The organism is Peribacillus sp. Bi96 (assembly GCF_918698115.1).
Lineage (GTDB): Bacteria > Bacillota > Bacilli > Bacillales > DSM-1321 > Peribacillus.
In genome coordinates this window covers 230,686-346,028 of record NZ_CAKKLV010000001.1, presented here as the reverse complement: position 1 = coordinate 346,028, position 115,343 = coordinate 230,686, and the positions used below count along the sequence as shown (strand labels likewise).

The 115,343-nt window shown below is 42.5% G+C and carries 104 protein-coding genes, 1 other RNA gene, 1 pseudogene and 4 other annotated features (2 of these 110 only partly in view); of the genes and pseudogenes, 12 read left to right on the top strand and 94 right to left on the bottom strand.

The window, feature by feature from the left end:
- The 14 genes from LQ203_RS01665 to LQ203_RS01600 all read right to left on the bottom strand — a co-directional run.
- Positions 1–1,336, bottom strand: the 5' portion of a protein-coding gene (locus LQ203_RS01665; protein ID WP_230155036.1) for a S8 family serine peptidase. 548 nt of this gene lie to the left of the window's left edge; only the first 1,336 of its 1,884 coding nucleotides appear in the window; it begins with the start codon at positions 1,334–1,336; its stop codon lies beyond the left edge, outside the window.
- 766 nt (positions 1,337–2,102) lie between these two features.
- Positions 2,103–2,810, bottom strand: a complete 708-nt coding sequence (locus tag LQ203_RS01660; RefSeq protein ID WP_230155035.1) for an ABC transporter ATP-binding protein — start codon at positions 2,808–2,810, stop codon at positions 2,103–2,105.
- Positions 2,810–3,589: an ABC transporter ATP-binding protein gene (locus tag LQ203_RS01655; RefSeq protein WP_230155034.1), complete on the bottom strand. Its 780-nt coding sequence runs from the start codon at positions 3,587–3,589 to the stop codon at positions 2,810–2,812. The genes LQ203_RS01660 and LQ203_RS01655 overlap by 1 nt, the downstream gene beginning before the upstream one ends.
- A complete protein-coding gene (locus tag LQ203_RS01650; protein ID WP_230155033.1) occupies positions 3,564–4,526 on the bottom strand; it encodes a branched-chain amino acid ABC transporter permease in 963 nt (320 codons plus the stop codon). Before LQ203_RS01650 ends, LQ203_RS01655 begins: the two co-directional genes overlap by 26 nt.
- Positions 4,527–4,539: 13 nt before the next feature.
- Positions 4,540–5,418 (bottom strand): branched-chain amino acid ABC transporter permease, encoded by an 879-nt coding sequence (locus LQ203_RS01645; protein WP_230155032.1) that lies wholly within the window; start codon positions 5,416–5,418, stop codon positions 4,540–4,542.
- A gap of 164 nt (positions 5,419–5,582) precedes the next feature.
- Positions 5,583–6,761, bottom strand: a complete 1,179-nt coding sequence (locus tag LQ203_RS01640) for an ABC transporter substrate-binding protein (protein WP_230155031.1) — start codon at positions 6,759–6,761, stop codon at positions 5,583–5,585.
- A gap of 558 nt (positions 6,762–7,319) precedes the next feature.
- A complete protein-coding gene (locus LQ203_RS01635; RefSeq protein ID WP_230155029.1) occupies positions 7,320–8,027 on the bottom strand; it encodes an ABC transporter ATP-binding protein in 708 nt (235 codons plus the stop codon).
- Positions 8,027–8,806 carry an ABC transporter ATP-binding protein gene (locus LQ203_RS01630; protein WP_230155027.1) on the bottom strand — a complete coding sequence of 260 codons (780 nt, stop codon included), beginning with the start codon at positions 8,804–8,806 and terminating at the stop codon, positions 8,027–8,029. The genes LQ203_RS01635 and LQ203_RS01630 overlap by 1 nt, the downstream gene beginning before the upstream one ends.
- Positions 8,781–9,752 carry a branched-chain amino acid ABC transporter permease gene (locus LQ203_RS01625; RefSeq protein WP_230155025.1) on the bottom strand — a complete coding sequence of 324 codons (972 nt, stop codon included), beginning with the start codon at positions 9,750–9,752 and terminating at the stop codon, positions 8,781–8,783. Before LQ203_RS01625 ends, LQ203_RS01630 begins: the two co-directional genes overlap by 26 nt.
- Positions 9,753–9,765: 13 nt before the next feature.
- Entirely contained in the window at positions 9,766–10,644 is an 879-nt protein-coding gene (locus tag LQ203_RS01620) for a branched-chain amino acid ABC transporter permease (protein ID WP_230155024.1), read from the bottom strand.
- A 77-nt stretch (positions 10,645–10,721) separates the two neighbouring features.
- The gene (locus LQ203_RS01615) at positions 10,722–11,909 is read right to left on the bottom strand and encodes an ABC transporter substrate-binding protein (RefSeq protein WP_230155022.1); all 1,188 of its coding nucleotides are present in this window, start codon (positions 11,907–11,909) and stop codon (positions 10,722–10,724) included.
- Positions 11,910–12,098: 189 nt separating this feature from the next.
- The gene (locus LQ203_RS01610) at positions 12,099–12,860 is read right to left on the bottom strand and encodes a tRNA threonylcarbamoyladenosine dehydratase (protein ID WP_230155021.1); all 762 of its coding nucleotides are present in this window, start codon (positions 12,858–12,860) and stop codon (positions 12,099–12,101) included.
- A 111-nt stretch (positions 12,861–12,971) separates the two neighbouring features.
- Positions 12,972–14,120 carry a M20 family metallopeptidase gene (locus tag LQ203_RS01605; protein ID WP_356713655.1) on the bottom strand — a complete coding sequence of 383 codons (1,149 nt, stop codon included), beginning with the start codon at positions 14,118–14,120 and terminating at the stop codon, positions 12,972–12,974.
- 197 nt (positions 14,121–14,317) lie between these two features.
- Positions 14,318–15,289: a nuclease-related domain-containing protein gene (locus tag LQ203_RS01600; RefSeq protein ID WP_230155020.1), complete on the bottom strand. Its 972-nt coding sequence runs from the start codon at positions 15,287–15,289 to the stop codon at positions 14,318–14,320.
- A gap of 86 nt (positions 15,290–15,375) precedes the next feature.
- Here LQ203_RS01600 and LQ203_RS01595 point away from each other — a divergent pair, with 86 nt between their 5' ends.
- Entirely contained in the window at positions 15,376–16,212 is an 837-nt protein-coding gene (locus LQ203_RS01595) for a hypothetical protein (protein ID WP_230155019.1), read from the top strand.
- Between the two features lie 17 nt (positions 16,213–16,229).
- On the opposite strand, the gene ssrS is transcribed toward LQ203_RS01595, so the two are convergent.
- The 4 genes from ssrS to LQ203_RS01575 form a co-directional block, all read right to left on the bottom strand.
- Positions 16,230–16,415: non-coding RNA, 6S RNA (gene ssrS, locus LQ203_RS01590), on the bottom strand.
- Between the two features lie 86 nt (positions 16,416–16,501).
- Entirely contained in the window at positions 16,502–18,271 is a 1,770-nt protein-coding gene (gene aspS, locus LQ203_RS01585) for an aspartate--tRNA ligase (protein WP_230155016.1), read from the bottom strand.
- 12 nt (positions 18,272–18,283) lie between these two features.
- Positions 18,284–19,555 (bottom strand): histidine--tRNA ligase, encoded by a 1,272-nt coding sequence (gene hisS / locus LQ203_RS01580; RefSeq protein WP_230155362.1) that lies wholly within the window; start codon positions 19,553–19,555, stop codon positions 18,284–18,286.
- Positions 19,556–19,652: 97 nt separating this feature from the next.
- Positions 19,653–19,889: a binding site (T-box leader), on the bottom strand.
- Between the two features lie 79 nt (positions 19,890–19,968).
- Positions 19,969–20,142, bottom strand: coding sequence for a hypothetical protein (locus tag LQ203_RS01575; RefSeq protein WP_230155015.1), 174 nt, complete (start codon positions 20,140–20,142; stop codon positions 19,969–19,971).
- A gap of 129 nt (positions 20,143–20,271) precedes the next feature.
- Here LQ203_RS01575 and LQ203_RS01570 point away from each other — a divergent pair, with 129 nt between their 5' ends.
- A complete protein-coding gene (locus LQ203_RS01570; protein ID WP_230155014.1) occupies positions 20,272–22,038 on the top strand; it encodes an SH3 domain-containing protein in 1,767 nt (588 codons plus the stop codon).
- A gap of 81 nt (positions 22,039–22,119) precedes the next feature.
- Here LQ203_RS01570 and dtd read toward each other — a convergent pair whose 3' ends face one another.
- From dtd to LQ203_RS01540, 6 genes are all read right to left on the bottom strand, one after another.
- Positions 22,120–22,563, bottom strand: coding sequence for a D-aminoacyl-tRNA deacylase (gene dtd / locus LQ203_RS01565; RefSeq protein ID WP_230155012.1), 444 nt, complete (start codon positions 22,561–22,563; stop codon positions 22,120–22,122).
- Positions 22,564–22,578: 15 nt separating this feature from the next.
- Positions 22,579–24,777: a bifunctional (p)ppGpp synthetase/guanosine-3',5'-bis(diphosphate) 3'-pyrophosphohydrolase gene (locus LQ203_RS01560; protein ID WP_230155008.1), complete on the bottom strand. Its 2,199-nt coding sequence runs from the start codon at positions 24,775–24,777 to the stop codon at positions 22,579–22,581.
- A gap of 315 nt (positions 24,778–25,092) precedes the next feature.
- Positions 25,093–25,605, bottom strand: coding sequence for an adenine phosphoribosyltransferase (locus LQ203_RS01555; protein ID WP_230155007.1), 513 nt, complete (start codon positions 25,603–25,605; stop codon positions 25,093–25,095).
- On the bottom strand, positions 25,596–27,971 hold the full coding sequence (gene recJ / locus LQ203_RS01550; RefSeq protein WP_230155005.1) for a single-stranded-DNA-specific exonuclease RecJ: 2,376 nt from the start codon (positions 27,969–27,971) through the stop codon (positions 25,596–25,598). Before recJ ends, LQ203_RS01555 begins: the two co-directional genes overlap by 10 nt.
- A 144-nt stretch (positions 27,972–28,115) precedes the next feature.
- Positions 28,116–30,377, bottom strand: coding sequence for a protein translocase subunit SecDF (gene secDF, locus LQ203_RS01545; RefSeq protein ID WP_230155002.1), 2,262 nt, complete (start codon positions 30,375–30,377; stop codon positions 28,116–28,118).
- A gap of 198 nt (positions 30,378–30,575) precedes the next feature.
- Positions 30,576–30,881: a post-transcriptional regulator gene (locus tag LQ203_RS01540; protein ID WP_230155000.1), complete on the bottom strand. Its 306-nt coding sequence runs from the start codon at positions 30,879–30,881 to the stop codon at positions 30,576–30,578.
- A gap of 170 nt (positions 30,882–31,051) precedes the next feature.
- On the opposite strand from LQ203_RS01540, the gene spoVB reads away from it, so the two are divergent.
- On the top strand, positions 31,052–32,614 hold the full coding sequence (gene spoVB, locus LQ203_RS01535) for a stage V sporulation protein B (protein WP_230154999.1): 1,563 nt from the start codon (positions 31,052–31,054) through the stop codon (positions 32,612–32,614).
- Between the two features lie 28 nt (positions 32,615–32,642).
- On the opposite strand, the gene LQ203_RS01530 is transcribed toward spoVB, so the two are convergent.
- The gene (locus LQ203_RS01530; RefSeq protein WP_230154997.1) at positions 32,643–33,302 is read right to left on the bottom strand and encodes a DUF421 domain-containing protein; all 660 of its coding nucleotides are present in this window, start codon (positions 33,300–33,302) and stop codon (positions 32,643–32,645) included.
- Positions 33,303–33,494: 192 nt separating this feature from the next.
- Between LQ203_RS01530 and LQ203_RS01525 the strand changes: the two genes are divergently transcribed.
- Positions 33,495–33,866, top strand: coding sequence for a TIGR04086 family membrane protein (locus LQ203_RS01525; protein ID WP_230154995.1), 372 nt, complete (start codon positions 33,495–33,497; stop codon positions 33,864–33,866).
- A gap of 46 nt (positions 33,867–33,912) precedes the next feature.
- Here LQ203_RS01525 and yajC read toward each other — a convergent pair whose 3' ends face one another.
- From yajC to safA, 10 genes are all read right to left on the bottom strand, one after another.
- Positions 33,913–34,197, bottom strand: a complete 285-nt coding sequence (yajC, locus tag LQ203_RS01520) for a preprotein translocase subunit YajC (protein ID WP_230154993.1) — start codon at positions 34,195–34,197, stop codon at positions 33,913–33,915.
- 41 nt (positions 34,198–34,238) lie between these two features.
- Positions 34,239–35,378, bottom strand: a complete 1,140-nt coding sequence (gene tgt, locus LQ203_RS01515; RefSeq protein ID WP_230154991.1) for a tRNA guanosine(34) transglycosylase Tgt — start codon at positions 35,376–35,378, stop codon at positions 34,239–34,241.
- A 36-nt stretch (positions 35,379–35,414) separates the two neighbouring features.
- Entirely contained in the window at positions 35,415–36,443 is a 1,029-nt protein-coding gene (gene queA / locus LQ203_RS01510) for a tRNA preQ1(34) S-adenosylmethionine ribosyltransferase-isomerase QueA (RefSeq protein ID WP_230154989.1), read from the bottom strand.
- Positions 36,444–36,481: 38 nt separating this feature from the next.
- Positions 36,482–36,685: a DUF2905 domain-containing protein gene (locus LQ203_RS01505; protein WP_230154987.1), complete on the bottom strand. Its 204-nt coding sequence runs from the start codon at positions 36,683–36,685 to the stop codon at positions 36,482–36,484.
- Entirely contained in the window at positions 36,682–37,683 is a 1,002-nt protein-coding gene (gene ruvB, locus LQ203_RS01500; protein WP_230154985.1) for a Holliday junction branch migration DNA helicase RuvB, read from the bottom strand. Before ruvB ends, LQ203_RS01505 begins: the two co-directional genes overlap by 4 nt.
- 11 nt (positions 37,684–37,694) lie before the next feature.
- Positions 37,695–38,309, bottom strand: a complete 615-nt coding sequence (gene ruvA, locus LQ203_RS01495) for a Holliday junction branch migration protein RuvA (protein WP_230154982.1) — start codon at positions 38,307–38,309, stop codon at positions 37,695–37,697.
- A 350-nt stretch (positions 38,310–38,659) separates the two neighbouring features.
- Positions 38,660–39,160, bottom strand: coding sequence for an intercompartmental signaling factor BofC (locus LQ203_RS01490; protein ID WP_230154980.1), 501 nt, complete (start codon positions 39,158–39,160; stop codon positions 38,660–38,662).
- Between the two features lie 111 nt (positions 39,161–39,271).
- Positions 39,272–39,877 (bottom strand): YhcN/YlaJ family sporulation lipoprotein, encoded by a 606-nt coding sequence (locus LQ203_RS01485; protein WP_230154979.1) that lies wholly within the window; start codon positions 39,875–39,877, stop codon positions 39,272–39,274.
- 102 nt (positions 39,878–39,979) lie between these two features.
- Positions 39,980–40,927, bottom strand: coding sequence for a phosphotransferase (locus LQ203_RS01480; RefSeq protein WP_230154978.1), 948 nt, complete (start codon positions 40,925–40,927; stop codon positions 39,980–39,982).
- A complete protein-coding gene (safA, locus tag LQ203_RS27410) occupies positions 40,917–42,902 on the bottom strand; it encodes a SafA/ExsA family spore coat assembly protein (protein WP_290370503.1) in 1,986 nt (661 codons plus the stop codon). Before safA ends, LQ203_RS01480 begins: the two co-directional genes overlap by 11 nt.
- 432 nt (positions 42,903–43,334) lie before the next feature.
- Between safA and LQ203_RS01465 the strand changes: the two are divergent.
- A pseudogene (locus LQ203_RS01465) lies at positions 43,335–44,009 on the top strand (neutral zinc metallopeptidase); the annotation flags it as partial.
- A 110-nt stretch (positions 44,010–44,119) separates the two neighbouring features.
- Here the strand turns inward: LQ203_RS01465 and nadA are convergent.
- From nadA to nadB, 3 genes are read right to left on the bottom strand one after another with little or no spacing between them, the layout of a single operon-like run.
- Positions 44,120–45,226 carry a quinolinate synthase NadA gene (gene nadA, locus LQ203_RS01460; RefSeq protein WP_230154976.1) on the bottom strand — a complete coding sequence of 369 codons (1,107 nt, stop codon included), beginning with the start codon at positions 45,224–45,226 and terminating at the stop codon, positions 44,120–44,122.
- Positions 45,223–46,074, bottom strand: a complete 852-nt coding sequence (nadC, locus tag LQ203_RS01455; protein ID WP_230154974.1) for a carboxylating nicotinate-nucleotide diphosphorylase — start codon at positions 46,072–46,074, stop codon at positions 45,223–45,225. Before nadC ends, nadA begins: the two co-directional genes overlap by 4 nt.
- Positions 46,055–47,638 (bottom strand): L-aspartate oxidase, encoded by a 1,584-nt coding sequence (gene nadB, locus LQ203_RS01450; RefSeq protein WP_230154972.1) that lies wholly within the window; start codon positions 47,636–47,638, stop codon positions 46,055–46,057. Before nadB ends, nadC begins: the two co-directional genes overlap by 20 nt.
- 103 nt (positions 47,639–47,741) lie before the next feature.
- Between nadB and LQ203_RS01445 the strand changes: the two genes are divergently transcribed.
- Together LQ203_RS01445 and LQ203_RS01440 are read left to right on the top strand one after the other, a co-directional pair.
- Positions 47,742–48,869, top strand: a complete 1,128-nt coding sequence (locus LQ203_RS01445; protein WP_230154970.1) for an IscS subfamily cysteine desulfurase — start codon at positions 47,742–47,744, stop codon at positions 48,867–48,869.
- A 46-nt stretch (positions 48,870–48,915) separates the two neighbouring features.
- Positions 48,916–49,449: a transcription repressor NadR gene (locus tag LQ203_RS01440; RefSeq protein WP_230155361.1), complete on the top strand. Its 534-nt coding sequence runs from the start codon at positions 48,916–48,918 to the stop codon at positions 49,447–49,449.
- Between the two features lie 57 nt (positions 49,450–49,506).
- On the opposite strand, the gene LQ203_RS01435 is transcribed toward LQ203_RS01440, so the two are convergent.
- The 11 genes from LQ203_RS01435 to LQ203_RS01385 form a co-directional block, all read right to left on the bottom strand.
- The gene (locus tag LQ203_RS01435; RefSeq protein WP_230154968.1) at positions 49,507–50,199 is read right to left on the bottom strand and encodes a hypothetical protein; all 693 of its coding nucleotides are present in this window, start codon (positions 50,197–50,199) and stop codon (positions 49,507–49,509) included.
- A gap of 388 nt (positions 50,200–50,587) precedes the next feature.
- The gene (gene pheA / locus LQ203_RS01430; RefSeq protein ID WP_230154966.1) at positions 50,588–51,463 is read right to left on the bottom strand and encodes a prephenate dehydratase; all 876 of its coding nucleotides are present in this window, start codon (positions 51,461–51,463) and stop codon (positions 50,588–50,590) included.
- A 1,017-nt stretch (positions 51,464–52,480) separates the two neighbouring features.
- Positions 52,481–52,957, bottom strand: coding sequence for an ACT domain-containing protein (locus tag LQ203_RS01425; RefSeq protein ID WP_230154964.1), 477 nt, complete (start codon positions 52,955–52,957; stop codon positions 52,481–52,483).
- 14 nt (positions 52,958–52,971) lie between these two features.
- Entirely contained in the window at positions 52,972–54,261 is a 1,290-nt protein-coding gene (gene obgE / locus LQ203_RS01420) for a GTPase ObgE (RefSeq protein WP_230154962.1), read from the bottom strand.
- 48 nt (positions 54,262–54,309) lie between these two features.
- The gene (locus LQ203_RS01415) at positions 54,310–54,849 is read right to left on the bottom strand and encodes a Spo0B domain-containing protein (RefSeq protein ID WP_230154961.1); all 540 of its coding nucleotides are present in this window, start codon (positions 54,847–54,849) and stop codon (positions 54,310–54,312) included.
- A 539-nt stretch (positions 54,850–55,388) separates the two neighbouring features.
- Positions 55,389–55,679, bottom strand: a complete 291-nt coding sequence (rpmA, locus tag LQ203_RS01410; protein ID WP_230154959.1) for a 50S ribosomal protein L27 — start codon at positions 55,677–55,679, stop codon at positions 55,389–55,391.
- 12 nt (positions 55,680–55,691) lie between these two features.
- A complete protein-coding gene (locus LQ203_RS01405; protein ID WP_053347153.1) occupies positions 55,692–56,024 on the bottom strand; it encodes a ribosomal-processing cysteine protease Prp in 333 nt (110 codons plus the stop codon).
- A gap of 13 nt (positions 56,025–56,037) precedes the next feature.
- Positions 56,038–56,346 (bottom strand): 50S ribosomal protein L21, encoded by a 309-nt coding sequence (rplU, locus tag LQ203_RS01400; protein WP_034308849.1) that lies wholly within the window; start codon positions 56,344–56,346, stop codon positions 56,038–56,040.
- 13 nt (positions 56,347–56,359) lie between these two features.
- Positions 56,360–56,443 (bottom strand) — a sequence feature (ribosomal protein L21 leader region).
- Positions 56,444–56,518: 75 nt separating this feature from the next.
- Positions 56,519–57,991 (bottom strand): Rne/Rng family ribonuclease, encoded by a 1,473-nt coding sequence (locus LQ203_RS01395; RefSeq protein WP_230155359.1) that lies wholly within the window; start codon positions 57,989–57,991, stop codon positions 56,519–56,521.
- A 42-nt stretch (positions 57,992–58,033) separates the two neighbouring features.
- On the bottom strand, positions 58,034–58,900 hold the full coding sequence (locus tag LQ203_RS01390; protein WP_230154957.1) for a M50 family metallopeptidase: 867 nt from the start codon (positions 58,898–58,900) through the stop codon (positions 58,034–58,036).
- Positions 58,893–59,642 carry a M23 family metallopeptidase gene (locus LQ203_RS01385; RefSeq protein WP_230154955.1) on the bottom strand — a complete coding sequence of 250 codons (750 nt, stop codon included), beginning with the start codon at positions 59,640–59,642 and terminating at the stop codon, positions 58,893–58,895. The genes LQ203_RS01390 and LQ203_RS01385 overlap by 8 nt, the downstream gene beginning before the upstream one ends.
- A gap of 278 nt (positions 59,643–59,920) precedes the next feature.
- Between LQ203_RS01385 and LQ203_RS01380 the strand changes: the two genes are divergently transcribed.
- Positions 59,921–60,364 (top strand): S1 domain-containing RNA-binding protein, encoded by a 444-nt coding sequence (locus LQ203_RS01380; protein WP_034308861.1) that lies wholly within the window; start codon positions 59,921–59,923, stop codon positions 60,362–60,364.
- A 123-nt stretch (positions 60,365–60,487) separates the two neighbouring features.
- On the opposite strand, the gene minD is transcribed toward LQ203_RS01380, so the two are convergent.
- The 11 genes from minD to LQ203_RS01330 all read right to left on the bottom strand — a co-directional run bounded on the left by minD (position 60,488) and on the right by LQ203_RS01330 (position 70,127).
- On the bottom strand, positions 60,488–61,291 hold the full coding sequence (gene minD, locus LQ203_RS01375) for a septum site-determining protein MinD (protein ID WP_230154953.1): 804 nt from the start codon (positions 61,289–61,291) through the stop codon (positions 60,488–60,490).
- A 2-nt stretch (positions 61,292–61,293) separates the two neighbouring features.
- Positions 61,294–61,977 (bottom strand): septum site-determining protein MinC, encoded by a 684-nt coding sequence (minC, locus tag LQ203_RS01370; RefSeq protein ID WP_230154952.1) that lies wholly within the window; start codon positions 61,975–61,977, stop codon positions 61,294–61,296.
- Positions 61,978–62,092: 115 nt separating this feature from the next.
- Positions 62,093–62,611 (bottom strand): rod shape-determining protein MreD, encoded by a 519-nt coding sequence (gene mreD / locus LQ203_RS01365; protein ID WP_230154951.1) that lies wholly within the window; start codon positions 62,609–62,611, stop codon positions 62,093–62,095.
- Positions 62,608–63,480 carry a rod shape-determining protein MreC gene (gene mreC, locus LQ203_RS01360; RefSeq protein ID WP_230154948.1) on the bottom strand — a complete coding sequence of 291 codons (873 nt, stop codon included), beginning with the start codon at positions 63,478–63,480 and terminating at the stop codon, positions 62,608–62,610. The genes mreD and mreC overlap by 4 nt, the downstream gene beginning before the upstream one ends.
- A gap of 192 nt (positions 63,481–63,672) precedes the next feature.
- Complete coding sequence (locus tag LQ203_RS01355) at positions 63,673–64,692, bottom strand: rod shape-determining protein (protein WP_230154946.1); 1,020 nt, start codon at positions 64,690–64,692, stop codon at positions 63,673–63,675.
- 146 nt (positions 64,693–64,838) lie between these two features.
- Positions 64,839–65,513, bottom strand: a complete 675-nt coding sequence (radC, locus tag LQ203_RS01350; protein WP_230155356.1) for a DNA repair protein RadC — start codon at positions 65,511–65,513, stop codon at positions 64,839–64,841.
- Between the two features lie 59 nt (positions 65,514–65,572).
- Positions 65,573–66,142 (bottom strand): Maf family protein, encoded by a 570-nt coding sequence (locus LQ203_RS01345; protein ID WP_230154944.1) that lies wholly within the window; start codon positions 66,140–66,142, stop codon positions 65,573–65,575.
- Positions 66,143–66,334: 192 nt separating this feature from the next.
- A complete protein-coding gene (locus LQ203_RS01340) occupies positions 66,335–67,309 on the bottom strand; it encodes a hypothetical protein (RefSeq protein WP_230154942.1) in 975 nt (324 codons plus the stop codon).
- A 296-nt stretch (positions 67,310–67,605) separates the two neighbouring features.
- Positions 67,606–68,355 carry a prepilin peptidase gene (locus LQ203_RS01335; RefSeq protein ID WP_356713628.1) on the bottom strand — a complete coding sequence of 250 codons (750 nt, stop codon included), beginning with the start codon at positions 68,353–68,355 and terminating at the stop codon, positions 67,606–67,608.
- 3 nt (positions 68,356–68,358) lie between these two features.
- Entirely contained in the window at positions 68,359–68,490 is a 132-nt protein-coding gene (locus tag LQ203_RS27405) for a hypothetical protein (RefSeq protein ID WP_290370502.1), read from the bottom strand.
- A 353-nt stretch (positions 68,491–68,843) separates the two neighbouring features.
- On the bottom strand, positions 68,844–70,127 hold the full coding sequence (locus tag LQ203_RS01330) for a folylpolyglutamate synthase/dihydrofolate synthase family protein (protein WP_230154938.1): 1,284 nt from the start codon (positions 70,125–70,127) through the stop codon (positions 68,844–68,846).
- Between the two features lie 97 nt (positions 70,128–70,224).
- Here LQ203_RS01330 and LQ203_RS01325 point away from each other — a divergent pair, with 97 nt between their 5' ends.
- On the top strand, positions 70,225–71,166 hold the full coding sequence (locus tag LQ203_RS01325; protein WP_230154936.1) for a RimK family alpha-L-glutamate ligase: 942 nt from the start codon (positions 70,225–70,227) through the stop codon (positions 71,164–71,166).
- Positions 71,135–71,977 carry an ATP-grasp domain-containing protein gene (locus LQ203_RS01320; protein ID WP_230154934.1) on the top strand — a complete coding sequence of 281 codons (843 nt, stop codon included), beginning with the start codon at positions 71,135–71,137 and terminating at the stop codon, positions 71,975–71,977. Before LQ203_RS01325 ends, LQ203_RS01320 begins: the two co-directional genes overlap by 32 nt.
- 72 nt (positions 71,978–72,049) lie before the next feature.
- On the opposite strand, the gene LQ203_RS01315 is transcribed toward LQ203_RS01320, so the two are convergent.
- Positions 72,050–74,701 carry a valine--tRNA ligase gene (locus LQ203_RS01315; protein WP_230154932.1) on the bottom strand — a complete coding sequence of 884 codons (2,652 nt, stop codon included), beginning with the start codon at positions 74,699–74,701 and terminating at the stop codon, positions 72,050–72,052.
- A gap of 44 nt (positions 74,702–74,745) precedes the next feature.
- Positions 74,746–74,975, bottom strand: a binding site (T-box leader).
- A 235-nt stretch (positions 74,976–75,210) separates the two neighbouring features.
- Here LQ203_RS01315 and LQ203_RS01310 point away from each other — a divergent pair.
- Entirely contained in the window at positions 75,211–75,402 is a 192-nt protein-coding gene (locus LQ203_RS01310) for a hypothetical protein (protein ID WP_101222799.1), read from the top strand.
- Between the two features lie 58 nt (positions 75,403–75,460).
- Here LQ203_RS01310 and ysxE read toward each other — a convergent pair whose 3' ends face one another.
- The 8 genes from ysxE to hemA all read right to left on the bottom strand — a co-directional run bounded on the left by ysxE (position 75,461) and on the right by hemA (position 84,673).
- Positions 75,461–76,531 (bottom strand): spore coat protein YsxE, encoded by a 1,071-nt coding sequence (ysxE, locus tag LQ203_RS01305; protein ID WP_230154929.1) that lies wholly within the window; start codon positions 76,529–76,531, stop codon positions 75,461–75,463.
- Between the two features lie 140 nt (positions 76,532–76,671).
- A complete protein-coding gene (locus LQ203_RS01300) occupies positions 76,672–78,117 on the bottom strand; it encodes a LysM peptidoglycan-binding domain-containing protein (protein WP_230154926.1) in 1,446 nt (481 codons plus the stop codon).
- A 305-nt stretch (positions 78,118–78,422) separates the two neighbouring features.
- Positions 78,423–79,712 (bottom strand): glutamate-1-semialdehyde 2,1-aminomutase, encoded by a 1,290-nt coding sequence (gene hemL / locus LQ203_RS01295; protein WP_230154924.1) that lies wholly within the window; start codon positions 79,710–79,712, stop codon positions 78,423–78,425.
- Positions 79,713–79,750: 38 nt separating this feature from the next.
- Positions 79,751–80,746, bottom strand: a complete 996-nt coding sequence (hemB, locus tag LQ203_RS01290) for a porphobilinogen synthase (protein WP_230154922.1) — start codon at positions 80,744–80,746, stop codon at positions 79,751–79,753.
- 18 nt (positions 80,747–80,764) lie between these two features.
- The gene (locus tag LQ203_RS01285; RefSeq protein ID WP_230154920.1) at positions 80,765–81,541 is read right to left on the bottom strand and encodes a uroporphyrinogen-III synthase; all 777 of its coding nucleotides are present in this window, start codon (positions 81,539–81,541) and stop codon (positions 80,765–80,767) included.
- The gene (gene hemC, locus LQ203_RS01280) at positions 81,541–82,473 is read right to left on the bottom strand and encodes a hydroxymethylbilane synthase (RefSeq protein WP_230154918.1); all 933 of its coding nucleotides are present in this window, start codon (positions 82,471–82,473) and stop codon (positions 81,541–81,543) included. Before hemC ends, LQ203_RS01285 begins: the two co-directional genes overlap by 1 nt.
- A gap of 9 nt (positions 82,474–82,482) precedes the next feature.
- Positions 82,483–83,313 (bottom strand): cytochrome c biogenesis protein, encoded by an 831-nt coding sequence (locus tag LQ203_RS01275; protein ID WP_230154916.1) that lies wholly within the window; start codon positions 83,311–83,313, stop codon positions 82,483–82,485.
- Positions 83,314–83,323: 10 nt separating this feature from the next.
- On the bottom strand, positions 83,324–84,673 hold the full coding sequence (gene hemA / locus LQ203_RS01270) for a glutamyl-tRNA reductase (protein ID WP_230154914.1): 1,350 nt from the start codon (positions 84,671–84,673) through the stop codon (positions 83,324–83,326).
- A gap of 254 nt (positions 84,674–84,927) precedes the next feature.
- Here hemA and LQ203_RS01265 point away from each other — a divergent pair, with 254 nt between their 5' ends.
- Positions 84,928–85,410, top strand: a complete 483-nt coding sequence (locus LQ203_RS01265; protein WP_230154912.1) for a DUF5668 domain-containing protein — start codon at positions 84,928–84,930, stop codon at positions 85,408–85,410.
- A 71-nt stretch (positions 85,411–85,481) separates the two neighbouring features.
- On the opposite strand, the gene yihA is transcribed toward LQ203_RS01265, so the two are convergent.
- The 25 genes from yihA to LQ203_RS01140 form a co-directional block, all read right to left on the bottom strand.
- Positions 85,482–86,063, bottom strand: coding sequence for a ribosome biogenesis GTP-binding protein YihA/YsxC (gene yihA, locus LQ203_RS01260; protein WP_230154910.1), 582 nt, complete (start codon positions 86,061–86,063; stop codon positions 85,482–85,484).
- A complete protein-coding gene (gene lon, locus LQ203_RS01255; protein WP_230154900.1) occupies positions 86,060–88,381 on the bottom strand; it encodes an endopeptidase La in 2,322 nt (773 codons plus the stop codon). The genes yihA and lon overlap by 4 nt, the downstream gene beginning before the upstream one ends.
- A gap of 253 nt (positions 88,382–88,634) precedes the next feature.
- Entirely contained in the window at positions 88,635–90,305 is a 1,671-nt protein-coding gene (gene lonB / locus LQ203_RS01250) for an ATP-dependent protease LonB (RefSeq protein WP_230154898.1), read from the bottom strand.
- Positions 90,306–90,486: 181 nt separating this feature from the next.
- Positions 90,487–91,755 (bottom strand): ATP-dependent protease ATP-binding subunit ClpX, encoded by a 1,269-nt coding sequence (gene clpX / locus LQ203_RS01245; RefSeq protein WP_230154895.1) that lies wholly within the window; start codon positions 91,753–91,755, stop codon positions 90,487–90,489.
- A 435-nt stretch (positions 91,756–92,190) separates the two neighbouring features.
- Complete coding sequence (gene tig, locus LQ203_RS01240; RefSeq protein WP_230154893.1) at positions 92,191–93,483, bottom strand: trigger factor; 1,293 nt, start codon at positions 93,481–93,483, stop codon at positions 92,191–92,193.
- A gap of 185 nt (positions 93,484–93,668) precedes the next feature.
- Entirely contained in the window at positions 93,669–94,703 is a 1,035-nt protein-coding gene (locus LQ203_RS01235) for a tetratricopeptide repeat protein (RefSeq protein ID WP_230154891.1), read from the bottom strand.
- A gap of 180 nt (positions 94,704–94,883) precedes the next feature.
- Positions 94,884–95,483 (bottom strand): 3-isopropylmalate dehydratase small subunit, encoded by a 600-nt coding sequence (gene leuD / locus LQ203_RS01230; RefSeq protein WP_230154889.1) that lies wholly within the window; start codon positions 95,481–95,483, stop codon positions 94,884–94,886.
- 28 nt (positions 95,484–95,511) lie between these two features.
- Positions 95,512–96,921, bottom strand: a complete 1,410-nt coding sequence (leuC, locus tag LQ203_RS01225) for a 3-isopropylmalate dehydratase large subunit (RefSeq protein WP_230154888.1) — start codon at positions 96,919–96,921, stop codon at positions 95,512–95,514.
- Between the two features lie 69 nt (positions 96,922–96,990).
- Positions 96,991–98,103: a 3-isopropylmalate dehydrogenase gene (leuB, locus tag LQ203_RS01220; RefSeq protein ID WP_230154886.1), complete on the bottom strand. Its 1,113-nt coding sequence runs from the start codon at positions 98,101–98,103 to the stop codon at positions 96,991–96,993.
- Positions 98,104–98,118: 15 nt separating this feature from the next.
- A complete protein-coding gene (locus tag LQ203_RS01215) occupies positions 98,119–99,654 on the bottom strand; it encodes a 2-isopropylmalate synthase (protein ID WP_230154884.1) in 1,536 nt (511 codons plus the stop codon).
- Positions 99,641–100,669, bottom strand: coding sequence for a ketol-acid reductoisomerase (gene ilvC, locus LQ203_RS01210; RefSeq protein WP_230154882.1), 1,029 nt, complete (start codon positions 100,667–100,669; stop codon positions 99,641–99,643). The genes LQ203_RS01215 and ilvC overlap by 14 nt, the downstream gene beginning before the upstream one ends.
- Before the next feature lie 68 nt (positions 100,670–100,737).
- A complete protein-coding gene (gene ilvN, locus LQ203_RS01205; protein WP_230154880.1) occupies positions 100,738–101,250 on the bottom strand; it encodes an acetolactate synthase small subunit in 513 nt (170 codons plus the stop codon).
- A 3-nt stretch (positions 101,251–101,253) separates the two neighbouring features.
- Positions 101,254–102,969: an acetolactate synthase large subunit gene (gene ilvB, locus LQ203_RS01200; protein WP_230154879.1), complete on the bottom strand. Its 1,716-nt coding sequence runs from the start codon at positions 102,967–102,969 to the stop codon at positions 101,254–101,256.
- 117 nt (positions 102,970–103,086) lie between these two features.
- Positions 103,087–103,344 (bottom strand) — a binding site (T-box leader).
- Positions 103,345–103,993: 649 nt separating this feature from the next.
- The gene (locus LQ203_RS01195) at positions 103,994–104,269 is read right to left on the bottom strand and encodes a GNAT family N-acetyltransferase (protein WP_230154878.1); all 276 of its coding nucleotides are present in this window, start codon (positions 104,267–104,269) and stop codon (positions 103,994–103,996) included.
- Between the two features lie 547 nt (positions 104,270–104,816).
- On the bottom strand, positions 104,817–105,170 hold the full coding sequence (locus tag LQ203_RS01190; RefSeq protein ID WP_230154877.1) for a DUF202 domain-containing protein: 354 nt from the start codon (positions 105,168–105,170) through the stop codon (positions 104,817–104,819).
- Positions 105,171–105,222: 52 nt separating this feature from the next.
- Positions 105,223–105,396, bottom strand: coding sequence for a hypothetical protein (locus LQ203_RS01185; RefSeq protein ID WP_230154876.1), 174 nt, complete (start codon positions 105,394–105,396; stop codon positions 105,223–105,225).
- Between the two features lie 238 nt (positions 105,397–105,634).
- A complete protein-coding gene (locus LQ203_RS01180; RefSeq protein WP_230154874.1) occupies positions 105,635–105,913 on the bottom strand; it encodes a 2TM domain-containing protein in 279 nt (92 codons plus the stop codon).
- 162 nt (positions 105,914–106,075) lie between these two features.
- Entirely contained in the window at positions 106,076–106,432 is a 357-nt protein-coding gene (locus LQ203_RS01175) for a GIY-YIG nuclease family protein (RefSeq protein ID WP_230154873.1), read from the bottom strand.
- Positions 106,433–106,448: 16 nt separating this feature from the next.
- Positions 106,449–107,204: a DUF2087 domain-containing protein gene (locus LQ203_RS01170; protein WP_230154871.1), complete on the bottom strand. Its 756-nt coding sequence runs from the start codon at positions 107,202–107,204 to the stop codon at positions 106,449–106,451.
- Between the two features lie 561 nt (positions 107,205–107,765).
- On the bottom strand, positions 107,766–109,256 hold the full coding sequence (locus LQ203_RS01165; RefSeq protein WP_230154869.1) for an MFS transporter: 1,491 nt from the start codon (positions 109,254–109,256) through the stop codon (positions 107,766–107,768).
- 131 nt (positions 109,257–109,387) lie between these two features.
- Positions 109,388–110,575: a CaiB/BaiF CoA-transferase family protein gene (locus LQ203_RS01160; RefSeq protein ID WP_230154867.1), complete on the bottom strand. Its 1,188-nt coding sequence runs from the start codon at positions 110,573–110,575 to the stop codon at positions 109,388–109,390.
- A gap of 45 nt (positions 110,576–110,620) precedes the next feature.
- The gene (locus LQ203_RS01155; protein ID WP_230154865.1) at positions 110,621–110,818 is read right to left on the bottom strand and encodes a hypothetical protein; all 198 of its coding nucleotides are present in this window, start codon (positions 110,816–110,818) and stop codon (positions 110,621–110,623) included.
- An 88-nt stretch (positions 110,819–110,906) separates the two neighbouring features.
- Positions 110,907–112,292 carry a CoA-binding protein gene (locus LQ203_RS01150; RefSeq protein WP_230154863.1) on the bottom strand — a complete coding sequence of 462 codons (1,386 nt, stop codon included), beginning with the start codon at positions 112,290–112,292 and terminating at the stop codon, positions 110,907–110,909.
- 216 nt (positions 112,293–112,508) lie between these two features.
- Entirely contained in the window at positions 112,509–113,489 is a 981-nt protein-coding gene (locus LQ203_RS01145) for a nitronate monooxygenase (RefSeq protein ID WP_230154861.1), read from the bottom strand.
- Positions 113,449–115,343, bottom strand: partial view of an acetate--CoA ligase family protein gene (locus tag LQ203_RS01140; RefSeq protein ID WP_230154859.1) — the 3' portion only. 280 nt of this gene lie beyond the right edge of the window; only the last 1,895 of its 2,175 coding nucleotides appear in the window; its start codon lies off the right edge, out of view; it ends in the stop codon at positions 113,449–113,451. Before LQ203_RS01140 ends, LQ203_RS01145 begins: the two co-directional genes overlap by 41 nt.

Here is a 115,343-nt window from a genome sequence, read left to right as displayed (position 1 = left end):
TATCGATGACTCTTGTAAAGATTGTCGTGCCGGCTGTTTGTTTTGCGATAGTCGCCGTAAACGTCTTTTCGCCGTTGATCTTCACTTCGGCAAGTTGTTTTTTATCGGTATAAATGGAGACCGTCCCCGTTTTGAAATCAGCTGGGATTTTCCCTGTGACCTTGGTGTCCTTGTCGGAAATCGCTGTCACGGCCGGTTTGGTCAGCGTCTTCATTTCCAAGGCTTTTTTGGCGTTGACCCGCCCATTTCCATAGTAGATGTCTTTCCCTTTTGTACCTAGGTCGACAGCAGAATCATAGAGGCGGTATTCGACCTCCGTTTTGTTGAGTTTGGGCTCATTGGACCAAATCAGAGCCGCTACACCCGTCACCATTGGCGTAGCCATCGATGTTCCGCTCATCCAGCCATATTTACCATTTGGTAAGGTTGAAAGGATATCATCTCCAGGTGCTGCAATATCGACTGTTGAATGGTAGTTGGAATAACTAGGACGCTTGTCCCTATTGTCAGTGGCAGCAACGGAAATGACATTGCTGAATGCAGCAGGATACACGCGCTGTACATTTTTCCCCATATCCCCTTCATTACCGGCAGCTGCGACGATCAGGATGCCTTTTTTATAGGCTTCTTGGACGGCTTTATTCAATGCTTCCGAATAACTGGTGTCTCCAAGACTCATATTAATGATGTTTGCTTTATTCTGAACGGCATAATGAATGGCATCAATGATATCGGCCGTATCGGCATACTCGCCATCAAAAACGTTGATCGGCATAAGTTTTACATTCGGTGCAACACCCGCTCCACCTATGCCATTGTTCGCAGAACCGGCAATGATTCCTGCGATATGTGTTCCATGCTCCCCTGCTGGTACGATATTCTTCCGATTGCGTATCGTATCATAGGCATTGACGATTTTCCCCTTTAAATCACCATGGCCACGATCGATCCCATCGTCAATGATGGCCACGATCATTTCCTTGGAGCCCATGGTTTTTGTCCATGCTGCATTTGTTCCAAGCTTTTTATGATGCCACTGGTCTATGTAGGCAGGATCGTTCGGACTTTCCATCTTCTTGAAAAGATAGTTCGGCTCTGCATATTCCACATTCCTCTGTTCTTCCAGTTCCTCGATAAGGTTGTCTGTGGTTTCCCCTTTAGGAACCTCTACCTTTTCTATCAAATCATTGATCGGCTCACCGTTCGTCTCTTTATATTTGACGATGACGCCATCGGATTGTGGAGTTTCTTCTCCAGATACAGCCTCTGGCTGATAGATTGGCAGAATCATAAACAGTAACAACACCGGCAATATGGCCCCAATAAGTTTGTACATGATATCACTCCAAAAAAGTATGATTAAGAATAGCTATGGATGAGGTTAGATCATGAACCCATTCTACTAATATTCCTAACTAGATTGTATACTGTGTAAGGTAGATTTACTAACATTTTTATCAAGAAAATAGCTAATTTGGCAAAAGAAAAAACCCTATAAGCGGTATCAGATTGTCGACAAAAGTGATTCTATTTACCTATTAAAACAAATGTGATTGGGACAGGTGTGCGAGACTCCTGCGGGAAAAGTGTGTCCAAGGGAGAACCCCGCAGGAGCAAAAGGCTCCGGTGAGGCTCCCAGATCGCCCGCGGAAAACGAGTGCATGCAGTGGAAATCAACGGTCAAATTTTACAAACACTCTACATATCTGTAGCCACTATCAGGTTTGTAGGCAAAAACATAGTTGATTGTAACGGAAGGTGCGAGACTCCTGCGGGAATACGCGTCCAAGGGAGACACCACAGGCGCAAAAGCGCCGAGGAGGCTCCCGGACCGCCCGCGGAAAGCGAGTGCATGCAGTGGAAATCAACGGTCAATGGCAAACCCTCCAAAACTGTGGTCGATCGGTAATTCTATCTTAGTTTTTATGCAGAGTCGATCGGAGCAGGTGTTCGAGACTCCTGCGGGAATGCGCGTCCAAGGGAGACCCCGCAGGAGCAACGGGCGCCTGGAGAGGAATTTAACAGTCAAATTTTAAAAGCCTCAAAAAAACTGTAGGCAAACTCAATTATTATCGAGTTTGCCTACAGTACTATAAAGCCGTTTAATGTCCGCCTAAATAGGCATTCTTGATTTCTTCGCTTGCTGTCAGTTCTTCTGATTTGCCTGAAAGGACAATTCGGCCCGTTTCGACGACATAGGCTCTGTCTGCGATGGATAGGGCTAGGTTGGCATTTTGTTCGACAAGTAGGATGGTTGTACCCGTTTTATTGATTTCTTCAATAATATTAAAGATCTGTTTCACCAACAATGGGGCGAGTCCCATCGATGGCTCGTCCAATAATAGCAGCCGGGGCTTGGCCATGAGCGCCCTGCCCATTGCGAGCATTTGTTGTTCCCCGCCTGATAGGGTTCCAGATTGCTGCTTCAAACGCTCAAGCAAACGTGGGAATAATTCATAGACTTTCTCCATATCCTGCTTGATGCCTGCCTTGTCTTTCCGTAAATAGGCCCCGAGCTGAAGGTTTTCTTCAACGGTCATGTTAGCAAAGACCCTTCTTCCTTCAGGTACGTGGGAAATGCCCATTTTCACGATGGATTGTGCAGCTTTCCCGCCGATGGATTGCCCTTCATAGATGATTTTCCCCTGTTTTGGTTTTAATAGGCCGGAAATGGTTTTCAGCATCGTACTCTTCCCGGCTCCGTTCGCTCCGATCAAGGTGACGATTTCGCCTTCATTAATAGAAAGCGAGATCCCTTTCAAGGCTTGAATGTTTCCGTAATAGACGTTAATGTCCTCAATATTTAACATTATGAAACCTCCTCGCCCAGATAGGCCTCGATGACTTTTGGATTGTTACGGATTTCCTCTGGCTGTCCTTGAGCGATCAGCTGTCCGTGATCGAGTACATATATGCGTTCGCAAACACCCATGACGAGCGGCATATCATGCTCGATCAATAATACGGTCAAATCGAATTTCTCCCGGATGAGGGCAATCAGGTTCATCAGTTCGTGCGTTTCCTGAGGGTTCATACCCGCTGCAGGTTCATCCAGTAAAAGCAGTTTCGGATTGGCTGCAAGTGCACGTGCGATTTCCAGACGCCTTTGTTTACCATATGGCAGGTTTTTCGCTTTTTCATCCTTATATTGATCCAGGTTGAATATCTTCAGGAACTCGATCGCCTTATCATCCATTTCTTTTTCCCCTTTAAAATGGATTGGCATACGGAAGATCGAACTTAAAATGCTATGTTTCGAAAGGGAATGATAGGCAACTTTAACATTATCGATCACGGATAGTTCACTGAACAAGCGAATGTTCTGGAATGTCCGGCTGATTCCCTTTTGTGTGATTTTATATGGCGGCTTTTTTTTCAAGTCTTCGCCTTCTAGAGAAATCGTGCCCTCCGTCGGGACGTAAACCCCTGTCAGCAAGTTGAAAAAAGTCGTTTTCCCAGCGCCGTTCGGTCCAATCAAGCCAACCAATTCCCCAGGATATAGCTCGACGTTAACATCAGAAACGGCTTTAAGCCCCCCGAATTGGATGCCGACCGAATCGACCTTAAGCAGCGGTGTTTTTGTTTTCATGGCTGCTGCCTCCTTTACGTTTGAACATGGAAGTTATTTCCTTTGTCCCCATTAACCCTTGTGGACGATAAATCATCATGACGATAAGCACAAGACTGTAGATGATCATTCGTGTTTCAGGATAATCTTGGAGGAATGTCGTGACAACAGTCAGTAATATGGCAGCCAATACGGCTCCCGACAGGCTGCCAAGACCACCAAGTACGACTAAGATCAAGATATCGAATGACTTCAGGAAGCCGAAGTTCGATGGTTGGATGATATAGAAATTATGAGCGTATAGCCCTCCAGCGATACCGGCGAAAAAAGCACCGATCGCAAACGCGACAACTTTGTAATAGGTCGTATTGATTCCCATCGAATCGGCTGCCGTCTCGTCCTCACGGATCGATATGCAGGCTCTTCCATGTGTAGAGCTTGTGAAGTTCCTGATGACGATGAGCGTAACGATAATGGAAGCGAACACCCACGGCCAAGTCGTCAAATGGGAAACCTGCATGCCGCTCGCCCCGCCGACATAATCGATATTCAAAAGCAGGATCCGGACGATTTCCCCAAAGCCCAGGGTCGCAATCGCCAGGTAATCACCCTTTAAACGCAGGCTCGGGATACCGATGATCAACCCGGCCAATGCTGCAACCAAACCGCCTACTATCAAAGCTAAAGCAAATGGCATTTCCAGCTTCATGGTCATGACGGCTGAAGCATAGGCGCCAACTGCAAGAAATCCGGCATGTCCGATGGAAAACTGCCCGGTTATCCCGATGATCAAGTGAAGGCTCGCTGCCAGAATGATATTGATTCCGATGAACATGAGCGTATTTTGATAAAAAGGATTTAGCGATCCGCCGCCGATTAACACTTGAACTACGGCGAAAAAGATCAATGATAGTGAAATCGAGAGCCAAAAACCTTTTGCTCGCTTAATTGTAGTCATTGCTTTGTCTCCCCTATACTTTTTCTTTTTTATTTTTACCGAATAAGCCTTGTGGCATGAAAATCAAGATAAGAATCAGTACGACGAAGGCTACCGCATCACGCCATAGTGAGTAACCGGCTGCACTGACCAAAGCCTCGATGACACCAAGCAATAAGCCTCCGACCATCGCGCCCGGTATAATCCCGATCCCTCCAAGTACGGCGGCAACAAAAGCCTTCAACCCTGGAAGCACACCCATAAGCGGCTCGATCTTAATATAGTAAATACCAAAAATGACGCCCGCTGCCCCAGCCAATGCGGAACCGATTGCAAAGGTGGCAGAAATCGTGTTATCAACATTTATTCCCATCAGTTTAGCGGCATCCGCATCGAAGGAAACGGCACGCATCGCTTTTCCTATTTTTGTTTTATGAACGATGATTTGAAGAATGATCATAAGAACGACAGCCACTCCAAAAATCAAAATGGATTGACTATTGATGGAAACTCCGAAAATATTGAACTTGTCCGTCGGCAATACATCATTCGGATAAGCTTCCGGCTGTGCACCACGAACGTAGATGAATCCGTATTCGATCAAAAGGGAAACACCGATAGCGGTGATAAGTGCGGCAATACGTGTTGCGTTACGCAATGGCTTGTACGCGATTCGCTCAATCAACACCCCAAAGAGTGCACAGACCGTCATCGAGATTAATAGGGCTGGCACGAATGACAGATCCAGAACCGTTATCGAGTAAAACCCAACGAATGAGCCGACCATGAATACATCGCCATGTGCGAAGTTTATCAATTTAACAATCCCGTAAACCATCGTATATCCGAGAGCGATAAGGGCATAAATACTTCCTAGTGAAACCCCGTTTATTAACTGTTGTATCAATTCCATGTTCGACTCTCCTTGAAAATCTAAATTTTATAAGTGATAAGTCCAGACTCTTTGCATCCACTTAAGGGAAGTTTCTGTGAGCTGGTATTCTTGAAAAATGAGAATTCGCCAGCACCTTCTTATGAAAGAAGGGCCGGCGAAAGGGTTGGACTTGTTCTCCGAAATTAAGGATTGATTTTAGTGTTGAATACTTGTTTTCCTTCTTTAAATTCAAGAATGGTAGCGGATTTGATTGGATTATGTTTTTCATCCAATGTAAATGTACCTGTTACAAGCTCAAGGTCTTTCGTTTTTTCCAATGCTTCTTTAATTTTTTCTGAATCAGCTGAACCAGCACGTTTGATTGCATCTGCAAGGAAATATCCAGTGTCGTATCCTAGAGCATTAAATGCATCCGGGGATTTATCTTTGTACTTCGCTTTAAATGCAGACACAAAATTCTGAATTTTCTCATCAGGGTCACCTGAGGAATAATGGTTCGTGATGAACGTGTTATTTAGCGCTTTTGGACCGGCAATTTCAACTAGCTTAGGAGAATCCCAGCCGTCGCCGCCCATGAATGGAACGTCCAATCCAGTTTCACGTGCTTGCTTCACGATCAGTCCAGCTTCCTCATAGTAACCAGGAAGGAAGATGAAATCAGGTTTTGCTGATTTCAGACGAGTCAATGTGGAACGGAAATCAGTATCCTTCGCAATGTAAGCTTCCTCAGCCACGATCTTTCCGCCATTTTTTTCGAATTGTTCTTTAAAGGCTGCCGCTAATCCTTTTGAATAATCACTTGAGCTGTCAATATAGATGGCTGCACTTTTTGCTTTGATTTCTTTAGTGGCAAAATTCGCAGCAACCGTTCCTTGGAACGGATCGATGAAGCTTGTCCTGAAAATATAATCGTTCAATTTATCCTTGCTGAAAGTGATTTCAGGGCTTGTACCAGAAGGTGAGATGACTGGCACTTTATTATCTTGTGCAATCTGTACTTGTGCAATCGAGTTCGTACTTGTCGCTGCACCTACAATCGCTGCAACCTGATCTTGTGATGTCAGCTTGATTGCCCCGCTTGTTGCTTCAGACGCTTCTGATTTATTATCGACTTTTATAAGTTTGATTTTTTTTCCGTCAATGCCTTCTTTATTGATTTCTGCTGTCGCAAGTTCAAGGCCTTCTGCAATTGATTGACCATATGATGCTACACCGCCTGATAATTCAAGGTTGACACCAATCTTGATCGTATCTCCATCCCCGCTTGATTTTTCTGATGATCCAGAGCCGGAACAACCTGCTAACACACCTGCAGCAAGTGTCAGAGAAAGGAATGCACCTGCTAGTTTTTTCTTCTTCATAAATAATCCCTCCATTTTGTAATCATCGCTCTGATGCATGAATATTTATTCAAGACGCCCCAGAAAAAATTGATTAGATGAAATTTTTTAAATTAAATTAATATTTCGAAAAATAGTTTACCGCATAATTTTCATTCCGTCTATACAATAATTACGAGAAGATTTCGTTAAATAGGATATTTTTCACAGATAGCACGCTGTCATTTTTATATCTATATATTTTAAATATTGCGTAAATAAAGGATAAAATCAGAAAAAACTGATAATTTAATTATATTAATATTGCAAAACCCTTATTTTATTCTCGAAAAATTTTATTCATTCTCCCTTTTTGTCCATCCTATTTATAACATTTTTACCAAAATACAAGCATATAGTTAGGGAATTAACCCCAGTTCATTTCTTCTTTTTTAGTCTTAATTCCTATATTAAAATTGAATAATACTATCTCGGATGTATAAAATGCTGCATGAAACTTCTTGGTATTTTTATTCCGTTTCATATATTTTGCATAATTCAATCATCGATTCTACACAAAAAAACCGCCAAACGGCGGTTTTAATGGCCTCCTAAATAAGCCATTTTAATTTCTTCACTTGATGTAAGGTCCTCGGCTTTGCCCGAGAGGACAATTCTTCCGGTTTCAACAACATAAGCACGATCGGCAATGGATAAAGCAAGGTTGGCGTTTTGCTCGACTAAAAGGATGGTTGTACCAATCTCACTTATTTCCTGAATGATGTTGAATATTTGCTTCACCAGCAGCGGTGCAAGTCCCATGGAAGGCTCATCAAGCAGTAATAAACGTGGTTTCGCCATTAAAGCGCGGCCCATTGCAAGCATCTGCTGTTCACCACCTGATAGTGTGCCAGCCTGTTGTTTGATTCTCTCCAGCAGCCTCGGAAACAACTCATAAACCTTTCCCATATCTTTTTTAATGCCCTCTTTGTCTTTTCGTAAATAGGCTCCAAGCTCTAGATTTTCAGCCACGGTCATATTGGCAAAGACACGGCGGCCTTCAGGTACATGGGATATGCCCATTTTTACGATGGACTGTGCTGCTTTTCCTCCAATGGGATCTCCTTCGAATAAAACCTTTCCCTGCTTAGGTTTTAACAGTCCGGAAATCGTTTTGAGCAACGTGCTTTTCCCCGCTCCGTTCGCTCCGATCAAAGTGACGATTTCCCCTTTGTTAATCTCCATGGAAACCCCTTTTAGCGCTTGGATGTTCCCGTAATACACATTGATGTCCTCAATTTTCAGCATCATAAAACCTCCTCGCCGAGATACGCTTCGATAACTTTTGGATCGTTACGAATTTCTCCCGGCTTTCCGTGAGCGATAAGCTGTCCATGATCAAGCACATAAATCCGCTCGCATACCCCCATGACCAACGACATATCATGTTCGATCAGTAAGACGGTAAGATTGAATTCCTTCCGGATAAAAGCAATGAGATTCATCAATTCTTTCGTTTCATGCGGGTTCATCCCGGCTGCAGGTTCGTCCAATAAAAGAAGTTTCGGATTTGCCGCAAGAGCTCGTGCAATTTCCAGCCGCCTTTGCTGCCCGTATGGAAGGTTCTTCGCTTTTTCATCTTTAAAATGGTCCAAGTTGAAAATCCTCAAGAATTCCAACGCCTTTTCATCCATATCCTTCTCCCCGGAAAAATGTCCCGACAACCTGAATATGGAGCTTACAATCGCATGCTTGGCAAGTGAGTGGTACGCAACCTTTACGTTATCGATCACAGATAGCTCACTGAAAAGGCGGATATTTTGAAAGGTCCTCGAGATTCCTTTTCTCGTAATTTTATAAGGCGGCTGTTTTTTTAGATTTTCCCCATTTAAGGCAATCGTTCCTTCTGTAGGGACATACACGCCCGTCAACAAATTGAAAAAGGTCGTTTTCCCAGCTCCATTCGGTCCGATCAGTCCAACAAGTTCCCCTGGAAATAATTCCACGTTCACATCCGATACGGCTTTCAATCCACCAAAACGGATACCAACCGAATCTACTTTAAGCAACGGTATTGTGGCTTCCATCCTTTTTGCCCCCTTTCGTCTTTTTATGGGTGAACAGTGTCGAGATTTCTCTTGTCCCCATTAAACCCTGCGGGCGGAATATCATCATCAAGATCAGGACAAGACTGTAAATGATCATCCTCGTTTCCGGATAATCCTGAAGGAATGTTGTTACGATCGTCAGTAAAATTGCCGCCAAAACTGAACCTGACAGACTTCCAAGTCCGCCGAGGACAACGAAAATCAAAATATCGAAGGATTTTAGAAAACCGAAATTCGATGGCTGGATAATATAGAAATTATGGGCATAAAGCGATCCGGCAACTCCGGCAAAAAACGCGCCGATGACGAAAGCCGCCACTTTGTAATAGGTGGTATTGATGCCCATTGCATCTGCGGCCGTTTCGTCTTCCCTTACGGATATGCATGCACGTCCGTGAGTCGAATTGGTGAAATTACGGATGACGATAACGGTGATCATGACACAGGCAAATACCCATGGCCAGGTAGTCAGATGGGATACCTGCATTCCGCTTGCCCCGCCTACATATTCAATATTCAATAGGACGATCCGGACAATTTCACCAAAACCGAGTGTTGCTATCGCCAAGTAATCCCCCTTCAGACGTAAGCTCGGTATCCCAATCACCATACCGGCAGCAGCGGCGATGATGCCGCCAGCCAATATGGCTATGATGAAAGGCAATTCCAGCTTCATTGTCATTACGGCCGAAGCATAGGCCCCTACCGCTAAAAACCCTGCATGTCCGATCGAGAATTGCCCGGTTATTCCAATGATTAAATGAAGGCTCGTTGCGAGCATGATATTGATCCCGATGAACATGAGTGTATTGATATAAAATGGATTGAGCATACCGCTTGAAATGGAGAACTGCATGATTCCGAAAAAAATAAGTGCGAGCACGATCGAGAGCCAAAAACCCTTTGAATTCTTTAAAGTAGTCATCGCCTTGTCTCCCTTATACTTTTTCTCTTTTATTTTTACCGAATAGTCCCTGCGGCAAGAAAATCAAAATCAAGATAAGAACGATAAAAGCCACACCATCACGCCATAATGAGTAACCGGCTGCACTGACCAAAGCCTCGATGACTCCAAGCAACAGTCCGCCGACCATCGCTCCCGGAATAATGCCGATGCCGCCCAACACGGCTGCAACAAATGCTTTAAGGCCTGGAAGAACACCCATTAGCGGCTCGATTTTTATATAGTAGATTCCAAAAATGACACCGGCTGCTCCTGCCAGGGCCGAACCGATGGCGAATGTAGCTGAAATCGTATTATTCACATTGATTCCCATAAGCTTAGCCGCTTCGGAATCGAATGAAACGGCACGCATCGCTTTGCCGATTTTGGTTTTATGGACAACAAATTGTAGGATGATCATTAATATGATGGATACAGATAAGATCAATATCGATTGACTGCTGATGGAAACTCCGAAAATATCGAGTTTATCCATCGGAAGGACATTGTTTGGATAGGCTTCCGGCTGAGCGCCCCGGATGTAAATCAGCCCATTTTCTATTAGAAGGGAAACACCGATGGCCGTTATCAAGGCCGCAATCCGTGTTGCATTACGAAGAGGTTTATAAGCAATTCTTTCAATTAACACACCAAAAATGGCACAAGTGAACATCGAAATCAATAAAGCCGAGATGAAGGATAAGTCCATTACCGTAATGGCGTAAAATCCAACAAATGAACCAACCATGAATACGTCGCCATGGGCGAAATTTATCAGCTTGACGATCCCGTATACCATCGTATAACCAAGGGCGATCAACGCATAGATGCTGCCGAGTGAAATGCCATTTACCAATTGCTGAATCAGTTCCATATTGCACTCTCCCCGATAAGGTGTTTTTTAAGTGAATATAGAATAGGGGGAATATGCCCCCCTATCCACATAAGGTATTATGGATTGATTTTTGTCTTGAATGTTTGTTTACCATCTACATATTCCAAGATGGTGGCTGATTTGATAGGATCATGATTTTCATCAAGGTTCAGCGTTCCGGAAACTAATTGAAGATCCTTGACTTCTTCCAATGCTTGTCTGATTTTTTCGGGAGAGGCATCCCCAGATCTTTTGATGGCATCAGCCAGGTAGTACCCAGTGTCATAGCCAAGCGCGGCAAAAGCATCCGGTGTTTTATTATATTCCTTTTTGAAGGCAGCAACGAAATCCTGGATTTTTGCATCTTCATCTTCTGGTGAATAGTGATTGGTGATATAAGTATTTTTTAGCGCTTCCGCTCCGGCAATTTCAACGACTTTCGGGGAATCCCAGCCGTCTCCACCCATGAATGGAAGATCTATGCCGTCTTCACGCGCCTGTTTTAAGATCAATCCGACTTCTTCATAGTAGCCAGGAAGGAAAACGAATTCTGGTTTTGCGGATTTGATGCGTGTCAATGTAGAGCGGAAATCAGTATCTTTTGTAACATATGCTTCTTCTGCGACGATTTTACCGCCCTTGGCAGTAAACGCTTCTTTAAACGCAGCGGCCAATCCTTTAGAATAGTCACTTGCGCTATCCACATAGATTGCAGCCGTCTTCGCCCCTATTTCGTCAGATGCGAAATTAGCGGCCACCGTTCCTTGGAATGGATCGATAAAGCATGTTCTGAACACATAATCATTTAATTTTCCGGCTTTATTGGTGATATCGGGATTTGTTGCAGTTGGTGTGAGTAGAGGAACTTTATTATCCTGCGCCACCTGGACCTGTGCCAATGTGTTTGTGCTTGTAGCTGATCCGACTACAGCCACAACCTTGTCCTGACTGACTAACTTAATCGAACCGCTGGTAGCTTCTGCTGCATCTGATTTATTATCAACCTTAACGATTTCTAATTTTTTACCATTGATACCTTCTTTATTAATTTCATCGATGGCCAGTTTCAAACCATCGGCAGCCGATTGGCCGAATGATGCCGTACCTCCAGACAATTCAAGGTTGGCCCCAATTTTAATTGTGTCACCCGAATCGGATGAACCCCCACCTGAACTGCTAGTTTTCGAATCTCCATTACAACCTGCCAGTGCCCCAGCAACCAATGAAAGTGATAGAAACACTCCTGCTAGCTTTTTCTTCTTCATTTGAAACCCCCTTGTTTTGTATGCTTCTTTTAATATTCAGAATATCAAAATAAAAATAATATTCTGAAAATAGTTTATCTCATTCTTTCGACCCCGTCTATATGATATGGATAAAAAAGTTAATATGAGGGAATATCTACTATTTTCAAACAAAAAAACTGACCCTGTATAGAGTCAGTCAGCAGTAAATCAATCGTTTACACGGCGAACTTCAATGTCTTTTAAAATATCATTGATCACCCAGCTCGCTGCAATTAAGCCAGCTACAGATGGGACGAAGGCATTCGAAGATGGCGGCATTTGGGCTTTACGGATTTTCGCCTCGTCATTACCGACTTCCTTTCGGACATCCTCACGAATGACAATCGGGCTTTCGTCGGAGAAGACAACCGGAATTCCCTTTGTGATGCCCTCTTTTCGTAATCTAGTACGAATGACCTTAGCTAGCGGATCTGTGTGCGTTTTGGAGATATCGGCAATTTGAAAACGGGTTGGGTCCATTTTATTAGCTGCCCCCATGCTTGAAATCACCTTGATATTCCGTTTCAAGCATTCCTTCATCACATGCATCTTATAAATCACCGTATCGGATGCATCTATGACATAGTCCAGGCCATAACTGAAGAATTCTTCAAACGTTTCTTCTGTATAGAACATTTTAAGAGAGATCACTTCGCAATCGGGGTTGATGTCTTGAATTCGATTTTTCATCAATTCCGCCTTCGGTTGACCGACTGTTGATAAAAGAGCATGAATCTGTCTGTTTACATTTGTGATGTCAACATCGTCTTTATCGACAAGAATAATGCGGCCGACACCTGTACGTGCCAAAGCTTCAGCGGAAAAAGAACCCACGCCGCCTACCCCTAGGACAGCGACGGTGGTGTTTTTCAATATATCGATGCCTTCCTTGCCAATTGCTAATTCATTTCGTGAAAACTGATGTAGCATATATATTCAACTCCAATAAATTCTGTTCTTATTTAGCTTCCCAATTAACAATATATCATAAACATCATTTATGACAAGCGAAATATGAGCAGTCTAATCGGAATTAGTATACTAGGTCATTTTTGATAATTTTTGAAGGACAGTCGCCAATAGAAGTGTCCGTTCCGTCAGGCTTGGAATTTCCAAATACTCACCTTCACCATGTGCATTCCCTCCAATGGGTCCGAGTCCATCTACCGTCGCTATTCCCAATTCAGAGGTAATGGAGGCATCCGAACCTCCACCCGTGGCCGTATCCGTGATAGGGATTCCGACTTCCTTCCCCGCTTGACGGATCGTCTCTAAAAGCAGGATCGTTTTCTCAGTCTTTTCCATGGGAGACCGGTCCATTTTCCCGCTTAATGTCGTTTTCGTTCCTGGAATATACGTTTCGGCACAGATTTTTTTCATTTGTTTGAGAATGATATCTTCCTGCTTTTTTTCAGAAATCCGCACATCCACAAAGGCAGCCGCATGGGAAGCGATCATATTGACTGCGGAACCACCTTCAATCATGCCGACATTAACGCTAATTCCTTCCTTTTTATCATTCAAACGATGTAAAGCGATGATCTTATGAGCCAATTCTTCAACGGCACTTCGGCCCTTTTCCGGTTCGATCCCCGAGTGGGCGGCCACCCCAACAATATCCACTTTAAATTGACCGCAGCCCCTTCTTGCCGTGACTAGTGAACCATCCGTCCTTGCCGGTTCAAGAATTAACGCAAACTTTTTATTGACCGCTTTTTCCGAGATGAGTGAAGCGGACGACGGAGACCCGATTTCTTCATCACTATTGAGAATGATCTGGATATGCTTATAGCCTGTCTGCCCCGTCTGTTTCAAGCAAAGGATCGCATAAAAAAGTTCAACCAAGCTAGCCTTCATATCTGCTACACCAGGTCCGAATGCCCGATTCCCTTTTACTTTAAAAGGACGTTTTTGCGCTGTCCCCTCCGGAAATACCGTATCCATATGTGCGACTACAAGAATATGCGGTTGATTTGCGTCACGATGCTGAATGACCAGCTGGTTTCCATAATGCTTTTGCTCAACGACGTTCACGATAAAATCAAGACTTTCAAATTTCGCTTTTAAAATCGAACCAATTTCATCAATACCCTTTTTTGTACGAGAACCACTATCTATATTCACTAGCTGCTCCACCAATTGAAGCATCTCTTTCCTCTTTGCATACAATAAATCCTTCAAAGCCCTCACTACTTTCCATCCTTGGCTGATTTATTTTCAACCTTACTTTAATTTACGATTCTAGATTGTGGAATGTTACTTAAATGGGGATATTTAAATCATAATCGAACGTTCAATGAGGTTTACCCGTGAGTTTGGGTGGTTTATCAGTGGGTTTGGGTGCTTTACTCGTGAATTTGGGTGATTTACTCGTGAATTTGGGTGATTTACTCGTGAATTAATCCATCAAGACTATAAACTCTATTTTTAAATTGCCCCAAATAAGGCAGTTCCAAGGCAGATAACATTCGTTGCATGATATCGATTGAATCAATTTGTAAAAAAAGCCGTGCTTGTTTATTCGTAATCCTTGGATTTATGAGGAGAGCATAATCACGAAGAGATTGAATGTGGGCATTTTTGGATGCGCAAGTACATTGACAGCATGACCATTTGCCCCAGTGGTATTGCATTTGGAAAGCTGCACATTCCGGGCATTGAACGCTTTTAAGCAAATCTGTTTCATCGAATTGGTACCACTGAAGTATATCCGGATTATGTGGAATGTTTTTTTGGAGGATTGTGTTGGAAAGTTTATTGCGCTGCCTTTGAGTTAATTGCTCAGAAGGATACTTTTCTTCTAGGGCTTGAATTTTGGAGATTAGCGTTTCCTTTCCGGTGATTTTCTTGAAAATGGGAGCGAAACCAGGGGTAGTCCTAACGATGGTATTCGAGTTTGCATTGGCAATGAGTGTTTCAATCGGCAGCAAAGGAAATTTATGAAAAGTGAGCCAATTCTTTAGGCGGGATTTTTGCACGTCGACCTGGATAAGTGGATCCAGATAAGCTTGTTCCTGACCATCTTTTGTCCGAATCAATTGAGGATAGGTACGATCAAAATAGAGCAGTCCCGCAAAGTTTTTCACTTCAATGATGATGCAGTACTTCCGGGATACTAAAAGGAAATCCATTTGAAAAAAACGGCTCCCATCGTGGCACAACCTCAAATCATGTAATACTTGATATTCTTTTGGAAGATCATTTAACTCATTTCCAATACTCCGTTCCCCGTTAAAACCTGTACGAACTTTCCTCAAATCGTTCCTTATCTTTTCCTGTTTAGGATGGTCTGTTGTTAACCTCCTGCTTAATGCCTCTAGTTTAAGTAGTTTCAAAGGCTTTTCACACAGTTTTTGCATTCAATCATCACTCCTTCTCCTTTTGGTTCTTTGTTCATGCTCTCTTTTCCTGCTGGGGAACTGAAAATCTGCATTTTACTCCGAGTTTGCTCTGTTATTCTTGTGAGTTTGCGCTATTTACTCGTGAGTTCGCGCTATTTACTCGTGAGTTCGCGTGCTTTACTCGTGAGTTTGCGTGCTTTACTCGTGAGTTTGAGCCATTTACTCGTGAATTTACCCTGTTTTCTCGTGAATTTGGCTTTCTACTTGGAATTTTGTTCTTTACTCGTGAGTTTGAGCTATTTACTCGTGAATTTACCCTGTTTTCTCGTGAATTTGGCTTTCTACTTGGGATTTTGTTCTTTACTCGTGAGTTCGCGCTATTTACTCGTGAGTTTGCGTGCTTTACTCGTGAGTTTGCGTGCTTTACTCGTGAATTTGCGCCATTTACTCGTGAGTTTGCGTGCTTTACTCGTGAATTTACCCTATTTACTCGTGAATTTGGCTTTCTACTTGGAATTTTGTTCTTTACTCATGAGTTCGCGCTATTTACTCGTAAATTCACCCTGTTTACTCGTGAATTTGGCTTTCTACTTGGGATTTTGTTCTTTACTCGTGAGTTTGCGCACCTTACTCGTGAGTTTGAGCTATTTACTCGTGAATTTACCCTGTTTTCTCGTGAATTTGGCTTTCTACTTGGGATTTTGTTCTTTACTCGTGAGTTTGGGCTATTTACTCGTGAGTTTGCGTGCTTTACTCGTGAGTTTGAGCTATTTACTCGTGAGTTCGCGCTATTTACTCGTGAGTTTGAGCTATTTACTCGTGAGTTTAGGCTATTTACTCGTGAATTTACCCTGTTTACTCGTGAATTCCCGCCATTTACTCGTGAATTCCCATTCTTCACTTATTTTTACGCACAAAAAAACCCATGTTTATTAACATGAGTTGCTTTGTAAGGTGTAAGAGTCCCAATTGTGCCGTTTACGCCTTTGTTTTGAACCCGCTCTCCGCAGGTGGGTGCTCGGTTCCTCGCGTTTGTAAGTCCTCTTCGAGGGAGGCATTTACGCGGCCAGGAAACTAGTGCTCCCGGTAACTATAAGTGTTCGGTCAAAACTTATAGGTTAAAGAACGAACACATCAGGACTCTTACTTATTGGAAACATCATATCATAATGCTTTACTCCGTTTCAAGAGAAAGCACCTAGGTATTTTTTCATATTTTTCCCAGTTCTATTATTTTTTTAGTGCAGCAAGTCTTAGGCTAAGTTCGGCCAATTGCTTGTCACTTACAGTACTCGGTGCGTTAACCAGCAGGTCGCTTGCGCTTGCTGTTTTCGGGAACGCGATGGTGTCGCGAAGGTTCGTGCGGCCTGCAAGCAGCATGACCATACGGTCCAGTCCAAGGGCAATTCCACCGTGTGGAGGTGTTCCGTATTCGAATGCATCCATTAAGAAGCCGAATTGTGCGTTTGCTTCTTCTTCTGTGAATCCAAGTACTTTGAACATTTTTTCCTGTACGTTGCGTTCGAAAATACGCAGTGATCCACCGCCAAGTTCGTAGCCATTCAAGACAAGGTCATACGCTTGTGCACGGACACTTGCTGGATCTGATTCCAGTTTGTCCAGGTCTTCACGGAATGGCATTGTGAATGGATGGTGTGCGGCATAATAGCGTCCTTCTTCTTCGTCATATTCAAGTAATGGCCAGTCCGTTACCCATAGGAAGTTGAATTTGCTTTGATCGATCAAGCCTCTTTCTTTACCAAGCTTGATGCGGAGTGCTCCAAGTGCATCAGCAACTATGCCTTTCTTATCCGCTACGAATAAGATTAGATCGCCCACTTCTGCTTCTAATACAGATACTAATTGCTGTTGATCTTCAGCGAAGAATTTAGCGATTGGACCTTTTACACCGTCTTCTTCCACTTTCAACCATGCAAGACCTTTTGCACCGTAAATCGCTGCAAATTCAGCCAATCCATCAATATCTTTACGGGAATAATCCGCATTTCCGCCCTTAACGACAATCGCTTTAACTTGTCCGCCATTTGCAACGGCGCCAGTGAACACTTTGAAATCACTGTCTTTGACGATTTCCGAAACATCTTTAAGTTCCATTCCGAAACGTGTATCGGGTTTGTCGGAACCATAACGGCTCATTGCTTCAAAGTATGTCATTCTAGGGAATGGCAGTGTTACGTCCAGTCCTTTAACATCTTTCATCACTTTAGCCATCATGTTTTCGGCCGTTTGAATGATATCTTCTTGGCTCATGAAGCTTGTTTCAATATCGATTTGTGTGAATTCAGGCTGTCTGTCAGCACGTAAATCTTCATCACGGAAACAGCGGGCAATTTGATAATAACGTTCAAAACCGGATACCATCAATAGCTGCTTGAAGATTTGCGGTGACTGTGGAAGTGCATAGAATTCCCCTTCATGTACACGGCTAGGCACTAAATAATCACGTGCTCCTTCAGGTGTGCTTTTCGTTAAGATCGGTGTTTCAATATCAAGGAAGCCTTCTCCGTCCAAGTAGTCACGGATCGCTTTGGTTGTTTGGTTACGCATTTTCAACGTTTCGAACATTGCCGGACGACGCAAGTCCAAGTAACGGTATTTCAGGCGGATATCTTCTGAAACATCCGTTCTTTCATCAATGATGAAAGGAGGAGTTTTTGCTTCGTTTAAAATTGTAACGTTTTCGGCTTGAACTTCGACGGTCCCTGTTGTTACATTCGGGTTGAAGTTGGCTTCATCACGTTTGATGACTGTCCCTTGGATATCAAGGACATATTCATTACGGATCTTCTCGGCAGTGGCCAATGCTTCTGCTGAAATATCCGGATTGAAAACGACTTGTACGACTCCGCTTCTATCACGTAGGTCGATAAAGATGACCCCGCCCAAATCCCGACGTTTTTGTACCCAACCTTTTAATGTTACTTTTTCACCAATAGCTGCTTCTGTTACTTCCCCATTGAAGTATGTTCTGCCAAACATGGTATTTCCCCCTTAAGCCTGTAGCTTTTTGAATTGTTCAACGAATGTATCAAGATCCATCTGGACTTGTTCACCGGTTTCCATGAACTTCACATTGATTTTATTATTTTCCAATTCATCATCTCCGAGTGTCGCCACATATCTTGCTTCCAGGCGGTCGGCCGATTTGAATTGAGCTTTCACTTTACGGTCTTGATAGTCTTTTTCGACAGTAAAACCGGCATTCCGCAATTGATGGGCGATTTTGACTGTATAATCCTTGGCATTTTCACCTAACGAAACAAGGTAGCAGTCAATTCCCTTTTTGATTGGAAGCTCGATGTTTTCCGCTTGTAGTGCTGCAATCAGGCGTTCAATGCTTAGCGCAAAGCCAATTCCAGGTGTCTCTGGTCCGCCAAGTTCTTCAGCCAGCCCATTATATCGGCCGCCTCCGCAAAGTGTTGTAATGGCCCCGAAGCCTTCCGCATCACTCATGATTTCAAAGGCGGTATGATTATAGTAATCCAATCCCCGCACAAGGGTTGGGTCTTCTACAAATTCAATCTCCAAATCCGTCAAGTGCTGTTTCACCTTTTCGAAATAAATACGGGAGTCATCATTTAGATATTCAATGATGGATGGCGCCGTGTTCATCAATTCGTGATCGTGATCTTTTTTACAATCGAGGATCCTCAGTGGATTTTTTTCAAGACGATTTTGGCAATCGCTGCAAAACTCGCCAATACGAGGTTCAAAATGTTTGATCAATGCATTCCGATGCGCTGTCCGGCTTTCCTTATCACCAAGGCTGTTGATCACAAGTTTCAGCTTTTTCAACCCAAGTTCTTTGTAAAGGTTCATTGCAAGTGATAAAACCTCCGCATCTATTCCAGGATCTTTACTTCCTAAAGCTTCGATGCCGAATTGAACGAATTGGCGGAAGCGGCCTGCCTGCGGACGTTCGTAGCGGAACATCGGCCCGATATAATAAAGTTTGACCGGTTGATTAGCCCATCCAAACATCTTGTTCTCGATATATGACCGTACCACTGATGCAGTGCCTTCGGGACGAAGGGTCAAATTCCGTTCACCGCGGTCTTGGAATGAATACATTTCTTTTTGTACGATATCGGTTGTATCTCCTACACCACGTAAAAATAATTCCGTGTGCTCAAAAATCGGTGTGCGGATTTCTTTATATTGATAACGGTGACAAATATCACGCGCTGTCTTTTCGATATACTGCCAAATTTCCGTCTGGCCAGGCAATAAATCTTGTGTACCTCTAGGAATCTGAATGGACATATATGTTTCCCCCTTTAAAGCAAGGCGCCTTTTTTGAAACGGCGCTATACTGATTTTTTTCAAACAAAAAACTCCCGCCCCTTGTAACTAATCCGTTACAAGGGACGAGAGTTGGATATCCCGTGGTGCCACCCTAGTTGAAGCACAAAAATTTGTGCCCCCGCTCAAAAACAGTTAACGCCTGTTTTACGTCCATCTCCTATTAAGAAAATCCGTTCGGAGTGAAGCCTACGGAGGGTTCTTTCATTAAGTCATCATGTGGAATGCTTTCAGCCCCGGCATTTCCTCTCTTTTCATGTGGTTCTTAATTACTCTTCTCCATCATTGGTTATTGCAGTAATAAGTCTGATATTTTATAATCATACGGACGTTAACTTCAAATGTCAAGATAGGCTTTAGGATTTTATCGCATTTTATTGGTTCAGATGTTTTTTCATGTTTTTGATCGTCCGGACATTGACTCCGAATTCGGATGCCAATTCAACAAGATTTGCACTTTGTTCCTTCTGGATAAAATCGTGAAAATCGACACCTAATACTTGATTGCCTCCGCTTAAGCTCGTTTGATTTTTTTCGCTGAATTTCATGTGGTTTCCCTCCTATAGTTCTATTAGCTTTATTCTTTCCTAAAAAAATGTTTTTTACATAGGGATAAGAGGGAAATTTTTATTGAACGAGAATACATACATATAGACATAAAAAGGGAGAGACAACTTATGAAAAAGAAATCGGGTCTATTCGGCCTGATCCTATTGCTGATAATGGCAGCTATTTTCCCGGTCAATCACGCATTTGGAAAAGATGAAGGGGAAATAATCGTGAAGACAAAAGTGGTCAATGTCCGTGAAGGCGCTGGACTCAGCTTCCCTATCGTAAAAAAACTGGCAAAAGGGGAATCGTATCCTATTCTAAAAGAAGATGGCGATTGGATCGAAATACAGATAGCTTCAGGTAAAACCGGATGGGTTGCCAATTGGCTTGTTGAGAAAAAATCCGATACAAAACAGGTCAAGAAGGAATCCGGCCAGGGAGTTATCACCGGCAGCTCCGTCCGTGTCCGTACAGGTCCGGGCACTACATTTCAAACAGTGGGCTCCTTAACGCAAGGAACAGCTGTTGACATTATTGACAAGAATGAAAATTGGATAGAGATTAAAACAACTGAAATTCGTGGTTGGGTCTCTTCTGACTACCTTAATCTTCCTGCAGCTACCGAGAAAGCAGTGAAAAAAGATTCATCCAAGAAAAAAGACGAAGCAAATCAATCCGTAAAAACCGGAATCACCTTGGTGGACAGGCTCAATGTTCGTTCGGAACCTTCAAGAAGCAGTGCCTCCCTCGGAAAGCTGAATAAAAATACGTCAGTGACCGTTTATCGCATTGAAAATGAATGGGCTGAAATTGATTTCCAAGGTACCCATGGTTGGGTAGCTGAAACTTACATACAAGTAAGCGATGATAAAAATCAACCGAAAGTGAATAAGTCTGATGCCACTGCAAGAGTGACTGCAACAGGTTTACATGTGCGGAAGGATGCCTCGCTAAACAGTAAGGTCATCGGTTCGGTGAATAAGGACGAGACATACACTGTCTTGCAGACAAAAGGAAAAATGACGCAGATCCAGCTTTCCGGTTCAAAAAAGGGCTGGGTCGTGAGTTGGTACTTAGAAAAGGAGAATGTTGAACGAACGCCAAAGAAAAAGAAGATGGATGTAAAAGGACACAAGATTACCATCATTCATGATGGTACGATATTTAGAAGTGAGCCCGATGGCAACTCGGAGATCGTAGAGCAGGCAAATGCAGGTGAAACGTTCCAAGCCATAGGTATGGATGGCGACTGGTATTCCATTAAACTAAAGAGCGGGAAAACCGCTTATGTTGCCGGATGGATCGTGACGATAGAAGGGAATGCCGAGCAGATCCAACGACCGGGCGTTGAAAAATATTTAGCGGATAAAATCATCGTGATCGATCCCGGCCATGGAGGCAGGGATAGTGGTACAGTAGGGGTCGGTGGCACTCTTGAGAAAAACCTGACGATCCGAACGGCTGAGTTGCTGCGGGACAAGCTTCAGGCGGCAGGAGCAAAGGTGATCCTGACCAGAAGCGGGAATACATATGTTCCACTTCCTTCCCGGGTCGGCACCTCACATATCCATAATGCGGATGCTTTCATCAGCCTCCATTACGATAGCACCAAGGACCAGATTACCAGCGGGATAACAACCTACTACTATCATGGCTATCAACAGGGTTTGGCCTCTACACTGGCGAATTCACTCGGTTCAACCATGCAGGTGCCCAACCGCGGGTCCCGTTACGGAAATTTTCATGTTATCCGTGAAAATAAACGGGTGGCTACACTTATTGAACTAGGTTATTTAAGTAATCCAGTGGAAGAATTGACGTTAACAACGAATGAGTATCAAGAAAAAATCACTTCCGCCATCTATAATGGATTGGCACGGTATTTTAAATAAAGACGAGCCAGCTTCCTTCGAAGCTGGCTTTTAAGTAGTTGACACTGATTTTTGCCCAAACAAAAAACCTGCCGCAGCAGGTTATTTTTTACTTTCCAGTATTAAAGTAACGGGTCCATCATTCGTAAGCTGAACGTCCATCATGGCACCAAATTGACCTGTTTCCGTATGGACGCCTTTTTTGCGGAGTTCCTCGTTAAATGCTTCATAAATATCATTGGCCTCTTCAGGACGGGCGGCGTCCATGAAGTTCGGTCGACGGCCTTTACGGCAATCTCCGTATAGAGTGAATTGTGAAACGGATAAAATCGAACCACCTACATCCAATAGTGAGTGATTCATCTTTTCATTTTCATCTTCAAATATTCTAAGATTGACAATCTTTTCGGCCAAATAGGCGGCATCATCGATGGTATCCCCATGGGTGACACCAACCAAAAGAACAAGTCCACTTTCGATTTGCCCGATTATTTGGTCTGCCACAACGACTTTGGCTGCTTTGGAACGTTGTAAAACAACACGCATGGTAATAAAAACTCCTTAGTTCATAATCCTTCTGACGGAATAAACATCTGAAATTTGTTTTATACGGTCGACTACCTTTTGTAAATGTGCAATGTTATGAATATAAATCGACATGTGAATTGTCGCCACTTTATTCCTGTCAGATTTACCTGATACCGCTGAAATATTGGTCTTCGTTTCATTGACTGCTTGCAGCACTTCGTTTAATAAACCGCGACGGTCATACCCGCTGATTTCAATTTCAACGATGTATTCCTTGCGTTCATTAATGGTACTTTCCCATTCAACAGGAACAAGGCGATGTTCGGAATCCCCGCTATCCAGGTTCGGGCAGTCTTGTCTATGGACCGATACTCCCCGGCCTTTGGTTATATAACCAACGATTTCATCTCCGGGAACTGGGTTACAACAGCGCGATAATCGGATAAGCAGATTATCAATACCAGGGACCTGTACACCTGAGTCGCGTTTTTTAGAGGAGTTGGAGAAGGTCTTCAGATCGGCCACTGCTTCTGAAATATCAGCCTCTTGCTCGACCGCTTTCTGCTTACGCCATTTCTCGGTAAGGCGGTTCGCAACCTGAAGGGCTGTTATTCCATTATATCCCACCGCTGCATACATATCTTCTTCATTGATGAAGTTGAATTTATCTGCAACACGCCTGATATTTTCGGCAGTCAGGATTTCCTTCAGATCGAATTCCATTTCCTTGATTTCTTTCTCAACAAGTTCTTTGCCTTTTTCGATGTTTTCTTCTCGACGCTGCTTTTTGAAATATTGACGGATCTTATTTTTCGCTTGAGATGTTTGTGTGAGTTTAAGCCAGTCCTGACTTGGACCATATGAATGCTTCGATGTTAAAATTTCAATGATGTCACCAGTCTTCAGTTTATAATCCAGCGGCACCATTTTACCGTTCACTTTGGCACCGATCGTTTTGTTTCCGATTTCCGAGTGAATCCGGTAAGCGAAGTCAATCGGATTGGATCCTGATGGCAGCTCGATCACATCGCCTTTTGGCGTGAAAATGAAGACCATATCCGAAAAAAGATCTATTTTAAGGGATTCCATGAATTCCTCGGCATTCGTCGCGTCATCCTGGAATTCCAGAATTTCGCGGAACCAAGTCAATTTTTCTTCTAATGAAGGCTGTTCACCAACATCTTTTCCTTCTTTATAAGCCCAGTGCGCAGCAACCCCGAACTCGGCAATGCGATGCATTTCTGAAGTACGGATCTGCACTTCAAGCGGATCGCCCTTCGGTCCAATCACCGTCGTATGAAGCGATTGATACATATTCGTCTTCGGCATTGCGATATAGTCTTTAAATCGGCCAGGCATCGGCTTCCAGCATGTATGGATGATTCCTAAAACGGCATAGCAATCTTTTATGCTATTGACAACGATACGGACCGCAAGCAAATCATAAATTTCGCTGAACTGCTTATTCTGCAATGCCATTTTGCGATAAATGCTGTAAATATGTTTCGGTCTTCCGGATAGATCAGCCTTAATGTTGACTTCCTCTACGTTTTTACGCACTTCATCAACGACTTCTTCTAAATATTTTTCACGTTCTGCACGCTTTTTCTTCATCAAATTGACGATTCGGTAATACTGCTGAGGGTTCAAATACCTTAATGCAGTATCTTCAAGTTCCCATTTAATCGTACTGATACCAAGACGATGAGCAAGCGGTGCGAAGATTTCCAATGTCTCGTTCGATATCCTTCTCTGCTTTTCCTGAGGCAGATGCTTTAATGTCCGCATATTGTGCAGTCTGTCGGCAAGCTTGATCAATATGACCCGGATATCCTGGGCCATCGCCACGAACATTTTCCTATGGTTTTCCGCCTGTTGCTCTTGCTGTGATTTATACTTGATTTTCCCTAATTTGGTTACGCCATCTACGAGCATGGCGACTTCAGGACTGAAATTTTCTTCAATATCCTTCAGGGTGACCTCCGTGTCTTCAACAACATCATGTAAAAAACCTGCTGCAATAGTTGCAGGATCCATTTCAAGATCCGCTAGAATGCCCGCCACTTGAATCGGATGAATAATATAAGGCTCTCCCGATTTACGGTATTGTTCTCTATGAGCATACTGTGCATACTTAAACGCTCTATGAATAAATTCAGCCTCTTCCGGCTGAAGATATAAGCTGGCCCGTTCTACAACCTGTTCGGCAGTCAATATTTGATCATTAGCCATTTAATCACCTTAACCCCACTTTAACTGCCACCGGATATGATCCGGATTGAGTATGATTGGTAGCACTACCCTTAATTCAGCAAAACGTGACAATTTTTGCGAAAAAAAATAAATCCGCTTAAACGGATACAAGTGCAAATAAACTTATTAGCAGAAAAACTCTTTATTATTACTATTATCGAAAAAAAAGAGGAGGTTGTAAAGAGTTAAACGTGTATTTTATGAAGATTACTGCTTTTTTTCACTGGAAATTCGACAAAATACAGTGAAATCGGGTAAAACAGAAAGAGCACCCTGGTCAGAGTGCTCTCTTTATTAAAAGCTCATTAATGTCAATACATCATAGCCTTCTAATTTATCTTTACCATCCAAGTCAGTTAATTCAATAAGGAATGCAATCCCTGCTACTATTCCGCCAAGCTCTTCAACCAATTTGATCGTCGCTTCGATTGTTCCCCCGGTAGCAAGTAAATCGTCCGTAATCAGGATACGCTGTCCCGGTTTGATGGCATCTTTATGGATGGTCAATACATCCTTGCCATATTCTAATCCATATTCGACTTTTATCGTTTCACGTGGAAGTTTTCCTTCTTTTCTCACTGGAGCAAAGCCCACTTCCAATGAGTATGCGACTGGACATCCGATAATGAATCCGCGTGCTTCAGGCCCAACCACCAAGTCGATATTTTTATCACGAGCGTACTCGACGATTTGGTCTGTTGCGTATTTATAAGCTGCACCGTTATCCATTAATGTTGTAATATCTTTGAAGACAATACCCGGTTTTGGCCAGTCTTGCACAATTGTTACATATTGCTTTAAATCCATTGCTTTGTTTCCTCCTCAAGGTCTGTTGCCTCATGAACTAAATAATGATTGAACCAATCGAATAATTGCTGATAGGAAGAATAAACAAGCTCTTGTTCAAGCTCAAATTGCTCTTTCTTTCTTGTATACGATTCAGATTCACTAAGATCGCGTTTTTTCGCATTGGTTGTGAGCATAATTAACCCATTCTCTATTGTAACAAAATCAAGCTCAAAAAACACCTTTGAAATGAAATCCACTGTATCTCTTGACCAGCCGCGGTATTTAGTAAGGTCATCACCATATCTTTTCACATCTAGAGGACCCTTTTTCGTAAGGAAGGCATAAAACCATTTAAAATGATCCCTTGTTGGCATCGTACTTAGGAAATGGTCCTGTTCATGGGATAGATGAGCGTAGATACGCGAAGGGTTCTTATTGGCAATCACCCGTTTCAAATATTCCCTGGACGGTGGCATGTCCATTAATACCAAATGACCTTCAAAGCAGTCGAGCTGTTCTGCATCCAGTTCATTCTTGATATGAATGAGATCTGGATGGTTTTGTAAAAATGGATATCTGCTATACATACCTTCCGAGAAAATGACGATTTTCCGGTTTTGTGCAGGAATGTCGGCAAGCCACTTCTCCGTTTGACCTTTCCCGCGGTAATCGAATAACTGCCAATGGTTTACCGCGACATCCTGGACAAAGATCTGAGGTTTTTTCATATTATTCCACTCATTGATGGAAAGCTCTCCGATCACCGAGACTTCAGCGTGCGGAGCAATTTCATCGACAAAATGACCGAGACCGAAGCCCACACCGTCAAGTTTATGATTTTCACTATCTTCAAGCTGGACCTTCAAGTGATTTTGGTTGGCACCAATTTTGCGGACACTTGAAAGTTGTACCGAATCTATCAAAATCTTCGGTTTGGGATTCGTCACCCCAAAAGGCGCCAGCAAGCTCATCTCCTGAATCGTTTGAACGGAAACTTCAGCTAAAGTCGTAGACCCGTCCAAATTGGTAATGGGTGTGAAGTCTTCTTCGCTAAGTTGCTCCTTCGCAATCAAGTTCATGCGATCCCTAAGCTCCTGAACATCTTCAATTTTCAATGTCATTCCAGCAGCCATTGGATGTCCGCCAAAATGCGGCAGTAATTCACGGCATGTGGAAAGACTTTCGAAAAGATCGAAACCGGCAATGCTCCGTGCAGAACCTTTAGCGTACCCTTTTTCCCGGTCAAAGCTCAATACGATTGTGGGCCGGTAAAAGCGTTCAACAAGTTTAGATGCCACAATCCCCACAACTCCTGCGTTCCAGCCTTCCCTCCCGATGATGAGGACACCATTTGACTCCGGCGGGAAGTTTTCCTCGACTTCAGCAATCGCTTCCGCTGCCATTGCTGCAACCATTTCCTGCCGCTCTTTATTGATATCATTAATTTCATTGGAGAGTTCCATCGCTTCTTCCAGGCTGGCGGACATCAATAAATCGACAGCTGGATCGGCATCTCCAAGGCGTCCGACAGCATTGATCCGCGGTGCCATCGCAAAGCCGATCGATTCTTCATTCAATGCTTCCTGCTGAACATTCGCCACTTTCATTAAGGCAACAAGTCCCGGGCGGCGAGTCAAACGTAACTGCTCGATGCCTTTCGCAGCAATAAGGCGGTTTTCCCCTTTTAAAGGCACTAAATCCGCAATGGTGCCGATTGCCGCTATTTCAAGCAAATCCTCTGGCAGTTCCCCAAGCAATGCGTGTGCCAGCTTAAAAGCGACCCCTACACCGGCAAGGTCTTTAAATGGGTAGGAACTATCCTCAAGTTTAGGATGGATGATTGCCAGTGCCTCGGGCAGTTCCGGTCCCGGCTCATGGTGGTCGGTCAAAATATAATCCATGCCAAGCTCTCCGGCAAGTTTCGCTTCTTCGACCGCCGAAATTCCTGTATCAACCGTTATTAATACCTTCACTCCTTGCTCAGCTGCAAGTCGGAACGCCATCGGATTCGGGCCATATCCCTCTGTAAAGCGATTTGGGATATAAAAATCCACATCGGCCCCTAATCTCATGAGCGCCGTCATCATCACAGTCGTCGATGTCACGCCATCCGCGTCATAATCACCGAAGATCCTTATTTTTTCTCCATTTTGAATGGCTTCTCTTATTCTATATACTGCTTTATCCATATCTTTCAATAAAAATGGATCATGGAAAGTTTGATTTTTTACAAATAAAAATGATCGGGCACTTTCAATCGTATCCAGGCCTCGATTCACAAGTAGGGCTGCAACCAAAGGTGTGATATGAAGCTCTTCAGCTAGTACAGCAACTTTGTTTTCATCGGCAGTTCGTAAGTTCCACCGGGTTTTTGGCTTTAACATGAATTCACCCCTCAACTTACTTATTATACAAAACGGTGATTCCGGTTTCAATTTTATTTTAAACTCAGAAAATGCAGTTATTTACATTTGCTTGTCCATAAAAAAGAAAAGAAGGCTGGCATCATGCCAGCCCCCTCTCACCTATTAAACTTGTCCTTCAAGACTTTGTTTCTTTTCTTTTGCCGTATTCAGCGGTCCTTTCTTCTTCAATTCCCTGATTTTCAAATCAAGCCAGAGTTGTGAAGCGATCAATAGTGATGAATACACGCCACATATTAAACCGATGAACAAGGCAATGGAGAAGTTTCGGATAGCCTCACTACCGAAGATCATCAATGCGATTACCGTAACGAGGACGGTCAGGACCGTGTTGATCGATCTCGTCAAAGTTTGCCTGATACTTATGTTTACAATGTTCTCAAGCTCTTCGACAGTTTTGATCTTACGACTGAAACGTAAATTTTCACGAATTCGGTCGAAAGTAACGATCGTATCATTGATGGAATAACCGATAATCGTCAGAACTGCAGCAATGAAGGTGATGTCCACTTCGAGTCGAAGTAAGCTAAAAATCGTAATGATGAAGAACGCATCATGTATCAGCGCAATGACGGCAGGTACAGCCATTCGCCATTCAAATCGTATCGATACATACAAAATGATACCGATTGATGCAATCGCTAACGCAAACATGGCATTTTTTGCAAGCTCTTTTCCTACTGTCGGTGATACGGTGCTAACATTAGGTTCTGCCCCGTAATCTTTCTTGAAATGGTCCTTCAATACAGCGATTTCCTGTTTATCAAGGACACCCACTGTACGAACGACAGCATTTTTATCATCTTTTCCAGCAAGTCTGACATCCTTGATATCATCTAAGTCGATACCGGCCTTGCCCATTTCGGTCTTTACTTGTTGGGTCGTTAAGACATCTTTAGAAGCAATCTCAATGCGGGTACCGCTCGTGAAATCAATTCCAAGGTTCAATCTGAAGACCAACAGGAAAATGATCCCGATAATGGTAACACCGATTGAAATGCCATAATAGACCTTCCGGTGTTTGACGAAATCGATATTATCAAAACGCGTTGGCAATTTCATTAAATTAATTTTTTCAGATAAGCTGTGAATGTTTTTCTTCTTGACGCCAAACCATGATGGGTGTTTGTCAAGGACCCCACTATTCACCCACAGGCTCATGAATAGACGCGTACCATAAACAGCTGTAATGAAACTCATTAAGATGGAAATGATCAAAGTGGTCGCAAACCCTTTAACTGAGCTTGTTCCATAAAAGAAAAGAACGGCCGCAACAAGCAATGTCGTTAAGTTCGCATCCATAATCGTACTAAGTGAGTTTTTCGTACCTTCTTTATAAGCCGCTTTTATAGAACGGCCAAGTTTCAGCTCATCCCTGATTCGTTCATACGTTATGATATTGGCATCGACAGCCATTCCGACCCCGAGTACCAATGCCGCAATACCAGGCAGCGTAAGGACTGCATTCATCCAATCAAACACTAATAGCGTCAAGAAAATGTAAATGCTTAACGTGACGACTGCAATGAATCCCGGGAAGCGGTAATACACAAGCATGAAGATGAAAATGAGTGCAATTCCGATGATGCCGGCAAATATCGTATCGTTCAGTGCACCTTCACCAAATTGCGCACCTACTGAAGTCGAGTATTTTTCCTTCAAATCGACAGGCAGGGCACCAGCATCTAGAAGGTCTGCAAGCTCTTTTGCTTCTTCCACCGTAAACTGTCCTGTGATGTATACCTTATTCGTATTGAAAACTTCACTGACATATGGAGCGGATATCATATTGTCTTGTGAGGCTTTGTTCTTTATTGAATCTTTTCCTTCTTCGAAGTCCAGCCAGATTGCAAGTACATTTGTCGGACTTTCCATCGAGGATATTTTTTGCGTGATATCTTTAAATTTATTCACATCTTTCAATGTGACTTCAACAACCGGTTTATTATCCTGAAACGTTTGTTTCGCGCCGCCTTCTTTCAGGTCAGCACCCGTCATCATTTCCTTATCGTTGTAATCACGGAAGGATAACTTAGCCTGCGTCGAAAGGATTTCCCGAGCGTTGTTTTGGTCTTTAACGCCGGCCAATTGAACGCGGATCCGGTCTTTCCCTTCAATTTGAATGTTAGGTTCACTAACACCCAAAACATTGACACGCCGTTCAAGTGAGCTTACTGTAGCCCGTAAAACTTCCGGTGTGATTTTTTCCCCGGATAATGGTTTCACTTCATATAACACTTCAAAACCGCCTTGAAGGTCAAGACCAAGCTTGATATCCTTAAGGATTCCTTTTGAAGTCGTTCCCATCGCTGCGAAAATCAAAAGTACGATTAGAAAAAACGCAACGATCCTGCTTCTTTTTACCATTATGTAGTAGGCCCCTTTCTATATTACGCCTGTTCTTGAAGTTAAAAAAACATCATTTTTCATTTAAAAAACACCTGCATTCCATTCGCTTTTTCCAGAAAAACCACACAGCTTCCCATGCCTTTTTCCAAAAAAAAGCATAACCATATCTATTATGAGTCATTTATAAACAGCTGTCAATTTAAGTATATCTTTGCGTTATTCTTTCAAAAGCTCTTTCAGTTCCTCTTCAGATAGCGGTTCAAATAGGTTTGGCGATTTATATGCTTCGACCATTTGGAAGGTCATGAACTCGTTGCTTGAAAATGTCACGATATCTGCGACCAGTTCGTGAAGGTGAATGTTTTCCTGCGGACGCTTCCATTTATTTTTGGTTAATGTTCCCCATATGTCTTCCTCTGTAACGGCATTCAATCCAACCATTTGGAATTCCTCACGCTTGCTCTTCAAAAATGGACGTACCTTTATATAGTACCTTTGATAGGGATGATTCTTTTTCGCCATCACTTTTGCCTCCAGTAAAAATGATTCTCCATTTAATGTGCATTTTCATGTAAGGGTTCGATCATTTGTTAGAACGCAATCATACACTTTTGTCATGCTTTGTCCGAGTACAAGCATATAGATAATTGTATAGCATAACCGCTTTTTTGAGAAGGCAGGGAGGGAGTACAATGTCCAAATTTTTAAAAGGGACGCTGATTTTATTAATCGCAAGCCTGATTACGAGGGTTCTTGGGTTCATTAACCGCATTGTCATCGCCCGCTTCATCGGCGAAGAAGGCGTTGGTTTATATATGATGGCTTTACCGACCCTATTTCTCGTCGTCAACATTACCCAGTTGGGCCTACCCATCGCCATATCCAAATACGTAGCTGAGGCCAATGCCAGAGGTGATGAACGGAAAATCAAGAAAATCCTAGTTGTCTCTTTGGCCTGCACCTTTACTCTATCGATGATTTTCACTCCTGCGATGCTGGTTTTTGCGCCGGTTCTCTCAGAATACCTTTTCACTGATGAGCGGACTTTATGGCCGCTCATGGCGATTGCCCCGATCGTACCGATCATCGCCATTTCATCCGTACTTCGCGGATATTTCCAAGGCAAGCAAAATATGAAGCCCTTCGCTTTCTCACAAGTCATCGAACAGGTGGCGCGAATCACCTTCATAGCCGTCCTGACGAAGGCTTTTTTGCCATATGGAATTGAATATGCAGCAGCCGGGGCGATGTTCGCTTCGATCATCGGTGAGCTTGTATCTCTCTTCTACTTATTGACCAGCTTTAAACTAAAGAAACATTTTAAGTTCCGGAAAGGTTTCTTCAAGAATGTGAAATCCGGAAAAGGAACGTTCACTGAATTGATGGGGATCGCCCTGCCTTCTACTGGGAGCAGGATGATTGGATCCATCTCGTGGTTTTTCGAACCGATAGTGGTCGCTCAGAGTTTGGCTATTGCCGGAGTCACAGCCGCAGCAGCCACGAGTCAATACGGGGAGTTAACAGGGTATGCACTGCCATTGCTCATGCTTCCCTCTTTCGTTACGTCATCGTTGGCGACAGCGCTTGTCCCGGCAGTGAGTGAAGCACGGACGACCGGGAATTTTTTACTCGTTGAACATAGGCTGCAGCAGGCCCTAAAAATCACGTTTATCACTGGCTGTTTAGCTATCGTTATATTGTTCATCTTTGCCGAACCGATTTTACAAGTCATGTATGGCTCTTCACACGCTGCTGTTTTCATTAAATTCCTGGCACCTTTTTTTATCCTTTATTATTTTCAATACCCGCTTCAGTCCATGTTACAAGCACTGGATCTTGCTAAAGCCGCCATGTTCAATAGCCTAGCCGGCAACATCCTAAAAATCGGCGTGATTTGGCTGCTGGCATCAAAGGAAAGTTTCGGGATCATGGGCGCCGCGATTGGAATCGCTGTCGGTACGATGCTCGTTACGTTTCTTCATTTTTCAACCGTGCTAAAGGTTGTTCCTTTCACGCTTCATTTCCGCAGTTATATGTCAGCTTTAGTGCTTGCGTTAATTTCTGGCTGGGGCGGTTTTTATCTTTATCAAGTCCCGCTTTCATCACAGCCTCTTGGGGCACGGCTACTGCTTTCCGTGACGGTCGTGATCCTGTTATTCACATTTTTCCTGCTCATGACCGGCGGCATAAAAAAGGCGGATCTGATCCGGATTCCTTTTGTGGGTGGATTTTTATCAAAGTTTGCTTGGAAATAAAATGAACCGAAGCATTTAACGGCTTCGGTCATTTCTTCGTTTCATTTTTATCGATGTAAAATTCGCCATCTATGTACCCGCAAATCGAAATCTCATTGATTTTCGTTTCTCCAAGTTTTTTCAACTGATGCCGGAGCCAAAAATGATTTTTGCCAATCTTATTGAGATTACTTTCCTGTATTTTCCCGTCAACTATTAGGGGAAATGGAGTTTCATCGATTTTTGAACTTTTGTCTTGGTTATTTTTTATAACCGAGAGTTTACCGGAAGATTCGAGGATTGCAAATTGTACGTCATTTAAATCATTAATCCCTTGTTCACGCAGCTGGGTCAATAAGTCATCAAAATTATATCGCTGCTTACGCATTGCTTTTTCATCTATTTTTCCTTGATTGATGATAATCTGTGGTGTACCGTCCACGATGTTGCGAAACCTGACACTTTTCAACGAAATGAATGCCAAAAGTATTTGGATGAAAGCTAGGACCAGCATCGGGATCATCTGCCGTAAAAATGGTTTTTCCAAATCTTCAAAAGACAGAACGGCAATGTCCCCTATCATGATAGATACCACTAAATCAAGGATGCTTAGTTCTCCGACTTCCCGCTTCCCCATCATCCGGAAAAGGATTAAGATGACTAGATAGATTACGGTCGTTCTAAAAATAATCCCTAGATAGATATCCACGTCTATAACACTTCCTTCATCCATAGCATGGCTTGGGAATTGAAAAATTACTCAATAATCTTTTCGAATTTTACGGAAGCTTCTTAAACCTGGTCTAAAGGTTCCATACGAGGAATATGCTTGTACAAACACATAAACAGGCTAAACGTAACAGCCTTTTAAAAAGGAGGAATAACCATCGAAACTAAAAAAATGAGTGTCGCCGTAATTTATGGCGTTGGCTCCATCTTTGCCATAGCGATGATTGCAAGCTTGATCGTTTCCATCCTTCTTCGTTTTACTTCACTGTCGGAATCATCCCTGACATACGTCATCATGATCGTGTCCTTTTTATCGTTGTTCGTTGGTGGTTTCATTTCAGGAGGTAAAGGGAAAAAGCAAGGACTATTCTTAGGAGGAAGTACTGGTTTACTTTATCTGTTGGTCGTGTTCCTTTTTCAATATTTGGGTCATGATGCACTATTCACCCTCAAGCAATGGATCTATTATGGCTGTTTTGTCATTACGGCCATGATGGGTGGAGTGCTTGGGGTCAATATGAGTTCTGAATCACGCACCAATTAAAAAAACACAGCAAAAAACCGGGCATATGGCCCGGTTTTCGTTTGTCTTATAAAGATACTTCTTTATTTGGTGCGCTTTCCGTAATTTCACGGATTGCAGCACGGTCGAATGTCAATCTTGTACCATCAGATGACTTAACGACGATTTGCAATTCATCGATTGCATCGATTGTTCCGTGCATGCCGCCAATAGTAGCAATCTTATCACCCTTTTTCAAGCTGCTTTGCATGTTTCGCGTAGTTTTTGCGCGTTTTTGCTGCGGGCGGATCAATAAGAAATAGAACAATACGAACATTAAAATCAACGGAAGTATTTGTGTTAAAGAACCCATTTGTATATTCACTCCTTTCGTTCATTAAAATATTTATGGAATTAGAAGTTTCTCGCATTTGGTTCATTGAAACCATATTGCTCAAAAAACTCTTCCCTAAAGTCTCCAAGACGATCTTCTCGAATAGCTTGTCTGACCTGTTCCATCAAGTTTAACAGAAAATGAAGGTTATGGTAAGTCGTAAGACGAATCCCAAAGGTTTCTTCACATTTAATCAAATGGCGAATATATGCCCGGCTATAATTCTTGCAAACATGGCAATCGCAATTTTCATCGATTGGCCCGAAATCGCGTGCATACTTCGCATTTTTCACAACCAGCCGCCCATTGCTCGTCATCAACGTACCATTACGCGCAATTCGTGTCGGCAGTACACAGTCAAACATATCGACACCGCGGATTGCACCGTCGATCAATGAGTCCGGCGAACCGACCCCCATCAGGTAACGCGGTTTGTTGGTTGGCAGCAGCGGACTTGTAAACTCAAGGACGCGGTTCATGATATCTTTCGGTTCCCCAACAGATAGTCCTCCAATAGCATAACCCGGAAAATCAAGGGAAACAAGGTCTTTTGCACTTTGTTTACGAAGGTTTTCAAACTCCCCGCCTTGAACGATCCCGAACAACCCTTGGTCATTTGGACGCTCATGAGCATTTAAACAGCGTTCAGCCCAGCGTGATGTCCGTTCAACCGACTTCTTCATATACTCTTCGGTTGCCGGAAATGGCGGACATTCATCGAATGCCATCATAATATCGGAGCCAAGTGCATTTTGTATTTCCATCGCTTTTTCCGGAGATAAAAATAATTTATCACCATTCAGATGGTTTCTGAAATGTACGCCCTCTTCTTCAATTTTGCGGAACTCGCTCAAACTGAAGACTTGAAAGCCGCCGGAGTCCGTCAAAATCGGCCGATCCCAGTTCATGAACTTATGCAATCCGCCAGCTTCCTTGATGATGTCATGCCCCGGACGCAGCCATAAGTGGTACGTATTGCTCAGGATGATGCCTGCCCCCATTTGTTTCAAATCTTCCGGGGACATCGTTTTGACAGTAGCCATCGTTCCAACCGGCATAAATGCCGGTGTTTCAAAAGAACCATGCGGCGTGTGAACCCGGCCTAACCGAGCCCCTGTCTGTTTACATGTTTTGATTAACTCATATCGTATTGCAGTCAACGCAATAACTCCCTTCAAGAGCTTATCACTCTTATATTACTTAATTAACATCGCATCGCCAAAACTAAAGAACCTGTATTTTTCTTCCACTGCCGTTTCATAGGCATGAAGGACATGCTCCCTGCCTGCAAGTGCAGAAATAAGCATGATTAAAGTTGATTTCGGTAAATGGAAGTTCGTAATCATCGCATCGATCCCTTTGAACTCATAACCAGGATAAATGAAGATGCTCGTCCAGCCATTCTCTTCCTTGAAAACTCCATCATGACGGGACGCAATCGTTTCCAATGTCCTTGTGGACGTCGTTCCGACCGTGATGATTTTCCCGCCTTTTTCTTTCACTTCATTCAGTAATCGAGCTGTGCCTTCCGTCATTTGATAAAATTCCGAATGCATTTCGTGGCTGTCAATATCGTCCACACTGACTGGACGGAATGTACCAAGTCCAACATGAAGCGTGATGAAAGCGATATGGACACCCATCCCTTTCAGTTTGTCGAGCAAATGGTCCGTAAAGTGCAGTCCTGCGGTTGGTGCCGCTGCAGATCCACGTTCACGCGCATATACCGTTTGATAACGGTCCTGGTCGTCAAGCTGTTCCTTGATATATGGAGGTAACGGCATTTCGCCAAGCTTCTCTAATATTTCATAAAAAATACCTTCATACTGAAATTCAAGGATTCGGCCGCCATGCTCAAGAACACCTGTACAGACGGCACTCAGCTTACCATCGCCAAAGATGATTGTCGAGCCTTCTTTAATTCGTTTGGCTGGCTTCACAAGTGTTTCCCAAACATCATCGTGCTCTTGTTTGAGCAGCAAAACTTCTATTTTTGCACCTGTTTCTTCTTTACTGCCATATAGTCGCGCCGGCAGCACTTTCGTATCATTCAGCACCAAGCAATCCCCGGGTTTGACATATTCCGTGATATGACTAAAAACGTCATGCTGGAGCTTACCGGATTCTTTGTCCAACACCATCAATCTACTTGCTTCCCTATCTTCAAGAGGAACTTGGGCAATCAGTTCCTCCGGTAAATGAAAATCAAACATATCCAATTTCATCTGTTCCACTTCCTAACGTGTCTATCAAGCTGTAATGATTATTTAAAACGGCCGATCAAATAAAAAATAGCGGACAACACAACACTGACGATGATTGATGTCACGATAGGAAAGTAAAACGTCGTATTCCCCTTTTTGAGAAAGATATCTCCCGGCAGCCTGCCGAGATGAATATATTTCATCGAAAAACCAATCACGAATATAATCACGCCAAGTATCATGACCATTTTAGGTATATTCATCGTTCTGGCATCTCCAAACCAAAATGATCGTATACCAGCTGCGTTGCCATTCGCCCTCTTGGGGTCCGCTGAAGAAAGCCGACTTGTAACAGATATGGCTCATACACATCTTCAATCGTATGTGCTTCTTCGCCGATGGTTGCAGCAATCGTCTCCAGACCAACTGGTCCACCACGGAATTTTTCAATGATCCCTTTAAGTAATTTATGGTCAATATGATCGAGTCCTAAACGGTCGACCTGCATTAATTCAAGTGCATAATCGGCAAGTTCAGCCGTTATCGTACCATCTCCGCGCACTTGGGCGAAATCCCTGACTCTCCGTAAAAGCCGATTCGCAATTCTTGGGGTGCCCCTTGACCTTCTGGCAAGCTCACTCGCTGCTTGATCATCCATTTCCGTATCCATGATTCTTCCAGTACGGATGATGATATCAGTCAAATGATTTTCCGTATAATATTCAAGACGGCTCAAAACGCCAAATCGGTCCCTTAGAGGTGCAGACAGTGAGCCTGCACGAGTCGTCGCCCCAACAAGAGTGAACGGTGGCAGGTCGATTCTGATCGAACGAGCTTCCGGCCCCTTACCCACTACAATATCAAGACAAAAGTCCTCCATAGCCGGATATAGTACTTCTTCGACAACACGCGGCAGACGGTGTATTTCATCAATGAATAACACATCTCCTGGTTCAAGCGCACTCAAAATGGCCGCCAGATCTCCAGGCCGCTCAATGGCGGGTCCAGAAGTCGTGCGGATATTGACACCCATTTCGTTGGCGATGATGACAGCAAGTGTTGTCTTACCTAGACCAGGCGGTCCATATAAAAGAACATGATCCAGCGTTTCTTCCCGCATCCTTGCCGCTTCGATGTATACACTCAAATTGGCTTTCACTTTATCCTGTCCAATATATTGCTTTAAGTTTTGCGGCCGCAGGCTTTGTTCAAAGGATAGTTCGTTCAAATCGGCTTCCTGATTGAATAGTCTCTCCTCCATTGCGCCACTCCTTATCTTAACATCATTTGCAATGCTTTCTTAATATATTGCTCGGTCGTCAGATCTTCCGCCTGCAATTTCTTGGCAACTTTTTGGACTTCCTTTTCAGAATAACCAAGAGCCTTCAATGCAAGAATGGCTTCATCCAATTCCTCCGTATTACCATTTGGACTGAGTGCAGCCGTGACGCCTTCGTTAAACAAGCTTGGAAACGCATCCGGAATAATGTTCTCGAGTTTCCCTTTTAAATCGAGAATCATTTGCCGTGCCGTTTTCTTTCCGACTCCCGGGAATTTCACCAAAAACGATTCATCTTCATTTTCGATTGCCTGCACCACCTGATCAACCTGGCCTGATGCCAATATGGCTAGAGCACCCTTCGGCCCGATTCCGGTTACATTCAATAATTTTGTGAATAATGCCTTCTCTTGACGGTTCTGAAATCCGTATAGTGCAGCCATATCCTCACGAACATAATGATACAAAAAAACTTGGATTTCTTTCTGGTATTGAGCGGAAAAAATAAAAGGATTCGGCGTCATCACTTGATATCCGATCCCCCCATTTTCCACAACTATGTATTCAGGCCCAATATAATCGACCTTACCTTTTATATAATCATACAAATTAATTCTCTCCCTGATTTTGCTGTACCTCTCATTTTATCATAAAAAGAAAGGGTTGTTCATTAAAAGTTATTTTATAATCAGCAAAGTCTTTCACAAGATTTCCGGGTGTTACTATCATCCTTAAAACAAAGTGGATTGGAGCGGGTGTGCTAGACTCCCGCTTAGGAATGCGGGTCCATGGGAGACACCGCAGGCGCTAAAGGCGTCGAGGACGGACCGCCCGCGCAATGCGAGTGCCTGCAGTGGAAAGAAACGTTTGAATTTTACAGCCCTCAAAAAAACTGTAGGCAAACTCTCCATTATTATCGAGTTTGTCTACAGTCTGAAGGGTGGGATATCATCCCACCCTAGTTTACCGAATAAGGCTCGTATTCTTTAATGAGCTGTTTATATTGGTCTTTATTCATGATAGGTATTCCTTTTTGCAGTTCCTCCTGCTTGTATACTTCAAGTTTACCAACGTCTATTTGGTAGAAAGTATGGATGATCTTGGCGTGCTCAGGCCTTCCAATAAAAATGGATAACGTTCCATCTTCCCTCATTCCGAGGTAACCATTCGCTTTTAAGAGCGGAGATATGTCATTTTCGATTTTCTTAAGGACAATCTGTTCTTCATTTTGATCGACTACCTTCCATCCTTGGTATTTTGCCCGAAAGTCTTCCATCGACCAAATTGTTTCTGTCAATTTTTCCTCACTTAACTCACCATCCAAATACATACGCTGAAGAATGACCTTCCTTTCAATTGGAACATTTTCCTTTTGTATAGATTCCTCTGCAAAAACGGTTAGGCAAAATGGCAGTAAGAAAAGTGTCATGAAAAATTGGATTTTTAGTTGATTAGTCAATATACTCACCTCTTAAGGCGTTTACTTTTTAAGTAGTTTGACCCCAAATAAGGTTTATTAACCAGAAAAAATCAAAAACGGCTGACCCAAGAATCGGGGTCAGCCTTGGTATTATTTTAAGTGATTTTCATGAATGTTAAGATTATCGAACATGTCATTGGCATCCTGAATGATCATTTCCTTCGTATCGCCATCACGAAGATTATTATCAAGTGTCATCGTCCTGAAATAAACACCTTCATCGGTGGTGACATATAGGTTCCGGCCGTTAGTAAGCGGTCCGATTTCCTTCTTGACTTTTTCTTTGACATCTTTTGCTTGGCTGTAGTCATCTAGCAACAATGCAACCAGCATTTCGTTTTTCATTATGATTGTCCTTGAATCACTAACCGGATCCACGCTATTTGCAACCCCATTAACTTGGTCGGCTAAAGAGCCTTCATAAGAATTATAATAAGAGGATTTGGCCTTAAGCGGTTTACTTTCATGACCATGGTAGTTACGATCCCGCTTACTGTACGCATCATCTTTATCATAGAGGCCTTGCACCCTATTCTGATAATTGATGTTGCGTACTAGTACATCTTTTTCAGTGGAATGGTATCCTGTTTCATCCGTGATATTCTTGTTTTCCGCTGTATTATTATTAGCACATCCAACCAAACTTACGGCGGCTAATACCGTATAAATCGGAAGTGTCCATTTTATTTTCCGCACCAATAACCCTCCCATTGCAATAAAATGAGCTATATTTCGCTCATAATTAGCATGGGTGTCGAGCAGGAATTGTACTCTGTAAGTTACGGCCAAAAACCGGTTTTATTTCCTATTGAGGGAGGAAATTTTTTTCGCAAGCTTTTCATTCATTTCCATACGCTCCGAAAAACCTTCCACCGTCATTTTCCATACGGAATGAAGCTGGGATGAACTTTTATTAAGCCTGTTCCATTCCCGGAAAATATCCGTAGGATAAGTTAATGCATATAAAAAGGCCAAGTCTGATTGATACCTACTCAGTTGCGGCACTTCCCAGAGCTTCGTCGCCGCGTCATCCAAATGGTGGGATATTCGATTTGCATACTGTAAATAATCAATGCACCTAGGAGCATGTGCCATTAAGTCGAAATCGATTAAGGTCAAAGTGCCATCTGCTCTCCGCAAAAAATTATGATGTGCGCAATCACCATGAATGATGACTTTCTTTTCCTTATTCCATAAAGACTGATTTTTTTCAAAACCCTCTAGTGACCACTCACCCCATCTAATCCACTCTTTAATAATATCTTCGGAAACATATTGGCGAACATATGAAAAGTTCTTTTTAAAAAAAGCTAACCGGTCTTTCCATTTTTTTAATTGATCGAAAACAGGCGCTTTAATGGAGAGATGTTCCGAGACATCATGGAAGCTTTCTAATAATTGAATTCCCTCTAAACGGTCCATATGATTGGAATATTGAAATTTTTTCTTACTCGGTGGAAAATAGTCCATACTGCCATACCATTTTCCTTTAAATTGAAAAGGCATTAAATTCTGATGAATATAATAGGTTTGATGAAATCCCTTTTGCTTTAACAAAGAAGTCAGTTCTCTTTGCCGATCCCACTTTTCAAAACTGTCGAATCCTTTAAGAGTTAATGGGAGACCCTTTTCAAAAATTATTAAATAGACACTGCTTTGAAGATGGTGGATTTTCTTTGGCTTACGATTTAAATAAGAGAGGAGACGAGTGTTAAAAACACTGTCTCCTTGATAATTAGTAGTCATCGCTTTCATCTACATAAGTCGGCATCCCAAATGTTTCAGGCGCACGAACGCCCCCGAATTGGCCTGGCTGGCCTCCCATTTGTCCAGGTAACATAGCTTCCGGTTGACCTCGCATCATGCCCGGCTGGCCCCCAAATTGTCCTGGCATCATACCAGGTTGGCCTCCGTTTCGACCGCCCATCATCATGCTTGGTGGCTGACCCCCATTTTGGCCGCCCATCATCATGCCTGGTGGCTGACCTCCATTTTGGCCGCCCATCATCATGCCTGGTGGCTGACCTCCATTTTGACCGCCCATCATGCCTGGTGGCTGACCTCCATTTTGACCGCCCATCATGCCTGGTGGCTGGCCTCCATTTTGACCGCCCATCATCATGCCTGGTGGCTGACCTCCATTTTGACCGCCCATCATCATGCCTGGTGGCTGACCTCCATTTTGGCCGCCCATCATCATGCCTGGCTGACCTCCATTTTGACCGCCCATCATCATGCCCGGCTGACCTCCATTTTGTCCGCCCATCATCATGCCTGGTGGCTGACCTCCATTTTGGCTGCCGCCCATATTCATGGACCCTTCAATTTGTTGAGCTGATTCTCCTGACTCTTCTTCATATTCATATTGCATTTGTTGTCCCATCTGTAGCTCTTTTGGATACGCGCCTGGATTTTGTTCATGATTCTGCTGTGATTGTACGGATGGATATTGTTGATAAATAGGTTGGGTTTGTGCATTGGAACCCTGATACTGCCCCTTCACTTCCGGGCCATAAGTTCCAAGCAACCCCTTATTACAGCCGCAATCTTCCTCATCTTCAGCGGCAGGCTGTGTATACTGCTGAGGGTAGTTTTGTTGATTATATAAAGATGGCGATTCGTCTGGTGACTCGTTATTTTGTTGCATGTATGAACCTTCTACTTGAGCTTGTTGATTCATCCCCCCATAAAAATGGTGCGGGACCGGTGCAGATGCCTGATATGGATATTGTTGCTGGCTGTATGGATTCATACTTGCCCCTTGAACGAACTCTTGACCCATCGGTTGCATGTCAAAAGATTCATCCCACACTCCAGAGCTTTCGTCCATCATTTGATAGCCTTGTGCATCCTGATAGCCTTGTGCATCCTGATAGCCTGGAACACCCTGATAAGGGGCTTGCATCCCGTGCATGTGCATGTGCGCCCACGGTGGCGGCTGAATGCAATAACCGCTTCCAGGCAGGATTGGCGTTACTGGGATACACTCATCTTCCGGCTCCTCATATTCCTGAACTGGCTGAACAGCTGGCTTTTTCTTCTTTTTAGTGACTGCCGCCTCTTCTTTTTTCTTTGGTAAAGGTGGTGGTGCAGGGGGCTTTTGCACACTCATATTGGTCATGTTGACCATATAATAATTATTGATATCGATTTCCGGAATTACCGGCTTTGGTACTTGAACTTCTTTTGGAACGATTATTTGCTTTTCTTTAATAATTGGCTTTTGCTGAACGATCGGCTGCTCTTTCTTAACTGGCTGCTCTTTTACTGGTTGCTGATATTTTGGCTGTTCCTTTACTGGTTGCTGATATTTTGGCTGTTCTTTTACTGGTTGCTGATATTTTGGCTGCTCTTTTACTGGTTGTTGAAATTTCGGCTGTTCTTTTACTGGTTGCTGATATTTTGGCTGTTCTTTTACTGGTTGCTGATATTTTGGCTGTTCTTTAATGTTCGGTTTTTGCTGCTCTTTCATAGGTGCAGGCGGAGCCTGAGATGGTTGAATTTGGGATTCTTTCATTCCCGGTTGTATATTCGCGTTTGGATTAAGTGTTTCTTTTATTACAGCTCCGGATGTCCCTGGTATTTTAATTTTCATCCCCGGCATCATCATGTCCGGATTGCTCAATTGCGCGTTCACTTTTTTAAGTTGTTCAAAACTGACGCCGTATTTTTTGGCGAGCTTCCAAAGTGTATCGCCTTTTTGGACTATATGAATTTTCACGCTGTTAACCCCTCCTGTGCATATGTCCATATATACTATGATGTAGTGGGTGAATTGCTATTATTTTTATCATGAAAACTTATGCTTGAAAAAGGGCTTTTATGATTGGATCAATGATTTAAGGACGGAGATCGTACTTTTTCTGAGTGGAAATAAGTTACAAAACCTTCCTTAATAAGAAAAATCAATCACTTTGATCTTTCTTCATTTCTAGGAGGTATTCAAATTGATTCAGTGCAGAAAGAATATAAAATTTAAACCATTGCATTCCAAGAAAAGAGGGGCAATGGTTTTTTTAATGAGGAATTCATCATGAATGAAGTGCTTCCTTCAACCTCCTGTCTAAACTATTGAAGATCAGGGTATAAGAAAGTAAATAACCTAAAGCTGTGTCTTCAAGTACTAGGCAGCTTGAATTCCCCTGATTCGGGCAATGGCGGCAATTATGTGGAAACGGATGAAGAAAAGGAGCTTGCACAGTTTGTATCGGTCGTCCTTGCAGATACGGAGCTGGTCAGGACAGAGGAATTTCGTAGAAATGACCTGGAATATAAGGAACCCACTCTTGTCCTGTACTCAGGCAGTGTCGAATCGGCATGCGGGATGGCAGGCTCTTCCGTGGGGCCCTTTTATTGTCCAGGTGACATGTAACTATACATTGATTTCAGCTTTTATCAAGAGTTAAGAGAAGAATTCCAGGCACCCGGGGATTTCGCAATGGCCTATGTCATTGCCCATTAAGTCGGTCATCACGTTCAGACACTTTTGGGGACAACGGAAAAAAAGGACATGCCTGATCGTTCAAAGGTTAGTGAGAACGAATATAATAAGTATTCTGTCCGCCTTGAATTACAAGTCGACTATTTGGCTGGAGTTTTTGCATATCATGTCCAGGGTGAGAATTTGCTTGAAGAAGGCGATGTTGAGGAGGCATTGAATGCGGCCAGTGGTGTCGGTGATGACCGTATTCAAAAAAAGGCACAGGGCTACGTGGTTCCCGACAGCTTCACGCACGGTACCTCTGAACAAAGAAAACGTTGGTTCAATAAAGGTTTTAAATCCGGGAATATGAATGAGGGTAATACTTTTAATGCAAGTAATCTTTAAGTACTTAATAACATTCATAACTGTTTTGATTGTACATAAAAAGGGGGTCTTCGGGACCCCCTTTTCTTTTTCCCAAAAATGCCTTTAAATGTTACGTCGTTTGAGTGATCTCAGACCCGTTCCAGCATTCGGTTTAAAGCTAGGATGGCATTATCCGCAATGCTTTTTTCCACTTTTATCGGATTAATGATGGTACCTTCCTCAATTGATTCAAGCGCCCAAAGCAGATGAGGCAGATCAATCCGGTTCATCGTTAGGCATGGGCACATGTTCGGATTTAAAGAGATGATGTTCTTGTCAGGATTATTGGCGATAAGTCGCTTGACAAGGTTCATCTCCGTACCGATTGCCCAAGAACTGCCTGGTTCAGACTTTTCGATCATATTTATGATGTATGATGTCGAACCCGCATAATCTGACATGGCGACTACCTCACGGCGACATTCGGGATGAACGATGATATTCATGGACGGCTGCTCCGCTCGAAGTGTTTCAATATTCGCGGTTGTGAAATTTTCATGGACCGAACAATGTCCTTTCCAAAGAAGTACCTTCAGATTTTCGAGTTCCCCTTCATAAATCAATTCGTTCTTATGAGGATCCCAAACAGCCATTTCATTCAATGGAATGCCCAGATCAAAGGCTGTATTCCTCCCAAGATGCTGATCAGGAAGAAAAAGGATGCGTTCTTTTTGCGAGAGGGCCCACGAGACCATCTCTTGTGCATTGGAAGAAGTCACCGTCGCCCCGCCATTTTTCCCTACAAAGGCTTTGATGGCCGCGGTCGAATTAACATACGTAAGAGGAAGAATCGTATCTCCAAACAAATCCTGAAGTTTTGTCCAGGCCTGTTCCGTTTGTTCAATATTCGCCATATCTGCCATGGAACAGCCTGCACGCATATCAGGCAGGATAACCGTCTGCCCTTCTGTTGTCAAAATATCGGCTGTTTCAGCCATGAAATGCACGCCGCAAAACACGATATAATCCGCTTCGCGATTTTGCGCGGAAAGCTGAGCCAATTGAAGTGAATCTCCCGTTACATCCGAAAATTGAATGACTTCCTCACGTTGATAATGATGACCTGGTATATAAAGACGGTTCCCCAGTCGTTTCTTAATGTCCTGGACCTGATTCTCCATCTCTTCCGTTGTCATCATTTTATACTTTTCAGGCAATACATTACCTGCAGTGCTAGCCATCTCCAATATGTTCATTTCATTATCCCCTCACGTTCTTTGACCTTTGCGCTAATATCAAGTGCCCTGACACTATGCGTCAAGCTGCCCAACGAAATATAATCAACCCCTGTTTCCCTATATGAAGCTAGATTGTCTAAATGGATTCCTCCAGAGGCTTCAGTCATGATGTGGGCGGGAACCAATTTGATCAGTTGCTTGATTTCTTCGGGACTCCGATTATCGAACATGATGATATCCGCGCCAGCTTCCACTGCTTCCAGCACTTGTTCAGCTGACTCCGTTTCCACTTCCACTTTAGTGGTATGTCCCAGTTTGGATTTGACCGTGTGAACCGCTTTCGTTATAGAACCCGCGAAAGATATATGGTTGTCCTTTATCATGACTGCATCATATAAACCATATCGGTGATTGAATGCACCGCCAGTACGGACTGCATATTTTTCAAGCATCCGCAGTCCCGGTGTAGTTTTCCTCGTATCACAAGCTCTCGTCTTCGTTCCCGCTAAAATCATCGTAGCTTTATGAGCCTGTGTCGCAATGCCGGACATACGCTGCACTAAATTCAGAACGACCCGTTCCCCTTTTAAAAGCGAAGCCATATCACCGGTCATTTTTGCAAGCTGTTGTCCTGCTTCAAAAACCTCACCATCCAGAACTTGCAGGGAAACGTCGATTTGCTCATCCAACAATGCAAATCCCGTCTTGATGACGTCACCTCCACTAAAAACCCCACCTTCTTTTGCAATGAAGGTCAAAGTCCCTTGTTCACCTTGATCAAAAATCGTATCACTCGTTACATCGCATTCCCCTATATCTTCCATTAAAAATTGTTGCAGCATCTGCTTAAGCTTCAATATGTTCATATAGTCGTCTCCCTTTCACTCGGTTTTTCACATCCGTGCAAGCAAGGATAACCGAATCTTCCAGCCATTGCCCGTCATCCTCGCAAGGATAGTCACTGCGGAAATGACCGCCCCTGCTTTCTGTTCTGGTCAATGCGGATTCGGCAATCAGCCACGCCACGATCATGGCATTGATTATCTTTATTTCTTTAATCGATAATTCCGTTACTTCCATCTGCAGCAATTTCTCCATATTAAATGTCTCTAGAAAATCCTTCAGTCGAGCTAAACCTGCTTCATTTCGAACGATTCCTGCTTCGTTCATTAATTTTTCCTGCAATGCTTCGAAATCAGGCAAAGAGAGAAAATGGCAGGAATCCTTGGACTGCTCTTTTTCTTCCGGTATCGACCTTGCCGGCAATTTAGCAAGCAAATGACCAAGCGAATTTCCAAAAACCAGCCCTTCTAGAAGGGAATTGCTTGCCAATCGGTTCGCTCCATGTACACCGGTGCATGCCACTTCACCAACTGCATACAAGGAGGGGACAGAGGTTTGCCCCCATTCATTCACTTCAATTCCCCCCATTAGAAAATGGTTACCGGGTGCAACCGGAATTTTCCCGAATTGAAGGTCCAGCCCACTCTTTTCACATAATGAGCTCACTGTCGGAAAACGCTTTTTAAAATCCTTAATCATCGAAATATCCAAAAATACCTTTTCACCGCGCTGTAAATAAGAAAAAATCGTTTGAGCCACAATATGTCTTGGTGCGAGATCTTTCAGACTATGGACACCCTCCATGATCGGCCTTCCCCGTTCAGTCACTAATATTGCACCATCCCCGCGCACCGCTTCTGAAACCAGTCCCTCCGCTTTACCATTTATAAAAAGCAGCGTCGGATGAAACTGTATGAATTCCATGTCTCGAACTTTTGCCCCGACCTTGAATGCAAGTGCGATTCCATCGCCTGAAACCGTTTGTGAATTTGAATTGAAATGGTATAGGGAACCACATCCGCCTGTTGCCAAAACCGTTTGTTCTGCATGATAGATTACAAGTTCCCCTGCCTTATCAAGAGTTTTGACGCCAATGCAAGAATCATCTTTTCCGATGATCAACTCCACGGCAGTTGTATTCTCCATCACAGTAATCGTTGAGTTTTTCAAACACGCTATAAGATGTTCCATGATGTATTTTCCTGTAGCATCGCCGTGACTATGAAGGATTCTTCTTTCGCTGTGAGCGCCCTCCATGCCAAGCATGAGTGTGCCGTCATCATCATGGTCAAATTGCATACCGGATTGAATAAGTTCAGCTATAACCAAAGGCGCCTCTTCGACGAGCTTTTCGACTGCCTTCACCTTGTTATATCGCTGACCAGCCGCCAGCGTATCTTTTTTATGTAAAGATACTCTGTCACGATCAGATATTGCAGCAGCAATCCCGCCTTGCGCCAAATATGAATTACTATGACGGATATTTGATTTTGTGATGAGTATCACATGCTTATGTTCACTTGCTTCCAATGCCGTTTTCAAGGCAGCAATCCCGCTGCCTATCACGATGATTTCCGCTTTTACCATTATTTCATTCCTCCTGTTTACGACAGGTGTCTTGACAACTATATTTACATATTATTAAACTATTATCAAGAGTTTTTTAAGATTAAAGGATGGATGTGATTTCTTGATTTATTTGGATTATGCGGCTACAACTCCGATTGATGAGGAGGCCCTCGACGTATTCAGCCAAGCATCCCGGAAATTTTTCGGGAATGCGAGCAGTTTGCATGATATTGGCTCTGAAGCGGCACGTTTATTGGATATGTCACGGCAACAACTCGCAGAAATGCTGAACATAAAAAAGGAAGGAATCATCTTTACGAGCGGTGGTTCGGAAAGCAACATGCTTGCCATCGATACATTCATCGCTTCAAAACCATCCTGGCAGAACCACTTGATTGTAAGTAGAACGGAGCATGCGTCGATTGCCAATTATGTCGCAAAGCTTGAACATATTGGCTTTGAGGTTACATATTTACGGCATTTGGATGATGGCCGTATTGATATGGAACATCTGCAGGTATGTCTCTCGGAGAAAACATGCTTGGTCATTGTCCAACATGTCAATTCGGAAATCGGGGTCATTCAACCCATTGAGCAAATAAGTAAAATCGTTCGAAAACACCAGGCTTTTTTGCACGTGGATTGCGTCCAATCATTTGCTAAATTGCCGCTAGAAAAGATATCTGCCTTATGTGATGGATTATCCATTTCCAGTCATAAAGTTTATGGTCCAAAAGGGACTGGAGCCGTCATTTTCCCGGCCATCCATCAGTTGAAGTCTTCGGTACCGAATATCACTCATGAATATGGTTTCCGACCAGGGACAGTGGACGTCCCCGGTATAGCTTCCTTCATGACCGCTGCAAAGAAATTAGGGGATAACATGGAAGCTGAACATAAACGGATTACCACGCTTAGGATGCAATTGATTCAACGTCTTTTGGAAAGGAAAGTAGATTTTCAAATCATCGAGGGAAAAAGCCAGCAATTGCCTCACATTCTGGCCCTGGCCTTCACTGGATTGCAAGGACAGTACATCATGCTCGAATTAAACCAGAAAGGATTCGCGGTTTCGACGGGAAGTGCTTGTCAAATCGGTAAACAGGATCCTTCAAAAACCATGATGGCCATTGGGAAAAGCGAAGAAGAAGCCCATCAATTCGTCCGATTTTCCTTTGGTAAATACACGACGGCCGATGACGTTCACAAATTGGCAGACTGCCTTGCAGGAGTGGCTGTCATTCGATAAAACCTTCCACTCTGTGGTAGAATGTTTGTAAATAAAGAGGTGAATGATTATGGAAAAAAAGAAATTACTCGGGGAAGAAAGACGGACGAAACTCTTACATATATTGCAAAAAAGTGCGCAGCCAGTAACTGGAAGCGAACTTTCGCAGATAACGAATGTAAGCCGGCAGGTTATCGTTGGTGACATAACGCTCCTGAAAGCGCGGAATGAACCGATCATTGCCACGAGCCAAGGCTATATGTACTTACAAACGGGGGGCACTCAAAAGCCGGAAAGGACCATCGCTTGCCAGCACGATCCTTCCCGGACCCAGGAAGAGCTATATATACTCGTCGATATTGGTATCACGGTAAAAGATGTCAAAATCGAACACCCCGTGTACGGTGACCTGACTGCATCGATCATGGTAAGCAGCCGTAAGGAAGTCCAGCAATTCCTCTCTAGGGTGACAGCAACGAACGCTTCTTTTTTATCGGAACTAACGAGTGGCATCCATCTCCATACACTGAGCGCATCTTCTGAAGAACTGCTTGACGAAGCGGAGGGTGCACTTAGGGATGCAGGCATTTTAGTCGACTGAATTAACGAAAAACCCTCAAAAGCCTAAATTTTGAGGGTTTTTTTATTGGCCTTATGCTCACTCATCATTGGAATTGCTATCATTTGAGCTGTCATCCCCGGAGTTTTCTTCGTTACTTCTCAACTGCCCTATAAGACTGATGACGGAGCCGACCGCCTGAATCCAGCCTCCCATCACTTGAATTAATTCAGCATCAGATGGCTTCTCTTCCAAATCAGGATATTGATATTTTTGTAGTTCCTGCTCCTCCTTCTCTTGTTCTTCTTGCTCTTGATTCTTTTCTTGGTCTTTATCTTGAACACTATTTTTAAGTTCGGCAATTCCACCTATCGCTTGCATCGAATTCCCAATCGCCTGCAACAAATTTCCCGTAGCATTGAAGGCCTGCTCCGGTTCATCCGGATTTTCGAATGCCCCCGCCAAAGCGGTACCTCCGCCCAACGCTTGAATCAGATTGCCTTTAATGATCAATTCCTGTTTGGTTACTTCATCGAAATTAATGACTAATCCTAAGATAACCGTCGAATTCCCGATCGCCTGTAATATATTACCGAATTTATCCAGTGACCAGGTTTCTTCTGCGTCCGCCAATAGGGCATTTCCTGTTGCTTGAAGTTCATTTCCAATCAAGTCCAATTTTTCACGAAATTCTTCGTTCAAGACTTTGGATGGTGTACCCGCAACAGCAGAAATGACAGTTCCTATCGCTTGAGTCCAAGAACCGAAAGTTTCTTTGAATTGACTATCCATCTCTGCTGACCACCGCCCTCTCTCTGCAATTTTGATTTTAAAAAAGGTGCATCCACTGATGTATGTATTTCTGTTCCTATTTCCACAGGTGGCCTACCGGGATTTACTCATTGTATTTGCGTTCATCACAATCGGTGTTTGTTTTCCATCCAGAATCATGTGCTCTTTTTATAATGAATAACTTTCTCCCATCATCCTCAAAATCAAAAAATGAATTATTCCTTCCTGCCCTTTACCTGCCTATTTCAATATTCATAAAATGACAGCCAATCGTTTTAGGAACTTGTACAAGGTAAATATAAACCACACAAAAAATGCCCCGGAAATACTTCCGGGGCAGCCTTCTTATTCATTGTATAAAACTCGGCTGAGGTTCAAAAATGATAAATCATCGTTGCGGTACTCCTGTTTGGACTTTAAAGCATGAATAGCTTCCCATAACCGAAACCGTACATCCAAGAGCCTCTAGCTCAGAAATAGCGCCTGGGATGAGAACTTCGTCAAGGGCCATTTCAATGTCGATGATGAAGAAGTAATTGCCTAAACCCGTTTTCATTGGTCTTGATTCAATCTTGGAAAGATTAAGCTTCCTCCAAGCAAAAGCGGAAAGGACTTGATGCAGCTGCCCTGAGCGGTCGGCAGGAAGCTGAATCATCAAGGTCGTTTTCTTGTCCCCTTCAACGGTCAAGTGCCCCTCATAGTCAACTTCACTATTGGATACGACGACAAACTTGGTATGATTATGATCATAATCATGTATATTTTGTTTTATGATCGTCAAACCATACTCCGCTGCAGCCATATCATTTGCAATCGCAGCAATATGGATATCGGAGTTCTCCATCACCATCTTTGCAGCAGCAGCAGTGGACGTGACATACTCATATGGAATGCCCTTTAGTTCTTTATGTAGGAATTTGCGGCATTGAGCGATGGCGTGCGAATGTGAATAAACCATATCCGGTTTGAAACCAGGATATGCATGGTCCGGATGCACCATATAATGCTGTTGGATTGGAATCGTCACTTCGCCTTTAATCGGTAATGTGACTTCATGGACTAGGTAATCCATCGTTATATTTACCGATCCCTCCAATGCATTCTCGATCGGGACGAGCGCATGATTGGCTTCCCCGTCACGGACAGCATCAAGGCAGTCTGGAATCGTGTTCATCGGTATTTTTATATCATTAGGAAATAGTCGCGATACAGCTAAATCCGTGAACGTTGCTTTTGGTCCAAGAAATGCAATTTTTGATGTCATATTATAATCTCCTTTTCACGGAAAATCTACTGTTTATGTTATGTCATTTTCTGATTTTTTACAATAGTAAATCGTTAAATCGTCCACTAATAAAAAACTGGTAGACAAACCGATAATAATGAAGTTTTTCTACAACTTTTTTAGGCTTTTAAAATATGACCGTTGATTGGAACGTAGGGCACTCTCTTTCCGCGGGTGGTCCACCCTCGGCGTCTTTGCGCATGCGGGGTCTCCCTTGGACGCACTTTTCCCGCAGGAGTCTCGTACACCCATTCCAATAAACTTTCTTTTAACATTTAGATGGAACCTCATTTGTCTACGAACTGTTTTGAATTTGAACGTTGATTTCCGCTCCAGGCACTCACTTTCCGAGGGCGGTCCGCCCTCGGCGCCCTGCGCCTGCGGGTTCTCCCTTGGACGAGTATTCCCGCAGTAGTCTCGAACACCCGCTCCACTCAACTTTGCTTCATTCAGATAGACACTCCTTTTGCCTACAGTCTTTTTTGTTTTAGCGACGCATTAAAGATACTGACCTGTTTGAACATATTTTCTATCGCATATAAAAGACTGCTACAGAGAAAAAGCTAATCAACCCAAATTACATTTTCGTTGAGTCCACACCTATGAAAGCTAATGCGAATATGCACAAATTTGAAAAGAAAATTGTTTAGAAAGAAAAGTGCCTACTAAGAACATCTCCAAAAAGAGAGCAACCAGACCGTGTAGACTGCAAAAGAAAGCTAATATCTCCAGAATTTCGATAAGTAAGAAGTGAAATAAATTAAATAAAGTACAACCGATCCAGAGGTACTGCGTCAAAGACGAACATACAAAACAATTTGCTTATTCATTCCATGCTGCCTCAGATCAACCAGTTTTGTAGTAGGATGATTGTAACCTCAGATAACGCAATTAAATCCAATAAAAAATCAAAAAGGTTTCGGAAGGGAAACCAATCCGAAACCTTTTTGTATACAAACTGAGAGCCTGTACATGTGAAATGTACAGGCTCTTTTTTCATGCGCCGTTCCCAATGATTTCGACCTTTTCGACGAACTCCATTTTACGCAGTTTTGTAAGCAGATCATCAATATCCATCGTTATCCCACCCGTATTTAGAGAAAGGGTAACATTGGCACGTCCCTGCAGGGGAATCGTTTGATGAATCGTCATGATATTGCAGCCTGAAGAGGCGACGAGCCGTAAAAGCTCAGACAGAGTACCAGAACGATCTTCGAGATAGAAGAACAGGGTAATCAGCTTTTCCTTAACAACGGTATGAAACGGAAAAACCGTGTCCCGGTACTTGTAAAAAGCACTCCTGCTTAGGTCCACTCGCTTTACCGCTTCCCAAACTGATTCCGCTTTTCCCCGTTCAATCATTTCTTTTGCATCAAGCGTCTTTTTCATCGCTTCGGGAAGGACATCCTCTCGAACGAGGAAAAATTTCTGATCGGACTTATTCAAACTCCGCACGCCTCCTTTTGCCTGCATTCATGTGTATCTAATCAATCAACAAATTCAAATTCATATTCAAGGATACGGACGATATCGCCATTAGTCGCACCTTTTTGGCGAAGGCCTTCGTCGACTCCGAATGAACGAAGCTGTCTAGCGAAACGACGGATGGACTCATCACGGGTGAAGTCAGTCATTTTGAATAGACGCTCGATCTTGAATCCTGATACGGCAAAGCTGCCATCGGATTCGCGTTCAATGTTAAATTCATCCGACTGTGATGTATGTTTATACAATACACGGTGAATTCCCGTATTCTCTTCTTCATGATCAAGAGGGAACTCAGGTGTTTCTTCGATTTTATCAGCAATTGCATAAAGAAGCTCACGGATTCCGTCACGCGTTACGGCAGAAATCGGGAAAACCGGATAGTCTTCTTCAAGCTTTTCTTTGAATGCAGCTAAATTATCTGCTGAGTCCGGCATATCCATTTTACTTGCTACAATGATTTGCGGACGTTCAGTCAAGCGCAGGTTATACTCTTCTAACTCTTTATTGATTGTTTGGTAGTCTTCATATGGATCCCTGCCTTCAAGACCCGACATATCGATTACATGAACGATTACTCTTGTTCTTTCAATATGGCGCAGGAATTGATGTCCAAGCCCCACTCCTTCAGAAGCACCTTCGATCAGACCCGGCAAATCCGCCATGACGAAGCTGCGGTGATCTTCTGTTTCCACCATTCCGAGGTTTGGGACGATCGTTGTAAAATGGTATTCGGCAATTTTAGGTCTTGCTGCCGATACGACAGAAAGTAATGTGGATTTCCCTACACTTGGGAAACCAACCAAACCTACATCAGCCAACAGTTTCAGCTCCATGATTATATCGCGTTCTTGGCCCGGTTCGCCATTCTCCGCGATTTCAGGAGCAGGATTGGCAGGTGTAGCAAACCGAGAATTTCCCCGGCCTCCGCGTCCGCCCTTGGCGATGATGGCGCGCTGCCCGTGCTCAACCAAATCAGCAATGACTTCCTTCGTTTTTTCATCAATGACAACCGTGCCTGGCGGAACTTTGATGACCATATCCTTTGCAGCCGCACCATGCATGTTTTTGGACATGCCATGTTCTCCGCGAGGTGCCTTAAAGTGACGTTGATAACGGAAATCCATTAACGTACGCAATCCTTCTTCCACTTCAAAAACGACATTGGCCCCGTTACCGCCATCTCCGCCGGCAGGTCCGCCTTTTGGTATGAATTTCTCACGACGATAAGCAACTATCCCGTTACCACCGTCTCCGCCTTTTATATAGACTTTCGTTTGATCGACAAACATGCTATCACTTCCTTGTTTTCTGCAAGTCTTTTCTTGCTGTATACTTCTCTAAAACTTAATATCCATCTTAAAAAATATTTCATTCTCATTACATTCGCGGATTTCGATTGATTGCTCGACTGTTAATGCACCTTCCAAAAACTCCATCACGGCCGATAGATCAATGAATCTGCCTTGCATTTGAAATGAACAATGCATATCGCTCACTTCTTTTTTACACATAGAAACAGCTAGTATATTTTCAAAAGACGGGTCCAGATTCTTATCCAAAATTTCGAAGTAATCGTTCGTCCAGCGATGCATCAGCTCGTCCATCTCAGCAGAGCCTTCAAACACATCAATGATTTCATATTCGCAATAAAATGATCCATTATTCCAATTCGAGGTCAACAACATCTCGGTGAACTTCGGTAAATTCAAACTGGAGAGGCGTGCTTCATTCTGGGTTTCAATAATGATTTCATCAATGATGCCCTTGACTCGATCAATTCTGTTTAGCTCCAGATTCCCTTTGATGATTTGAATTTTATTTAGCCAGTCATGCCTGGTTTGACGTAGAGTTTCAATAGTCGTCCAATTTTTATCCATTATTAACACCTTCAATTATGATAAAGAAACTTTTTTCCGCTCTATCATGTTGAATACTTCCATTTGTACAGTATATCAAAAAAACAACAAACAGGAAATGAAGCTCTATTCACATGCCTTCATATGAAAGCCCCCGTCCAAAAAATACAGCCACACACCCTGAGTTCTTTGGACGATGGTAGAGCCATTTGAACTAAAAAAGAGAATGGGCCTTATTTATGCACCAATTGGAGATATTATAGTTGAATTGGAATGTCTATTTGGTTAACCAAATGGGATGGTAGAGTACCTGGATTTCCCCCTGAAAGTATAAGAAAGCCCGCCGATTGGCGAGCCTTTTGTAAGTCAGAGGTTGTTTCCTTATACTAATGACTAAAGTCTCCTGCAAAATGCTGGTTATTTATCGTTTCTATAGTATAAATAAAGGGCCGGACCCCTTCTTCACTATATAGCCTACCATTATTAATAATGACGCGGTATATAGTGTCTTGTAGAAGGAATCAGACCCTTTTGAGTCAGCCTCTGTTCAAAGATGCCAATTATGCTTCTTGTGCAACTGGATATACGCTTACTTTTTTACGGTCACGTCCGAAACGTTCGAATTTAACAACACCGTCTACTTTTGCAAATAGAGTATCGTCTCCACCACGGCCTACGTTCTCACCAGGATAGATTTTTGTTCCGCGTTGACGGTAAAGAATAGAACCACCAGAAACGAATTGACCATCTGCACGTTTAGCGCCAAGACGCTTAGATTGAGAGTCACGTCCGTTCTTTGTAGAACCTACTCCTTTTTTCGAAGCGAAGAACTGAAGATTTAATCTTAACATTTGTTCCACCTCCTATTGGTTGAGGATAATTTTCATGTATTTACCATAATCACGTTCGATAGTTTGCAGCGATATGAGCATACTGTTCAAGAGCAGCTGCACCTTTTCTTCGGATTCCGGTGAAAGATTCCCCGGAATGACGCAGCGAAGATAGCCGCCCTCTCTCCCTTGCTCAATCTCAGGCTCTACATCCGTTAAGGACATAATCGCATTGACTGACCCGAAGGAAACAGCCGATACACCTGCACAAACGATATCTGAACCTTTTTTAGCAAAATTAGCATGTCCGCTTAAGGTGAACGAAGTAATCCGTTCCTGCGGAGCATCAAAGACAACTTTAATCATCTAGAATCAGCCCTTACGCGTTGATTGCTTCGATAACAACTTTTGTGTATGGTTGACGATGACCTTGTTTTTTACGATTGTTTTTCTTCGCTTTGTATTTGAAAACAGTGATTTTCTTTTGCTTACCTTGTTTCTCGACAGTACCTGTTACAGTAGCGCCTTCCACTAGTGGAGCACCGACTTTCACGTCTTCGCCACCTACGAATAAAACTTTGTCAAATGTAACAGTTTCGCCTGCTTCTGCGTTTAATTTTTCAATGTAAACCGCTTCGCCAGCTGCTACTTTAATTTGTTTACCGCCAGTTTCGATAATTGCGTACATACTTGCACCTCCTTAAATGTCTCAGACTCGCCAATCACAGGCGTCTTGTCAAAAAGACAAAAGCTTAAGACCTGTTGTTGAGCGGTTGTAGCACGGGTGCTACAAACATAACATTAAAATCCTATCATGAAACCTGAAGAGCTGTCAATATATTTGTAAGAATTCTCGTCCATCACTTGAAAGCTCGCTCGATTTCCTGAATGCTCCCGAAGCGCTTAATAGAATACGTATTAATAGAACCGGAGACAAATGAAAGAAATAACTTTTTAGAAATCAATTCTTCCAATGTCGGCCTATATGATTCATTTTCACCCAACAACACATCGGCCACCGCTTCACTGACTTCCACCCATACCGCTTCATCATCCGTCTTCCGGTGTTCGAGCAGGTCACGTTCCAACCGGAAGGCCACCGTTTCAGGGCTCTCGATTTTACCGCTTCCACTGCACACTGGGCAAGGTACCGTCATCATTTCACCTATTGACGGAGACGTTCTCTTTCTCGTCACTTGTAAAATGCCCAGTTCCGTAAAGCCGATGACCTGGACCCTCTTCTCATCCCTAGCTGATTCCTTTTTGACGATGTCGATGATTTCTTGCTCATGTCGTGATTGATCCATATTAATGAAATCGATCAAGATGATTCCGCTAATATTCCTTAATCTCAATTGACGGACGGCCTCTTTCGCTGCTGCCTGATTCACCGCAAATAAGGTTTCTTCCTTTGCCACTTTTCCGGTGAACTTACCTGAATTGACATCGATTACGGTGAAAGCTTCCGTTTCTTCAAAAATTAAATAACCGCCATTATCAAGCCAGACGATTTTCTTATTCATTTTCTCCACTTGCGCTTCCACATTCCATTCGGAAAAAATATTCCTCGTACCCGATATATGGGATATTTCCCACTCCTTGCGGTTTTCCTCCTGCCATTTTTTCAACTCTTGGTAAACCGCGAAATCATCGATGGCAAGCTCGCCGGAAGGCGTTCCCGACATTTCGGATTTGATCATGTCCAGGTACATGTCCCTCTCATAGAGAAGCGTTGGAGCTTTTAGAGATGCTGCCTTACGTTCAATTCCTTTAAAAAGCTCTCGCAATGAAGTTAGCCTATCAAGGAAGATCGCTTCATTTTCGTTCTCCATCGATGTGCGGACAATCAATCCCTCATCAGCCTTTTTGTATTGTAAGGCTGTTTCCCGCCACTGCTTATGCAGTGCATCGTTATTAAATTTCTTTGAAACGCCAACATAATCTATTCCATGTATGTATACGAGGGAATCTGTAGAAAACTCGATTAGCCCCGTCAATTTAGCTCCTTTTGTGCCTGTTTCATCCCGGGTCACCTGAACCAGCAGCTTTTCTCCTTGGCGGACATATTGGCCGATGGGTGCTTTCCCATCCGTTTTTTTTGCCTGCTGGAAAGAGGGAATCTCGTCTCGATGCAAAAAACCATTCTTCTCTGCACCATAATCAATGAAGACGGCATCCATACCCGGTAACACCTTCGTCACTTTCCCTAGATAAATATTACCGACCTTACTGCGCTGATGAGGCGGCAAGATTTCAAGCTTACGTAACACATCATTCTCCAGTACGGCCACTCTTTTTTCGCGTGAAGCTAGGTTCGCGATCATCTTTTTCATCAAAAAAAATCCTCTCCTCAATTTGAAGAAAGGATAACATATTTAATAAGAATATAATAGGTCACCAATTTTCCCGTCCGTCATTTTCTCAGAAAAATAGGCATGAAGGATCTCCGTTTCATCCAACGAGCCGCTTTCTTTCCCGTTTTTCATGATGATGACAGGGTGTTTGCATCCGCGTTGGAACAGTTCAAGCACTTTATAAATCGGTTCTTGTGAATCCACCAAGATCGGCTTTAGTTTTGCTAAATCATTCGTATGCCCGTAATGGCGCTGCAAAAGAAAGCGAATAAACGCATAATACCTTTGTCGCCATTCCATGACGAGTGAGAGACAGATAAACAAGATGATGAGCCAAATATTCAAATTGAGCGGATCAAGAATGAGCCAGGTCAAAAAAGCCAGGAAAGCGAAGGCTGCAGAAAAATGAAGTGTATGTTTCTGCGCCTCAAGAAAGGTGCAGTATAGAGAAATTCCAATGAATAGTAGCCGTCCCCCGTCCAATGGCCAAATTGGCAGCAAATTAAAAACAAGCAGCATAAGATTCATATACAAAAAGGGCTGATACAGCTCATAGGAAATAATAGAAAAGAAATAGAGCAAAAAAGCAGCACCAATGAGCCAAACATGTTGAAGCGGACCGGCAAGCACCACAGCCAAATCCTCCTTCAAACTTTTATTTCCATACTCCTCCGTCTCGACAGCCCCTCCAAAAGGAAGCAGCTGAATGGACTTTATCCGCCATTTGAAGTGCTGGGCACAGACGGCATGCCCCATCTCATGAATGAAGACGATGAGCAGCAGCATCATCACTTCAATGAAATGTGCAGTGAGTATGGCGATGCCAATGACGAACCACAGTGTCGGGTGCACCCTGATTTTCAACAGTAATTTCCCATATTTATTCAAAGGAAATCACCTTTTTAGGATCGACGAACGCGTCATTTTCTTTGATCGCTAAATAAAATCTGCCCTTAGATCCATCTTCACTTACTGTAACCTGTCCGACTTCATTTCCCTTTTTAACGAACTCATATAGTTTCACATCTATCTTTTCCAGCTGTCCATACCAGGATTCACTTTTATTGGCGTGCTGAATGACGACGGTCTTTCCAATCCCCTCCTTTTCACCGGCAAAAATGACCACCCCTTCATTGATGGCTTCTACCTTGGAGCCTTTGCTCGTTTCCAAGATGATCCCTTCACCGTTCGTCTCGAAGGTTTGGGTAATCTTCGCAGAGGCAGGCATCGCATAGCCATCACCCGAGTCAACTGTTTCCGTGTCAGCTTTATTCGGTAAAAAAGCGATCGGTTTACCGAACGCACTTTCGTACCAATTGGAGATTGAAGCGAACTGAAATTCCTTGTTCATGTTTTCCGTGACAAAACTTCTGGCAGGGTCCAGCCGCACCGAAGGATGTTTAAACATCACAGCGATAATCAGGAAAAGACATACACTTGCAAGAATTTTAAAGAAAAAATTTTCTTTCTTGAAGAGCGGATGATCTTTCTCGGAATACCCGTTAAATGAATCAACACCATATGGTTCCTCATTGTTGATCTCCGTCCAGCTGCTGCTTCCTGCTGGATTATCATTGAACTTACGTCTCTTGGCGATACGATTGCGGATATCTTTCCTGCGATCATCCATAAAGAATCCCCCCTGCTCATGTCAAAGCGCTATATTACAACGTATGAGCAACTTGTCCAGACTATGACCGAGAAAAGATTTTCTTTCTGCACATCTGAATTTAGAAAGTAAAAAAAATTTTTTCGAATGAAAAATCCATCGAAACTTATGGAATTCCAAGCTAATTGGGGCATCGTTTGGGAAAATCGAATAATTGAGGGAAAAATCCAATTGATATTGTTCCTCTGAATTTGTTATAATAAAGTGGTTTTAACATTATTGAGGGGGAACATTTTTTTATGTCAATCGAAATAGGCAGCAAAGTACAAGGTAAAGTAACAGGTATCACTAATTTTGGAGCATTCGTAGAATTACCAGGAGGCTCAACAGGTCTTGTGCATATCAGTGAGGTAGCAGATAGCTATGTAAAAGACGTCAATGACCATCTTAAAGTAGGCGACCAAATTGAAGTTAAAGTGATTAGTGAGAAAGACGGAAAAACTGCCTTGTCCATCAAAAAGGCTATAGATAGACCCGAAGGGCAAACCTCTTCTTATACCAAACGCCCACCACGCCAAGGGGATAGCCGTTCTAAAGATTTTCGTTCTAAAGGTAATTTCCAACCAAAGGAAAATTTCGAAGATAAAATGGTTCGCTTTTTAAAGACTAGTGAAGAAAATTTATCTACTCTTAAACGCAGCACCGAATCGAAACGCGGCGGCAGAGGCGGAAGACGCGGATAATCTGATGCAGTTTCAGCATATAGATAAGGCAGGCCACAACGATGGCTTGCCTTTTTTATTTTATATGGCATGAAAAAAAAGCGAGGGCATCATATGCTCTCGCTGCTAAAAATGGAAGATAGATTACCGCACGCTAAAGAATTTTTTTATTTTGGATATGAAACCTTTTGGTTCGCCGCCAATTGGAGTCAAGGGCACGGATTCACCAAGGATCCTCCGGGCAATGTTCCGATAGGCAAGTGAGACTCTATTGTCCGGATTATAGGCAATGGGTTCCTTTTTATTCGCTGCAACAATGACTTGATCATCGTCAGGAATGACGCCGATCAAATCAATTTTAAGAAAGTCTGTAACTCCATCGATATCCATTTCTTCATCTTCATGAAGTAAATGGCCGCGAATCCGGTTAATGATCAATTGAGGCGGTTCAATATGCTCTTCTTTTTCAAGCAGGCCAATAATTCGGTCTGCATCCCTTACAGCCGGTCTCTCTGCAGTCGTAACGATGATCGCCTTGTCAGCCCCAGCTATGGCATTCCTGAAGCCCTGTTCAATACCTGCAGGGCAGTCAATAAGGATATAATCATAGTCAGGTTTCATATCGCTTATGAGTTTCCTCATCTGCTCTTCATTCACCGCTGATTTATCACTGTTTTGTGGAGCTGGAAGCAAATAAAGCAAATCCTCGAAATGTTTATCTTTAATAAGCGCTTGATGTATCTTACAGCGCCCTTCGACTACATCGACCAAATCATAGATGATGCGATTTTCCAATCCCATGATTACATCCAAGTTCCGAAGACCAATATCCGTATCAATCAAGCAAACCTTCTTGCCTAGAAGAGCTAAAGATGTTCCTAAATTGGCGGAGGTGGTCGTTTTCCCGACACCACCCTTACCGGATGTTATAACTATTGCCTCTCCCACGATTAGAGACCCCCTTCTAATCTATTTAAATTAGGTCTATATTTCTTTAATACTTGCAGTTTCTCTATAATGATATTTTCTTCTTCATCCATGTAGGCACATTCCAAGTCATGTCCCCATTTCGTATACTGGTCAGGGGATAAATTCACTTGTCCAGCAATGCGCAGCTGGGCGGGCTTCATGACCGAGGCAGCAATTATGGCCTCATGGTTCCCTTTATATCCGGCATGGGCTATTCCCTTTAGCTGTCCCATGATATATATGTTGCCACCCGCACGAACCATTCCGTCGGGATTGACATCCCCAATTAGAAGTAAATCTCCAGGAACTTCAAAAACCTGTCCCGACCTTATCACCTTTGTAACGGTCGTCACTTGGTTTTCATCTTTCCAGCGTTTCGCTTCATCCCTTGTCAGGACATTAGAAATCATCTCATCAACGAAAAGTTTCTTCTTTTTATGGATGACTTCTTTAATCTTTTCTTTTTGTTTTTCATCTAGATAGCGGTTCCCTGTATGTACTTTAACGGAAATGGACGGGTCATTTTCTTGAAACTGATAGTTTGCCGACAGCTTCACTTCTAACTCTTTCAATAATTCGGAAAATGAGCAAGAATCATCGAGATGAAGCATAAACCCGTCTTTTGTTCCCTTAATCATGACATTTTGCTGAATTCTTTTATTCATGACGTTTGTTTCACCTCAATGAAATATAATTCGACACAGGAAAACAAATTTCCTTTTTCTACGTACACGGAAAAAAGAAAATTCATTTCCGGCCTGCTTTCCGGACATAGGAACGTTAATCCGTTTCCCCCTGTAAATCAAGCTTTTCAATTATTCTCTTTAAAGGATAGCAACTGATGATAATGAATACGAGGTTCAATAATATCGTCGGTAACAATCTTCGTTCCATATATTCCCCAAATCCCATATCTGCAAATGAAAGGATGATATTCATCTGAAAAACAACAACCTCTAGAATGGCCGTGAAGAATAGCGCAGTTAGGACGGCAATCAATATATTATTTTGCAGGATTTTCATACATTTCGAAATCAGATAGGCAAGAAAAGGAAGCAGGAACATGTAAATCCCGAGTATTTCCGTATATACGACATCATAAGTCAACCCAAGAATCGCTCCATAAAGCATGCCCATTTTCCTCGAACCATACATGGTAAGGAAAAAAACGAAAATCATCATGAAATGCGGAACGACGATTTTATCGTCCCCAAATGCATCTCCAGCGAATAGCTGGGCGAAGATACTTTCAAAAACAAAAAAAACCAAGGCTATAAAAGAAAGGATGAAATGTTTCACTTAACTTCATCCTCCCCAACACTTTCTTTCGGTTCACCGTCAACTTCACGTTGAACGACCATAACATTATTAATATCATAAAAATCCGTCGAAGGTTCAATATAGGCAGTCTGGTTCAAGCCATATTGATCCACTTTGACATCAACCACTTTCCCGATCAGCAGACCTTTCGGGAAAATCCCTCCATAACCGGAAGTGATGACTAATGAATTTTTCTTTATCTTTTTATCATATGGAATGCGTTTCATTAGCAAAAGATTCTTTTTATCATCGAACCCTTCAATCAAGCCATATGCTTTATCATCACCTTGAACGATGGCAGAAACTCGGTTGGCTTTATCAATCGAACTTAAGAGTTGGACCGAAGCCGTGAAGTTCGTCACTGATTTAACCTTGCCGACTAACCCATTGGAAGTGATGACAGCCATATTTTTTTCTACCCCATTACGCTTTCCTTTATTGATCGTCAGCATTTCGTGCCAACGGTCAGGATTACGTCCAATGACCGTCGCCTGAGTAGGTGAATACTTCCGCAGGTCATCTTCTTTTTTGAGGTTATCGCGAAGGTCTTTATTTTCTTCTTTCAAATCTTGAACTTGGGTTTTCAATAGTACATATTCATCCAAGCGGGCTTTCAATTTTTTGTTTTCATCGTATGTATGTTGAAGGTCTTTTAAGTCCCCTACAAAACCTGTTATACCCGATACTGGCTTATTAAACACATTTCCGACCCAGCCTGTCGTATCTTTTAGGAATTGCTCCGGCCAAGTCAACTCTTCTCTCTCTCTTAATGAAAAACCGATCAATGCCACTAGAACGATAATACTAACGAGCAAGAGAAGGAGCTTTTTATTAAAAAACTGTGGCATGATTATTGCACCTCAATCTTAATATCTTAAATTCACATCTTAATATCTTAAATTCACATCTTAATATCTTAAATTTACACAATGGTCATGATTAAACTGAACAGCTACATTTTAATTTAATGGTTCGAACATAAAAAAACCGGCTCAAAATTGCAACCTTTTGTTGAGCCGGTCCTATTTGAGAAGTAATGCTTATCGTGAATCTCTTGATTTAGTCTTGAACAAATGAATGTGGTCCAACGCTTTTCCCGTTCCGATTGCAACACAATCAAGCGGATTTTCAGCGATGATCACCGGCATTTGCGTTTCTTCACTGATGACTTTGTCCAAATTGCGCAGCAAAGCACCTCCGCCTGTCAACACAATGCCTCTGTCCATGATGTCAGCGGCTAATTCAGGTGGTGTTTTTTCTAAAGTGTTTTTCACGGAATCAACAATCGCAGACACTGTATCGCTCAATGCTCTGGATATTTCCTCAGCGGTAATTTCGATCGTTTTTGGTAATCCAGTCAATAGATCGCGGCCGCGAATTTCCATGTTTTCAACGCCTTCCGTGTCACCAGCGGAACCAATTTCCATTTTAATCGCTTCAGCAGTACGCTCACCGATCATCAAATTGTAATTCTTACGAATGTATACGATAATGGCATCATCCATTTCGTCACCGGCAATTCGGATGGATTGGCTTGTAACGATTCCACCAAGGGAAATGATCGCCACTTCCGTTGTTCCTCCACCGATATCAACGACCATGCTGCCTGTAGGTTCCCAAACAGGCAGGTCTGCCCCGATCGCTGCTGCAAACGGTTCTTCGATAGGATATGCATCACGGGCACCAGCTTGTCTAGCTGCATCGATGACTGCACGTTGTTCAACTGCTGTAATTCCAGAAGGCACACAAATCATGACATATGGCTTGTTACCGAATACGCCCTTTTTTTGAGCTTCTTTCATATAATACTTCATCATGGTAGCCGTCGTTTCATAATCGGCAATTACCCCATCCTTCATCGGGCGAAGGGCAACCACGTTCCCAGGTGTACGGCCGATCATGTTTTTCGCATCATTTCCGACTGCAACGATTTGCTTTGTATCTGTTTGCACAGCGACAACTGATGGTTCACGTACTGCAATCCCTTTTCCTTTGACATACACAAGCGTATTAGCCGTTCCTAAATCAATCCCTATATCTCTAGCGCCAATTCCAAACATTATGGTATCTCCCTTTCGTAAACAAAAATGCCTTTTTTATAAGTTCAAATTATTTGTCGTTTTTTGACAATAAGAGTTTTGAAAAAGTTTCCTCTTTTAAAAATCATAAACAATATTATATCGTATCGTCAAAAATTTTGATAGTGTCATAAATAACCTTTTTCCTTCAAACTAATATATTTGTGCTCCCCGATAATGATATGGTCCAATACTTCAATCCCGATTATTTTACCACATTCGACTAATCTTTTCGTCACTTCAATATCTTCTCTGCTAGGAGAGGGGTCTCCGGAGGGGTGGTTATGAAGACAAATGATAGAGGCAGCGGACCTTTTGAAAGCTTCTTTAAAAACCTCACGTGGATGTACGATCGAGGCATTGAGGCTTCCTATGAAGACCGTAGTTTTTTGAAGAACTTGATTTTTCGTATTTAAATAAAGACAGACGAAATGTTCCTGTGACAAAAACCGCATTTCTTCCATGCAGTAATTGGCTCCATCTTCAGGAGATCGAATCACATAACGGTCTTGATCATTCAATTTGTTGATTCTCCGGCCAAGTTCGACAGATGCTAGAATATGAATCGCTTTCGCTTCACCAATTCCTTTAATCACGGTCAATTCTTCTACTGAGGCTTCTTTTAGCAGACGCAGTCCCTTGAAGGAATTGATGAGCCTGCCGGATAACTGAAGAACGGATTCTTCCTTTGATCCCGTCCTCAATAGCAGTGCAAGCAATTCTTGATTGGAGAGACTTTGCGGTCCGTCTTGCAGAAACCTTTCGCGCGGCCTCTCTTCTTTCGGGTAATCCCGTATTAACATTTTTTCACTCAATACATCCACCCTTCCTTAAGAAAGGGAGATGCCAAAGGAGAAATTCATTATCCCAAGTCTGCCTGCATTGCCTTTAGTTCACGTGCCAGTCTTGAAACAGGAAGCCCAACGACAGAGAAATAGTCCCCTTTGATTTGTTTGACAAGAAGCGATCCGTATCCTTGAATCCCATAACTGCCAGCTTTATCAAAAGGTTCCCCACTATCCAGATAACGTTCGATTTCAGCTTCTGGCAGCTCCCAAAATGTCACTTCGGTTTTTTCTGCGAACACTTTGCGATGCATGCCAAATAGGATGGCAACACCAGTGTAAACCTCATGTGTCCGTCCTGATAACATTTCCAGCATTCTTTTTCCATCTGCCCGGTTTATTGGCTTACCCAATATCTTTCCATCAAGGACAACAACTGTATCCGAGCCGATTACCCAGCTTTCCTGAAACTCTGCAAAGATGGCTGCCGCTTTACGGGAGGCCAGCTCTTTTACTGCATCATCCGGACACATGTTTTCATCAATACTTTCATCGACATTGGAATTCATGCTTTTAAAGGGGATTTGAAGTAATTGTAGAAGTTCTTTACGACGTGGTGATGAAGAAGCTAAAATCAATGGTTGCATAATTAAAAGGTCACCTTTCTTTACATAGGGAGATACATCTCTATCCTATCAAATTATGGTGAAATCCACAATTATTGTTTACTATGAATCGACAAAAGTCTGTAAGTATTTCCCGGAAAATAAAAAAGGTGTCACCTTTTTAGTTTATTGTTGGGGAGCTTGTCCTGTTAAATAGCTCCCCTTTTTCGATACTTAACTCAATATGTTTTGGTAATTCAATAAAAAATCAAGAAGACTTCCTTGAGCCTGCAAGAGCTTTTCTTCATTTTTTGAAGTTTCAAATTCGCTAATCGACTTTGCCGCAGCAGTTAGATCATCGTTCATTTTCGAAAACTCTGGAGATAATTTCCCCGCCTTCAACTCATCCATGTTTTTTTTCAGCGTTTCATCGTTCACCGTCGCTCCCTTCCCACGAAGCTTGGTTGCAGATATTTCTGCTAACGAAGCATATACCATCTTCATCTTGTCGAGGGTTGTCTCATCTGCTTGACTTTTCCCAGCCGCTTCAAAATTGATTTCCTTCCAATATACGTCTACATCATACGACTTTAAGTACAAGGCCAGATCCTTACTTGCAGCTAGACTCTCTGCTGAACCTAAGAATAAATAATAGCTGTCTTCCAATTTGAATATTTCAGCCGGAACCTGCTTTTCAATGACTTTCTTTTGTATTTGCCTCGCCGCATCTTCGCTGCTGAACACACCGCCCTGTACTAGGAACGTCTTCAGTTGGGCTCCTTGTACCTTCGATGCCGCTTTTTTATCCTCCTCAACAGGTTGCCCCGTTGGAATCGAGGTCTCGATCGAAGAAACTGCAGCTTTTTCCCTTGTGATTGTCTTAACGGCTATCAAACCAAGAATCGAACCAAAAAACACGGCACAAATGACAGCAATCAAAAATGTCCTTATCGGTCCTTTATTCGAGCTTTTCAGTGAGCTTGTACCAAAACCGATAAGCTTCGGCATTTTCTTCTTTGGCGGTGTGGGGACCAATACGATTTTATTCTCGTTTGAATCATCAGGAAGGATCCATTCGAAACTCTCATCACGGTGTTCCTGTTCCTCACTAGCTGCCTCTTGGCTTTCAATCTTATTTTTATCGGCAAATACTTTTTCTTCCCCATTTATTTTAATCGTGACACCTTTGCTTTTTTCAGACTTGCCCACTTTTTCTCCTCCCCTCCAGGTCATTTTTTCCATCCTAACATAGAGACAAAAAAAAATAACAAGACTTTTGTCGTCTTGTCATTAATAGGTTTCGTCAAATTTCCCTTTAAATATCAGTTGAAATACAAGGACCTCCAAGCACTGATACTTCTGGTTCATGGGCGGTTCAATCTCCGTCACTAGACGTTCCCATTCCTAGCATTTTCACTTGCACCAAATGAGGATGATTCCCTAGCTACGCTAATGCTCAGGGAACTTTTGACAAATTCCCCCTTTACTAGGATAGTCCTTTACGCTCATCTCAGGAAGCTAACATACCAGTACAGAAGGGAATCACCCCAAAAATAAGCTGTCAATGTCCCAAACACGATATACGGCCCGAATGGAATCAAGGTTTTCTTTTTTAAAATTCCGGTTAGCATCCCTATGATGCCAAAGAATGCCCCATAAAAGCTCGCAAAGAGAAACGATAATAGCACAATCTTCGTCCCCAGTACAAATCCAATCACAGCGAACAGCTTAATATCACCGCCCCCCATGCCCCCCTTACTCACTACAGCGATCACTAGCAGGAGACTGAAACCAACACTTGCCCCAACAATGGAATCCCACCAGGGAGATAGTGGATATAAAACTCTTAGTATCATAAATATCACCATAAAGAAAAGCAGAATTTTATCAGGAATGAGCATATAGGCCACATCAGACACTAAGATGATCATAAATAATGAAATCAATGTCAAGCCAATCAAGAGTTCGTTCGACCAGCCAAGGAATATGGGAGAAGTGGTAAACAAAACACCGGTCAGCATTTCTACTAGTGGATATAGGGGGGAAATCCTTGTTTTACAGCCCCGGCATTTTCCGTCTTGCAACATATAAGAAATAACTGGTATCAACTCGAAGAATGCCAATTTCCGCCCACAAGTTGGGCAAGCGGATCGGCGATTCGCAAAAGTATTGTTTACCGGAACACTTAATCCGACGACGTTAAAGAATGAGCCTAAAATTAAACCTAGGACAAATAGATAGATATGGATAGCCATCATTTATTTCAATTGGACAAGGAATCTATTCACTTCCATTGGACCTTTTAGGTCAACGGTAAACGTTCCTTCATCAGAATGTCCCATCCCTTTTTCAGGACAACCTACTTTATGATAATAACTAGCCTTCTCCATAGTTTCATTCCTCCCGATATTTTCTTTTCATCCCGCCCGAGCATAATCATTCCTAAGTCATATAGCTTCAATATTAAACATGTTTTAACCAATATATTGGGTGATTGGTTTGTCCATCACCCATTCAGGATTTTTCTTATTCAAAGGCTCGATTTAACAAAATATGGCTAATAAATGGACCTTTTGAAAAATCCTGTTTTTTGACCGATAAAAGTTGATCATTCACTACGAGTTTTCATTACGATGGAAACAGCAATCATTGTATTCAAATTACACTCTCGGTAACGAGCAGTAGGCCGAGCCGCATGAAATCTTCATGTAATCGCAGGCAAGACTCTATCAGTCACAAGGCTTCAACTTTCAGATAGGAAATCCCTCACAAGTGAAAGGAAATAAAGGGAACCTGTGATGACAAGAACCTCCTTTTCGACTGTTTTCCGTCTCCCTTCCCTTATCGCCTCTTGCCAATCCTTGTTTATACTTTTATTTTCATGTCTGCATTTATCATAAAGCGTTTGCGCATCCTCCGCCCGATCATGGACGAATTCGGTAATGATGATTTCAATCGCTTCCTTTTCCAGTCCTTGAAGCATCAAGGAATAATTTTTATCTTTAAATGAACTGAATACAAATCGATACTTATATTCAGGGTAATGCTCGTTTAGCGTTTTCATCAGTACGTCGATGCCAGCAGGGTTATGTGCACCATCAATGATCACCAACGGCTCTGCCGATATTTTTTCGAAACGGCCATCCCATTTCGCTTCTCCTATTCCTTTGCGGATGCTTTTTTCATCGATATTTTCCATTCCTAATAAGACAGCAGCCACGGCCAGTGCTGCATTCTCCACCTGATGACGGCCTAACATCTGCATATCTACATTTTCGATGAACCTATCACCCAGAGAAAATGAGAAACTTTGACCTTTTTCACTTTGCTTTACATGATCAACATGAAAGTCTTTACCTAATTGGTAATAAGGTACGCCTACTGAATACGCTTTTTCTTCGATTACTTTTGCAGGCTCCTCTGCTGTAACTCCGCTGATGATCGGCGCGCCGCTTTTAATGATGCCCGCTTTCTCTGAAGCAATCTCCCCAAGCGTGTTACCCAGGATGTTCGTATGCTCCAAAGAAATCGAGGTAATGATCGAAAGAATCGGCTTGATGACATTCGTTGTATCAAGCCTGCCTCCTAGTCCGGTTTCCATTAAAACCAAATCTATTTCCTTTTTGCTAAAATAAGAGAAGGCCAACGCAGTCAATATTTCGAATTGAGTGGGTCCATTCCCTGCCTGGTCCATCTCTTGGATGTACGGCCACAGCTCGTTGAAGGCAGCGATAAACTCCTTATCACTGATTTCATCTTCATTTATCTTTATCTGTTCATTCATCCGGATTAAATAAGGTGATGTGAAGGCAGCGACCCGAACCCCTTGGGCTAGAAGGATTTCTTTTAAATATTGCAGGGTAGATCCTTTCCCGTTTGAACCTGCAATATGAATATACTTTTGCGCCTCATGGGGATTGTCTAATTTAGTTAATAATGCTTCCATTCGTGATAGACCAAAATTCATTCCTAATTGAACTTGGCGCCGTTCAAAAAAATGATTGATTTCTTTCATGGTTGTTACCATTAATCATTGAGCCTCCTCTATCTTTATACCGCTCTTATGCGTTAAGATTATTTTATCAATATCTGAACGATTAACCTAGATGAAAGGTAGTGTTTTAATGAAAACTTCTGCTCTCCACTGTTGGATTGTCGTTAACGGCTATTTACAGCATGATAAGTTTTCCAGTTTAGCCTTGTTCATTAAAGAGGCGGCAGAAAGAAAAAAAATCACGGCCACCCTTATCCGTAATTCGGATCTACTTCCCATTATTGAAAAAGGGGTGCCATTACTTAAAGGAACGTTTGATAGGCTGCCTGATTTTGTTCTGTTCATGGATAAAGACATTCATTTGGCACGCCATTTGGAATTGCTCGGCATACCTGTATATAACAGCAGTACAGCGATCGATATATGCGACAGCAAAGCAAAGACTCATCAAGCATTAGCTGGGCATGGCATACCTATGCCGAAAACCTTGTTTCCCCCTTTTACGTACGAAGGGATTGATAGGGTTAATGTCGATGCCTTTAAACAAATTGGGATTGAACTTGGATTTCCCCTCATCGTTAAGGAAGCATACGGTTCTTTTGGGGAACAAGTATATTTGATCCATACAGAGGATGATTTTTTAAAGACGATCCATAATCTCGGCCACAGACCATTCATCATTCAAGAATTCATCGAGCACAGTAAAGGACGGGATATTCGTGTTAATGTCGTCGGCGATCAAGTCATAGCTGCGATGCAACGCCATTCCGAGCACGACTTCCGAGCTAACATGACAGCTGGTGGTCAGGCAGCACCCTATACACCCACAAGGGAGGAGGCACTACTCGCCATCCGATGTGTGGAGATTCTAGGTACCGACTTTGCTGGCGTCGATTTGTTATTCGGTGAAGATGGTCCTCTTTTATGCGAAGTGAATTCGAATTCGCATTTACTAAATATATATGACTGTACAGGCATCAACATCGCTGATAGCATGTTTGATTATATGTTGGACAAATTAGGAAAGGGAAGTACATCAGATGAGAAAACAAGCAGGTTGGTTGATTTATAACCGCGAGGATGCTGTAAAAAATAAAGGATACATAGATTGGATGCTAGACGAGGCAAGTAAGCTTGATCTTGATTTACAATTTTACCATCGTGAAGACCTTCGGATCGGTCATCGCTACAACGAGTTGTACGTGGAACATGAGCTGAAGCCAATTGCATTACCGGACTTTGCCATCGTCCGGACCATCGATCCTTTTCTCACAAGGCAACTGGAGCAAATGGGGATTGCTTGCTTTAACTCCTCGTTCGTATCCGAAATGGCAAATGACAAAGCAAAGACACATCAATATTTGTCCACGTTGGGAATTCCAATGGCCGATACCGTATATTGCAACGGAAGGCCGAATGCCCATGACATGGAGTTCCCTTTCATCGCTAAAGAAACACATGGCCGCGGCGGGAAACAAGTTTATTTAATCGAGCATGCTAATGATCTGGTTGAAATGAATGATGGGAGTTGGATTGTCCAAAAACCTGGCTTATTCGGAAAGGACATCCGCGTTTTTGTAGTTGGTAACAATGTGAAGGCTGCTGTACTCCGGGAATCCGCATCCAGCTTCAAGGCCAATTATACGTTAGGGGGATCGGCTTCCATATACGAGCTGACCGCTTCCGACTTAGCTCTGGTTGAAAGAGTAATCGATGCGTTTGATTTTGGCCTTGTCGGGATCGATTTCATTTTTGACGATGACGGCAGTCTCATGCTCAATGAAATCGAGGATGTCGTCGGGAGCCGGACATTAAGTGCCCTAAGTGACATGAATATCGTCAGAGAGTACCTCACATTCATAAAAGAAAGAATAACCTCCTAACGGAACATATTTCTTAAATAGTGTGAAACACAAAAAGGATGAACCGGCATAATGCTGGTTCATCCTTTTGTTTTACAGTTGTTTCAGTTCATTGATTCTGTGAATCACAGAGTCGCGTTTTTCGCTATAATCTTTTTCTTTGGCACGTTCTTCTTCAATGACGCTTGCTGGCGCCTTTTTAACGAAGCCCTCGTTGCCTAATTTTTTCTGTACTCGTTCAACTTCTTTATTAAGTTTGTCGAGCTCTTTTTCAAGACGTTTCACTTCTTCGTCGATATTGATCAGTCCTGTAAGCGGAAGGATTAATTCCACACCCGTTACGACTGCCGTCATCGCTTGAGCCGGTTCTTCGACCTTGATTCCGATCGTCAATTGTTCAGGATTACAGAAACGCTCGATATAACTGCTGTTTTTCTGTAATGTAGCTAAGATGGACTCGTCTTTCGCTTTTAAAATCAGATTGATTTTTTTGCTTAACGGTGTGTTCACCTCGGCACGGATGTTACGAACGGAGCGGATGATTTCAACAAGCAGCTTCATTTCCTCGGCTGCATCTGTATCAGTCAACTCTTCGTTCACTACAGGCCATGCAGCAACGGTGATGGACTCTCCTTCATGAGGAAGGTTTTGCCAAATTTCTTCGGTGATGAATGGCATGAAAGGATGCAACAATCTCATCGTGTTATCCAGTACATAAGCCAGGATTGAGCGCGTCGTTTTCTTCGCTGCTTCGTCTTCGCCATATAACGGAAGCTTCGCCATTTCAATATACCAGTCACAGAAGTCATCCCAAATGAAGTTGTAAAGCACACGACCTACTTCACCGAATTCATAACGGTCAGCAAGTCTTGTCACGTTTGTAATCGTTTCGTTCAAACGCGTCAAAATCCATTTATCGGCTACAGATTTTTCACCACTTAAATCGATTTCGTCATACGTCATGCCATTCATGTTCATTAAAGCAAAACGGGATGCGTTCCAAATCTTATTGGAGAAGTTCCAAACCGCTTCCACTTTTTCCGTGCTGTAACGAAGATCCTGACCTGGTGAGCTGCCCGTCGATAGGAAGTAACGCAGGGAATCGGCACCGTATTGATCGATGACATCCATCGGATCGACACCATTACCAAGCGATTTACTCATCTTGCGTCCCTGTTCGTCACGAACAAGACCGTGAATCAATACATCTTCAAAAGGACGTTCGCCCGTGAACTCAAGTGCCTGGAAAATCATCCTTGAAACCCAAAAGAAAATGATATCGTAGCCTGTCACAAGCGCTCCGGTTGGATAGTATCGTTTGAAATCAACGCTATCTTTGTCAGGCCAGCCCATTGTTGAGAACGGCCATAATGCAGAGCTGAACCAAGTGTCTAAAACGTCAGTATCTTGTTCCCAGTTCTCAGCATCCGCAGGCTCTTCATGTCCTACATACACTTCGCCTGTTTCTTTATGGTACCAAGCTGGAATGCGGTGGCCCCACCATAGCTGACGAGAAATGCACCAGTCGCGAATGTTTTCCATCCAGTGCAGATATGTTTTTTCGAAACGATCTGGTACGAAATGAACTTTTTCCTCATCGGACCCTTTTTGAAGTTCAACAGATGCATCAGCTAGCGGCTGCATTTTAACGAACCATTGAGTCGAAAGATATGGTTCAACAACAGCACCGCTTCTCTCTGAATGACCGACTGAGTGAAGATGATCTTCTATTTTGAAGAGTACTCCGTCTTCCTGAAGGTCTTTGACGATTTGTTTACGGCATTCAAAACGGTCCATGCCTTCATATTTACCGGCCTTTTCATTCATTGAGCCATCTTCATGCATGACAAGGATGCGCTCCAAATTGTGACGGTTCCCGATTTCAAAGTCATTCGGATCATGAGCCGGTGTAATTTTTACCGCACCTGAACCGAATTCCATATCGACATAATCATCCCCGACAATCGGGATTTCCCGGCCTGTAATTGGCAAGCGAACCATTTTGCCGATCAAGTGTTTATAACGATCATCCTCAGGGTGTACGGCAACCGCTGTATCGCCAAGCATCGTTTCTGGACGAGTCGTGGCTATTTCAATTTCGCCTGATCCGTCAACCAACGGATATTTCATATGGTAAAATGCGCCCTGCACATCTTTGTAAATAACCTCGATATCGGATAACGCCGTTTTCGTTGATGGATCCCAGTTGATGATGTATTCGCCGCGATAAATCAGGTCCTTGTTATAAAGCGAAACGAACACTTCGCGCACTGCCTTTGAAAGCCCCTCATCAAGAGTGAAGCGTTCACGGGTATAATCAAGGCCAAGACCAAGCTTTGACCATTGTTCACGGATATGGCTCGCATATTCTTCTTTCCATTTCCATGTTTCTTCTACGAACTTTTCGCGTCCCAGGTCATAACGGCTTACGCCTTCGGCACGAAGTTTCTGTTCAACTTTCGCTTGAGTGGCGATACCAGCATGGTCCATGCCCGGCAACCATAAAACATCAAACCCTTGCATCCTTTTCATGCGTGTCAATATATCTTGAAGTGTCGTATCCCAAGCGTGGCCAAGATGCAGCTTACCTGTTACGTTTGGTGGTGGAATGACAATCGTATATGGCTCTTTTTTATCGTCACCCGTCGTTTCGAAAAACTTCCCATCAAGCCACCATTTGTAGCGGCCTTTCTCTATCGTCTGCGGATCATATTTAGTCGGCATCGAAATTTGGTTTTCTTCCATATCATTTCCTCCTTTTTTGGGCATAAAAAAAACTTCCATCATCATAAAAGGACGAAGGAAGTTGTTCGCGGTGCCACCTTTTTTCCGAAAAAGAAAAACATCTCTTTCGGCTCTCAAATCTGATAACGGCTCTTCACCGGCCTTCGCTACTAAAAATCTTTCACGAAAACAGCTCGCGGACGACTTCGGATGCTGCTGCTTGGAAACCTCCCACCAATTGGTTTCCTCTCTGGAAAGTGCATTTCATCTTACTATTTCCGGTCTTTGCATTGATTTATATTCATATGTAAAATCATTAAATGCATATAGTATATAGTACAAAAAATATGGGGCTCCAGTCAATCATCTTTTCGCTTACTTACTTGAGAAGCATCCAATTTCATAAATTAATCCCTTTGCCTTGCCGTTTTCTTTATTTTATCACCCAAGAACAGTGATTGTGACGGCTTTCTCACATTTTCCACTAACCACCCATAGAATATAAGAAGCCTAAAAAGGAAGGTAATAATATGAAGCGAAGATATACTCCCTACACTTTACCGCCTTGGATGAAAAAATTCCGCGGTGTTTGCCAGCAGTTCATCGTCCCCTTTATCGTATTCCAAGGATTACGGACTCTGATTTTTCCTACTTTCTTTGATATGCTCCTGCTGATCGCATTTATTTTCTTGGCCATGTCTTTATATTTCGAATGGATATAATTATTCCCTTAAAGCAAAAAAAATATACATGACCTGGAGTTAATCCAATCATGTATATTTAGCTTTGGGGGGACTGCTCTTGTTTGGCAGCCTCGGCAGCCGCCTTTTTCTTCTGTTCGATCTCTTCGATTTTCATCACCATATACTCAATATTCTTCAGGAGCCAAAATTGCCGCTGCAGTTGGGTAACATTATCAAGCTCCGAGCGATGGCCCTTGCCATCAGAATAGCCCTTCACTAATTCCAGCGCTGATCCGGGGAAAGCGAGATAACTTTGCATGAGCAGCAATTCTTCTTCTTTCAACGGAAAATAACGCATGTAGTTATATAGCCAGTCGACACAGTCATCGCATTGTACAGGATAGGTCCTAGCTGATTTAACTAAAAATGGAAGTAAATCGAAATGGGGCGGTGCCGTATTCGAATTCTCAAAATTGATGAAATAGCCATATCCCCGCTCATCATAAATGAAATGTTTCAGAGAGACCTTTCCATGAGTGACCACGGTTCGAACCTTATCACTTTCCTTCGTTTTTTCATACCAGGTTTCAAACTTCTTGATCGAGTACTTCAATGCCTGTGAAATATCTGTGAAGAAAGTACAAACCGTCATTTCGAATGGAGACATATACCACTTCTTTTCACAGCTGACAATGTACTCATCCATAAAGTCCTTCTCGTTATTCCAAGCATCAATCGTCCGTTCATAATGTGCTTCCCGTTCTTCTATATCCACTTGGGTTTCTTTTACAGACAGCGTATGCATCCGAGCAAGCTCCCTGAACATTTGCTTATGCTTTTCATCGCGCTCCCCTTCTCCTTCATTATTCAACCAGGGCATCAGGTAATACAAACGTCCATTATGAAGAACGGCGTAACGCTGATCCATCGTTTGATAAATGGGAACGATCCGGTTATATCCGCGATGGTACAATTTTTGAACATTTTTAATAAAATCAATGCCATTGTGCGGCAAAATGCATTTCAAGGCAAAGATACCGCGATCACTGTACACTTTTTTCACTCGTCCGAAGTCCTCAATATATTGTACATACATGGCATATTCCTTCAAGACGGTCTCCGTGTCCCAATCCCGATTAGCAGGCTGCTGATTCTCGTTTTCCCTCACGAGACTCACTCACTTTCTCTAAAAAAACTCAACAATCCGATTTCTGGCGTCGTTTCATTCAAACGGCCAAAGCCACCGTTCAAACTTTAATACCTTAGTAAAAAACAGGAGCAGACCATATGCTCTGCTCTCTGTCGTGGCTAATTTTTATAGGCAACAGCCTTCGGTATATAGATGACTTGCCCTTCATGGATGTTCTGATTGGACTCCAATTCATTGCTGAAAAGTAAGGATTGTACCGTTACATCATAACGTTGAGCCAAATCATCCAGCGTTTCTCCTTGCTGGACAATGCAAACCTTCATCCTTACCAGTTCTTCTTCTTGTTTCCGGCCGAATAAATCCATGATGGAATGCTGCTTTTCCCCTTGATCAGCCGTATCTTGTTCATCACGTTCAGCGGCTTGTTTCCGACCCTTATAATTTTTAACTTCCTTAGCTGGTGGCGCTGGTCTTTCTTTCTTTTTGAACAGATCCCTTATGGACGAATTCGATTCCTCTTCCTTTTCCACCATTACATGTTCGTTGAGGATGGGACCCGCAACAGCGTCCTCTTTTTCCTGCCGGATGACGTCATCGGTTTCAAACTGTGATACAGGTTCATTTCCCATTGGAAAACTTTGTTGATTGCTTGATTGTTTTAGCTCTTCTTCTTTCAATGACTCTCTAGGAGTCTCCAATTTTTCTATAACTTTTTCCTGCCTGCTTACTTCTTCCAATTTCTCATCTTCCATGGATGACACAGGTACCTCTACGGAGTCATGCGAATCACTTACTAAATCCGTTTCTTCCTCTACAACTTCAGCTTCTTCCTGTTCTTCCTGTTCTTCCTGTCTGTTAATTTCCGTTTCCCACTCCTCCTCTTCAGGATATGGTGAAACGGGAATTTCAAAAACTGGGGCATTATGCTGATCACTTAAATATATTGGCTCTTCTTCTTCCTCATCTTCGTTTGCTTCAGAAACACGTCTTGCCTCAGCAGTAAATGGTGTGTATAACTCTTCTTCCTGCTCATCACGGAACACAGGCTGAAAATCAGGGATTGGCGGCACTCCAGCCGCATATGGAATATAAGACTCATTTTCTCCGTCCGTTTCTTCTTGTTCCTCAGTTTCACCAACTTCCTGTTCCGTATCAAACCTTTCTTCGACATATGAATCATTATAAATTCCGGTTATCAGCAAATCAGCCTGCAATTTTAAACAATTATGCTCAGGCAGAGCATAATCAAAACTTTGAATCGAGACATCCACTTCCTCTAATGAGGCAATCCGATTATTCGGAATCGTTATATCAACCGGAAAACGGTGTGTGAACTCATTAAGCCCATTGAGATTCCTCTCGACCTTTTGAACGGCTTTTGGCAAAAAGGTCTGCGAAAACTCCTCTTCTTCACCATTTTGCGAGTCTTTGTATTCACCGCATAAGTCTAACGAGCCTCGTATAAAAACATATTGATCACTTTCTTGAATCGTCACATTTGGATCCAGGGAAATGGAATATAGCTCAACCACTTCCTGTCCCTTATGGAACCAAACAGATTCCTCTAAAGAAAATCGTAAATACGATTCATTTTCTTGCGACAAGACAACTCCTCCTTTCAGCTTCAGGAAACGGTACCTATACCAATAACAATCTATGAAGGATGGCCATTGGTTATTCCTTTTTTTCGTCGGAAGCCATCTTGTCCTTATTTTTGCTGGACCTTTTAAAAAGAAGTAATTTTATTAAGCATTTATTTTAGCTTTTGCCTTTACTTCGGCCTTCTGCCAGTTTATTCGTCCTGCATTCACTTTATTTCGGCCAATATCGAATAAATTCAAAAAAGACAGGCTCCCTTTCTCCAAAAGTGTTTGGAAAAAGGGAGCCTGACTTAATAGTTTTATTCAAATCATTTTTTTAATTTCGCAAAAGCCTGTTCTGTAGCTGCAATGGTTTTTTCGATATCTTCATCACTGTGTGCCGTAGATAGGAATAATCCTTCAAACTGGGAAGGTGGCAAGTAAATGCCTTGATTCGCCATTTCCCTATAGTAGGAAGCAAAGAACTCTAAATCGGATGTTTTAGCTGTATCATAATTGATCACTTCTTCATTCGTAAAGAAAAGTCCAATCATGGAACCGGCACGATTGAATGTATACGGAACACCGTACTTTTCCGCTGCTTCGCCAATGCCTTTTTCGAGCATATCACCTTTTCGGGTGAACTCTTCATACGATTCAGGAGTTAATTGGCTCAGTGTTTCAAGACCAGCCGTCATTGCCAAAGGGTTACCGGACAATGTTCCTGCTTGATAGATTGTCCCGCTCGGAGCTATTTGTTCCATGAATTCGCGCTTGCCTCCGAAAGCTCCGACAGGTAAGCCGCCGCCAATTACTTTCCCAAGGCAAGTCAGGTCAGGAACGATGTCAAAATAACCTTGTGCACAATTATAGCCGACACGGAACCCTGTCATTACTTCGTCAAAGATCAATAGAGCGCCGTATTGTGTCGTCACTTCGCGTAAGCCTTCGAGGAATCCAGGTTGTGGCGGAACGACGCCCATGTTCCCTGCAACAGGCTCTACGATGATACAGGCGATGTCTTCACCAAATTGTTCAAACGCATATTTGGTTGCAGCAAGATCATTATATGGCACGGTAATCGTATTTTTTGCAATGCCTTCCGGTACTCCCGGGCTATCCGGTAAACCTAAGGTTGCAACGCCGGATCCAGCTTTGATTAACAATGAATCGCCATGTCCATGATAAGAACCTTCGAATTTCAGGATTTTATCCCGACCTGTAACGCCTCGCGCCAACCTTAGAGCACTCATGGTTGCTTCTGTTCCTGATGATACCATCCGGATCATCTCAATCGAAGGCACCCGTTCGATGACCAACTTAGCCAGTTCATTCTCAATCAGCGTAGAGGTTCCAAAGCTTGTACCTGATTCAGCTATCTTTTTCAATGATTCAACGACACGGTCATTCGTGTGACCAAGGATAAGCGGTCCCCATGAAAGAACATAGTCAATATACTCATTGCCATCGATATCATACATTTTCGAACCTTTTCCACGCTCCATGAAAATGGGATCCATGTCCACAGATTTGAAGGCACGCACAGGGCTATTCACGCCGCCCGGCATCAATTTTTTTGCTTCGGCAAACGCTTTTTTCGATTTTTCATATGACCGCATGATTCAATCCCCTTTTCCATTTCAGGTTATGTTTGTTATCATCTTTGATTTTCTTCATTTATCCAGCGTGCTACCTCTTTTGAAAAATACGTGATGATCAAGTCGGAACCTGCACGTTTTAAGCCTGTCAGCATTTCCATCACTATCGCTTTTTCATCAATCCAGCCATTTTGGGCAGCTGCCTTAACCATTGAATATTCACCGCTGACATTGTAGGAAACAACAGGAAGATTAAAATTATTTTTAACATCCCTGATGATGTCCATGTAGGATAGGGCTGGTTTCACGATTAAGAAATCTGCACCTTCTTCAACATCGGATTCAGCTTCACGGAACGCCTCAAGACGATTGGCAGGGTCCATTTGGTACGTCTTCCTATCGCCAAATTGTGGCGCCCCATTCGCTGCATCACGGAATGGGCCGTAAAAAGCCGAAGCGTATTTCACCGCATAGGACATGATCGGAATATCTTCATAACCCGCTTCATCCAAACCTGCTCGGATGGCCGCAACGAAACCGTCCATCATATTGGAAGGGGCAATGATATCAGCGCCGGCCTCAGCCTGGCTGATTGCCGTTTTGGCAAGAAGGTCAAGAGATGCGTCATTCAGGATTTTTTCCCCTTCTACGACACCGCAATGACCATGGCTTGTATACTCACAAAGGCATGTATCTGCAATGACAATGACTTCAGGATATTGTTTTTTGATAAGGCGGGTTGCCTCTTGAACAAGTCCGTTATGGTGAAACGCACCCGTTCCTTGTTCGTCTTTATCATGATCAAAAGGAACACCGAATAAAATGACCGACTTTATGCCCAGACTCACGACTTCATCCATTTCCGCACCCAGATTATCCATGGAAAGCTGATAGATACCCGGCATCGAGTTAATTTCATTTTTTACCTGTTCACCGTCAATGACGAAGATCGGATAGATCAAATCCTCTTTATGCAATTGTGTTTCACGGACTAAAGCCCTCATTCCGGCACTTGCACGTAAGCGACGGTGACGGTTGAATGGAATGTTTTTCATTAGAAAGTTCCTCCTTTATTATTTCATTTCACTTATGAATCGTATGATATCCGCGACCATGGCTTCCGTTGTATAAACAGCTGGACACACATCGACGGATAGCCCATGTTTAGCAGCCGTTTTAGCGGCAACCGGCCCGATGCAAGCGATGATGATCCGGTCTATGTATGTACCCAGTTCATGGCGTTCCATGATCTGCAAGAAATGATTGACCGTCGAAGAACTCGTAAAGGTGATGATGTCGATTTCATGATTCGTTATAAGTTGAACGAGTTGTTTTTCACTGCTTCCGGGAAGTACGGTATGATAAATAATCACTTCATCACAGGATACACCAGCTTCATTGATTGTCTCCGCAATTACCGCCCTTGCGAGATTTCCTTTTGCCAGCAACACACGTGTCCCGGAATCTAGTAAGGGAATGAACTCTGATACAAACCCTTCAGCAACAAACTGCGTTGGGACAAAATCCGCCTTATATCCATGTCCTTTCAGGGCCGCTTCCGTTTTTGAGCCGATGACGGCTATTTTCGGAAGCCTGACAGGCTTTTTACCAAGAAGCTTAAAGAAGAATTCCACTCCATTTTGACTGGTCAAAATAATCCAGTCATAAGTATTCAGCTCATCTAACCGCTGTTGAACATCTTCCAAATGATCTGGAAGAGTGAACTCAAGCAATGGTACAAGAAGCGGCGTTCCGCCATTTTTCTCGATCGAATCTTTTAAACCATCAGCCTGCCCTTTCCCTCTGGTGATTAATACCTGATAATCCTTAAGAGGTTGAAAGGGATTCATTACTGATCAAGCTCCTCTTTTACGCGATCGATCAACGCTTTACCGCCCATTTCACTAATCTGTTTGGCAGCAGCATGTCCAACTGCCTCAGGGTCAGTCCCCTCAACCATTTCTTTATAAATCACCTTTCCATCCGGAGAAGCGACCAAAGCCGTCAAGGAAACAGATTCATTATCTTTTGCTACCGCAAATCCGGCAATCGGCACTTGGCAACCGCCTTCCATTTTATCCAAAAAGGCACGTTCCGCTTCAACCGTTCTTTTCGTTTTTTCACAGGTTAATTTTGCAAGTTCTGCCAGCAGCTCTTTGTCGTCTTCACGGCATTCAATGGAAAGTGCTCCTTGGCCAACTGCAGGAATACAAATATCCTCATCTAAAAATTCCGATACGATATCCTGCTTCCATCCCATTCTTGATAGTCCGGCTGCCGCTAGGATGATAGCATCATAATCTTCCGTTTTCAGCTTATTCAAACGGGTATCGATATTTCCGCGAATCCATTTAATTTCAAGATCCGGTCTTCTTGCCAAAATTTGAGCACCTCTGCGCAAACTGCTCGTACCTATGATGGAACCGGGCTTCATTTCAGAAAGGGTTTCGTGGTTCTTTGAAATCAAAGCATCCCGGTGATCCTCCCTCGGTGGTATGCAACCAATCGTCAATCCTTCTGGTAGCACTGCCGGCATATCTTTCATACTATGTACAGCCATATCGATCTCTTTATCCAGCATCGCTTGTTCAATTTCTTTAACGAATAAGCCTTTACCGCCAACCTTGGAAAGTGTTACATCAAGAATTTGGTCACCCTTCGTGACAATTTCCTTCACCTCGAACTCATATGGAGCCCCAAGCTCTTTAAGTTGTTTGATCACCCAGTTTGTTTGGGTGATCGCTAATTTACTACGTCTAGAACCGACAATGATTTTTCTCATAGTTTCCTCCTATGTATTCCAAAAGTGGAATGTTGAAAGGCTTCCAAAAAGGAAAAAGTTTATTAACACAATCATGAAAGATCCAATATTCAGAAAGGCTAGTGTCCTTCCATACATTTGTTTCCGAATTTTCAAGTATAAAAATACACTGTAACCGATGAGCAAAATAAACGAACCGATGATCTTCATATCCAGCCAGGATACTCCAGGCACTTTTATATATGCCCATTGAATGCCCAAGATAAGCGAGACCACTAATAACGGAACACCTATTACAGCAAGGACATAAGACATATGCTCAAGCTTTGTTAAATCGCCGAGTCGAAGCAGCCGTTTTCCCCACTTCTTCCGTTTCAATAAATCATATTGAATTAAGTATAGTAGTGAAAACACGAATGAAAGAGTAAAGGCCCCGTAAGATAGAATGGCAAAAGTGATATGTATGAGCAAAAGCTCTGAAACGAGACGCTGTGCAAGTACTTGAGATTCTATCTGAACTGGTGCAAAGGTATGGATGGCCATGACCATAAAACCTAAAACATTCGTAAAAAAGACCGTAAAATCGACTCTTAGCAAACGGTTAATAACCAATGATAACGATATGAGGACCCATGCATAAAAATATAAGCCTTCAAAAATCGTCAATACCGGGAATCTTCCCGTTTTCAATACATACAGAAACAAAAAAATTGTTTGCAGTACCCAAACAATAGAAAGCAACCAGAAAGCGACCTTGTTCGCCTTCTGGTTATTATTAAGGAAGTCAATAAAATATAAAAGCATACTGATGGCATACAACAATACAGTGGCTTCATGCAATCTTGTCATTATTAATTCCATATCTACCTCATTACTGGACAGGAAGTGGATTCAATAGAGATGCCTTGGAGCTGTTCCGTTCTTTTTCATCATCCGCCACCAGCTGGTCTTCTATCAATTCCTCTAAATGGAAGATTTTCACGAAATTATTTAATTGTTCTTTTGCATTCGGCTCATCCGCAAGCTCTTTTGCATAAAGAATCGGATCTTTTAACATTTGGTTGATGATGCTCTTTGTATGTTTGTTCAGTACTTTTTTATCACGTTCACTTAAATGCGGAAGCTTTCTTTCGATACTTTCCATCGTTTCCTTTTGAATGGATAAGGATTTCTCCCGTAAAGAAGAAATGACAGGAACCACACCAAGCAAATTAATCCATTGATTGAAATCAACGATTTCAGATTCAATCATCATTTCTATTTTCTCGGCAGCTTTTTTACGCTCTTCGATATTCGCTTGCACGATCCCTTCAAGGTCGTCAATGTCATACAAGAAAACATTCTCCAGCTCGCCCAATGATGGATCGAGGTCACGAGGCACTGCGATATCGACCATGAAAATAGGACGGCCTTTACGAAGCTTATTCACGAATGTCATCATTTCTTTTGTTACTAAAAGATTTTTTGAACCAGTGGAAGTGATCAGGATGTCCGTATCCACTAAAGCGCATTGCAGCTCTTGAAGCTGCTTCGCTGTACCATTGAATCTTTCGGCCAAGTCGACGGCTTTCTGAAAGGTACGGTTAATGACAGTAATGCTGTTTGCTCCATTACTATGCAGGTTTTGAATGGCTAGCTCACCCATCTTACCGGCACCAAGAATCAAGACGTTCTTGCCATTCAGGCCACCGAAGATTTTTTTCGCAAGCTCGACTGCCGCATAGCTGACAGAAACGGCATTCGTATTGATCTCCGTCTCTGAATGGGCTTTTTTCGCTAATGTAAGGGCTTGTTTGAAGAGATGGTTAAAAACGGTACCAATCGTATCTTCCTTCTGTCCTAACATATAGCTGGAACGCACTTGTCCCAAAATTTGAGTTTCTCCCAATATCATGGAATTCAAGCCGCAGGTCACTGAAAATAAATTCTCGACAGTCCCATCGCCTTCATAGATATACAGGTATTTAGAAAATTCTTCTTTATCGATGTTAAACCATTCCGAAAGAAATTCCTTGATATAATACCTGCTTGTATGAAGCTGGTCACCGACCGCATATATTTCCGTCCTGTTACATGTAGAAATAATGATATTTTCCAAAATGCTTTTTTTATTTTTAAGAGCTTTCATTGCCTCGGCAAGTTCGGCTTCGTTAAACGACAGTTTTTCCCGAATTTCAACAGGGGCAGTTTTGTAATTTATACCAACCGCTAAAATATGCATCCTTTTGTTTTGCACCCCCAAAATTTTTCATGTAAATTTATTATACCATGTACTAAAATGGATTCACGCAAATAATATGAACAGTTTATGAAAACGTATGCTACCATGAAAAGACAGCCTAAACGCCTGAATTGCTACAAAAGGTGTCTAAGCGGTGATTTGTAAGTTACATACATAGTTCGACATTGTGTACAAAAGTACCATATCAAAAATGGCAAAAAACTTCAAGTAATCGAATTGCATAGGAGGATAAAATGAAAACGCAACGTATTTTTCCCGGAATCGTCTTAATCGGTTTCGGTCTCTATTTTTTTCTTGAACACTCTAAAATGGAAATCTTTCCAGGCTTTTATAGCTGGCCCACTTTATTATGTATAGTTGGTGCCGCCTTCTTAATTCAGGCTTATAGCGGTAATGAATATGAGTCCATCCTTCCAGGCGTCATCTTGCTGGGGTTTGGGGCTCATTTCCACATCGTCGAGAACCTAGATATTTGGCCGGATAATATAGGTATCTTTATTTTAATCATCTCACTGGGATTTATTCTCCGGGCACGCAAAACAAATTCTGGAATGTTTCATGGGATGATATTACTCATCATCTCGATCCTTTTCTTTTTCTACGATAAAATCACAACGTCTTTCGGGATTGTTGAAACAAGCACGGCAAACATCGAAAGGTTTTGGCCATTTGCCTTGATGGCAATCGGCATCTTTTTTCTAGTTCGAAAAAAGTAAAGATGGTTAATCGTATATTTCGAAAAATACATACGAAAAAGGGTATTCCAGATGCGGAATACCCTTTTCTATTACATATATTTCTTAAGGACGCCCCAGGCTTGTTCTTTCCCTTCGCCTGTTTCTCCTGAGAAAAGAAGCAATTCATCTTCTTTTTCCATATTTAACGTTTGGCGTGTGATTTTTAAGTGCTTCTGCCATTTGCCTTTTGGAATTTTATCCGCTTTTGTGGCAATAACGATCCGGGGCAGGTCATAATGCTTTAGGAATTCGTACATTGCGATATCATCCTTTGTCGGCGGATGACGCAAATCGACAATCAGAAGCGCAGCGCATAACTGATCACGGGAAGTGAAGTATGTCTCGATCATCCTTCCCCAAGCATCGCGCTCCGTTTTAGATACCTTAGCATAACCATAACCCGGTACATCCACAAAATGGAGTGCTTCATTTATGATGTAAAAATTCAAGGTTTGCGTCTTACCCGGTTTAGAGGATGTGCGCGCCAAGTTTTTTCGATTGATCATTTTGTTGATGAAACTCGATTTCCCAACATTGGAACGGCCTGCCAAAGCAAACTCCGGTATTGGAGTATTGGGATATTGTTCAGGCTTCACAGCACTGATGACAATATCTGAACTTGTCACTTTCATTCGTTCACACCTACCAATGCATGCTCAAGGACTTCATCTACGTGTGAAACTGGAACAAATGTTAATGCTTTACGGACACTCTCCGGGATATCATCAATATCCTTTTCGTTATTTTGCGGGATGATGATTTTCGTAAGTCCTGCCCGGTGAGCCGCTAAAGATTTTTCTTTAAGCCCGCCGATTGGAAGAACCCGTCCGCGTAATGTAATTTCGCCTGTCATGCCTACCTCTTTTCTGATCGGCCTATTAGTGAGGGCCGATATTAACGCTGTTGCAATCGTGATACCTGCAGAAGGGCCATCTTTAGGGACAGCGCCTTCAGGGACATGAATATGGATATCATATTTCTCATGGAAGTCCTTATCAATATGAAGTTTCTCGGTTTTCGACCGTACATAACTGAAAGCAGCCTGGGCTGACTCTTTCATTACATCGCCAAGCTTTCCTGTCAGGATAAGTTTGCCTTTACCTGGTGATAAGGAAACCTCGATTTGAAGCGTATCGCCGCCAACCGACGTGTAAGCTAAACCATTAGCTACACCGACTTGGTTCTCGACTTCAGCCTGTCCATAATGGAACATGGTTTTCCCTAAAAACTCCTCGACATTCTTTTCAGAAATGACGACCCGCTTTTTATCTCCGGACACGATGATTTTCGCAGTCTTCCGACAGATGCTTGCAAGCTGTCGTTCCAGACTCCGAACACCGGCTTCCCGAGTATAATAACGAATGATTTTGGTAAGAGCTTCCTCACGAACTTGCAGTTGTGTCTTCAATAGACCATGGTTTTCCAACTGTCTAGGCAGCAGGTGATCCTTGGCTATGTGAAGTTTCTCTATCTCAGTATAACCTGCAATCGAAATGATTTCCATACGATCACGTAGCGGTCCAGGAATCGATGCCAAATTGTTTGCCGTCGCTATGAACATGACTTTGGAAAGATTATACGTTTCTTCAATATAATGATCACTGAAATTATGATTTTGCTCCGGATCCAGCACCTCAAGCATCGCTGCAGATGGATCACCCCTAAAGTCATTGGACATTTTATCCACTTCATCCAGCAAGAAGACCGGATTGATCGTTCCAGCTTTTTTCATACCTTGGATGATCCGTCCTGGCATTGCTCCTACATACGTGCGGCGATGTCCCCGGATTTCTGACTCATCACGCACCCCGCCTAAAGAAATACGAACGAAATTCCTGTTCAGTGATGACGCGATCGATTTAGCCAGACTGGTTTTTCCGACGCCAGGGGGTCCCACTAAGCAAAGGATCGGTCCTTTCAATGAATTGGTCAATTGTTGGACGGCTAAATACTCAAGCACCCGCTCTTTCACCTTTTCCAAACCATGGTGATCCCTGTTCAGGATTTTTTCAGCTTTATGAATATTCAAGTCATCTTTAGTGGCATTGGACCAAGGAAGCGAGATCAACCATTCAATATAGTTGCGAATGACTGAGCTCTCGGCTGAGCTGGACGGCACTTTTTCATAACGGTCCAATTCCTTTAATGCCGTTTGTTTAATGTGCTCTGGCATATCCGCTTCTTCTATCTTTTCGTTGAGGACTTCTATCTCCCCCGTTTTTCCTTCTTTATCGCCCAATTCCTTTTGGATCGCTTTCATTTGTTCACGTAAATAATATTCTTTTTGAGTCCGCTCCATGGAACGCTTAACACGCTGACCGATCTTTTTCTCGAGAAAAAGAACTTCTTTCTCGTTATTGATGATCTCGATTACACGGCTTAAACGCTTTTTCATATCGATCGTCTCAAGCACTTCTTGCTTCTCCTTCAATTTCAAAGGCAAATGGGAAGCGATTATATCCGCTAATCTCCCCGGCTCTTCAATATCGGAAGTGGATGAAAACGTTTCACCAGTTATTTTCTTGGACATTTTTATGTATTGTTCAAAATAATCCAGTAGAGTGCGCATTAATGCTTGATGTTCAGCATCTTTTTCGTCACTGTCTTCATATATTTTAATCTTGGCACCAAAATGTGTCTCATAATCGTAAAATTCAATGACCTCTGCTCGGTTCAATCCTTCCACCAACACCCGGATCGTGCCATTCGGAAGCTTCAACATTTGTTTTACCTTTGTCAAAGTGCCCATTTTAAATAAATCTTCTTCACCTGGTTCGTCCAACGAAACATCTTGTTGTGTCGTCAAAAATATAAGATGGTCTTCCACCATTGCTTTCTCAAGGGCTTGTACCGATTTATCTCGGCCTACATCTAAATGAAGTACCATTGTTGGATATACAAGCAGTCCTCTAAGCGGCAGGAGGGGGACGATGATTTCTTTATCAGTCATTTCCTGACACCTCCATCTAATTAGTATCGTCGTTGTAAACTATTTACCCATGTTCTCAACCTTTTAACAATTCTATCCTATTTATATAGAAGTGTCTATTTGTTTACCTTAACACGTTTCGACTGCTTTTATTATCTCCAATATTAGATAAAAAAGCACGTATGACATGTGTTTATTTTTTCGTTCGGTTTATGCAAGTCGTACATTATGGTCCTAAAAATACCCCGGTTGTATTAAGCCGGGGCATTTTCCTTTATACGCTTTCTTTTTTTGATAGGTCCAAGGACGTGAGGATTTGTTCCGTCATCATTTCCTTTTTCAGTGCCTGATCGAGCACTTCTTTCACATTCGAAACGGGAATGATTTCTATATCCTTGATTTCAGATAGCAGCGGCTGTATGTTATCGACTGGAATAATTACTTTTTTTGCCCCGGCCAGTTTTGCGGCCTTGATTTTCGGGATGACTCCGCCAATCGGTTTAACACCGCCATGAATGGAGATTTCTCCAGTCATCGCCAATGTATGATCAACAGGGATTTTATAAATGGCCGAGTAAATGCCAGTAGCCATCGCAATTCCCGCAGAAGGGCCATCTACAGGACTGCCGCCCGGGAAGTTGACATGGATATCGAATTGATCGGCAGGTACTCCCATCGACCGTAGAACCGTAATTACATTTTCAACCGAACCTTTTGCCATGCTCTTGCGGCGAATCGATTTTCCGTTCCCTCCGCCAATGCTCTCCTCTTCGACGATGCCGGTAATATTTATTGAACCCTTCTCATTAGAAGCGGCCATGACGGTAACCTCGATTTCTAGCAATGCCCCGGAATTGGGACCATAGACTGCAAGACCATTGACAAGGCCTATTTTGGAATCAGATTCTATTTTCTTATCCATTCTTTGCGTCAGCTGGCTGCTATGTGCCATCCAATCAATATCTTCTTCTCTAATAAAAGTCCTGTTCTCATTAATGGATATACCTGCAAGGGTTTGAATCATGTTGACAGCTTCCCTGCCATTTCGGGCATAATCCGAAATCGACTGCAAGCCTTTTTCACTGATGGTGATTCCCACTTTATCGGATGCGTTTTTAGCCACCTTGATGATTTCTTCCCGATCAAGTTCACGGAAAAACACTTCTATGCACCTTGAGCGAATCGCAGGTGCGATTTCATTGGGCGTTCTGGTTGTGGCTCCAATCAAGCGAAAATCAGCCGGAAGTCCATTTTTAAAAATATCATGGATGTGAGTGGGAATATTTTGATTTTCCTCTTGATAGTAGGCACTTTCCAAAAAGACCTTACGATCCTCCAATACCTTTAACAGTTTATTCATCTGTATTGGATGAAGCTCCCCTATTTCATCTATGAACAGCACGCCGCCATGAGCATTGCTGACAGCACCTTGCTTTGGCTGCGGAATGCCGGCTTGTCCCATCGCCCCGGCCCCTTGATAGATCGGATCATGCACCGAACCAATCAGCGGATCGGCAATTCCCCGCTCATCGAATCTAGCTGTAGTGGCATCCAATTCAACAAACACGGCCGAATTCTTAAATGGTGACTTACCATTCTTCTTAGCCTCTTCCAAAACAAGTCTGGCCGCTGCTGTTTTTCCTACACCTGGAGGACCGTAAACAATCACATGCTGGGGATTTGGCCCACATAAGGCCGCCTTTAAAGATTTAATGCCATCTTCTTGACCGATGATTTCATTAAATGTACTTGGTCTTACTTTTTCCGCCAATGGCTCTGTTAATGAAATGGATCTCATCTTACTTAATTGGTCCATTTCCTTTCTTGAGTCGCGGTCAATGGAAACTTTTTGTGTCCGCTGGCCTTTCAATAAGTTCAAAAAATACAATCCAATTATAATCCCAAAAAAAAGCTGGATAAACAACGCCAATCCTGTCCAATTCATCGTATTCCCTCCTGCACTCTCCTAGTTTGTCATTTCTGTTAGTATCTCCTTGGGAAGGGCGAATTTATCCAAGAAATTCAGGTTGTAAATTTTGGGGTTTTTAACCTAAAGAACAACATTTTTTTCAGTAAACATAAAAAGACTGCCAGGATGAACTGGCAGTCTTACTTTTTCTTATAAATTAAGCAGATGTTTTCTTTTCTTGTCCTTTGATAGTTGTACCGTCTTTAAGGACGAGCTTTGGAGATTCATTTTTCGAAATTGTGCTGCCTGTGATAACACATTTTGCGACATCATCACGTGATGGTAAATCGAACATCACTTCTAAAATGATCCCTTCAATAATGGAACGCAGTCCACGTGCACCAGTTTTACGTTCAATTGCTTTTTTAGCAATTTCACTTAGCGCTTCCGGTTCGAATTCCAATTCAACATCGTCAAGCTCAAGCAATTTTTGATATTGTTTAACAAGAGCATTTTTCGGTTGTGTCAGAATTTCAATCAAAGCTGCTTCATCCAATTGCTCAAGTGTGGCAATTACCGGAAGACGTCCGATAAATTCAGGGATTAATCCGAAACGAAGCAAATCTTCAGGAAGGACTTTGGAAAGCAATTCTTTTTCTGCAATGTCATCCTTTTTCACGTCAGAGCCAAAACCAATGACTTTTTGACCAAGACGGCGTTTGATGATTGGTTCGATGCCATCAAAGGCACCGCCACAGATGAACAAAATATTGGTCGTATCAATTTGGATGAATTCTTGATGTGGATGCTTACGTCCACCTTGTGGCGGAACACTTGCAACCGTTCCTTCAAGAATTTTCAATAAAGCTTGTTGCACACCTTCACCAGACACGTCACGTGTAATCGAAGGATTTTCCGATTTACGGGCAACTTTATCGATTTCATCAATATAAATGATGCCTTTTTCCGCTTTTTCCACATCATAATCAGCCGCTTGAATCAATTTAAGAAGGATGTTTTCCACATCTTCCCCTACATATCCAGCTTCCGTCAATGAGGTCGCATCAGCAATGGCAAAAGGAACATTCAGTAAACGCGCCAATGTTTGCGCAAGAAGGGTTTTCCCGCTTCCCGTCGGTCCGATTAGGGCGATGTTACTCTTAGAAAGCTCCACATCATCGACTTTGCTATTGGAATTGATACGTTTATAATGATTGTAAACTGCAACAGCCAAAGACTTCTTCGCCTGTTCTTGTCCAATCACATATTCGTCAAGAATTTCACGGATTTCCATAGGTTTTGGCACATCTCTGAATTCTACTTCTTCATCAGTACCCAGTTCTTCTTCGACGATCTCCGTACAAAGCTCGATACACTCGTCACAAATATATACACCTGGACCAGCAACCAGTTTACGAACTTGTTCTTGTGTTTTACCGCAAAAAGAACATTTTAACTGTCCTTTTTCATCATTAAATTTAAACATGAACGTTCACCCCTTTAAATACTCTTCCAACTCTATTACATAGCGGTACCCAATCGTAATGAAAAAAAAAACTAGGCACACATCTACTTAAGCATTCCAAAATTCCCTAGTATGTTTTGCATTTTATCATGTTCTTGGAAGTTTAGTAACAAAAATGCTCACGCGTCCGAGTTGTTAAATAAGTACAATAATCAATCAATATGTATTTGCCCTTTACCAGTATGCCCAAAACTTTTGATTTTTAAAATTAGGATTCGCTGTATAAATATGTATATGCGGTATTAGAACTAATCTACACCGAAATCCAAAAAAAATCAATCAGGAAATAACTGATAATTGAAATTTTCACTAATTCTCAATATGTATAAAACAAGGCACGATTACTCGCGCCTTGTTTTTTTAAGGTAATATTTAAATCTGCTTACTTATAAAAAATTATTTTGCTTCAACTGTTTTGCTGTTTTCTACCAAGAAGTCAATCGCTTTCTTAATTTTAAGATCGCCTTTGATTCCATCTAAGTTTCCAAGAGCTTGTTTGATCGCTTCAACTTCCATGTTGTACATTGTAGCCATTTGTCCAAGTTCAGCTTCAACATCTTCGTCAGTTGCTTCAAGTTTTTCAACTTCAGCGATTGCTTCAAGAGTTAGGCTCGTACGAACTTGTCCTTCAGCTTCTTCTTTCATTTGTGCTTTTAAAGCTTCTTCGTCTTGACCTGAGAATTGGTAGTAAAGTTCCAAATTAAGTCCTTGAGATTGAATGCGTTGAGAGAACTCATTCATCATACGGTCCACTTCGTTTGAAATCATTGCTTCAGGAACGTCCATCTCTGCACCTTCAACAGCTTTACCAATTACAGTATTTTGTACGAAGTTTTCTTCTTCGTGTTTTTTGTCATGCTCTAATTTGTGTTTTGTTTTTTCTTTCAGTTCAGCCAAAGTTTCCACTTCGTCGTCAACATCTTTCGCGAACTCATCATCAAGCTCAGGAAGTTGTTTTGTTTTGATTTCGTGAATTTTCACTTTGAATACAGCTGGTTTACCTGCAAGTTCAGCAGCATGGTATTCTTCAGGGAAAGCAACTTCGATATCTTTTTCAGCGCCAGTTTCAAGACCAACAAGTTGCTCTTCAAATCCTGGAATGAAAGAATTTGAACCGATTTCCAATGAATGATTTTCGCTAGCTCCGCCTTCGAATGCTTCACCATCAACGAATCCTTCAAAGTCAAGAACAACTGTATCGCCTTCAGCAGCTTGTCCTTCTTCTTTAACAACAAGCTCAGCTTGACGCTCTTGTAAAGTTTTCAATTCATTTTCAACATCTTCGTCAGTTACTTCAGTGTTGAATTTTTCAACTTCAACACCCTTGTAATCTCCTAATTTAACTTCCGGTTTAACTGTTACAGTTGCAGTGAAGATTAGGTTTTCGCCTTTTTCCATTTTTTCGATGTCGATTTCTGGACGATCTACAGGCTGAATTCCAGCTTCTTCGACAGCATTTGCATAAGCATCTGGAAGAATGATATCAAGCGCATCTTGGTAAAGTGATTCAACGCCGAATTTTTTTTCGAACATTTGACGTGGCATTTTCCCTTTACGGAAGCCAGGTACATTTACTTGTTTTACAACTTTTTTGAAAGCTTCGTCTAAACCTTCGTTTACTTTTGCAACGTCAACTTCAATTGTTAGTACGCCTTGATTACCTTCTTGTTTTTCCCATTTTACAGACATGTGTTTCCCTCCAAAAAATCTATATACTTCAATAATAAGCATTGGATGAATATGCTTTGCAAGTGTTAACAAGTCATCCTTCATATAACCCCAACAAAATTATTGGGAAATCGTCAAATTTAGACGATTATACATTACAACCACTACATTATACCACAGGTTTATTCTGTTACAACAGCAATAGGTTAAATAATGGGATAAGAAATTTCCTCAATTTCTTTTAAATAGGATAGAATATCCGCAACGGCTTCCTCATCAGCATGGTAAATATCCGCGATGTCCATCCCGGAAACTTCTCCAGCCATGTATTCTTCAGCTAAGGCATGGTAGGCAGCTGCCCATCCTGGCAAGCTTTCTGGCTCTGGTTCAAAAGGATATAATAGAAAGGAATGCCGTTCGATCAAGCTATGCACCATTTCATATAAGCTCGGGTTTTCCTGACTTAATTCCTCTTCTGCCAGGCCCGTAACCTTCTTATAAAAGGCCGTCTCCTTCAAACTTTCTAATTCCCTTGGTATGACAGATTTCGATTGATTGAATTTCCTCAATGCCACTTCTTCGTTATATTCCTGGTCAATAAGAATGATAAGCAGCATCGTTTTAAAGAACGGATGCCCATCATCCTTTTGTAGAAATTGTTCGATTTGCGGGATAAATGGTCGAATATTGATATTCGTAAGTTTTGAAATGACCAAGAACATTTCATTATCCGTTTTACCTACAAAAAGATCATCCTCTTGCAATTCCTCTGCAATCTGCTGATTTTGTCTGTCTTCTTCATCTTTTTTTTCCTCAAGTGCCCGTTTGCTGAACTGAAGCATCTTTTCGAAATGTTCCTCTTTATCAAAGGGAATTTGGCTCTCTTCAAATAGCAGTTCGATCGTCGCGACCATTTCCTGATGCTCACCTAATTGAAGCAGTACCATCAAATAGATATTGATAAGCTGAAAATAGTCACCGATGCCTTTATTCAGCATCTCTTTACACAATTCTTTTGACTCCTCATAATACTCAAGTTCGACAAGCGAGACCACTAGCCCCATGCAAACTTCATCATTTTCGGGCTCATACTCCCTCGCTTGGGTAAAAAGCTGTGCAGCAACTTTGAAGTTTCTGTTTCCAAGCTCATCCAACCCTTTTACAATCAACCTTTCACCGAGATTCGGAAAGGCGATAATCTTGGTTTCTCCGGCCTTCTTTTGGTTGTTCTCATTATCCATCCTATTTTCCGCCTCACCGTTCGCTTTTTGAAAAACAGTTTAGCATGTAATAGGAAGAAACACAAAAATTTATAGGGATGGATGAGCCCATCCCTGACTACTTTCCGGCTTCCCTCACCTAAAAAAAAATCCCGCACCCCCTCAAATAAGAAAGGAAAACGGGAAAATATCCTTCAACAATTAAATACTTGAAATAACCTTTTTTTGTGACTCATAGGCTGTAATCTCTTTATCATATTGAAGGGTTATGGAAATTTCATCCCAGCCTTTAACGAGCATTTCCTTCCAATATGGATGGATTTCAAAGCTTGTTTCAAACCCTTGATCATCTTTCAATGTTTGATTGGGAAGATCGATCGTCAGCTCATAGTCAAGTGACGACACCCTTTCCATTAAATATTTTACCTCCGCCTGGGTTAAAGCCATGGGGACCATGCCATTTTTCATGCAATTACTTTTAAAAATATCAGCAAAAGACGGTGCGATGACAATATCGAATCCATAGTCTTTCAATGACCATGGAGCATGTTCACGGGAAGAACCGCAGCCGAAATTTTCACCTGCTATTAAAATGGACGTGTTTTGATTATGGGGCTGATTCAATTCAAAATCAGGACGTTCTTTACCATTTTCATCAAAACGCCAGTTATAAAATAAAAATTCCCCAAATCCGCTTCGCTCAATTCGTTTTAAAAATTGCTTTGGAATGATTTGGTCGGTATCTACGTTTTTACGGTCAAGTGCCGCCGCTCTTCCTTTATATATCGTAATGGGTTCCATTCTCTGCACCTCCAGTTAATTCGTATTTTTAATGGACTTGTTCAGACTTTTTCAAATTTCTAATATCGACAAATTTCCCATAAATGGCTGCAGCAGCGGCCATTGCAGGACTGACTAAGTGCGTCCTTGCACCAGCTCCTTGCCTGCCTTCAAAGTTCCGATTACTCGTGGAAGCACAATGCTCGCCGGATGGTACCGCATCTGGGTTCATACTCAAGCACATGCTGCAACCTGATTCACGCCATTCAAAGCCCGCAGATTTGAAAATCTCATCCAAGCCTTCATCTTCCGCTTGCCTTTTAACGCTCTGTGAACCGGGAACGACCATCGCCCTGACTCCTTTTTGTACTTCTTGGCCTTCAATCATTTCTGCCGCCTGCCGTAAGTCTTCGATCCGGGAATTCGTACAGGACCCTATGAATACATGCTGAACGGGAATTTCCGTGATTGGCATGCCTTCCTCAAGACCCATATATTCAAGTGCACGATTCAGTTCCTTTGAATCTATGATATCTTCTGCAAAGGTCGGTACTTTACCGTCCACCCCACTGGCCATTCCAGGATTTGTGCCCCAGCTGACCATTGGTGAAATCAAACTGCCATCAAGAATGATTTCTTGGTCATACACAGCATCTTCATCACTCGAAAGTAACTTCCAATCCTGAACACATTGTTCGAACTCCTCTCCTTTTGGCACATATTTACGACCTTTTAAATAAGAGAAAGTTGTTTCATCCGGAGCTACCAGTCCAGCTCTTGCACCGCCTTCAATCGACATATTGCAGACGGTCATTCTCTCCTCCATTGACATTTCCCTGAAAACTTCCCCACAGTATTCAATGATGTATCCCGTGCCGAAATCGACACCGAATTTAGAAATGACATATAAAATGACATCTTTCGCCATCACGCCGTGACCTAGTTTACCGTTAACCTCAAGCTTCAAAGTTTTGGGTTTTGTTTGCCATAATGATTGCGTGGCCAAGACATGCTCGACCTCACTCGTACCGATTCCAAATGCAATCGATCCAAATGCTCCATGTGTCGAAGTATGACTGTCACCACAGACAATGGTCATTCCTGGCTGCGTAAGTCCTAATTCCGGTCCGATTACGTGTACGATCCCTTGTTCCGGGCTGTCTAAATCAGCAAGACGAATACCGAACTCCTTACAGTTTTGGTCAAGTGCCTCTAATTGTTTCCTTGCAATATCATCCTCGATGAAATAACGATTAACGGTCGGTACATTATGATCCATAGTCGCAAATGTACGGTCCGGCCTCCTGACTTTGCGTCCTTTTAATCTCAATCCTTCAAATGCTTGCGGAGAGGTCACTTCATGTATATATTGAAGGTCTATATATAATAAATCCGGTTTATTTTCCTCTTCATTTACAATATGACGATCCCATATTTTCTCTATTATCGACTTTCCCATCCGTATCCACCTCGATTAATCTTATATTTTTTTAAAAAACACGGCCTAATGTTAGGCCGTGAAAGAAGTTTATGCGTAAGCACCCATGATGTTGGAAATGGCTTCCTGGTCTAAAAGATTGGCTTTTATTTCCGCAATCATCTCTGAAGTAGACGTAATATTCGGTTGCCCATTTGCGATATCACCTGTTCTCAAGCCGTATTCAAGGACCGTTTCCACAGCCTGCTCAACGGCATGTGCCTCATCCTCCAAGCCAAAGGATAAACGCAGCATGGACGCCGCCGATAAAATGGTCCCAATCGGATTAGCTAAGTTTTTCCCCGCAATATCCGGCGCAGAGCCATGAATCGGTTCATATAAATTAGGCCCTTCCGTTGATATCGAGGCGGAAGGAAGCATTCCAAGCGAACCTGTCAAAACGGACGCTTCATCGCTTAAAATATCACCAAACATATTCTCCGTTACGATAATATCAAATTGTTTCGGGTTTTTAATCAGCTGCATCGCTGCATTATCCACCAGCATGTGTTCAAGCGTCACATCCGGATAGTCCTTAGCGATTTCTTCAGCCGTTTCACGCCACATCCTGCTGGATTCAAGAACATTCGCTTTATCTACGGATGTTACTTTTTTCTTGCGATCGGATGCTAATTTAAACGCAAGTTCAATGATGCGTTTCATTTCACTTTTCTGATAGAAAAGAGTATCAACAACCGCTTCTTTCCCTTCTCTTTCCACTCGCTCACTTGGCTTTCCGAAATAAAGGCCGCCAGTTAGTTCCCGGACAATCACGAAATCCACATCTTCAATGAATTCCTTTTTAAGAGGAGAAGATTCCGATAAGCTGGAATAATAGCTGATTGGACGGATGTTAGCATAAAGATTCAAATCTTTTCGGATTTTCAACAAACCTCGTTCCGGTCTTAGGTGCGCAGGGTGATTATCCCACTTTGGTCCCCCAACAGCCCCTAATAATACCGCATCGCTGTTTTTACAAATCTCCACGGTTTCATCCGGCAGGGGCGATCCCGTGTTATCGATGGCACCGCCGCCAATCTCACCATATTGAAATTCAAAATCGTGTCCATATCTTTGGGCAACGGCCTCGAGGATTTCTACAGCGCCTCTTGTTACTTCTTTCCCGATGCCATCTCCTTGAAGCACCGCAATATTCCTTTTCATCGAAATCTCCCCTTCCTATTGTAATACTGCTTTTACTTCTAGTTCCTTCATAATGATCACACGGTTCACCGCGTTCAAATATGCTTTGGCGGATGCTTCCAAGACGTCCTGATCAAGACCTCGGCCGCTTGTTTCCACACCGTTATAATCAATTTTCACAAAAACTTGAGCAAGGGCATCCATTCCGCCACCAACCGATTGGATTCGATAGTCCTGCAAGTTGATTTCGCTGCCCAAACACCTTTCAAGTGTGTTATATAGAGCCTCAACACTTCCTGCTCCTGTAGCCGCTTCCTGAATTTCTTCATTATCGCCTTTTTTCAGTGTAACCGTCGCGGTCGCCGTCTGATGTGTACCGTGAGAAATCTGGAAAGAAACCAGGTCATAGAAACTGATATCCGTCGCTTTCTCTTCAAGCACTAGTGCCACGATATCTTCATCAGTCATGGTCTTTTTATTATCAGCCAACTCCTTGAATTGAACGAATAATGAGTTCATTTCCTCGTCCGTTACCGAAAAATTCAACTCTTGCAATCTTTCTTTGAAAGCATGGCGCCCTGAATGTTTGCCTAAAACGAGTGAATTGGAAGCTACACCGACAAGTTCAGGTGATATGATTTCGTATGTCGTTTTTTCTTTTAACACGCCATCCTGGTGAATGCCAGATTCATGTGCGTAAGCATTGGCACCAATTATGGCTTTATTAGCAGGAACCTGCATTCCGGTAAGACGACTGACCAAATCACTGGTTCTTTTAATTTCATTCAATACAAGGTCCGTTTTTGCTTGATAGAAATCTTTACGGATATAGAGTGCCATGGCCACTTCTTCAAGTGCCACGTTTCCTGCACGCTCACCAATGCCGTTGATTGTTCCTTCGACTTGTGTAGCCCCGCCTTCGATGGCAGCTAATGAATTGGCCGTTGCCATCCCAAGATCGTCATGACAATGTGCAGATAAGCTTACCTTATCAATAGAAGGAACATTTTCACGAAGGTATCGGAAAATGTTGCCGTATTCGATTGGAGCGGCATAACCTACTGTATCCGGAATATTAATGACCTTGGCACCAGCTTGGATGACCGCTTCAACGATTTCAGCCAAGTAGTCAAGCTCGGTTCGGCTCGCATCTTCTGCAGACCATTGGACGATCGGAAAACGCGCTGCCCCGTACTTAACCATCTCGACGGACTTTTCTATCACTTGTTGCTTCGACATCTTCAGCTTATATTCACGATGAATGGGAGACGTGGCGATGAACGTATGCAATCTTGGTTCTGCCCCGATTCTTAATGATTCCCAAGCTGCATCAATATCCCCTTTTAAAGCACGCGCCAGCCCTGTAACAGAGCTGTTTTTAATTTTGCGCGCGATTTCCTGTACGGAGTTGAAATCCCCTTTGGATGCTGCCGGAAAACCGGCTTCGATTATATCAACACCCAATCTTTCAAGCTGATAAGCAATTTCAAGTTTTTCAGTAAAATTCAAATTCACACCGGCGGATTGCTCCCCATCTCGAAGTGTCGTCTCAAATATATTAATTTTTCGCAACGGCTACCACTTCTTTCTCTGTTTGCTGAGGTTTTACGAATGGCATCATTTTTCTTAATTCACGGCCCACCACTTCGATTTGATGCTTGTTTTCACGATTATTGATTGCATTGAAAACTGGACGATTCGCTTGGTTTTCCAAGATCCATCCTTTAGCGAACTCACCGTCTTGGATATCTTTCAAGATGGCTTTCATGGCCTCTTTCGTAGTTTCCGTTACAACGCGTGGTCCAGAAACGAAATCTCCCCATTGAGCTGTGTCAGAAATGGAATAGCGCATGTTTTCCATTCCGCCTTCATACATAAGGTCGATGATTAATTTAAGTTCATGTAAACACTCGAAATATGCTACTTCCGGTTGGTATCCAGCTTCTGTCAAGGTTTCGAAACCAGCTTTCACAAGAGAAGTTAATCCGCCGCAAAGTACAGCTTGCTCTCCAAATAGATCTGTTTCCGTTTCTTCTTGGAATGTTGTTTCCAATCCGCCAGCTCTTAAAGCTCCGATTCCCCGAGCATACGCTAGGGCCAATTCTCTCGCTTCACCCGTAACATTTTGATAGATGGCAAACAATGCCGGTACCCCTGCACCTTGTTCGTATGTACGGCGAACAAGATGTCCAGGACCTTTTGGAGCCACTAACAATACATCTACGTCTGCTGGCGGAACGATTTGATTGAAATGGATGTTGAATCCGTGCGCGAACATTAACGCTTGACCTGCACGCAATACCGGTTTGATTTCTTCTTGGTATACTTTCGGTTGAGTTTCATCCGGTAATAGGTTCATGATTACATCTGCCTGTTCAGCCGCTTCTTTAACTGTGTATACATTGAAGCCGTCTTCTACAGCTTTATCGAAGGATTTACCTTTCCTGATTCCGATGATTACGTCTACACCGCTGTCACGTAGATTTTGGGCGTGTGCGTGTCCTTGTGAACCATATCCGATAACCGCTACCTTTTTATTGTTGAAAAAATTCTCGTTTGCTTCTGCGTTATAATATACTTTTGCCATAATAATTACATCTCCCTTTTCTTTTCATTGTTTTTGTTTTTTTGTTTCTTTGTTTTTTTGTTTTTGTTTTATACGATTGTCGCACTCTTAGCGGGTGCTATTTGCATTCCGCGCGCGATGGCGGCTGTCCCTGTCCTTGCCAACTCCTTTATGCCATACGGCTTAATCAGTTCAATGAAGGCTTCAATTTTATCGGATTCCCCTGTGATTTGAACTGTCAGGCTATCTTTACTGACATCAATTACGGAAGCACGGAAGGGTTCAATGACCGAATAAATCTCGGCTCGGGACTGTGTAGTCACCAATATTTTAATGAGTGCAAGTTCCCTCGCCACAATCGTTTGATTCGTAATATCATGCACTTTCAAAACTTCGATCTGCTTGTTCAATTGCTTTGTGATTTGTTCAACAACTGCTTCGTCGTCAACATCGACCACGAAGGTCATCCTTGAAATGCCTTCCTGTTCGGATGGTCCGACAGTCATGCTTTCAATGTTATAATTTCTTTTTGTGAACAGGTTCGTTATCCGATTGAGGACGCCTGGCCGGTTGTTCACGGTGAGGCTAAGAATTCCCTTCATTGATTAAACTCCTTCCATTTCATCAAGCCCTTTTCCTTGTGCCACCATCGGAAAGACATTTTCCTTTTGCTTAACACGGAAATCAATTAACACTGGACCATCGGTCGCTAACGCAACGTCGAGGCAGTCGCTTGCTTCTTCCTCCGTTGTCACTTTGTATCCAGGAATTCCATATGCATCAGCCAATTTCACGAAATCTGGATGTGATTGAAAAATACTGTGTGAAAAACGATTATCATGAAAAAGTTCCTGCCATTGCCTTACCATTCCGAGTGCCCCATTGTTGACGATGATGATTTTGATCGGCAGATTCATTTCGGCAATGACCGAAAGTTCTTGAAGGCACATCTGGAATCCTCCATCTCCCGATATGGAAAGCACCGTCGCCTTCGGATCCGCCAGTTGCGCTCCGAGAGCCGAAGGTAACCCAAAGCCCATCGTCCCAAGTCCACCGGAAGTGACCCATGAATTCGGTTTGTTAAACGGATAGTATTGCGCTGCCCACATTTGATGCTGTCCTACATCCGTCGTAACAATGGCTTCCCCATTCGTTTTTTCATGAAGCATCTGGATGACCCGCTGAGGTTTCAGCACACCTTCTTCATGTGTATAACGTAATGGGAACTCTTCATTCCATTTGGTCAGCTGTGTAGTCCATTCTTCAATTTCAGGCTTCTTGCCGTTTTGAGCGATCAACTCCTTCAATGCTTCCTTCGCACTGCCGACAACTGGAATTTTCGTCGGTACATTTTTACCGATTTCTGCTGGATCGATATCGATATGGGCTACCGTTGCATGCTGTGCGAACTTTGCTAGATTCCCAGTCAATCGGTCATCGAACCTGGCACCGATATTGATTAATAAATCACATTTCGATAACGCCATGTTTGCTGCAAAACAACCATGCATACCACCCATTCCGATAAAGAGCGGATGTTCCGCAGGAAAACCTCCTAGCCCCAATAGGGTGTGGACGACAGGAATGCCTTGCTGCTCGACGTAGTCCTTTAATAAGTGGGCTGCCTTTGCATGCAGGACACCTGCCCCTGCGAGGATGACCGGTTTTTTTGCTCCGCTTACTGCTTCAACAAGCTTTCTGATTTGTAAGTAATTGGGCTTAGTCGTCGGCTGATAACCCGGAAGATCCATTTTCGGCTCCGCATCCGTCGATACACCTTCCAAGATCGCCATATCTTTGGGAATATCGATTAATACTGGACCAGGCCGGCCGCTTGAAGCGATATAAAAAGCTTCTTTTATAATGCGCGGGAGGTCTTCCGGCTTTCTTACCTGATAGTTATGTTTGGTAATCGGGGTAGTAATCCCCAGTACATCAGCCTCTTGGAAAGCATCTGAACCAATTACACTGGTAGAGACCTGACCCGAAATAACGACAAGTGGCAAAGAGTCGATCATTGCATCCGCTAAACCGGTAACGATGTTCGTTGCACCGGGGCCGGATGTGACGATGACCACCCCCGGTTTGCCGGTGATCCTGGCGTATCCTTCCGCTGCATGGATTGCACCTTGTTCATGTCTTGTCAAAATATGAAAAAGCTCTGAGCTATAAAGCTTGTCATAAATCGGCAATACCGAACCGCCAGGATAACCAAAGATGACTTCAACATTTTCCTTTTTTAGTGCATCCAGCAGGAATTCGGCACCACTATAATGTGTCTTTCCACTTTTCCGATCAGCTACCACTGATTTTTGTGTCATTTTCGTAAAGACCTCCTTCACTTTCTCATTCAATTGTTTTTGTAAGATTCGGAATTTTCAGCTTTTTATGCATACAAAAAAGCCTTCCCACCCCAAATGTACTTGCACTCGGCAAGTTAAAGGGGTGAAAAGGCTTGATGAGCCACTCCACGGTACCACCCTTTTTCGCATGAAAATCCATGCGCACTTTGAATAGCCTACACTATTCTCTGTTTTGGTAACGGGTACTGGTACGCACCCGTTCAGCTCTACTAGTTAACGTTCAAGCTGAAACTCCAAGGTGAGTTCATCTTTCGGGACAATACCGGCTCTCAGCAACCCGGCTCTCTGTGAATGCCTTGTAAAAAGACTACTTATCCTCTTCAATGTTTTTCGCATTATTCATATTTTTTCGAAACGTTTATGTTTGATGTCTTGTATTTGTGATTATCTTACGCGTATTTCAAGTAGTAGTCAACAGGTTTTTGAGAATTTTTTGATAATTCTAAATTGCGAGATTTGGTGTATACGCTTACATACCTACCATTACCACATTCTATAAAAAAAGTTATTTCAATTATTAATTTTTAAAAATAACAGATCCTGCATTTTAAATTATAAGTTTATAAAAAATGCATTTATCAGAAACCCCACTTACACGACTTGTAGAAGATGTTTTTTCTATGAGGAATCATGCATTTTCCTTTACAGTTTCATTTTTCACTGTCAATCTCCTATGTGAAAAGAGTTCGCTGGCATTATTTACTCTTGAAATAAAACTTAGCCTCATTCCCGTGCACGACCTGTTTCAAACTGCTGCCCACATTTTCCTTTGCCAAGATTCAATAGCAGTTGTAGGTTAATAGCCATACAAGCACCTCCCCAATATTTAATGCAAGCAATGCCTTTGGCGGAAAGGGGCTAAATAATAAATGGCGTTCGACCTTAACACCTCTATACACAATTACCCTTTATTATCTCAATCATGCAAAAAGGGGTGAACACCAGTGAATATCTCCATCCCCTCTGTGTACACCCCTTTCATTCATTTAGCCAAGACATCCTCATATTCTGTATTTTTTTCAAACTGTTTTTGAACGAATGAACATACCGGAACAATTTTCAGTTTTTCCTCGCGTGCAAACCCTATTATCCTTTCAACAAGGGCATTTCCTACCTTCTGCCCGCGGAGCTTGTCAGAAACAACAGTATGGTCGACTGTGATTTCATCTTCACCTGATTTAAAGAATGTGATTTCTGCAAGTTTCTCGCCAGATTCTTCGACAAAAAAAGAACTTTCACCTTTTTTTATATCCACCATCTTATTGACCTCCTTTTCATTCCCTTTTATCATATCTCACAAAATGGAAATTAAACAAAGATTTAAAACTTGATCAAGATTGAATGGTGGTAACACCCTCTAACGAAAGCATTGCTATGAACGGGTTACTTTATCCCCCCCGTTTTCCGCCATTTTCATTGACTTGAACCATCAGCATTTGTTATTGCCTTCATTACTGTTGTGATGTGAAGTTTACTTACAAATGAAAGGCCGCTCCTGAAGTCAAATGGATGACGAAGAATTCTCTATCGCTTATTACTACTTATACAAAATGAACACATACCTTATACAAGGATGTCATCTTTCCTGCAAAACCAAGGATCATTGAGGTAGAATGATCCTATACCTCATAAAATGGAAGAGAATATTGTTACAAGATTCTTCTTATTTTAGAGTTTTTCAAACCTCTGTTTGTAAATAACATTTCGATAATGGAAGAAATGTTCCCGCAATGATGTAAGAATAAATATATATAGAAGAAACTAAAAAAACTGCCCTATATCATGTAGGGCAGAATGTTAACCTTTTATAAAAAAAGAAAATATAAAATGATCATTGATAACAGTATGACCATAAAGACAGCGATAAGAACGACCTGCCCACCGGAGGGCTGGAAGGTCTCTTCATTGATTTGCCGCTTCTTCTGTAGATAACTGAACGTCGCCAGAACTGTAATCACAAGACCCAAACCACATGCAAATATGCCCAGTATGATACTGATCAAGTCAATCCGGGCATCCCGATGCACCCCAATCGTAAAGTGCAGGCTCGTCGTTAGAAAACCAACCCCCACTATGGCAATCACCGTTCTTATCCACGCCAAAAAGGTTCGTTCATTAGCAAGATGCTGCTGCGCATATTTCAATTGATTTTTCTCCATGATATCACCTTGCATTTACCGTTTTAGATTCAATCATTTTAATCATCATCTTTTATCGCTTAAGGAACGTAAGTGCCCTGACCATGGAACCGACAAACATTAATCCCGCACCGCCAAGCAATAGATATATACATTGTATTTTATCAATAACATTAAAAGGATAAAGCAGGGCGCCCAATGCAATGATTGTCCCTATCCCCGTTATGGTCCATCCTATCTTTTTCATTTGCAACTCCTAAAATAAATTATTTAGTGAAGGTCCTTTAAGGGTTCCCCCCTTGGTCAATAACAGTTTCGATCATCAAAATCCGGATCCCTCACTAATAGCTTAAACCATTTAAAAACTAACAACAAGTGAGATCCTCTAATTATCTATCCAAAGAGATCCTCTAATGGTAACTTACTGATCTTCACACGCAAAAAAAGGAGCCATAAATGACTCCCAAGTCGAACGTATCCATATATCAGCTGTTCTTTTTATTCTTTTCCATGTATTCTTTTATCTTTCTTTCTTCCCACTTGGCCCCGAAGCTTCCGTGTGCAAAAGTCGTTATGCCGTGTACCAAAACTCCGATCCCCCACCCTCCAAGAGGATAAAGGAACCACCAATAACCAGGATCCGTTAATAAATTCATGACAAAAAACATGATATTCACCAATAAATATACCGTTAGATGAATGTAGAAGGCCTTAAGGTTTTCCACCCTTTTTTTCGCTCTTACATATTCATCTCCATTTTCCATCCCCGCACCCCCTAGTCGTAAACACTTAAATATATTATCATCCGCTTCAATAATTCCTTATTTATTCCATTTCCGAAACGAGACGTGTTAATGCGGGGAGTGTTGGATGAACCTATATTGTCTTCTGCAATCTTATAAACTGAAAGCTAAACTTCCTATATGTCAGTTCAATTTCACTCGATTATATCCCCGTTCTTCAAATGGCTGTATTTTTTCCACCCACACTTCTTCAAGTTTTTTCAATTCCCGTTTACTATCGAAAAAACCTGTTTCTTTCGGCTTTAATACCTCAAGTACCTCAAAAGAAAAAGCCTCTTTCCCATATTGATTCCACTCATCTTGCAGCACTTTATTCGTGTTCGTTCCCATTTCCAATTCAAATTGCTTTCCCTTCAACGTCTTTAGATTTCTGGTGCTGCCGATAAACACTTTATTATTTATCGTATTTCTTATTTGGTATACACCCGCTTCCACTTTCGTTTCCTTATATAATTGCTTCAATTCTTTTTTACGATCCATATCGATTGCCTCCTGTCTATTTCTTCAGCCAATATTGGCTCCCATCTTGCTTTCTATCCAAGAACCCATATTCTATTAAATATCTTCTTAATAGAACATGATCATGATAGATGGCGCCCAATATTTGATTGATTTCTTTTTCTTCGTAATTCCGCTCATTTTCAAAGCGGTTCGTAATTTCTTGGAGAATGATTAGCCTCTGTTTTTCCTTTGGCGGGAAAGACTTTAATGCATCCTGACTGCCTTCAGGGAAATATTTTTTCAGTACGGCCATCTTTTCTTCCTTAGTAACGTTATAACGATCATCGACCATCCTTGCATTTTGATGAAGAGGGACAAATGCCGGCGCATGTTTATCTTTATCTTTTAGAAGTTCCATCATGGCTAAGAATAACTTAGCTTGACGCTCTTTCTCCTTTAATACAAAGCGATGGTTCCGAATAGTAGAAGAACTTCCAATCCCCATTTCCTCTTGCACCTCAGCATCGTTCTTACCTTGATAAAAAAGGCGAAGTAGGCGATTCTGATGATCTGTGAGACCTGTTAATTTCTTATCGAGATCAATCAAGTATTCGAATACCGATTGATGTACATTTTCGATATGAATACGCATATACCTCTCTGCTTCATAAAGAGTCCCATCTTTTGGGTATACGATCCCCTTTTGAACTGTATGTCCGCACAGCAAACAAATAAACTGATTCTCATCTTGGATATAGCCCTGTTTTAGCTCATCTTGGGATGCACTCCAAAACATATCTGCATCTTGCATTAAACAAACACTTCCTTATAAAGTTTATAATATAATAAACATAATATTAATTTGTTTGGATTATGTCAACGTTTTTTGTGAATTAGTCACGTTTATAAAAGAATAACCATTTTTCACTTTCCACATCAGGTACGTTACATTTTCACAATAAGGGGTAAGGCGTTGAGTGCAAATGAAGTTTTTAGTATATGGGGTATTGAGGGTTTGTTAATTTGTTGGGCTTGTTTATTTACGGAGTGGATGGGTCGTTCTTTGATAAGCGGAGGCTTCTAACGGGCATTTGCCATCAGAAGAAACATCTCCCGATGGCAAATATTCTCTTATATAATAGTCAGGGTAATAATAGCTGATTGTTCTAGATTAATGAGAATCAGGTCGGCTTCCTTCCAGACGATTTTTACGCTGACTCGAGGGAAATCAGAAAGCGTATATGATAATAATGGAAACTACGAATGGGAAATTTCTAAGCAAAAACGCCCCATTCGTATATGTACGAATGGGGTAAGGATAAGAGAGTTCATTCTTGGCTCTTGGGGATATTTATAGGTTTGTCCGTTCTACTCAAGCAGAATGGTTACCAGAAGCGCTTTCGTTTTGTTTTATGGAACCATCTGATTTATTATCATAAGGATCATACATTTTTTCCCGGATAAATAGTGCAGGTATAATTCCGGCTAGTGCATAAGCAATACCAAGTGTAGCCAAGCCAAATCCAATCGATTCGGATTCGGCAATGATCCCGATGCTAATAGGGGCTATCGCTGCTCCAAATCGCCCGATGTTATACGCGCCCCCTACAGCGGTGCCACGAATATGTGTTGGGAAACTCTCACTCATATACGTTGAATTAACCCCATATGGCGCCCCATATAGGAATCCAAGTATCGTAAGTAAAACGATAATATTGGCTGGTGTGTGGTACAAAATGATGACCGGCAAGAAAATGGCCGTGGATAAGCCACCAATGATATACACCGCACGACGACCTATTCTATCCGCTAGCCATCCTGCAAGGATTTTGCCAAAAATCATGGCTGTATATGTCCCAACAAGATAACCTGTCATCTTTTTAAAATCGAAGCCTAAATCGTCTACAATATACGTTGGTAACCAAGTTCCTACGCCATAATAGCCAAACTGCAAAAAAGTGGAAGTGAGAATCCAAAATAGAAATATAGCCCTTGTTTTTGGTTCTTTAAAAATCGTGAGCCATTCATTTTTCTTGATTCCTTTGTTTTTCTGCTTTTCTTCCTTCCAGCCTTGAGGTTCAGGAATTTTGAATCGGATATAAATCGCCAAAAGCACTGGCAGGACCGATATAAAATACAATGGTCTCCAACCATAAATCGGCAGAATGGCACCAGCTAATAGGGCTGCGACTAAATACCCTACTGAGTAGGCTGCTTGTAATGTACCCAATATAGTCGTCCTTCTTTTTGTCGGTACATATTCAGCCATCAGCATCGTGATGATTGAATATTCGGCTCCTATCCCGATAGCAGAAAAGAAACGGATAACTAAAAATTGCTCATATGTTTGTACGAAGCCAAGTAATGCGGTACCGACAGAAAAGATGACCATCATCCAAGTTGCCATCCTTACCCGTCCAAATCGGTCCGATAACCACCCACCCAGGATCCCTCCGACGGCCATGCCTATTAAGGACCATGTGCTGAGGAGCCCCGCAGTTGATTTATCAATCTGGAATTCATCCATTAAACTAGGAAGAGACAATGCCAGCAATTGTAAGTCCATCCCATCTACTACAAGCCCAAGAAAACAAGAAATGAACACAATGATCCAAGTACGTTTTGGTTGAGTTTTTTCCACCTTGCAGCCCCCTTTTTTAGGTACACTCATTCTCTTCCGCAAAATATTCTGCACTCTGCTGTCTTTGCGATCTGCCTGATTCCCTAGACGTTTTGCCCCGATCACCCCTACTGCCCTTGCTGCAAGTACATTAGATTTCACTATGCTATAATGCAAATTCACATCCGACATAAAAGCACCAATGGCCCATACTGCATGAGGTGTAATCTGCTTGTTTTTCAATTGATAAATTGACCGTGAATCTCCTTCATAAGCGCTACACGCTTCACACTAAACCCTAAATCTTCAACCAAACCATATCCATGTACATGAATTTCCCCGGATAGAAAACCCCATCTTTGTCTTACATTTCCTCATATCACCTTGCCTCGTTTAAGCTCTTCAATTTGGGTCGAGGAGTAGCCAAGTTCCCCTAACACCTCATCTGTATGCTCCCCAAGCAAAGGAGGATGACGTCGGACATTGGATGGGGTTTCTGATAATTTAACCGGAAAACCCGGAACCTTAAGATCCTTCACATTTGGATGTTCAATATCAATCATCATTTCCCTTGCCTCAACCTGAGGGTGGTTAAGGATTTGATCGATTGTGTGGATTGGACCACATGGTACTCCTACTCCATCCAGTTTTTCAAAAACCTCTTTGCTGTCAAATGTAATCAGTCTCTCAGAAATGATCGCCACCAGTTCTGTGCGGCGGGCGACTCGATTGTCATTCTTCGCAAAACGGGAATCATCCAATAAATCCTTCCAATCTAAGGCCCGACAACACTTTTCCCATAATCCATCATTAGCCACAGCTAATATGATATCCATATCTTTTGTCGCGAATGATTGATAAGGGACTATCGAAGGGTGGGCGGAACCCATTCTTCCGGCAGGTTTCCCGGTTGCCATGAATCCGGTTGCCATATGATTCAATAATGTAATTTGACCATCTAGTAAACTTACATCCACAAATTGGCCTTTTCCAGTTTTTTGTGTGGCGAATAGCGCACTAAGAATTCCATATACAGCAAACATGCCAGTCGTAAGGTCCACAATGGACATTCCCGCTTTTGCCGGTGCCCGGTCCGCATCACCTGTGATACTCATCAATCCTCCAAACCCTTGCAAAATCAGATCATAACCGGCCCTGTTCTTTTCCGGGCCTGTCCTGCCAAATCCCGAAATCGAACAATACACCAAACGGGGGTTTAATTCATTTAACGTTTCATAACCAAATCCGAGTTTATCCAGTGTACCTGTTCGGTAATTTTCGACTAATATATCAGCGTCTTCGGCTAACTTATAGATGATTTCTCTTCCTTCTGGACTTTTTAAATCAACCGTAATGCTTCGTTTGTTTCGGTTTGAGCTAAGATAATAACAGCTTTCATCATTCCACGTAGGAGGGGTAAAGTGCCTTGATTCATCCCCCTTCCCTGGCCGCTCGACTTTTATCACATCCGCCCCCATGTCCCCAAGCAACATGGTACAAAAGGGGCCGGCTAGTGTCCTCGATAAATCAAGAATTTTAATACCTTCCAAAGATGACTGCATTCCAACCTTCTCCTTTTCACTCCATTTTTGGTATGTACGCCTGCGTCAGTCTGATAGAATTCCACGTTCCTTGCTGCAAAAAAACAGGACGGTAATTGCAATTTCATAGGGTTGCCCGGTGAATGGAATCGATCTTGGATTGCCCCTGCCCTGTTCCTTCATGAATTCCAGTACCGTCTTTGAACAAATCCAAGTCCCTTTCAAGTTGACACTTAGGACAAACTCAACATCCTCATCAAGCATTTACCATGCTTGCTTCTTTCGTTTCCCACGTAACTCTTCACCTCCTGCTTTTTACTTATATTCGTATTTTCAGAGTAATAAAGGCGATTTAAGAAGTATGCTCCTCTTTAAAGACCAGCCGTTTCATGCTATATTCCGTAAAATGTTTAACAGCCTTCACACATGCATCGGCAGTAGTGTAAAAAGGAAGCTTACTATCTACTAAAATTTCATATGCTACTTCCCGTTCCCCGGATAAGGAAGTCCACAATGGAACGATTGGTTTTTTCATTCGCTGGGCAATCTCCACCGTGTGCCTAGCCAGCATTTCTGTATAGATACCCACTTTAAATGAAAAGAGAACAAAGACGATATCCACATTTGGGTCGTTCGAAAATCGTTCCAGACACGTCCTTACCCTACTCATATCAGGGTGGGCATGTATTTTACTATTTATTGGATTTGAAGGGGCTACTTCATCCGGTAACAAACCTTGAATTTTATCTTTTGTTTCATTCGTAATATCCGGTACAAGAAGATTGCCCCTCCTGCATTTCTCAGCAAGTAATCTAGCTGCACCATCAGAGTATGAAAAGATTCCGATTCGGTTTCCTTGCGGGTTTGCATATTTGAGAAAAAGCCAGCCTACGTTAATCATTTCATCAAGATCATGTACCTGAATGACGCCCAATTCTTTAAAAATGGCCGGGTGGATCCTTTTATCGACTCCATGCTCTGAATGGCTAATACTTAGCACGATAATCGGCTTCCCGGCTTTATTCGCTGCTTCGGCAGCATATCGAAACGCCCATTCATCTTTTAATCTTTCTACTATCACGAAAATAACTTTGGTAGCGGAATCGTTAGCCAGATAATTGATAAAGTCAGAGATTTCTAAGTCCGCTTCATCGCCCGTAGAAATCCAATGATTAAAACCAATCCCCCTGTCGTTTGCATCCAAAATCGTTCTCCCTAAACCTTCTCCCTGAGAAATAAGGGATATTCCGCCATATTGCAAACGGTTTGGTTCGTAATAAGATGTACAGGAAATGCCTACAGAGCTCCCTATATTAAATAATCCTGGGCAATCCGGACCGAGTACCCGAATTCCTGATTCCTCAGAAAACGCTTTCAATATTTTTCTGCAATGAAGTTTTGCTTCTTCTGACTCATTGCAATCGATGCTTGGAATCACAATGAATTTCACCATTTTTTCCACACAATCAGCCAGAATCGGTAAAATAGACTTGAGGGGCAGAGTAATGACAACTGTGTCCACCCTATTTGATATACTCATCAACGTTGGATATGCCTTCATCCCAAACGCCTCATCATATCTAGGATGAACGGGATAAACTTTACCTTGGTATTTAGATTTTTGCAGATTCAGTAATACCCTTCCTCCAACATGGCCCGTTTCGAAATTTGCACTTATGACTGCAATCGAACCTGGTGAAAGTAAAAGGGATATATCAGGTGCATTGTAGCCAATCAAATGATCACCACCTTTTAAATTTCAAGCACGTATACTTACTTCTTTGCAAAAATCATGCCAATCTTAAAATACGCTGAATGACTGCTGTTCTAAAGCTCGACACCCTAAAAATCAATGCAAGTTCCCATTTTTTTAATGTAATAATACATTAACCCTTTTTGATTCATAAAAAATAACCAAGGCAACTGAATAGCTCTTGGTTACTTTTGTTCAGTTTTACAAAGTTCCTGTACTGGAATGGGCATACATGTTGATTTGCTTGAAACTCTCTTCAGCTTCTTTCATGATGTCTTCAATCACGGACCTGGCACTTTTACATGTATCGATTCTTCCGATTCCTTCTCCAATGGAAAGAATACCGGAATGGACATCGCCACTTGTCAGCATTTTTTCATATGCTTCCCCGCCGATCATCGGTAACAGCACCTCTATACCAGCGCCGCTCTTTTCCAACTTCTCCACTTTGATAGCGGCTGCACCTCTGTATACCCGGTTTGTTTTTTTAATGGACCGTTTTATGATCATTGTATCATGTGATCCGGCTTTCATTAATTCTGCTTTTATCGAAGGATGCAGCGGGCATTCTTCAGTCATGACAAAACGGGTTCCCATTTGTACGGCCTGTGCCCCCATTGATAGTGCGGCCAACAAACCTTTTCCATCGACAAATCCTCCTGCAGCAATAACCGGAATGGTTAGCTCTTGCACGACTTCCGGCAGTAAAACCAATGATGAAACTTCATCCAATCCGGGGTGGCCACCGCACTCAAAGCCTACGACCACTACTGCGTCACACCCTAATTCTTCCGCCTTTTTAGCATATTTTAGAGAAGGGACTACATGGATGACCTTTATACCTGCATTCTTAAACTGTTCCATATACTGAACTGGACTGTACCCTGACGTAAACACGATTTGGATTCCGGCCTCTATTGCCCCGTCTACAAAGTCATCCATCGGCCGTCTTATTCCAATCGCCAAGTTCACCCCAAAAGGTTTATCCGTTCTGGACCTCACTAACTCAATATCTTGAATCATTTCTTTTTTTGAGGGGTATGAACCGGCAGTGAGTAAACCAAGTCCTCCCGCATCAGACACAGCAGATACCAACGGTTCTATACCCAATCTATGCAAACCGCCTTGGATAATCGGGTACTCAATTCCTAACAAATCCGTAATGGCTGTTCTGAATTTCATATTCATCCCCTTCTTTCTTTCCGTTTTTCCAAACGACGATACCGTCCAATGCAGCGACACCCTTTCCTTCATTCAATACAATCAACGGGTTAATGTCCATTTCCATAATATTTCCTTTATTTTGATCAGCAAAATGAGAAATCTGAACAAGCGCATTTGCCAAAGCATCTATGTCGGACTTTTTTCCGCCACGGACACCTAAAAGTAAAGGATAGCCTTTCAGCTCTTTCAGCATGGAATGAGCTTCCAGCGAGGTAATGGGCGCCCTCCTAATTGAAATGTCTTTTAAGACTTCAATAAAAATCCCGCCAAGGCCACATACGATTAAAGGGCCGAACTGTGGATCATTTTTTATCCCGATGAACATTTCGACCCCTTTTTCGGTGATCATCTCTTCTATTAGAATTCCGTTTATTTTTGCTTCAGGCAGATTCTCCTTTATGGATTTACCTATCGACTCGTAAGCTTGAATTAATTCCACTTCATTTTCGATTCCTAAGATAACCCCTCCCTCGTCCGTTTTATGAATAATTTCATCAGAAATCACCTTACAAACGACGGGGAACTGAACCTTATTTTTCATTTGCTCCAGTTGCTCTCTATTTTTTGCAATCATCCCTTTTGGAACAATCATCCCTAGGTCAGAGAGCTGCTGCTTAACTTTTTCTTCCGTCCAAACGCCTTTCTTCTCATAAGGACTTATCATTGGATCCTGAGTTTCTTCTTGAATCGCAGTTGCAGCATTGACATTTGAGGAAAACGTTACAAGCTGCTTTACAGCCGCCATCGTTTTATAGGAGGTATGATATACAGGGACTCTTGCCGTTTGCAGTAAGGTACGGCCTTCGTCCATGAGTTCTTTTGTTCCTGTCAGAGTTATGATAATGGGTTTATCGGTTTTTTGGTCAATATCAATGATCTTTTCACAAATTTTCTTGCCAAGAGTTCCGCCGAATGTAGAATGGACGATAATGACATCGACCTGATCATCCTTCACTAACACTTCAAGTGTTTCGGTTAATATATGTTGTTCATTCAACGCTTGAGCGGTAATATCTATCGGATTGAAAGCTGATCCGTAAACTGGAATGATGGACTGTATTTTTTCTTGCGTTTCTGGCTGAAGACGAATCAAATCCAAATCCAACTGTTCACTATAATCGGCCATCGTTATTCCTGCTGCTCCAGAGTTAGATATCGTAACTATACGGGAGCCTTTTGCACGTTTACCACGTGCAAAAATTTTCATTGTATCGATCATATCATCTATATCATGAATGGGAATGAGACCGAACTGTTTAACAATGGCATTAAAGGCTTGCTCTGATCCCGCTAACGAAGCGGTATGGGACATTGCCGCCTTTTTCCCTAACTCTGAGCGGCCTGCCTTTAAAATAAGTAAAGGCTTGTCACATTTTATGGACTGCTTGGAAAGCTCAATCAACTGTTCCCCGTCCGGGACTCCTTCTAAATAGGCGGCAACCACATCTGTAGAAGTATCCTGCTGCATAAATGAAATACAATCCAATATATTGATATCTGATTGATTCCCTGTATTCACAATATAGGAAAAACCGATATTCTCATCCTGTGCTAGTCCAAAAAGTGAAAAACCGAGTGCTCCACTTTGAGAAGCTAAGCCGATATTTCCTGAGATGAACTCCTTTTTTGATTCAAATGATGTCGAAAACCCCATCGGGATCTTTTCAATGACATTCAGGCATCCGATGCTATTAGGACCAATAATATGAATCCCATGTTTCCGGCTGATTTGCAGCAGTTCATCTTGCAGACGTTTACCTTCCGGACCAGTCTCTGCAAAACCTGAACTGAATAAAATCAAATGTCTTATTT

Excerpts from the sequence above, each read along its gene's own strand:
- LQ203_RS01660 (WP_230155035.1), bottom strand. The coding sequence starts at position 2,810 with ATGTTAAATATTGAGGACATTAACGTCTATTACGGAAACATTCAAGCC.
- LQ203_RS01655 (WP_230155034.1), bottom strand. The coding sequence starts at position 3,589 with ATGAAAACAAAAACACCGCTGCTTAAGGTCGATTCGGTCGGCATCCAA.
- LQ203_RS01650 (WP_230155033.1), bottom strand. The coding sequence starts at position 4,526 with ATGACTACAATTAAGCGAGCAAAAGGTTTTTGGCTCTCGATTTCACTA.
- LQ203_RS01645 (WP_230155032.1), bottom strand. The coding sequence starts at position 5,418 with ATGGAATTGATACAACAGTTAATAAACGGGGTTTCACTAGGAAGTATT.
- LQ203_RS01640 (WP_230155031.1), bottom strand. The coding sequence starts at position 6,761 with ATGAAGAAGAAAAAACTAGCAGGTGCATTCCTTTCTCTGACACTTGCT.
- LQ203_RS01635 (WP_230155029.1), bottom strand. The coding sequence starts at position 8,027 with ATGCTGAAAATTGAGGACATCAATGTGTATTACGGGAACATCCAAGCG.
- LQ203_RS01630 (WP_230155027.1), bottom strand. The coding sequence starts at position 8,806 with ATGGAAGCCACAATACCGTTGCTTAAAGTAGATTCGGTTGGTATCCGT.
- LQ203_RS01625 (WP_230155025.1), bottom strand. The coding sequence starts at position 9,752 with ATGACTACTTTAAAGAATTCAAAGGGTTTTTGGCTCTCGATCGTGCTC.
- LQ203_RS01620 (WP_230155024.1), bottom strand. The coding sequence starts at position 10,644 with ATGGAACTGATTCAGCAATTGGTAAATGGCATTTCACTCGGCAGCATC.
- LQ203_RS01615 (WP_230155022.1), bottom strand. The coding sequence starts at position 11,909 with ATGAAGAAGAAAAAGCTAGCAGGAGTGTTTCTATCACTTTCATTGGTT.
- LQ203_RS01610 (WP_230155021.1), bottom strand. The coding sequence starts at position 12,860 with ATGCTACATCAGTTTTCACGAAATGAATTAGCAATTGGCAAGGAAGGC.
- LQ203_RS01600 (WP_230155020.1), bottom strand. The coding sequence starts at position 15,289 with ATGCAAAAACTGTGTGAAAAGCCTTTGAAACTACTTAAACTAGAGGCA.
- aspS (WP_230155016.1), bottom strand. The coding sequence starts at position 18,271 with ATGTTTGGCAGAACATACTTCAATGGGGAAGTAACAGAAGCAGCTATT.
- hisS (WP_230155362.1), bottom strand. The coding sequence starts at position 19,555 with ATGTCCATTCAGATTCCTAGAGGTACACAAGATTTATTGCCTGGCCAG.
- LQ203_RS01575 (WP_230155015.1), bottom strand. The coding sequence starts at position 20,142 with ATGAAATTCAGCGAAAAAAATCAAACGAGCTTAAGCGGAGGCAATCAA.
- LQ203_RS01570 (WP_230155014.1), top strand. The coding sequence starts at position 20,272 with ATGAAAAAGAAATCGGGTCTATTCGGCCTGATCCTATTGCTGATAATG.
- dtd (WP_230155012.1), bottom strand. The coding sequence starts at position 22,563 with ATGCGTGTTGTTTTACAACGTTCCAAAGCAGCCAAAGTCGTTGTGGCA.
- LQ203_RS01560 (WP_230155008.1), bottom strand. The coding sequence starts at position 24,777 with ATGGCTAATGATCAAATATTGACTGCCGAACAGGTTGTAGAACGGGCC.
- LQ203_RS01555 (WP_230155007.1), bottom strand. The coding sequence starts at position 25,605 with ATGGATTTAAAGCAATATGTAACAATTGTGCAAGACTGGCCAAAACCG.
- recJ (WP_230155005.1), bottom strand. The coding sequence starts at position 27,971 with ATGTTAAAGCCAAAAACCCGGTGGAACTTACGAACTGCCGATGAAAAC.
- secDF (WP_230155002.1), bottom strand. The coding sequence starts at position 30,377 with ATGGTAAAAAGAAGCAGGATCGTTGCGTTTTTTCTAATCGTACTTTTG.
- LQ203_RS01540 (WP_230155000.1), bottom strand. The coding sequence starts at position 30,881 with ATGGCGAAAAAGAATCATCCCTATCAAAGGTACTATATAAAGGTACGT.
- spoVB (WP_230154999.1), top strand. The coding sequence starts at position 31,052 with ATGTCCAAATTTTTAAAAGGGACGCTGATTTTATTAATCGCAAGCCTG.
- LQ203_RS01525 (WP_230154995.1), top strand. The coding sequence starts at position 33,495 with ATGAGTGTCGCCGTAATTTATGGCGTTGGCTCCATCTTTGCCATAGCG.
- yajC (WP_230154993.1), bottom strand. The coding sequence starts at position 34,197 with ATGGGTTCTTTAACACAAATACTTCCGTTGATTTTAATGTTCGTATTG.
- queA (WP_230154989.1), bottom strand. The coding sequence starts at position 36,443 with ATGAAATTGGATATGTTTGATTTTCATTTACCGGAGGAACTGATTGCC.
- LQ203_RS01505 (WP_230154987.1), bottom strand. The coding sequence starts at position 36,685 with ATGAATATACCTAAAATGGTCATGATACTTGGCGTGATTATATTCGTG.
- ruvB (WP_230154985.1), bottom strand. The coding sequence starts at position 37,683 with ATGGAGGAGAGACTATTCAATCAGGAAGCCGATTTGAACGAACTATCC.
- LQ203_RS01480 (WP_230154978.1), bottom strand. The coding sequence starts at position 40,927 with ATGACTACTAATTATCAAGGAGACAGTGTTTTTAACACTCGTCTCCTC.
- nadA (WP_230154976.1), bottom strand. The coding sequence starts at position 45,226 with ATGAACATATTGGAGATGGCTAGCACTGCAGGTAATGTATTGCCTGAA.
- nadC (WP_230154974.1), bottom strand. The coding sequence starts at position 46,074 with ATGAACATATTGAAGCTTAAGCAGATGCTGCAACAATTTTTAATGGAA.
- nadB (WP_230154972.1), bottom strand. The coding sequence starts at position 47,638 with ATGGTAAAAGCGGAAATCATCGTGATAGGCAGCGGGATTGCTGCCTTG.
- LQ203_RS01435 (WP_230154968.1), bottom strand. The coding sequence starts at position 50,199 with ATGGATAGTCAATTCAAAGAAACTTTCGGTTCTTGGACTCAAGCGATA.
- pheA (WP_230154966.1), bottom strand. The coding sequence starts at position 51,463 with ATGACATCAAAAATTGCATTTCTTGGACCAAAAGCAACGTTCACGGAT.
- LQ203_RS01425 (WP_230154964.1), bottom strand. The coding sequence starts at position 52,957 with ATGCAGGCAAAAGGAGGCGTGCGGAGTTTGAATAAGTCCGATCAGAAA.
- obgE (WP_230154962.1), bottom strand. The coding sequence starts at position 54,261 with ATGTTTGTCGATCAAACGAAAGTCTATATAAAAGGCGGAGACGGTGGT.
- LQ203_RS01415 (WP_230154961.1), bottom strand. The coding sequence starts at position 54,849 with ATGGATAAAAATTGGACGACTATTGAAACTCTACGTCAAACCAGGCAT.
- rpmA (WP_230154959.1), bottom strand. The coding sequence starts at position 55,679 with ATGTTAAGATTAAATCTTCAGTTCTTCGCTTCGAAAAAAGGAGTAGGT.
- LQ203_RS01405 (WP_053347153.1), bottom strand. The coding sequence starts at position 56,024 with ATGATTAAAGTTGTCTTTGATGCTCCGCAGGAACGGATTACTTCGTTC.
- rplU (WP_034308849.1), bottom strand. The coding sequence starts at position 56,346 with ATGTACGCAATTATCGAAACTGGCGGTAAACAAATTAAAGTAGCAGCT.
- LQ203_RS01395 (WP_230155359.1), bottom strand. The coding sequence starts at position 57,991 with ATGAAAAAGATGATCGCGAACCTAGCTTCACGCGAAAAAAGAGTGGCC.
- LQ203_RS01385 (WP_230154955.1), bottom strand. The coding sequence starts at position 59,642 with ATGGATGATCGCAGGAAAGATATCCGCAATCGTATCGCCAAGAGACGT.
- LQ203_RS01380 (WP_034308861.1), top strand. The coding sequence starts at position 59,921 with ATGTCAATCGAAATAGGCAGCAAAGTACAAGGTAAAGTAACAGGTATC.
- minC (WP_230154952.1), bottom strand. The coding sequence starts at position 61,977 with ATGAATAAAAGAATTCAGCAAAATGTCATGATTAAGGGAACAAAAGAC.
- mreC (WP_230154948.1), bottom strand. The coding sequence starts at position 63,480 with ATGCCACAGTTTTTTAATAAAAAGCTCCTTCTCTTGCTCGTTAGTATT.
- LQ203_RS01355 (WP_230154946.1), bottom strand. The coding sequence starts at position 64,692 with ATGTTTGGAATTGGCGCTAGAGATATAGGGATTGATTTAGGAACGGCT.
- radC (WP_230155356.1), bottom strand. The coding sequence starts at position 65,513 with ATGTTAATACGGGATTACCCGAAAGAAGAGAGGCCGCGCGAAAGGTTT.
- LQ203_RS01345 (WP_230154944.1), bottom strand. The coding sequence starts at position 66,142 with ATGCAACCATTGATTTTAGCTTCTTCATCACCACGTCGTAAAGAACTT.
- LQ203_RS01335 (WP_356713628.1), bottom strand. The coding sequence starts at position 68,355 with ATGGCTATCCATATCTATCTATTTGTCCTAGGTTTAATTTTAGGCTCA.
- LQ203_RS27405 (WP_290370502.1), bottom strand. The coding sequence starts at position 68,490 with ATGGAGAAGGCTAGTTATTATCATAAAGTAGGTTGTCCTGAAAAAGGG.
- LQ203_RS01330 (WP_230154938.1), bottom strand. The coding sequence starts at position 70,127 with ATGGTAACAACCATGAAAGAAATCAATCATTTTTTTGAACGGCGCCAA.
- LQ203_RS01325 (WP_230154936.1), top strand. The coding sequence starts at position 70,225 with ATGAAAACTTCTGCTCTCCACTGTTGGATTGTCGTTAACGGCTATTTA.
- LQ203_RS01320 (WP_230154934.1), top strand. The coding sequence starts at position 71,135 with ATGAGAAAACAAGCAGGTTGGTTGATTTATAACCGCGAGGATGCTGTA.
- LQ203_RS01315 (WP_230154932.1), bottom strand. The coding sequence starts at position 74,701 with ATGGAAGAAAACCAAATTTCGATGCCGACTAAATATGATCCGCAGACG.
- LQ203_RS01310 (WP_101222799.1), top strand. The coding sequence starts at position 75,211 with ATGAAGCGAAGATATACTCCCTACACTTTACCGCCTTGGATGAAAAAA.
- hemL (WP_230154924.1), bottom strand. The coding sequence starts at position 79,712 with ATGCGGTCATATGAAAAATCGAAAAAAGCGTTTGCCGAAGCAAAAAAA.
- hemB (WP_230154922.1), bottom strand. The coding sequence starts at position 80,746 with ATGAAAAACATTCCATTCAACCGTCACCGTCGCTTACGTGCAAGTGCC.
- LQ203_RS01285 (WP_230154920.1), bottom strand. The coding sequence starts at position 81,541 with ATGAATCCCTTTCAACCTCTTAAGGATTATCAGGTATTAATCACCAGA.
- hemC (WP_230154918.1), bottom strand. The coding sequence starts at position 82,473 with ATGAGAAAAATCATTGTCGGTTCTAGACGTAGTAAATTAGCGATCACC.
- LQ203_RS01275 (WP_230154916.1), bottom strand. The coding sequence starts at position 83,313 with ATGGAATTAATAATGACAAGATTGCATGAAGCCACTGTATTGTTGTAT.
- hemA (WP_230154914.1), bottom strand. The coding sequence starts at position 84,673 with ATGCATATTTTAGCGGTTGGTATAAATTACAAAACTGCCCCTGTTGAA.
- LQ203_RS01265 (WP_230154912.1), top strand. The coding sequence starts at position 84,928 with ATGAAAACGCAACGTATTTTTCCCGGAATCGTCTTAATCGGTTTCGGT.
- yihA (WP_230154910.1), bottom strand. The coding sequence starts at position 86,063 with ATGAAAGTGACAAGTTCAGATATTGTCATCAGTGCTGTGAAGCCTGAA.
- lon (WP_230154900.1), bottom strand. The coding sequence starts at position 88,381 with ATGACTGATAAAGAAATCATCGTCCCCCTCCTGCCGCTTAGAGGACTG.
- lonB (WP_230154898.1), bottom strand. The coding sequence starts at position 90,305 with ATGAATTGGACAGGATTGGCGTTGTTTATCCAGCTTTTTTTTGGGATT.
- clpX (WP_230154895.1), bottom strand. The coding sequence starts at position 91,755 with ATGTTTAAATTTAATGATGAAAAAGGACAGTTAAAATGTTCTTTTTGC.
- tig (WP_230154893.1), bottom strand. The coding sequence starts at position 93,483 with ATGTCTGTAAAATGGGAAAAACAAGAAGGTAATCAAGGCGTACTAACA.
- LQ203_RS01235 (WP_230154891.1), bottom strand. The coding sequence starts at position 94,703 with ATGGATAATGAGAACAACCAAAAGAAGGCCGGAGAAACCAAGATTATC.
- leuD (WP_230154889.1), bottom strand. The coding sequence starts at position 95,483 with ATGGAACCCATTACGATATATAAAGGAAGAGCGGCGGCACTTGACCGT.
- leuC (WP_230154888.1), bottom strand. The coding sequence starts at position 96,921 with ATGGGAAAGTCGATAATAGAGAAAATATGGGATCGTCATATTGTAAAT.
- leuB (WP_230154886.1), bottom strand. The coding sequence starts at position 98,103 with ATGAAAAGGAATATTGCGGTGCTTCAAGGAGATGGCATCGGGAAAGAA.
- ilvC (WP_230154882.1), bottom strand. The coding sequence starts at position 100,669 with ATGGCAAAAGTATATTATAACGCAGAAGCAAACGAGAATTTTTTCAAC.
- ilvN (WP_230154880.1), bottom strand. The coding sequence starts at position 101,250 with ATGAAGGGAATTCTTAGCCTCACCGTGAACAACCGGCCAGGCGTCCTC.
- ilvB (WP_230154879.1), bottom strand. The coding sequence starts at position 102,969 with ATGACACAAAAATCAGTGGTAGCTGATCGGAAAAGTGGAAAGACACAT.
- LQ203_RS01195 (WP_230154878.1), bottom strand. The coding sequence starts at position 104,269 with ATGGTGGATATAAAAAAAGGTGAAAGTTCTTTTTTTGTCGAAGAATCT.
- LQ203_RS01190 (WP_230154877.1), bottom strand. The coding sequence starts at position 105,170 with ATGGAGAAAAATCAATTGAAATATGCGCAGCAGCATCTTGCTAATGAA.
- LQ203_RS01185 (WP_230154876.1), bottom strand. The coding sequence starts at position 105,396 with ATGAAAAAGATAGGATGGACCATAACGGGGATAGGGACAATCATTGCA.
- LQ203_RS01180 (WP_230154874.1), bottom strand. The coding sequence starts at position 105,913 with ATGGAAAATGGAGATGAATATGTAAGAGCGAAAAAAAGGGTGGAAAAC.
- LQ203_RS01175 (WP_230154873.1), bottom strand. The coding sequence starts at position 106,432 with ATGGATCGTAAAAAAGAATTGAAGCAATTATATAAGGAAACGAAAGTG.
- LQ203_RS01170 (WP_230154871.1), bottom strand. The coding sequence starts at position 107,204 with ATGCAAGATGCAGATATGTTTTGGAGTGCATCCCAAGATGAGCTAAAA.
- LQ203_RS01160 (WP_230154867.1), bottom strand. The coding sequence starts at position 110,575 with ATGCAGTCATCTTTGGAAGGTATTAAAATTCTTGATTTATCGAGGACA.
- LQ203_RS01155 (WP_230154865.1), bottom strand. The coding sequence starts at position 110,818 with ATGCTTGATGAGGATGTTGAGTTTGTCCTAAGTGTCAACTTGAAAGGG.
- LQ203_RS01145 (WP_230154861.1), bottom strand. The coding sequence starts at position 113,489 with ATGAAATTCAGAACAGCCATTACGGATTTGTTAGGAATTGAGTACCCG.